The sequence below is a fragment of the Trichocoleus sp. FACHB-90 genome, from assembly GCF_014695505.1.
GTDB classification, from domain to species: domain Bacteria; phylum Cyanobacteriota; class Cyanobacteriia; order Cyanobacteriales; family FACHB-T130; genus Funiculus; species Funiculus sociatus.
Genome location: NZ_JACJOK010000073.1, coordinates 57,054 through 172,396 on the forward strand (window position 1 = coordinate 57,054; position 115,343 = coordinate 172,396).

General features: G+C 45.6%; 117 protein-coding genes, 1 tRNA gene and 2 pseudogenes (1 of these 120 only partly in view). 86 read left to right on the forward strand and 34 right to left on the reverse strand.

Going from position 1 to position 115,343, the window contains the following annotated elements:
• From H6F74_RS21515 to prfA, 29 genes are all read left to right on the forward strand, one after another.
• A protein-coding gene (locus H6F74_RS21515) for a 50S ribosomal protein L23 (RefSeq protein ID WP_190444216.1) crosses the window boundary here: on the forward strand, positions 1-61 show its final stretch. The gene continues 242 nt to the left of window position 1, outside the view; 61 of the gene's 303 nt are visible here — the last part of the coding sequence; its start codon lies beyond the left edge, outside the window; the stop codon is at positions 59-61.
• A 71-nt stretch (positions 62-132) separates the two neighbouring features.
• Positions 133-996: a 50S ribosomal protein L2 gene (rplB, locus tag H6F74_RS21520; protein ID WP_190424367.1), complete on the forward strand. Its 864-nt coding sequence runs from the start codon at positions 133-135 to the stop codon at positions 994-996.
• A gap of 104 nt (positions 997-1,100) precedes the next feature.
• Entirely contained in the window at positions 1,101-1,376 is a 276-nt protein-coding gene (rpsS, locus tag H6F74_RS21525; protein WP_190444217.1) for a 30S ribosomal protein S19, read from the forward strand.
• 51 nt (positions 1,377-1,427) lie between these two features.
• On the forward strand, positions 1,428-1,790 hold the full coding sequence (gene rplV / locus H6F74_RS21530) for a 50S ribosomal protein L22 (protein ID WP_190444218.1): 363 nt from the start codon (positions 1,428-1,430) through the stop codon (positions 1,788-1,790).
• A 95-nt stretch (positions 1,791-1,885) separates the two neighbouring features.
• On the forward strand, positions 1,886-2,614 hold the full coding sequence (gene rpsC / locus H6F74_RS21535) for a 30S ribosomal protein S3 (RefSeq protein ID WP_190444219.1): 729 nt from the start codon (positions 1,886-1,888) through the stop codon (positions 2,612-2,614).
• A 72-nt stretch (positions 2,615-2,686) separates the two neighbouring features.
• Positions 2,687-3,106, forward strand: a complete 420-nt coding sequence (rplP, locus tag H6F74_RS21540) for a 50S ribosomal protein L16 (protein ID WP_190424373.1) — start codon at positions 2,687-2,689, stop codon at positions 3,104-3,106.
• Between the two features lie 3 nt (positions 3,107-3,109).
• Positions 3,110-3,364: a 50S ribosomal protein L29 gene (rpmC, locus tag H6F74_RS21545; protein ID WP_190444220.1), complete on the forward strand. Its 255-nt coding sequence runs from the start codon at positions 3,110-3,112 to the stop codon at positions 3,362-3,364.
• A gap of 11 nt (positions 3,365-3,375) precedes the next feature.
• On the forward strand, positions 3,376-3,624 hold the full coding sequence (rpsQ, locus tag H6F74_RS21550) for a 30S ribosomal protein S17 (RefSeq protein ID WP_190444221.1): 249 nt from the start codon (positions 3,376-3,378) through the stop codon (positions 3,622-3,624).
• A gap of 164 nt (positions 3,625-3,788) precedes the next feature.
• Positions 3,789-4,157 carry a 50S ribosomal protein L14 gene (gene rplN / locus H6F74_RS21555; protein ID WP_190424376.1) on the forward strand — a complete coding sequence of 123 codons (369 nt, stop codon included), beginning with the start codon at positions 3,789-3,791 and terminating at the stop codon, positions 4,155-4,157.
• Positions 4,157-4,522 carry a 50S ribosomal protein L24 gene (gene rplX / locus H6F74_RS21560; protein ID WP_242017833.1) on the forward strand — a complete coding sequence of 122 codons (366 nt, stop codon included), beginning with the start codon at positions 4,157-4,159 and terminating at the stop codon, positions 4,520-4,522. Before rplN ends, rplX begins: the two co-directional genes overlap by 1 nt.
• Positions 4,523-4,612: 90 nt before the next feature.
• On the forward strand, positions 4,613-5,158 hold the full coding sequence (gene rplE / locus H6F74_RS21565) for a 50S ribosomal protein L5 (protein ID WP_190444222.1): 546 nt from the start codon (positions 4,613-4,615) through the stop codon (positions 5,156-5,158).
• A 24-nt stretch (positions 5,159-5,182) separates the two neighbouring features.
• A complete protein-coding gene (rpsH, locus tag H6F74_RS21570; protein ID WP_190424378.1) occupies positions 5,183-5,584 on the forward strand; it encodes a 30S ribosomal protein S8 in 402 nt (133 codons plus the stop codon).
• 123 nt (positions 5,585-5,707) lie between these two features.
• Entirely contained in the window at positions 5,708-6,247 is a 540-nt protein-coding gene (gene rplF / locus H6F74_RS21575; RefSeq protein WP_190444223.1) for a 50S ribosomal protein L6, read from the forward strand.
• A gap of 2 nt (positions 6,248-6,249) precedes the next feature.
• Positions 6,250-6,612, forward strand: a complete 363-nt coding sequence (gene rplR / locus H6F74_RS21580; protein ID WP_190424380.1) for a 50S ribosomal protein L18 — start codon at positions 6,250-6,252, stop codon at positions 6,610-6,612.
• 102 nt (positions 6,613-6,714) lie between these two features.
• The gene (rpsE, locus tag H6F74_RS21585; protein WP_190424512.1) at positions 6,715-7,239 is read left to right on the forward strand and encodes a 30S ribosomal protein S5; all 525 of its coding nucleotides are present in this window, start codon (positions 6,715-6,717) and stop codon (positions 7,237-7,239) included.
• 128 nt (positions 7,240-7,367) lie between these two features.
• Positions 7,368-7,820 (forward strand): 50S ribosomal protein L15, encoded by a 453-nt coding sequence (gene rplO, locus H6F74_RS21590; protein WP_190444224.1) that lies wholly within the window; start codon positions 7,368-7,370, stop codon positions 7,818-7,820.
• Between the two features lie 53 nt (positions 7,821-7,873).
• Positions 7,874-9,214, forward strand: coding sequence for a preprotein translocase subunit SecY (secY, locus tag H6F74_RS21595; RefSeq protein WP_190444225.1), 1,341 nt, complete (start codon positions 7,874-7,876; stop codon positions 9,212-9,214).
• Positions 9,214-9,780: an adenylate kinase gene (locus H6F74_RS21600; RefSeq protein ID WP_190444226.1), complete on the forward strand. Its 567-nt coding sequence runs from the start codon at positions 9,214-9,216 to the stop codon at positions 9,778-9,780. Before secY ends, H6F74_RS21600 begins: the two co-directional genes overlap by 1 nt.
• Before the next feature lie 153 nt (positions 9,781-9,933).
• Positions 9,934-10,161: a translation initiation factor IF-1 gene (gene infA / locus H6F74_RS21605; RefSeq protein WP_015203280.1), complete on the forward strand. Its 228-nt coding sequence runs from the start codon at positions 9,934-9,936 to the stop codon at positions 10,159-10,161.
• 125 nt (positions 10,162-10,286) lie between these two features.
• Positions 10,287-10,400, forward strand: coding sequence for a 50S ribosomal protein L36 (rpmJ, locus tag H6F74_RS21610; protein WP_071782548.1), 114 nt, complete (start codon positions 10,287-10,289; stop codon positions 10,398-10,400).
• Positions 10,401-10,462: 62 nt separating this feature from the next.
• The gene (rpsM, locus tag H6F74_RS21615) at positions 10,463-10,846 is read left to right on the forward strand and encodes a 30S ribosomal protein S13 (protein WP_190424384.1); all 384 of its coding nucleotides are present in this window, start codon (positions 10,463-10,465) and stop codon (positions 10,844-10,846) included.
• 104 nt (positions 10,847-10,950) lie between these two features.
• Positions 10,951-11,346, forward strand: a complete 396-nt coding sequence (rpsK, locus tag H6F74_RS21620; protein ID WP_190424385.1) for a 30S ribosomal protein S11 — start codon at positions 10,951-10,953, stop codon at positions 11,344-11,346.
• Between the two features lie 118 nt (positions 11,347-11,464).
• Positions 11,465-12,433 carry a DNA-directed RNA polymerase subunit alpha gene (locus tag H6F74_RS21625; RefSeq protein ID WP_190424514.1) on the forward strand — a complete coding sequence of 323 codons (969 nt, stop codon included), beginning with the start codon at positions 11,465-11,467 and terminating at the stop codon, positions 12,431-12,433.
• Between the two features lie 100 nt (positions 12,434-12,533).
• Positions 12,534-12,884, forward strand: a complete 351-nt coding sequence (gene rplQ / locus H6F74_RS21630; protein WP_190424386.1) for a 50S ribosomal protein L17 — start codon at positions 12,534-12,536, stop codon at positions 12,882-12,884.
• 62 nt (positions 12,885-12,946) lie between these two features.
• Positions 12,947-13,879 (forward strand): tRNA pseudouridine(38-40) synthase TruA, encoded by a 933-nt coding sequence (gene truA / locus H6F74_RS21635; protein WP_190444227.1) that lies wholly within the window; start codon positions 12,947-12,949, stop codon positions 13,877-13,879.
• Positions 13,880-13,917: 38 nt separating this feature from the next.
• Complete coding sequence (rplM, locus tag H6F74_RS21640; protein ID WP_190424388.1) at positions 13,918-14,370, forward strand: 50S ribosomal protein L13; 453 nt, start codon at positions 13,918-13,920, stop codon at positions 14,368-14,370.
• Entirely contained in the window at positions 14,370-14,783 is a 414-nt protein-coding gene (gene rpsI / locus H6F74_RS21645) for a 30S ribosomal protein S9 (protein ID WP_190424389.1), read from the forward strand. Before rplM ends, rpsI begins: the two co-directional genes overlap by 1 nt.
• A 134-nt stretch (positions 14,784-14,917) precedes the next feature.
• Positions 14,918-15,172 (forward strand): 50S ribosomal protein L31, encoded by a 255-nt coding sequence (rpmE, locus tag H6F74_RS21650; RefSeq protein WP_190424391.1) that lies wholly within the window; start codon positions 14,918-14,920, stop codon positions 15,170-15,172.
• 94 nt (positions 15,173-15,266) lie between these two features.
• Positions 15,267-16,364 (forward strand): peptide chain release factor 1, encoded by a 1,098-nt coding sequence (gene prfA, locus H6F74_RS21655; RefSeq protein WP_190444228.1) that lies wholly within the window; start codon positions 15,267-15,269, stop codon positions 16,362-16,364.
• A gap of 56 nt (positions 16,365-16,420) precedes the next feature.
• Here prfA and H6F74_RS21660 read toward each other — a convergent pair whose 3' ends face one another.
• The gene (locus H6F74_RS21660; RefSeq protein WP_190444229.1) at positions 16,421-16,852 is read right to left on the reverse strand and encodes a hypothetical protein; all 432 of its coding nucleotides are present in this window, start codon (positions 16,850-16,852) and stop codon (positions 16,421-16,423) included.
• A gap of 243 nt (positions 16,853-17,095) precedes the next feature.
• On the opposite strand from H6F74_RS21660, the gene H6F74_RS21665 reads away from it, so the two are divergent.
• The 5 genes from H6F74_RS21665 to H6F74_RS21685 all read left to right on the forward strand — a co-directional run bounded on the left by H6F74_RS21665 (position 17,096) and on the right by H6F74_RS21685 (position 21,015).
• Positions 17,096-17,443 carry a helix-turn-helix transcriptional regulator gene (locus H6F74_RS21665; protein ID WP_190444230.1) on the forward strand — a complete coding sequence of 116 codons (348 nt, stop codon included), beginning with the start codon at positions 17,096-17,098 and terminating at the stop codon, positions 17,441-17,443.
• Between the two features lie 14 nt (positions 17,444-17,457).
• A complete protein-coding gene (locus H6F74_RS21670) occupies positions 17,458-17,655 on the forward strand; it encodes a hypothetical protein (protein ID WP_206756338.1) in 198 nt (65 codons plus the stop codon).
• Positions 17,656-17,975: 320 nt separating this feature from the next.
• On the forward strand, positions 17,976-18,458 hold the full coding sequence (locus tag H6F74_RS21675) for a hypothetical protein (protein WP_190444232.1): 483 nt from the start codon (positions 17,976-17,978) through the stop codon (positions 18,456-18,458).
• A 412-nt stretch (positions 18,459-18,870) separates the two neighbouring features.
• On the forward strand, positions 18,871-20,565 hold the full coding sequence (locus H6F74_RS21680) for an ABC-F family ATP-binding cassette domain-containing protein (RefSeq protein WP_190444233.1): 1,695 nt from the start codon (positions 18,871-18,873) through the stop codon (positions 20,563-20,565).
• A 75-nt stretch (positions 20,566-20,640) separates the two neighbouring features.
• Complete coding sequence (locus tag H6F74_RS21685; RefSeq protein WP_206756339.1) at positions 20,641-21,015, forward strand: hypothetical protein; 375 nt, start codon at positions 20,641-20,643, stop codon at positions 21,013-21,015.
• A 63-nt stretch (positions 21,016-21,078) separates the two neighbouring features.
• Here H6F74_RS21685 and H6F74_RS30655 read toward each other — a convergent pair whose 3' ends face one another.
• Positions 21,079-21,207 (reverse strand): hypothetical protein, encoded by a 129-nt coding sequence (locus tag H6F74_RS30655; protein WP_277875836.1) that lies wholly within the window; start codon positions 21,205-21,207, stop codon positions 21,079-21,081.
• A 201-nt stretch (positions 21,208-21,408) separates the two neighbouring features.
• On the opposite strand from H6F74_RS30655, the gene gpmI reads away from it, so the two are divergent.
• The 3 genes from gpmI (at position 21,409) to H6F74_RS21700 (ending at position 24,125) form a co-directional block, all read left to right on the forward strand.
• Positions 21,409-23,007: a 2,3-bisphosphoglycerate-independent phosphoglycerate mutase gene (gene gpmI / locus H6F74_RS21690; protein WP_190444235.1), complete on the forward strand. Its 1,599-nt coding sequence runs from the start codon at positions 21,409-21,411 to the stop codon at positions 23,005-23,007.
• A 91-nt stretch (positions 23,008-23,098) separates the two neighbouring features.
• Entirely contained in the window at positions 23,099-23,329 is a 231-nt protein-coding gene (gene secG, locus H6F74_RS21695) for a preprotein translocase subunit SecG (protein ID WP_190424408.1), read from the forward strand.
• Between the two features lie 118 nt (positions 23,330-23,447).
• Positions 23,448-24,125: a peptidase gene (locus H6F74_RS21700; RefSeq protein WP_347269545.1), complete on the forward strand. Its 678-nt coding sequence runs from the start codon at positions 23,448-23,450 to the stop codon at positions 24,123-24,125.
• Between the two features lie 24 nt (positions 24,126-24,149).
• Here the strand turns inward: H6F74_RS21700 and H6F74_RS21705 are convergent, their stop codons facing one another.
• The 4 genes from H6F74_RS21705 to deoC all read right to left on the reverse strand — a co-directional run bounded on the left by H6F74_RS21705 (position 24,150) and on the right by deoC (position 28,964).
• Positions 24,150-25,397: a glycosyltransferase family 4 protein gene (locus tag H6F74_RS21705; RefSeq protein ID WP_190444236.1), complete on the reverse strand. Its 1,248-nt coding sequence runs from the start codon at positions 25,395-25,397 to the stop codon at positions 24,150-24,152.
• A gap of 104 nt (positions 25,398-25,501) precedes the next feature.
• Positions 25,502-27,190 carry an MFS transporter gene (locus H6F74_RS21710; RefSeq protein WP_190444237.1) on the reverse strand — a complete coding sequence of 563 codons (1,689 nt, stop codon included), beginning with the start codon at positions 27,188-27,190 and terminating at the stop codon, positions 25,502-25,504.
• A 23-nt stretch (positions 27,191-27,213) separates the two neighbouring features.
• Positions 27,214-28,197, reverse strand: a complete 984-nt coding sequence (recO, locus tag H6F74_RS21715) for a DNA repair protein RecO (RefSeq protein ID WP_190444238.1) — start codon at positions 28,195-28,197, stop codon at positions 27,214-27,216.
• A gap of 86 nt (positions 28,198-28,283) precedes the next feature.
• Positions 28,284-28,964 (reverse strand): deoxyribose-phosphate aldolase, encoded by a 681-nt coding sequence (gene deoC, locus H6F74_RS21720; protein ID WP_190444239.1) that lies wholly within the window; start codon positions 28,962-28,964, stop codon positions 28,284-28,286.
• A 236-nt stretch (positions 28,965-29,200) separates the two neighbouring features.
• Here deoC and H6F74_RS21725 point away from each other — a divergent pair, with 236 nt between their 5' ends.
• On the forward strand, positions 29,201-29,941 hold the full coding sequence (locus H6F74_RS21725) for a DUF3592 domain-containing protein (RefSeq protein ID WP_190444240.1): 741 nt from the start codon (positions 29,201-29,203) through the stop codon (positions 29,939-29,941).
• 299 nt (positions 29,942-30,240) lie between these two features.
• On the opposite strand, the gene H6F74_RS21735 is transcribed toward H6F74_RS21725, so the two are convergent.
• Complete coding sequence (locus tag H6F74_RS21735; protein ID WP_190444241.1) at positions 30,241-31,263, reverse strand: metal ABC transporter substrate-binding protein; 1,023 nt, start codon at positions 31,261-31,263, stop codon at positions 30,241-30,243.
• 168 nt (positions 31,264-31,431) lie between these two features.
• Between H6F74_RS21735 and H6F74_RS21740 the strand changes: the two genes are divergently transcribed.
• The 8 genes from H6F74_RS21740 to H6F74_RS21775 all read left to right on the forward strand — a co-directional run bounded on the left by H6F74_RS21740 (position 31,432) and on the right by H6F74_RS21775 (position 42,868).
• On the forward strand, positions 31,432-32,199 hold the full coding sequence (locus tag H6F74_RS21740) for a metal ABC transporter ATP-binding protein (protein ID WP_199301510.1): 768 nt from the start codon (positions 31,432-31,434) through the stop codon (positions 32,197-32,199).
• A gap of 75 nt (positions 32,200-32,274) precedes the next feature.
• On the forward strand, positions 32,275-33,171 hold the full coding sequence (locus H6F74_RS21745; RefSeq protein WP_190444243.1) for a metal ABC transporter permease: 897 nt from the start codon (positions 32,275-32,277) through the stop codon (positions 33,169-33,171).
• Positions 33,172-33,250: 79 nt separating this feature from the next.
• Complete coding sequence (locus H6F74_RS21750; RefSeq protein WP_190444244.1) at positions 33,251-34,225, forward strand: dienelactone hydrolase; 975 nt, start codon at positions 33,251-33,253, stop codon at positions 34,223-34,225.
• A gap of 411 nt (positions 34,226-34,636) precedes the next feature.
• A complete protein-coding gene (locus H6F74_RS21755) occupies positions 34,637-35,239 on the forward strand; it encodes a hypothetical protein (protein WP_190444245.1) in 603 nt (200 codons plus the stop codon).
• An 88-nt stretch (positions 35,240-35,327) separates the two neighbouring features.
• On the forward strand, positions 35,328-37,766 hold the full coding sequence (locus tag H6F74_RS21760) for an OmpA family protein (RefSeq protein WP_190444246.1): 2,439 nt from the start codon (positions 35,328-35,330) through the stop codon (positions 37,764-37,766).
• Positions 37,767-37,768: 2 nt separating this feature from the next.
• A complete protein-coding gene (locus H6F74_RS21765) occupies positions 37,769-38,296 on the forward strand; it encodes a Rab family GTPase (protein ID WP_190444247.1) in 528 nt (175 codons plus the stop codon).
• A gap of 259 nt (positions 38,297-38,555) precedes the next feature.
• A complete protein-coding gene (locus H6F74_RS29480; protein WP_199301487.1) occupies positions 38,556-40,412 on the forward strand; it encodes a diguanylate cyclase in 1,857 nt (618 codons plus the stop codon).
• A 131-nt stretch (positions 40,413-40,543) separates the two neighbouring features.
• Complete coding sequence (locus H6F74_RS21775; protein ID WP_206756340.1) at positions 40,544-42,868, forward strand: adenylate/guanylate cyclase domain-containing protein; 2,325 nt, start codon at positions 40,544-40,546, stop codon at positions 42,866-42,868.
• A 266-nt stretch (positions 42,869-43,134) separates the two neighbouring features.
• On the opposite strand, the gene raiA is transcribed toward H6F74_RS21775, so the two are convergent.
• Positions 43,135-43,788, reverse strand: a complete 654-nt coding sequence (gene raiA / locus H6F74_RS21780) for a ribosome-associated translation inhibitor RaiA (RefSeq protein WP_190444249.1) — start codon at positions 43,786-43,788, stop codon at positions 43,135-43,137.
• Between the two features lie 509 nt (positions 43,789-44,297).
• Here raiA and lipB point away from each other — a divergent pair.
• Positions 44,298-44,966, forward strand: coding sequence for a lipoyl(octanoyl) transferase LipB (gene lipB / locus H6F74_RS21785; RefSeq protein WP_190444250.1), 669 nt, complete (start codon positions 44,298-44,300; stop codon positions 44,964-44,966).
• Positions 44,967-44,996: 30 nt separating this feature from the next.
• Here the strand turns inward: lipB and H6F74_RS21790 are convergent, their stop codons facing one another.
• Both H6F74_RS21790 and H6F74_RS21795 read right to left on the reverse strand, forming a co-directional pair.
• Entirely contained in the window at positions 44,997-45,977 is a 981-nt protein-coding gene (locus tag H6F74_RS21790) for an FHA domain-containing protein (protein ID WP_190444251.1), read from the reverse strand.
• A gap of 142 nt (positions 45,978-46,119) precedes the next feature.
• Positions 46,120-46,761, reverse strand: a complete 642-nt coding sequence (locus H6F74_RS21795) for a DUF3120 domain-containing protein (protein ID WP_347269546.1) — start codon at positions 46,759-46,761, stop codon at positions 46,120-46,122.
• A gap of 330 nt (positions 46,762-47,091) precedes the next feature.
• On the opposite strand from H6F74_RS21795, the gene H6F74_RS21800 reads away from it, so the two are divergent.
• The 8 genes and pseudogenes from H6F74_RS21800 (at position 47,092) to cobA (ending at position 55,882) form a co-directional block, all read left to right on the forward strand.
• Positions 47,092-48,057, forward strand: coding sequence for an undecaprenyl-diphosphate phosphatase (locus H6F74_RS21800; RefSeq protein WP_190444253.1), 966 nt, complete (start codon positions 47,092-47,094; stop codon positions 48,055-48,057).
• A gap of 56 nt (positions 48,058-48,113) precedes the next feature.
• On the forward strand, positions 48,114-49,445 hold the full coding sequence (locus H6F74_RS21805) for a TIGR03279 family radical SAM protein (protein WP_190444254.1): 1,332 nt from the start codon (positions 48,114-48,116) through the stop codon (positions 49,443-49,445).
• A gap of 185 nt (positions 49,446-49,630) precedes the next feature.
• Entirely contained in the window at positions 49,631-51,031 is a 1,401-nt protein-coding gene (locus H6F74_RS21810) for a serine/threonine-protein kinase (RefSeq protein ID WP_206756341.1), read from the forward strand.
• A gap of 259 nt (positions 51,032-51,290) precedes the next feature.
• Positions 51,291-51,470: pseudogene (locus H6F74_RS21815) on the forward strand (DUF512 domain-containing protein); the annotation flags it as partial.
• 118 nt (positions 51,471-51,588) lie between these two features.
• Positions 51,589-52,908, forward strand: a complete 1,320-nt coding sequence (locus H6F74_RS21820; protein ID WP_190444256.1) for a beta-galactosidase — start codon at positions 51,589-51,591, stop codon at positions 52,906-52,908.
• Between the two features lie 468 nt (positions 52,909-53,376).
• The gene (locus tag H6F74_RS21825; RefSeq protein ID WP_190444257.1) at positions 53,377-54,060 is read left to right on the forward strand and encodes a manganese catalase family protein; all 684 of its coding nucleotides are present in this window, start codon (positions 53,377-53,379) and stop codon (positions 54,058-54,060) included.
• Between the two features lie 239 nt (positions 54,061-54,299).
• Positions 54,300-55,079 (forward strand): sirohydrochlorin chelatase, encoded by a 780-nt coding sequence (locus H6F74_RS21830; RefSeq protein ID WP_190444258.1) that lies wholly within the window; start codon positions 54,300-54,302, stop codon positions 55,077-55,079.
• Positions 55,076-55,882, forward strand: a complete 807-nt coding sequence (gene cobA, locus H6F74_RS21835; RefSeq protein WP_190444259.1) for a uroporphyrinogen-III C-methyltransferase — start codon at positions 55,076-55,078, stop codon at positions 55,880-55,882. Before H6F74_RS21830 ends, cobA begins: the two co-directional genes overlap by 4 nt.
• Before the next feature lie 183 nt (positions 55,883-56,065).
• On the opposite strand, the gene H6F74_RS21840 is transcribed toward cobA, so the two are convergent.
• The 5 genes from H6F74_RS21840 to H6F74_RS21860 all read right to left on the reverse strand — a co-directional run bounded on the left by H6F74_RS21840 (position 56,066) and on the right by H6F74_RS21860 (position 58,799).
• Positions 56,066-56,845 carry a photosystem II S4 domain protein gene (locus H6F74_RS21840; protein WP_190444260.1) on the reverse strand — a complete coding sequence of 260 codons (780 nt, stop codon included), beginning with the start codon at positions 56,843-56,845 and terminating at the stop codon, positions 56,066-56,068.
• A gap of 88 nt (positions 56,846-56,933) precedes the next feature.
• Positions 56,934-57,362 carry a hypothetical protein gene (locus H6F74_RS21845; RefSeq protein ID WP_190444261.1) on the reverse strand — a complete coding sequence of 143 codons (429 nt, stop codon included), beginning with the start codon at positions 57,360-57,362 and terminating at the stop codon, positions 56,934-56,936.
• The gene (locus H6F74_RS21850; RefSeq protein WP_190444262.1) at positions 57,332-57,964 is read right to left on the reverse strand and encodes an ion channel; all 633 of its coding nucleotides are present in this window, start codon (positions 57,962-57,964) and stop codon (positions 57,332-57,334) included. Before H6F74_RS21850 ends, H6F74_RS21845 begins: the two co-directional genes overlap by 31 nt.
• Positions 57,965-58,051: 87 nt before the next feature.
• Complete coding sequence (locus H6F74_RS21855; RefSeq protein ID WP_190444263.1) at positions 58,052-58,567, reverse strand: hypothetical protein; 516 nt, start codon at positions 58,565-58,567, stop codon at positions 58,052-58,054.
• Positions 58,568-58,637: 70 nt separating this feature from the next.
• Complete coding sequence (locus H6F74_RS21860; protein ID WP_190444264.1) at positions 58,638-58,799, reverse strand: hypothetical protein; 162 nt, start codon at positions 58,797-58,799, stop codon at positions 58,638-58,640.
• Between the two features lie 141 nt (positions 58,800-58,940).
• Here H6F74_RS21860 and serA point away from each other — a divergent pair, with 141 nt between their 5' ends.
• From serA to H6F74_RS21880, 4 genes are all read left to right on the forward strand, one after another.
• Positions 58,941-60,521 carry a phosphoglycerate dehydrogenase gene (gene serA, locus H6F74_RS21865; protein WP_190444265.1) on the forward strand — a complete coding sequence of 527 codons (1,581 nt, stop codon included), beginning with the start codon at positions 58,941-58,943 and terminating at the stop codon, positions 60,519-60,521.
• Positions 60,522-60,680: 159 nt separating this feature from the next.
• Entirely contained in the window at positions 60,681-61,571 is an 891-nt protein-coding gene (gene prmA / locus H6F74_RS21870; protein WP_190444266.1) for a 50S ribosomal protein L11 methyltransferase, read from the forward strand.
• Between the two features lie 78 nt (positions 61,572-61,649).
• Complete coding sequence (locus H6F74_RS21875; protein ID WP_190444267.1) at positions 61,650-63,185, forward strand: hypothetical protein; 1,536 nt, start codon at positions 61,650-61,652, stop codon at positions 63,183-63,185.
• A gap of 75 nt (positions 63,186-63,260) precedes the next feature.
• The gene (locus tag H6F74_RS21880) at positions 63,261-63,446 is read left to right on the forward strand and encodes a PCP reductase family protein (protein ID WP_190444268.1); all 186 of its coding nucleotides are present in this window, start codon (positions 63,261-63,263) and stop codon (positions 63,444-63,446) included.
• A 329-nt stretch (positions 63,447-63,775) separates the two neighbouring features.
• On the opposite strand, the gene H6F74_RS21885 is transcribed toward H6F74_RS21880, so the two are convergent.
• Entirely contained in the window at positions 63,776-64,600 is an 825-nt protein-coding gene (locus H6F74_RS21885; RefSeq protein WP_190444269.1) for an SWIM zinc finger family protein, read from the reverse strand.
• Positions 64,601-64,852: 252 nt separating this feature from the next.
• The gene (locus H6F74_RS21890; protein WP_190444270.1) at positions 64,853-68,176 is read right to left on the reverse strand and encodes a DEAD/DEAH box helicase; all 3,324 of its coding nucleotides are present in this window, start codon (positions 68,174-68,176) and stop codon (positions 64,853-64,855) included.
• Between the two features lie 144 nt (positions 68,177-68,320).
• Here H6F74_RS21890 and H6F74_RS21895 point away from each other — a divergent pair, with 144 nt between their 5' ends.
• Together H6F74_RS21895 and H6F74_RS21900 are read left to right on the forward strand one after the other, a co-directional pair.
• On the forward strand, positions 68,321-68,872 hold the full coding sequence (locus H6F74_RS21895; RefSeq protein WP_190444349.1) for a GNAT family N-acetyltransferase: 552 nt from the start codon (positions 68,321-68,323) through the stop codon (positions 68,870-68,872).
• Between the two features lie 159 nt (positions 68,873-69,031).
• The gene (locus H6F74_RS21900) at positions 69,032-71,188 is read left to right on the forward strand and encodes a polyribonucleotide nucleotidyltransferase (protein ID WP_190444271.1); all 2,157 of its coding nucleotides are present in this window, start codon (positions 69,032-69,034) and stop codon (positions 71,186-71,188) included.
• Positions 71,189-71,268: 80 nt separating this feature from the next.
• Here the strand turns inward: H6F74_RS21900 and H6F74_RS21905 are convergent, their stop codons facing one another.
• Complete coding sequence (locus H6F74_RS21905) at positions 71,269-71,670, reverse strand: pentapeptide repeat-containing protein (protein ID WP_190444272.1); 402 nt, start codon at positions 71,668-71,670, stop codon at positions 71,269-71,271.
• Between the two features lie 351 nt (positions 71,671-72,021).
• On the opposite strand from H6F74_RS21905, the gene tpiA reads away from it, so the two are divergent.
• Together tpiA and folP are read left to right on the forward strand one after the other, a co-directional pair.
• Positions 72,022-72,747 (forward strand): triose-phosphate isomerase, encoded by a 726-nt coding sequence (gene tpiA, locus H6F74_RS21910; RefSeq protein WP_190444350.1) that lies wholly within the window; start codon positions 72,022-72,024, stop codon positions 72,745-72,747.
• Positions 72,748-72,837: 90 nt separating this feature from the next.
• Positions 72,838-73,833, forward strand: coding sequence for a dihydropteroate synthase (folP, locus tag H6F74_RS21920; RefSeq protein ID WP_199301491.1), 996 nt, complete (start codon positions 72,838-72,840; stop codon positions 73,831-73,833).
• Between the two features lie 21 nt (positions 73,834-73,854).
• Here the strand turns inward: folP and H6F74_RS21925 are convergent, their stop codons facing one another.
• The 6 genes from H6F74_RS21925 to H6F74_RS21950 all read right to left on the reverse strand — a co-directional run bounded on the left by H6F74_RS21925 (position 73,855) and on the right by H6F74_RS21950 (position 84,687).
• A complete protein-coding gene (locus H6F74_RS21925) occupies positions 73,855-74,670 on the reverse strand; it encodes a stomatin-like protein (RefSeq protein ID WP_190444273.1) in 816 nt (271 codons plus the stop codon).
• A gap of 195 nt (positions 74,671-74,865) precedes the next feature.
• The gene (locus tag H6F74_RS21930) at positions 74,866-78,723 is read right to left on the reverse strand and encodes a PAS domain S-box protein (RefSeq protein ID WP_190444274.1); all 3,858 of its coding nucleotides are present in this window, start codon (positions 78,721-78,723) and stop codon (positions 74,866-74,868) included.
• Between the two features lie 39 nt (positions 78,724-78,762).
• Positions 78,763-78,918, reverse strand: coding sequence for a hypothetical protein (locus H6F74_RS21935; RefSeq protein ID WP_190444275.1), 156 nt, complete (start codon positions 78,916-78,918; stop codon positions 78,763-78,765).
• A 1-nt stretch (position 78,919) separates the two neighbouring features.
• Positions 78,920-80,731 carry an alpha/beta hydrolase gene (locus H6F74_RS21940; RefSeq protein WP_199301493.1) on the reverse strand — a complete coding sequence of 604 codons (1,812 nt, stop codon included), beginning with the start codon at positions 80,729-80,731 and terminating at the stop codon, positions 78,920-78,922.
• Positions 80,732-80,862: 131 nt separating this feature from the next.
• Complete coding sequence (locus H6F74_RS21945; protein ID WP_190444276.1) at positions 80,863-83,154, reverse strand: polysaccharide biosynthesis tyrosine autokinase; 2,292 nt, start codon at positions 83,152-83,154, stop codon at positions 80,863-80,865.
• Positions 83,155-83,217: 63 nt separating this feature from the next.
• Positions 83,218-84,687, reverse strand: a complete 1,470-nt coding sequence (locus H6F74_RS21950; RefSeq protein ID WP_190444277.1) for an SLBB domain-containing protein — start codon at positions 84,685-84,687, stop codon at positions 83,218-83,220.
• A 278-nt stretch (positions 84,688-84,965) separates the two neighbouring features.
• On the opposite strand from H6F74_RS21950, the gene H6F74_RS21955 reads away from it, so the two are divergent.
• The 9 genes from H6F74_RS21955 to H6F74_RS21995 all read left to right on the forward strand — a co-directional run bounded on the left by H6F74_RS21955 (position 84,966) and on the right by H6F74_RS21995 (position 95,445).
• The gene (locus H6F74_RS21955) at positions 84,966-86,351 is read left to right on the forward strand and encodes an O-antigen ligase family protein (RefSeq protein ID WP_190444278.1); all 1,386 of its coding nucleotides are present in this window, start codon (positions 84,966-84,968) and stop codon (positions 86,349-86,351) included.
• A gap of 229 nt (positions 86,352-86,580) precedes the next feature.
• Complete coding sequence (locus tag H6F74_RS21960) at positions 86,581-87,495, forward strand: phytanoyl-CoA dioxygenase family protein (RefSeq protein ID WP_190444279.1); 915 nt, start codon at positions 86,581-86,583, stop codon at positions 87,493-87,495.
• Positions 87,496-87,569: 74 nt separating this feature from the next.
• Complete coding sequence (locus H6F74_RS21965) at positions 87,570-88,907, forward strand: flippase (RefSeq protein ID WP_190444280.1); 1,338 nt, start codon at positions 87,570-87,572, stop codon at positions 88,905-88,907.
• Positions 88,904-90,103, forward strand: a complete 1,200-nt coding sequence (locus H6F74_RS21970) for a hypothetical protein (protein WP_190444281.1) — start codon at positions 88,904-88,906, stop codon at positions 90,101-90,103. Before H6F74_RS21965 ends, H6F74_RS21970 begins: the two co-directional genes overlap by 4 nt.
• Positions 90,100-91,008 carry a glycosyltransferase family 2 protein gene (locus tag H6F74_RS21975; RefSeq protein ID WP_190444282.1) on the forward strand — a complete coding sequence of 303 codons (909 nt, stop codon included), beginning with the start codon at positions 90,100-90,102 and terminating at the stop codon, positions 91,006-91,008. Before H6F74_RS21970 ends, H6F74_RS21975 begins: the two co-directional genes overlap by 4 nt.
• Positions 91,009-91,028: 20 nt before the next feature.
• Positions 91,029-91,769, forward strand: a complete 741-nt coding sequence (locus tag H6F74_RS21980; protein ID WP_190444283.1) for an acyltransferase — start codon at positions 91,029-91,031, stop codon at positions 91,767-91,769.
• A 10-nt stretch (positions 91,770-91,779) separates the two neighbouring features.
• Positions 91,780-92,703, forward strand: a complete 924-nt coding sequence (locus H6F74_RS21985) for an NAD-dependent epimerase/dehydratase family protein (RefSeq protein WP_190444284.1) — start codon at positions 91,780-91,782, stop codon at positions 92,701-92,703.
• Positions 92,697-93,860 (forward strand): glycosyltransferase family 1 protein, encoded by a 1,164-nt coding sequence (locus H6F74_RS21990; protein ID WP_190444285.1) that lies wholly within the window; start codon positions 92,697-92,699, stop codon positions 93,858-93,860. Before H6F74_RS21985 ends, H6F74_RS21990 begins: the two co-directional genes overlap by 7 nt.
• 124 nt (positions 93,861-93,984) lie before the next feature.
• Positions 93,985-95,445 carry a hypothetical protein gene (locus H6F74_RS21995; RefSeq protein ID WP_190444286.1) on the forward strand — a complete coding sequence of 487 codons (1,461 nt, stop codon included), beginning with the start codon at positions 93,985-93,987 and terminating at the stop codon, positions 95,443-95,445.
• 38 nt (positions 95,446-95,483) lie between these two features.
• Here the strand turns inward: H6F74_RS21995 and H6F74_RS22000 are convergent, their stop codons facing one another.
• Positions 95,484-96,086, reverse strand: a complete 603-nt coding sequence (locus tag H6F74_RS22000) for a methyltransferase domain-containing protein (protein WP_190444287.1) — start codon at positions 96,084-96,086, stop codon at positions 95,484-95,486.
• Between the two features lie 200 nt (positions 96,087-96,286).
• On the opposite strand from H6F74_RS22000, the gene H6F74_RS22005 reads away from it, so the two are divergent.
• The 3 genes from H6F74_RS22005 to H6F74_RS22015 all read left to right on the forward strand — a co-directional run bounded on the left by H6F74_RS22005 (position 96,287) and on the right by H6F74_RS22015 (position 99,882).
• Entirely contained in the window at positions 96,287-97,156 is an 870-nt protein-coding gene (locus tag H6F74_RS22005) for a glycosyltransferase family 2 protein (protein ID WP_190444288.1), read from the forward strand.
• Between the two features lie 161 nt (positions 97,157-97,317).
• Positions 97,318-98,469, forward strand: coding sequence for a glycosyltransferase family 4 protein (locus H6F74_RS22010; RefSeq protein ID WP_190444289.1), 1,152 nt, complete (start codon positions 97,318-97,320; stop codon positions 98,467-98,469).
• Between the two features lie 153 nt (positions 98,470-98,622).
• Positions 98,623-99,882, forward strand: a complete 1,260-nt coding sequence (locus H6F74_RS22015; protein ID WP_190444290.1) for a glycosyltransferase family 4 protein — start codon at positions 98,623-98,625, stop codon at positions 99,880-99,882.
• A gap of 263 nt (positions 99,883-100,145) precedes the next feature.
• On the opposite strand, the gene H6F74_RS22020 is transcribed toward H6F74_RS22015, so the two are convergent.
• Positions 100,146-100,526, reverse strand: a complete 381-nt coding sequence (locus tag H6F74_RS22020; protein ID WP_190444291.1) for a DUF4359 domain-containing protein — start codon at positions 100,524-100,526, stop codon at positions 100,146-100,148.
• A 119-nt stretch (positions 100,527-100,645) separates the two neighbouring features.
• Between H6F74_RS22020 and H6F74_RS22025 the strand changes: the two genes are divergently transcribed.
• Positions 100,646-100,718 (forward strand) — tRNA-His (locus H6F74_RS22025).
• A 353-nt stretch (positions 100,719-101,071) separates the two neighbouring features.
• Here the strand turns inward: H6F74_RS22025 and H6F74_RS22030 are convergent.
• Positions 101,072-101,386, reverse strand: a complete 315-nt coding sequence (locus tag H6F74_RS22030) for a YkvA family protein (RefSeq protein WP_190424631.1) — start codon at positions 101,384-101,386, stop codon at positions 101,072-101,074.
• Between the two features lie 203 nt (positions 101,387-101,589).
• Here H6F74_RS22030 and H6F74_RS22035 point away from each other — a divergent pair, with 203 nt between their 5' ends.
• From H6F74_RS22035 to H6F74_RS22045, 3 genes are all read left to right on the forward strand, one after another.
• Positions 101,590-102,279, forward strand: coding sequence for a MotA/TolQ/ExbB proton channel family protein (locus H6F74_RS22035; RefSeq protein ID WP_190444292.1), 690 nt, complete (start codon positions 101,590-101,592; stop codon positions 102,277-102,279).
• A gap of 80 nt (positions 102,280-102,359) precedes the next feature.
• Complete coding sequence (locus tag H6F74_RS31145; RefSeq protein WP_190444293.1) at positions 102,360-103,013, forward strand: biopolymer transporter ExbD; 654 nt, start codon at positions 102,360-102,362, stop codon at positions 103,011-103,013.
• A gap of 108 nt (positions 103,014-103,121) precedes the next feature.
• Positions 103,122-103,478: a phage holin family protein gene (locus H6F74_RS22045; RefSeq protein WP_190444294.1), complete on the forward strand. Its 357-nt coding sequence runs from the start codon at positions 103,122-103,124 to the stop codon at positions 103,476-103,478.
• 121 nt (positions 103,479-103,599) lie between these two features.
• Here the strand turns inward: H6F74_RS22045 and H6F74_RS22050 are convergent, their stop codons facing one another.
• The 3 genes from H6F74_RS22050 to murG all read right to left on the reverse strand — a co-directional run bounded on the left by H6F74_RS22050 (position 103,600) and on the right by murG (position 105,939).
• A complete protein-coding gene (locus H6F74_RS22050) occupies positions 103,600-104,115 on the reverse strand; it encodes a DUF29 family protein (protein ID WP_190444295.1) in 516 nt (171 codons plus the stop codon).
• 168 nt (positions 104,116-104,283) lie between these two features.
• Complete coding sequence (locus H6F74_RS22055; protein ID WP_190444296.1) at positions 104,284-104,640, reverse strand: S-layer protein; 357 nt, start codon at positions 104,638-104,640, stop codon at positions 104,284-104,286.
• A gap of 240 nt (positions 104,641-104,880) precedes the next feature.
• Positions 104,881-105,939 carry an undecaprenyldiphospho-muramoylpentapeptide beta-N-acetylglucosaminyltransferase gene (gene murG, locus H6F74_RS22060; protein WP_190444297.1) on the reverse strand — a complete coding sequence of 353 codons (1,059 nt, stop codon included), beginning with the start codon at positions 105,937-105,939 and terminating at the stop codon, positions 104,881-104,883.
• Between the two features lie 186 nt (positions 105,940-106,125).
• Between murG and H6F74_RS22065 the strand changes: the two genes are divergently transcribed.
• Together H6F74_RS22065 and H6F74_RS22070 are read left to right on the forward strand one after the other, a co-directional pair.
• Positions 106,126-106,914: a nuclear transport factor 2 family protein gene (locus H6F74_RS22065; protein WP_199301495.1), complete on the forward strand. Its 789-nt coding sequence runs from the start codon at positions 106,126-106,128 to the stop codon at positions 106,912-106,914.
• A gap of 142 nt (positions 106,915-107,056) precedes the next feature.
• Complete coding sequence (locus tag H6F74_RS22070; RefSeq protein WP_190444299.1) at positions 107,057-107,821, forward strand: SDR family oxidoreductase; 765 nt, start codon at positions 107,057-107,059, stop codon at positions 107,819-107,821.
• A gap of 103 nt (positions 107,822-107,924) precedes the next feature.
• Here the strand turns inward: H6F74_RS22070 and H6F74_RS22075 are convergent, their stop codons facing one another.
• Positions 107,925-109,286 (reverse strand): NAD(P)/FAD-dependent oxidoreductase, encoded by a 1,362-nt coding sequence (locus H6F74_RS22075; RefSeq protein WP_190444300.1) that lies wholly within the window; start codon positions 109,284-109,286, stop codon positions 107,925-107,927.
• Between the two features lie 164 nt (positions 109,287-109,450).
• The gene (locus tag H6F74_RS30660; RefSeq protein ID WP_277875839.1) at positions 109,451-109,573 is read right to left on the reverse strand and encodes a hypothetical protein; all 123 of its coding nucleotides are present in this window, start codon (positions 109,571-109,573) and stop codon (positions 109,451-109,453) included.
• Here H6F74_RS30660 and H6F74_RS22080 point away from each other — a divergent pair.
• Positions 109,564-110,061 carry a DUF29 domain-containing protein gene (locus tag H6F74_RS22080; RefSeq protein ID WP_190444301.1) on the forward strand — a complete coding sequence of 166 codons (498 nt, stop codon included), beginning with the start codon at positions 109,564-109,566 and terminating at the stop codon, positions 110,059-110,061. The genes H6F74_RS30660 and H6F74_RS22080 overlap by 10 nt on opposite strands.
• Positions 110,062-110,336: 275 nt before the next feature.
• Positions 110,337-110,975, forward strand: coding sequence for a Uma2 family endonuclease (locus H6F74_RS22085; protein ID WP_190444302.1), 639 nt, complete (start codon positions 110,337-110,339; stop codon positions 110,973-110,975).
• A 245-nt stretch (positions 110,976-111,220) separates the two neighbouring features.
• Here H6F74_RS22085 and H6F74_RS22090 read toward each other — a convergent pair whose 3' ends face one another.
• On the reverse strand, positions 111,221-112,570 hold the full coding sequence (locus H6F74_RS22090) for an HNH endonuclease (RefSeq protein ID WP_190444303.1): 1,350 nt from the start codon (positions 112,568-112,570) through the stop codon (positions 111,221-111,223).
• A gap of 77 nt (positions 112,571-112,647) precedes the next feature.
• Positions 112,648-112,749: pseudogene (locus tag H6F74_RS31150) on the reverse strand (Uma2 family endonuclease); the annotation flags it as partial.
• On the opposite strand from H6F74_RS31150, the gene H6F74_RS30665 reads away from it, so the two are divergent.
• The 3 genes from H6F74_RS30665 (at position 112,748) to H6F74_RS22105 (ending at position 115,266) form a co-directional block, all read left to right on the forward strand.
• The gene (locus H6F74_RS30665; RefSeq protein WP_277875841.1) at positions 112,748-112,870 is read left to right on the forward strand and encodes a hypothetical protein; all 123 of its coding nucleotides are present in this window, start codon (positions 112,748-112,750) and stop codon (positions 112,868-112,870) included. The pseudogene H6F74_RS31150 and the gene H6F74_RS30665 overlap by 2 nt on opposite strands.
• 211 nt (positions 112,871-113,081) lie before the next feature.
• Positions 113,082-114,947 (forward strand): aspartate kinase, encoded by a 1,866-nt coding sequence (locus tag H6F74_RS22100; protein ID WP_190444304.1) that lies wholly within the window; start codon positions 113,082-113,084, stop codon positions 114,945-114,947.
• 127 nt (positions 114,948-115,074) lie between these two features.
• Positions 115,075-115,266, forward strand: coding sequence for a hypothetical protein (locus H6F74_RS22105; protein ID WP_190444305.1), 192 nt, complete (start codon positions 115,075-115,077; stop codon positions 115,264-115,266).
• The last annotated feature ends 77 nt before the right edge of the window (positions 115,267-115,343 follow it).

The following is a 115,343-nucleotide window of genomic DNA, read 5'->3' on the forward strand; positions in this document are numbered from 1 at the left end:
CAAACGAGCGATCGTAACCTTAGTAAGCGGCGACTCAATTACCCTGTTCCCAGAAGTTTAAATTTTGGATTTTAAATAATCAAAATCCAAAATAACACTCAACATTTAGCAGTTCAACTAAGAGTTTAAATTATGGGTACCCGTTCCTATCGGCCCTACACCCCCAGCACTCGCGAGACTACAATTTCGGACTTTGCCGAAATTACCAAGAGTGAGCCGGAAAAATCACTAACCCACTTTAACCATCGCGACAAAGGTCGCAACAATCGCGGGGTAATTACCAGTCGCCGTCGGGGTGGCGGCCACAAACGCCTCTATCGGGTGATAGATTTTCGCCGCGATAAGCGAGATATTCCCGCAAAAGTAGCAGCGATTGAGTACGATCCGAATCGTAATGCTCGCATTGCCCTGCTTTATTACCAGGACGGAGAAAAGCGCTATATTCTCCACCCAGTAGGGTTAGAGGTAGGCACATTTATCACCGCAGGTTCTAACTCCCCCATCGAGATTGGCAACGCTTTACCGTTAAGCAATATTCCATTGGGAACTAGCGTTCACAATGTAGAACTGACAGCAGGTAAAGGCGGTCAAATTGTTCGCGCTGCTGGTGCCACTGCTCAGGTAGTAGCAAAAGAAGGTGGCTATGTATCCATCAAGCTGCCCTCCGGTGAAGTCCGGATGGTGCGCCGCGAGTGCTACGCCACGATTGGACAGGTTGGCAACGTTGAGCATAGAAACCTGAGTGCAGGCAAAGCAGGTCGCAATCGCTGGAAGGGCCGCCGTCCGAAGGTGAGAGGAAGCGTTATGAACCCAGTTGACCACCCACACGGTGGTGGTGAGGGACGCGCACCGATTGGTAGAAGCGGACCTGTGACTCCTTGGGGTAAACCAACCTTGGGCTATAAGACTCGTAAGCCCAAGAAGCAAAGCAGTAAATTGATTGTTCGTCGTCGTCGTAAAGCTTCTAAGCGCGGTCGTGGCGGTCGGGAATCTTAGAATTTTAGATTTTAGATTTTGGAATTTAGATTGGCAATAAAACCAAAATCCAAAATCCAAAATCAGAAATCCAAAATCAAAAATAATTTGGGGTTATGTGAAGTATGGGTCGTTCTCTTAAAAAAGGTCCTTTTGTTGCGGATCATCTGCTGAAAAAAGTTGAAACTTTGAACGCCAGAGGCGAAAAGCAGGTGATAAAAACTTGGTCTCGCGCCTCAACAATTTTGCCGCAAATGCTGGGTCACACCATCGCGGTTCACAATGGTCGTCAGCACGTTCCGGTTTACGTCAGCGAGCAAATGGTAGGACATAAGTTAGGCGAATTTGCTCCTACTCGTACTTTCCGAGGACACTCGAAAGATTCCAAGGCAAAGAGATAATTTTGAATTTTGAATTAGACAAGATTCAGAATTATTAAAACGGAGAAATCTATGGCAGTTGATACTACAGAAGAAGTCAAAGCGATCGCTCGCTACATCCGGATGTCCCCCCACAAAGTGCGGCGAGTTCTCGACCAAATTCGGGGGCGGTCATATCGTGAAGCACTGATTGTGCTGGAATTTATGCCCTATCGGGCTTGCGATCCAGTCCGCGATGTACTGCGCTCAGCAGCAGCCAATGCCGAGCATAACGCCGGGTTAGACCCAGCGAAATTAGTGATCTCTAAGGCATATGCTGACCAAGGGCCAACCTTGAAGCGCTTCCGGCCCCGCGCTCAAGGACGCGCCTATCAGATTCGCAAGCCAACGTGTCACATCACAGTAGCCGTTGCAGCAGACACAGAAGAAAAATAACAGAACTGAGTTATGAGGAATGAGTAACAGTTTTACTCAATCATTTACTCAGTCCTCAGCACTCATCACTCAGCACTGATTTAGAGGAAGCATTCGTGGGACAGAAAATTCATCCAATTGGTTTTCGACTGGGTATCACCCAAGAACACCGCTCCCGTTGGTTTGCGGATGCTAAGCGCTACCCAGAACTCCTGCAAGAAGACCACACCATTCGGCAGGTAGTGGAGAAAAAACTCGCTAACGCTGGCATCTCTCAAGTGAGAATCGAGCGCAAAGCTGACCAAATCGATTTGGAAATCCACACAGCTAGACCGGGTGTTGTGGTAGGTCGAGGTGGTCAAGGTATTGAAGAATTACGCTCCAAGCTTCTTGAAGCTCTAGGCGGCAGTAATCGGCAAATCCGGATCAACGTTATTGAAGTGGCGCGGGTGGATGCCGATGCTGGGCTGATTGCCGAGTACATCGCCCAGCAGCTGGAACGACGAGTTTCCTTCCGGCGAGTTGTGCGTCAGGCAATTCAACGCGCCCAACGCGCTGAAGTCCAGGGAATTAAAGTGCAAGTAAGCGGACGGTTAAACGGGGCAGAAATTGCTCGAACCGAGTGGACGCGGGAAGGTAGAGTACCACTACATACCCTCCGGGCAGACATCGACTACGCTTACCGCACCGCCAAAACCATTTACGGGATTCTTGGCGTTAAAGTTTGGATCTTCAAAGGTGAGGTTATTCCAGGTCAGGAAGAAGCGCCTGCTCCTAATAATGCTCAACCCCGGCGTCGCCAACAGCGCCGCCGCCAGCAATTTGAAGACCGCTCAAATGAGTAATAGCTAATTGCTAATAGCTATCGGCTATTAGTAAGAAGAAATTAGCAATTAGCAGTTAGCAAAGGACAAATCATGTTAAGTCCCAGAAGAACTAAATTTCGCAAACAGCAGCGCGGGCGGATGAACGGGTTGGCAACCAGAGGCAGTGACCTAAATTTTGGTGACTTTGGCCTCCAGTCCACAGAACCAGCCTGGATTACATCCCGCCAAATTGAAGCCAGTCGCCGAGCCATGAACCGCTATATCCGCCGGGGTGGCAAAATCTGGATTCGTATCTTCCCAGATAAACCAGTAACCATGCGTCCAGCCGAAACCCGGATGGGTTCTGGTAAAGGTTCACCGGAGTTTTGGGTAGCTGTAGTCAAGCCAGGGCGGATATTGTTTGAGATTGCCGGGGTACCGGAAGCAACTGCCCGCGAGGCAATGCGTCTGGCCTCCAACAAATTGCCGATTAAGACAAAGTTCATCACACGTGAAGGGGAACAGGTGTAAATTATGCCTCTGCCCAAGATAGAAGAAGCCAGAAATTTAAATGACCAGGAACTGGCTGATGAGATTTTAGCTGTCAAACAGCAACTGTTTGATTTGCGGATGCAACAGGCAACCCGACGCCTGGAAAAGCCACATCAGTTCAAGCATATGAAGCATCGGTTAGGTCAGCTGCTGACCGTGGAAGGTGAGCGGCAACGGGCGGCAACAGATAGCCAGCCAGCCCCAGAACCACAGCCAGATGCACAATCCCAGGAGTAGAGTAGACCCCAATGGCAGTTAAAGAACGAGTTGGCGTGGTCGTCAGCGACAAAATGCAAAAGACCGTAGTGGTCGCCGTGGAAAACCGTTCGCCACATCCGAAGTACGGAAAAATTGTGGTAAACACGAAGCGGTACAAGGCTCACGATGAGGAGAATGAGTGCAAGGTGGGCGATCGCGTCCGAATTACAGAAACGCGCCCCTTGAGTCGCACTAAACGCTGGACAGTCGCTGAAATTCTCAATCGCGAGGCTCAATAAGAAAGTTATGAGTTTTGAGAGCTGAGTTTTGAGTTAAAAATTCCAAGTCTAGAATTTCTTGAATTCTTCCGGCTTCAAAACTCAAAACTTAAAACTCAAAACTATTATTCAAAACTCCGAGCAACGGAAGTCTCCAGCGGGAGCAAAACTCAAAACTCAAAACTATGATTCAACCTCAAAGCTACCTAAATGTCGCAGATAACAGCGGCGCTCGCAAATTGATGTGCATCCGCGTCTTAGGTGCCAGCAGTCGGCGCTATGGCGGCGTTGGCGATGTGATCATCGCCGTTGTCAAAGACGCTATCCCCAACATGGCAGTCAAAAAGTCCGACGTTGTAAGAGCCGTAATTGTCCGCACCAAGAAGAATATGCGCCGGGACAGCGGTATGAGTATTCGCTTTGACGATAACGCCGCCGTGATCATCAACGCAGATGGCAACCCCAGGGGAACTCGCGTTTTCGGTCCAGTCGCACGGGAACTGCGCGACAAAAATTTCACCAAAATTGTTTCCCTGGCTCCAGAGGTACTCTAATGGCAACAAAACAGTTTAAAAGAAACGGCTCCCAGCCGAAAGTGCGCTATAAAATGCACGTAAAAAAAGGCGATACAGTGCAAGTAATCGCTGGTCGAGATAAAGGCAAGGTTGGTGAAATATTAAAAGCGATTCCCGAAGAAAGCCGGGTAATTGTTAAAGGGGTTAACATCAAAACCAAGCACGTAAAACCTCAGCAAGAAGGTGAATCCGGTCAAATCGTTACGATAGAAGCCCCGATTCACAGCTCTAACGTTATGCTTTATTCGACCAGCCAAAAAATTGCCAGCCGCATTTGTTACACCTTTAATGAAGAAGGTCGTAAAGTGCGGATGCTCAAAAAGACTGGAGAAATCATTGACTAATAGCAATTAGCTGTGCAAGCTAATTGCCAGTCGGCTAATTGTTAACTACTATTTTCCCTGACCAAGCCCAGGGCATGAAGGAAAAAACCAATGGCACAAAAACTGAAAACGCTGTACCAAGAGACAATTGTTCCTAAACTGACAGATCGGTTTAATTACACCAATGTCCATCAGGTACCCAAAATTGTAAAGGTCTCGATTAATCGAGGTTTAGGAGAGGCATCTACTAACGCTAAAGCACTGGAATCTTCCCTGAACGAAATTGCCAAGATCGCGGGTCAAAAGCCTGTGGTGACACGGGCGAAAAAAGCGATCGCAGGTTTTAAACTTCGCCAAGGTATGCCAGTGGGCGTAATGGTAACACTTCGAGGAGATCGGATGTATGCCTTTCTTGATCGATTAATCAACCTGTCATTGCCACGCATTCGGGACTTTCGCGGTATCAGTCCCAAGAGCTTTGATGGTCGGGGAAATTACAGCTTAGGCATTAGAGAGCAGCTGATATTTCCAGAAATAGAATACGACAACATCGATCAAATTCGTGGCATGGACATTTCAATCATCACCACAGCAAATACCGACGAAGAGGGCCGCGCCTTACTCAAAGAAATGGGAATGCCCTTCCGGGATAACTGAGGCAGTCATAATAAGGAGGGAACAATGGCGGCAAACGACACAATAGCAGATATGCTGACTCGCATTCGGAATGCGAATATGGCGCGGCATCAAACAACAGAAATACCAGCAACTAAAATGACGAAGAGCATTGCTCAAGTCCTGAAAGCTGAAGGCTTCATTGCTGATTTTGAAGAAGTTGGCGAGGGCATCGAGCGACACCTGCTGGTTTCCTTAAAATACAAAGGCAAGAATCGCCAACCGATTATCAACACCTTGAAGCGGGTCAGCAAACCAGGACTTAGAGTATATTCCAACCGTAAAGACTTACCCCGTGTGCTGGGCGGTATTGGAATTGCGATCATTTCTACCTCCAGTGGCATTATGACTGACCGGGATGCGCGGCGTCAGGGGGTAGGCGGGGAAGTGCTGTGCTACATCTGGTAGTCATTGGTCACTGGAACGTTGTCAAATTAAAACGTTAGAAAGGGACTTTTGTTCTAACAACTTTCAAACGTTCAAACGTTCAAACGCCCAGGGACAACTGACAAAAAAAAGGAGTAATTAGTTATGTCTCGTATTGGCAAGCGCCCCATTAATATTCCCGCTAAAGTTCAAGTTGCCATTGACGGTCAACATGTGGCAGTTAAAGGCCCTAAAGGTGAACTTTCCAGGGTTCTGCCAGAGCAGGTGATCGTCGAGCAGGAAGGCGAAACGATTGTAGTGAAGCGACGCGATGAATCTCGTGCAGCTCGTCAGCGCCACGGCTTGTCCCGGACTTTGGTTGCCAACATGGTTGATGGGGTTTCTCAAGGGTTCCAGCGACGCTTAGAAATCCAGGGTGTCGGTTATCGCGCCTCAGTTCAAGGTCGCAATTTAATTTTGAACGTGGGTTACAGTCACCCGGTGCAAATTGACCCCCCAGAAGGCGTTCTGATGGCGGTGGAAAACAACACCAATGTCATTGTGAGCGGTATTGATAAAGAAATCGTGGGGAACATTGCAGCCAAAATTCGCGCTGTCCGCCCACCGGAAGTATACAAGGGTAAAGGTATCCGCTACGCCGGTGAAGTGGTGAGACGTAAAGCTGGAAAGGCAGGTAAGAAGTAAAAATGAAGCTAACTCGGAAAGAATCAATTCACCGTCGGCATCGGCGGGTACGTCGCAAGGTGAACGGTACAGGCAATCGCCCTCGTTTAGCCGTCTTTCGCTCCAATCAGCATATTTATGCTCAGGTGATTGACGATGCCCAACAGCGTACCCTAGCTGCTGCCTCTACCCTAGAGCCAGAGCTGAAATCGCGCCTAGAAGGAGGAGCGAATGTAGCAGCCTCCGTAGAAGTGGGTAAGCTAATTGCCGAGCGATCGCTCGAAGTTGGCATCACAAAAGTTGTCTTTGACCGCGGCGGCAACCTTTACCACGGTCGCATCAAAGCCCTCGCAGATGCGGCCCGCGAAGCTGGGTTGGATTTTTAAAGGACAAAAGGCAAAAGGTAAAAGAAATTTTATATTTTTCCTAGTTTTCTTGCTTTTGCCTTTTTAGTTTTTACTTTCACTGTAATGGTTCAAGATAAAGCAATGGCAAAAGAACGTCGTAAAAATTCTGCACGTCGGGAAAAAGAAACTACATTTCAAGAACGGGTGATCCAAATCCGTCGCGTCAGCAAGGTCGTCAAAGGCGGTAAAAAACTCAGCTTCCGCGCCATCGTCGTTATTGGCAATGAGCGTGGGCAAGTTGGTGTTGGTGTCGGCAAAGCTAGCGACGTAATTGGAGCTGTTCGTAAAGGTGTCGCCGACGGCAAAAAGCATTTGATTGACATCCCCTTGACTAAATCAAATTCCATTCCTCATCCCATCAACGGTGACGGTGGTGGTGCCAAAGTGATGATGCGGCCAGCAGCCCCTGGAACAGGGGTAATTGCCGGGGGTGCCGTTCGCACGGTGCTGGAATTAGCTGGGGTTCGCAACATCCTAGCAAAACAGCTGGGTTCTAACAATCCCTTGAACAACGCCAGAGCCGCCATCAACGCTCTCTCCACCTTGCGGACATTTTCGGATGTGGCTGAAGAACGCGGTATCCCCATTGAAAACCTCTACGCTTAATGGTCAGTGGTCAGGCAAGAGTTGGAAAGTTGGAACGTTGGGTAGGTTTCTCGTTTAAACGTTCAAACCTTCAAACGCCTACTGACAACTGGCAACTGACAACTGACAACTGACAAAGGACAAAAGACATGAGATTAGAAGACGCAGTTCCTAAAAAAGGCTCAAAAAAGCGCCGCCGTCGCATAGGTCGCGGTATTGCAGCTGGTCAAGGCGCTAGCGGTGGCTTTGGTATGCGCGGACAAAAATCAAGATCCGGTCGGGGTACGCGACCCGGATTTGAAGGTGGACAAATGCCCCTTTACCGCCGCCTACCCAAGTTAAAGCACTTTACGGTCGTAAATCGTAAACAGTACACTACGATCAACGTAAGTAAGCTGGCATCACTCCCTGCTGATACAGAGGTGAACCTAACCGCATTAATGGATCGTGGTATTGTCACCTCCAACGACGGGCCTCTAAAAATTCTCGGAGACGGGGATCTGAACGTGGCTCTGAATGTAAAAGCTGCTGCTTTTACAGGCTCGGCTCGCAGCAAAATTGAAGCAGCTGGCGGCAGCTGCGAAGTTGTCGCTGCCCGATAGGGTTAAGCATTGTGTGTGCCAGCGCCTGCTCGATGACGTAGAGGTATCGCTTCATGGTTGTTAGTCGAGATAAAACTCCAACTGCTCAGGAAACTTTTTTGCAGATGGCTCAGGCGGCTGGTCTTAGGGGCCGCCTGCTAGTTACCATCGGTCTGCTAATTTTAGTTCGCGTTGGCATTTTTCTGCCCGTACCAGGGATTGACCGAGCCGCGTTTGGTAGAGATATTCAAAATAGCCCCTTAATTGGATTTTTGGACATCTTCTCAGGGGGCGGTATTTCTGCCTTGGGGATTTTTGCTTTAGGGATTTTGCCCTATATTAATGCCTCGATCATTATCCAATTGCTCACAGCTGCTATCCCAGCTTTGGAGAAATTGCAGAAGGATGAGGGGGAAGCAGGGCGGCGAAAAATCTCTCAGGTTACTCGTTATGTAGCGCTGGGGGGAGCTTTGCTTCAAAGTACCTTCATTGCCGGGTGGCTTGAGCGTTATGCAACGGATGTTCGCGGGACTCTGTTCATGGCCGAGACAGCACTGGCGCTGACAGCAGGTTCAATGTTTGTCATGTGGGTGTCAGAACTGATTACTGAACGGGGAATTGGGAACGGTGCTTCACTGTTGATTTTTATCAATATTGTGGCGGTTCTACCTCGTTCCCTTGGGCAAACTATTAATTACGCTCAGCTTGATAATCGCAATGTGGGGCCTGTAATTATTCTGCTCGTAGTTTTCCTGGTGATGATCCTGGGGATTGTGTTTGTTCAGGAGGGAACCAGGCGAATACCGATTATTTCGGCACGCCGTCAGGTGGGCAGAAGACTTTATCGGGAAAGAACAAATTACCTGCCGTTGCGACTCAATCAGGGCGGCGTTATGCCGATCATCTTTGCGTCTTCGGTTTTGATTTTCCCTAGTTTTCTAGCTCAGATTACTCAAAACAGTGGCAACAACCAGTTGTTATCTCAACTCCATCTAATTTTGACCCAGGTTGCTAATGCACTCAACCCAAGTGGTCAGATGCCGTGGGTTTATGTGACGGTTTATCTCATCTTGATTCTGTTTTTTAGCTATTTCTACGCTTCTCTGATTGTGAACCCGGTAGATATGTCACAGAACCTGAAAAAGATGGGTGCCAGTATTCCTGGTATTCGTCCGGGTCGTGCCACTAGCGAGTATGTTGAGCGGGTGTTGAATCGATTGACATTCTTAGGCGCTATCTTTTTGGGCTTGGTGGCAGTCGTGCCAACAGCTGTGGAAAGTGTTACTGGGATTACTACCTTTCAGGGGCTGGGAGCTACCTCTTTGCTGATTTTGGTGGGTGTTGCAATTGATACAGCTAAGCAAATTCAAACTTATGTCATCTCCCAGCGGTATGAAGGAATGGTGAAGCAGTAGTGACGCGATTGATTTTTTTGGGGCCGCCAGGGGCGGGGAAAGGAACTCAGGCACAAATTCTGGCTCAGGAGCTGGAAATTCCGCACATTTCCACTGGTGACATTTTACGAAATGCCAAGGCTGCTGGAACTCCACTCGGTCTAAAGGCCAAGGGGTACATGGATCGCGGTGAGTTGGTTCCTGATGATCTGATTTTGGATATGATCCGTGATCGCCTTCTTGAATCTGATGCCAAACCTGGTTGGATTCTGGATGGTTTTCCGCGTAACGTCTCCCAGGCGACTTTTCTGGATGCACTGCTACAGGAATTGAACCAGGGTATCAAGTACGCGCTTAACCTGGAAGTCCCAGATGAAGTGTTGGTCGCAAGGATGTTGGAACGAGGGCGCAAGGAAGGGCGGAGCGATGATAAGGAAGATGTCATTCGCCACCGTTTGGAAGTATATCGCTCCCTGACGGCACCGCTGATTGATTTCTATAATGATCGCTCGAAGTTGGTTTCAGTTGATGGCGATCGCTCGCTTGATGAAGTCACTAACGCACTCAAACAGGTGGTGCATCATTAATCTCTTTTGGGGTCAGTCTGTTGCCAGACTAGCAGCAGATACTGACCTCAAACCGATGGGTTGATTTTTTGATAAAATATGTTAAGAAAGCCTTGACCGACAATCAGCCCTATGATGCGCGTCTAAAAACAGAAAAATTGAGGAAAAGACAACTTGGCTAAACAAGACTTAATTGAAATGGAAGGCACGGTGACAGAATCGTTGCCTAATGCTATGTTTCGCGTTGATTTGGACAATGGATTTAATGTATTAGCTCATATCTCCGGCAAAATCCGCCGAAATTACATCAAGATTCTGCCAGGCGATCGCGTCAAAGTGGAACTAACCCCCTACGACCTGACCAAAGGCAGAATTACCTACCGACTGCGTAACAAAAAGTAGCCGTAACTAAAAACGGTTCACTCTTAAATAAGCTTGTCTTATTAAAAATTTGCCCTGGCAAATTAACTTACAAATGCACCTAACAAGTGTTATAATATAGAGCTTGCAATGTAGCCAAAATAGGCATGAAAGTTCGAGCATCAGTCCGAAAGATTTGCGAAAAATGCCGCGTCATTCGTCGGCGCGGCCGGGTTATGGTTATCTGTTCCAACCCAAAACACAAACAACGCCAAGGTTAACTTAACCTAACTACACCAGAACAAATCTATAGCACAAAAGCAAGACTAGGGAGACAACAAGCGTGGCACGGATTGCTGGGGTAGACCTTCCTCGGGACAAACGAGTTGAAATTGGTCTTACTTACATATACGGAATTGGACTCTCGCGCTCCAAAGAGATATTGGTAGCAACGAAGGTTAATCCAGACACAAGAGTTAAAGACTTGAGTGACGCCGACGTTGCTTCCCTGCGCGAAGCAGTAGAAAGCAACTATCAAGTTGAAGGGGATCTCAGGCGCTTTGAGTCTATGAGCATCAAGCGGCTGATTGATATCGGCTCCTATCGGGGGCGGCGTCATCGTATGGGTCTGCCAGTTAGAGGGCAAAGAACTCGTACCAATGCCAGAACCCGTCGCGGTAGAAGGCTTACGGTCGCAGGTAAGAGAAAAGCACCAGGGCCGAAATAGCCATTAAGAGCCTGTTAGCTGCTTTTAAAAATGCAGCTACCCTCATTAGCTAATTGACCTACCAATTCAGCAAAACCATTATAACTACTGTCAACTAGACCCTCATGGCGCGACAACCAACCAAGAAAACTGGTGCAAAAAAGCAAAAACGCAACGTACCCAATGGCGTAGCCTTCATCCAGTCCACCTTTAACAACACCATCGTCACGATTTCCGATACTAACGGGGACGTACTTTCCTGGGCTTCAGCAGGCTCCAGTGGCTTCAAGGGCGCCAAAAAGGGAACACCTTTTGCCGCTCAGACCGCCGCTGAAAGTGCCGCTCGCCGAGCGACCGATCAGGGAATGCGTCAGATTGAAGTAATGGTTAGTGGTCCCGGAGCTGGTCGAGAGACCGCAATTCGGGCGCTGCAAGGGGCAGGACTGGAAATAACGCTCATTCGAGATGTGACGCCAATTCCTCATAATGGCTGTCGTCCGCCTAAGCGGCGTAGAGTCTAGGATTGCTTTAAAAGCAACTAGCAATTAGCGGATATTGGCTAACAGCTAACTGCTGTTGTGCCTTGGAACAGCAGGGGCAATGCTGGAAAAGCACTTTTACGTGCTTTCCAGGGGTTTTATGAAGAAGGGAGGTCACTCCGTGGCGCAGTTTCAAATCGAGTGTGTAGAGTCCAAAACTGAGAACAATCGTAGCCAATATAGCAAATTTGTCTTGGAGCCTCTAGAGCGCGGTCAAGGCACCACCGTTGGCAATGCGCTGAGGCGGGTTCTATTGTCTAACTTGGAAGGTACGGCTGTGACAGCTGTCCGGATTGCGGGGGTTAATCATGAGTTTGCCACAATTGAGGGGGTGCGGGAAGATGTCCTAGAAATTCTCCTGAATATGAAGGACATTGTACTCAAAAGTCACTCTTCTCATCCCCAAATTGCTCGATTAGCCGTCACAGGTCCAGCGACGGTGACAGCCGGACGATTTGATTTACCAACTGAAGTTGATGCAGTTGATCCTAACCAGTATATTGCTACCCTGGCGGACGACGCTAGGCTGGAAATGGAGTTTCGCATCGAAAGAGGGAAAGGATATCGAGCAGTTGATCGAGGACGCGACGAAGCTGCTGCTCTAGACTTCCTCCAAATTGATGCCGTGTTTATGCCAGTGCATAAAGTCAACTACAGCGTTGAAGATGCCCGCATTGACGGTTCTCTGGAAAGAGATCGGCTGATATTGGAAATTTGGACTAATGGCAGTCTGACTCCCCAAGAAGCACTGTCTCAAGCCGCAAGTATCCTGGTGGATCTATTCAACCCCCTGAAAGATATCACCCTCGATCCGATGACGGTTGATTATCCCGATAATGAAGATCCTACCAGCCAGATCCCAATAGAAGAATTGCAGCTCTCGGTACGAGCCTACAACTGTCTCAAGAGGGCGCAGATTAATTCTGTAGCTGACTTGCTGGATTACAGCCAGGAGGATCTGCTGGAGATTAAAAACTTTGGTCAAAAGTCGGCAGAAGAAGTCATCGAAGCTTTGCAGCGGCGACTTGGGATCACGCTGCCGCACGAAAAGGCGGCAAAACCTACTTGAAGTGAAAGAGTTAGGAGTTATGAGTTATGAGTTAAGAACTCCTCGCCTCCTAACTTTTTTCAATTTCTTATAAACTTTCAAACCAAAATCCAAAATTGTTATGCGTCACAGACGTCGTGTTCCAAAATTAGGTAAGCCTGCTGACCAGCGCCGAGCGCTATTGCGATCGCTGGCAACCGAACTAATTCGCCAGGGTAGAATCACTACCACCCAAACGCGAGCCAAGGCGGTTCGCTCGGAAGTGGACAAAATGATTACCTTGGCAAAAGATGGCTCTCTGTCAGCCCGCAGGCAAGCTATGGGCTATATCTACGACAAACAGCTGGTTCATGCCCTGTTTGAACAAGCTGCTAGCCGCTATGGAGAGCGTAACGGCGGCTATACCCGTATCCTCCATACCGTGCGCCGTCGGGGTGATAATGCCGAAATGGCAATTATCGAGTTGGTCTGAAGAAGGTGCTAATGGCTAATAGCTAATCACAAGAGGCGGCAATTAGCAATTGGCAATCAGCCATGCACAAAGGACAAGAAACAACGGACAAACAGCGAGTCGCCCTGGTAATCCAATACTTGGGTACTCATTTTCATGGCTGGCAGCGGCAAGCGAATGGGCGCACTGTGCAGGAAGAAATTGAAACAGTTTTGTCCAGGGTGCAGGGGCGAAAAGTTACCTTGTACGGTGCAGGGCGCACAGATAGCGGTGTTCATGCGGCAGCGCAAGTGGCACACTTTGAGGCAGTTGGTTCAATCCCCGCGGATAAGTGGGCGGGTGTTCTTAATAGCCAACTGCCCAAGGATATTCTGATTCGAGCCTCAGCTGCGGTCGATGATAACTGGCACTCCCGATTTTCTGCCACCTGGCGCAGATATCGCTACACGATTTATACAGATCGCAAGCCAAACTTGTTTGTGCAGCCCTTCAGTTGGCATTATTATTATGCACCCCTAGACGAATCTCTCATTCAGGCAGCTTTGAACCCTTTGATAGGGAACCACCATCTGGCGGCTTTCATGAGAGCGCATTCGGCGCGATCGCATTCTTGGGTGGACGTGCAGGAGGCTCAATGCCACCGAGAAGGCTCATTTATTTATATTGAGATTCAGGCAAATGGATTTCTGTATGGCATGGTGCGGCTGCTGGTGGGCTTACTGGTGCAAGTGGGAAGGGGTGAGCGATCGCCAGAAAACTTTACCGATTTGTGGGTAAATGAGCGGCGGCATGAAGTAAAATATTCTGCCCCGGCAAAAGGTCTTTGCCTGTTGCGAGTCGGCTACCCAGATATCCCCTTTCCCCCCGAAATTTGGTTTGACACCCAGCCCAAATTCGCCTTTGGTCCTTCGTCCGTTGTTTTTCCACTGCCAAGACAAGGACAATCTCCGTCTCTACAAGACGGGCAACGAACGAAGACTTGCGGTAATCATCTTCTCTATAAGACAGACAACTGACGACAGGCGTCGTGCCTGTCCTACCAACGGACAAAATTATGAACAAAACTCCTCTCCCTTCTCTAGACTCTATCGAGCGCAATTGGTACGTCGTCGATGCCGCAGATCAACGGCTGGGGCGTTTGGCGAGTGAAATTGCCATGATCCTGCGTGGAAAAAACAAACCAATTTTCACTCCTCACATGGACACAGGCGACTTCGTGGTTGTCGTCAATGCCGAGAAAGTCGTTGTTACTGGTAAAAAACGTACCCAGAAGCTATACCGGAGACATTCCGGGCGTCCAGGCGGGATGAAGACTGAAACCTTCGCTAAGCTGCAAGATCGGATGCCAGAGCGGATCATCGAAACCGCCGTGCGCGGAATGCTCCCCAAAAATTCTCTGGGAAGACAACTATTTACCAAGCTCAAAGTTTATCCGGGGCCATCACATCCCCACGAATCACAAAAACCCCAGGAAGTCAAGATTAATACAATCCCAGGAGAAAATTAATGCAAGCAACAGAACAAAGTGGTCGCGTTATGTACTGGGGAACTGGTCGCCGCAAATCTTCCGTGGCGAGAGTTCGCCTGGTACCTGGTAGCGGTCAGATGATTGTTAATGACCGCCCTGGCGACAACTACTTCAACTACAATTCAGCTTACCTCTCAGCAGCCAAAGCTCCCCTGGAAACTCTGGGACTGGAAAATGAGTATGACATTCTGGTGAAAGCTCACGGTGGTGGCTTAACCGGTCAATCAGACTCGATTCGGTTGGGAGTCGCAAGAGCTTTGTGTCAGCTCGATCCAGACAACCGTCAGCCTTTGAAAAGCGAAGGCTACTTAACCCGCGATCCCCGCGCCAAAGAGCGGAAGAAATACGGCTTGCACAAAGCTCGTAAAGCTCCGCAGTACTCTAAGCGATAAGAATAAAGGCAAGAGGCTTTTGGGTTGCCCGAAGCGTCTTGTCCTTTGCCTAAAAAGGCTTTGGGTGACTGCCCAGATTGGAAAGCTACAATAAACATAGGCAATGAAAATTGTCGAGGAGCAGACAAGTAATTATGGCAAAACAAGGAATTCATCCGGAGTGGTATCCGGAAGCTAAAGTGTACTGCAACGGGGAATTAGTGATGACCGTTGGTTCCACTAAGCCAGAACTTCACGTTGATGTTTGGTCTGGCAACCACCCGTTTTACACTGGTACGCAGAAAATTATTGACACGGAAGGACGGGTTGAGCGCTTCCTGCGGAAATACGGGATGCTGGAAGGGGATCAATCTCAAGCTGGTGATGCTGGCTCCAACAATAAAAAATAGCGGGGTTGCTATGCTCGGTAGCACGACCCGCCTATGGGGTCGAAGTTATTGATGTTAAGCAACAAAGCTGTTTTTATGGAGCGATCGCAGACCAATGGCTGAAACATATCTGCTGGAGAAACTAAAATCCGTTGAGCAAACCTTTAATGAGTTGACCCGCCGACTGGCAGATCCAGATATTGCCAACAACCCGAACGAGTATCAACGAGTCGCGAAGGCTCGTTCGTCCTTGGAGGAAACTGTCAACACCTACGAAACGTGGAAGACGACAGGGCAAGATTTGGCGGGCGCAAGACAGGTACTCAAGGAATCTGCCAGCGATCCAGAGTTCCAGGAAATGGCAGCCCTGGAAGTAAAGGAATTAGAGGAAAAACTAGAGCAACTGGAAACGCGCCTCAAAATTTTGCTTTTGCCCAGCGATCCCAATGATGACAAAAACATCATGCTGGAAATTCGCGCTGGTACTGGCGGAGATGAGGCGAGTATTTGGGCTGGCGATTTGGTGCGGATGTACTCGCGCTATGCTGAAACCCAAAACTGGAAAGTCAGCTTGCTCAGTGAGTCACTAGCGGAGATGGGCGGCTTTAAAGAGGCAATTCTGGAAATCAAGGGCGACGACGTTTACAGTCAGCTAAAGTATGAAGCTGGTGTCCATCGGGTGCAGCGCGTACCTCTGACGGAGGCGGGCGGACGAGTTCACACCTCAACCGCAACCGTGGCTGTAATGCCAGAGGTGGATGATGTCGAGATCCACATTGACCCGAAGGATATTGAACTCAAAACCGCTCGTTCTGGTGGTGCGGGTGGTCAAAACGTCAACAAGGTGGAAACAGCTGTTGACCTGATCCACAAACCAACAGGAATTCGGATTTTCTGTACTGAAGAGAGAAGTCAGCTGCAAAACAAAGAGCGGGCGATGCAAATCCTCCGCGCTAAGCTTTACGAAATAAAGCTGCACGAACAACAGGAAGCTGTTACTTCTATGCGTCGCTCTCAGGTAGGCACTGGCTCTCGTTCAGAAAAAATCCGCACCTACAATTACAAAGATAACCGGGTGACAGACCATCGCCTGAATCAGAATTACAGCCTTAACCCAGTTCTCGAAGGCGATCTGGAAGGTATTATTCAGGCTTGTATCTCTCAAGATCAGCAGGAGCGTTTGGCAGAGCTAGCTGCTTCTACTGCTAACTAAAATAAAGCTTCATGTATAGCAACAATTCCCCAGCTGCATTTAAACGGCTGGGTTTTTTATTTAACAGCTTCTTTGGCAAAGCGCTCCGCTACCGCCAACCGAGTAATATGGTCTAGCAGCGCATCCCAAATCGCATCCGCCATCTCAGGAAGGTAGTTAAACCGCTGTATATCGTACTGGACAACCTCTTCCAGACTCGCTAATACTTCCAAGTTGCAACTTAAAATCGCCGCGATCGCTTCGGTCTGCCAACGTGCAAACAACCTATAACTGAAAAAAGAACTGCACTTTTGACCTTGCTCGTTCAGGAATACCACAATCACCTGATGACGTTTTGGATACACCTTGACAATTCGCTCTAGAGGCATCAAAAGCGCGTCAGCTGCCTCTTGGCGGGAAATCTGCCATCGCGTGGGTTTGAGCCATCCTGTGGCTGTGAGGCTACGAGGCGATCGCGTCTTACCATTTCTACTGCGTCTGTTGCTCATTGTTAGCCACTGCTAATTTTTTGATGTTTGCTCAAAAATTTACCTGCTGTGCCACCTTACAAAGCCAAGGTGTTTCCGGTTCAAACCAGTCAGGTTATTTTTTTGATGACGTTTAAAAGTATACTTGTCTATATTTAAGTATACTTTTAACATAGCTTGTTTAAAGCAGCATTGTCAAGCTACAAGTGAAAATGTAATAAATCACAAGTAAACTTGTAGATGCGGTTGAGTAGCTGTCTAGGCGTGAACATCGAAAGTAGAGAAAAACTGATTGAAATCATCAAACTAGCTCGTGGATCGATGAGTCAGCGAGCGTTCGGCAAGCTTTTAGGAGTTTCTGCTACTGCTGTTCAGTATTGGGAAAGGGGGGTGACAGTTCCCGATATGGAAAATTTGGCTCAGATCGCAAAGAGAGCAGGTTATACCCTGGAGGAGATCCTCAGCTGTTTGGAGGGAAAGCCAGTGTCAGAATCCTCAGATTTAAATCAGATTTTGAGACAAATTAAATATATGCCTCTGACTCAGGTGGCGACAATCGTTCAAGCCGCAGCGGAGAGATTTGCTACTGCGGCTGAATCTTCAGGTAGCTGAAACAAATCGGGTTGTTGAGGGTTGTGGAAGCGATCGCTCCTAAAGTTGGCAAGGGCGATCTTGTGCCGGAAGCGGAAGCGATCGCACTCAAGACCAATAAAAAGTTAAATCAGCTCTTTTGCAGCTACCCTACCAGATGCTGGCGGCGAAAACCAGGAAGTAAAAGAGCTTATCAATTAGTTTGGCCTTCTACGCCACTATCCCTAGCCTGAAATTCTGGCAAAATTGGTTAAGAACGCATATAGGCTGGCCTCCTGCTACAAAGCCGGGATGATTCTCGCCATTACCTAAAAAACAACTGATTATTCCGCCGAGCTTTCTTGGCAGCCAGAAAAGTTTGGCTAATGCTTTTCAAAAGTATTATTTTGTTGTAGTTTATTTCTATTAAAAATATAAAATAGATAATCAATGTATTATAAAACAATATTGTCAAATTTATCGTTAGCACAAAAAATGTATAAAATTTAAAGCTTCAGACCTAAGGATTTGCCCGAAAAGCTTGTAGAGATAGCTGTCGTCAGGAGGTGCTAAAATGCCGCAAAATAATCAATCTGTAAATTGGAAATTTGATGCCAACGATACTTATTCTCCGATTTACTACAAAGAAACTGTTATCGGATTTTTAAAGCCAGAATATGGAAGTAAAATCATTGAATTTCTCAATGATAATGAAAGACTACGCAAAGCATTTAAGATGGCTTGTTTTGACTTAATACTTGAGTCTGGGGGTGACACAAATAAAGTCAATGAGTTGATGAAGAAATACGTAGAAAGCACCGAACGCCCCCAGAATGGAACGGGAGCGATCGCTTACCTCCTGCGCGACAGACAAGAAGCACTAGACATAAGTGATAAAGAGTTTGTTCGCTTCTGCGATTCTTATAGATTGTCGTGGAGAGAACTAAAAGAAATTTATGCTGGGAAAGAAGTTAGTGATAGTCAGCTAGGAGCGATCGCCAGAATCGTAGGTAAGCCGATTGAGGAATTAATTGAAGTCCGGGATGGTCATGATTAAGAAACAAAGCGCGCTTGTTTTAAGATAACCTCCCAAAACTCAAAAAAAAGTAAACGTAGGTTGGGTTAAAATAATGAAAATCAAGGCTATAAAGGCAATTGTTGGGTTTCATTATTTTGCACGGGCGCAACCTACAATTATTCTGACTCTTCCAAAGTCGGTATTGGCGTGAGCGAAGCAAAAACAGCCTGAGTGCATAAACGTGAAATGCTCCCAAGCAATAACGTTACCCTACCGCGCCTACCCTTAGATTCTTGAATCTGCCTTGTGTAGGGTTGCCAGCACTCAATTTACAATTAAATTTTGTTAAGATTAACTCGACCAAGTGCTACCGCCTGACAGATAAATCTGTGACTGCACCCTCGTCCGGCGCTCTCATTTGTCCTGCTGCTATATTTTTTGGAGACTATTGATGCTGCGACTCGAACATATCAGTAAAATATACCCCACAGGCGAAATCCTCAAAGATGTCAACTGGGAAGTCAAAGCGGGCGATCGCATTGGCTTAGTCGGCGTTAACGGTGCAGGCAAATCCACCCAACTCAAGATTATAGCGGGAGAGACAGAACCCACAAGCGGTGAAATCATCCGTCCTGCCAGTTTGCACATCGCCTACCTGACACAAGAATTTGAGGTAGATCCCACGCGCACCGTGCGGGAAGAATTCTGGACAGTGTTTACCGAAGCGAACCAGGCGCAGCAATCCTTGGCGCAGGTGCAGCGAGACATGGAAACCGCCACCCCAGAAGAATTAGACAAACTAATCCATAAATTAGATCGTTTCCAGCGACAATTTGAAGCTTTGGATGGCTACGGGTTGGATGCGCGGATCGAGAAAATGTTGCCAGAGATGGGGTTTACGTCGGAAGATGGCGATCGCCTCGTTAGTGCTTTCAGCGGCGGCTGGCAGATGCGAATGAGCTTAGGCAAAATATTACTGCAAAAACCAGATTTATTGCTGCTGGACGAACCGACAAACCACCTGGATTTAGAAACTATTGAGTGGCTGGAAACCTATCTCAAGGGACTTAAAAACCCGATAGTCATAGTTTCCCACGATCGGGAATTTCTCGATCGTCTTTGTACCCAAGTTGTAGAAACTGAGCGCGGAGTTTCTACTACCTACTTGGGCAACTATTCTGCTTATTTACAACAAAAAGCAGAGAACCAAGAAGCACAATTAAGCGCCTACGAACGCCAGCAAAAAGAATTAGAAAAACAGCAAACTTTTGTTGACCGTTTCCGCGCTAGTGCAACTCGCAGCACCCAAGCAAAAAGCCGCGAGAAACAACTAGAAAAAATTGAGCGGATCGAAGCGCCAACAGGCGGATTAAGAACGCTACACTTTCGATTTCCCCCCGCGCCTCGCAGCGGCCGCGAGGTGGTGGAAATTAACGATTTGGTACATACTTATGACGACAAGATTCTATTCTTGGATGCGAACCTGTTAATTGAAAGAGGCGATCGCATTGCCTTTCTCGGCCCCAACGGTGCTGGCAAATCCACCCTACTGCGCCTGATTATGGGCATGGAACAGCCCACGGAAGGCACAGTAACTTTAGGCGCTCACAACGTCATTCCAGGCTACTTCGAGCAAAATCAGGCAGAAGCTTTGGATCTTTCTAGAACAGTTATGGAAACTATCCATGACGAAGTGCCAGACTGGAAAAATGAAGAAGTTCGCACCTTGTTGGGAAGATTTCTATTTAGTGGCGACACCGTATTTAAAAAAGTTGCTGCCTTGAGTGGAGGAGAAAAAGCGCGTCTTGCCTTGGCAAAAATGCTTTTACGTCCAGCAAATCTTCTAATTTTGGATGAGCCTACTAATCACCTGGATATTCCAGCCAAAGAAATGATGGAAGAGGCAATCCAGAATTACGATGGCACGGTAATTGTAGTTTCCCACGACCGATATTTTATTTCCAAAGTGGCGAATAAAATTGTCGAGATTCGTGAGGGTGAATTCCGAGTTTATCGGGGCGATTATCACTACTATCTCGATAAGATTGCTGAAGAAAAAGAGCAGGCAAAATTAGCAGCTGTTGAAGCCGAGAAAGCTGCGAAAAAAGCGGCAAAAGCTGCTAAGTCTGCTGCAAAACGCAAATAATGAGTTTAAAACGCAAAGATTAGGTGATTCTTGGCGTTACTCTGAGTTGCTACTACAAAAACCTACGAAACGCCCGTGCAGCTAGCTAGCTGTACGGGCGTAATAATGGCGGCTAAATGCACAGATGAGCGAGTAAATCAAGTAACAGTAGAATTATTTAGCTGCTTTCAGGGTGCGATCGCGCCAGCAGATCCAGCTGAGTTAGAAGCCATTTCGCGCCCCTTGAGCTTCTTTTGCAACAAAGCCAAGAAAATTGAAGCCACCGCGAAAATGCTCCTGGCGCCTTTTCGCGGTGAAGTGCGGCAGAAAATGAAAATAGCGCAGTTACTCCAGCTTCCATCTGTCGCCCGCAAGACTGCCACAATGGTGCTGCATTACGTCTACGGAATTGATGGTGGCCTGATCGATACCCATGTCAAGCGGCGTTGGAATTTACATCAACAAAATTAAGAAAGACCTGATGCAGCTTTTGGCTCAATCAGAGTGTGGAAATTGTTTCGTTTTGTTGACATATCACAATCGAGCTGTTTGCCAAGCCATGAAACCTGCCTGTAACGCTTGTGTAGCGGCTTCTTTATGCCCCACCGCCGTAATGGTAGGTTCATAGGTGCTATAGAGCGGGATATCCTTGCGGGAACCCATAAGAGCGCCAAATTAAGCGATCGCGCTATTCAAATAGCTCGATATCACATCTGTCGTCAAGTAGGTAATAACTCCCAAAAACTCTAGTTCCAAGGACAGAAAATCCTAAAACCTGACATTACTTCCAAAAAATGCCGTTTCGAGTACGAAATCCGATGATATCATTGCGAAGAAATCACTGAAAATAAAGGTCATTATTGTATGGCGCAAGCACCTGTCTCTCCCGTGGTGCTAGTCATCTTAGACGGCTGGGGCTACCGCGAAGAAACTGACGGCAACGCCATAGCAGCCGCCAAAACACCCGTAATGAAAAGCCTCTGGACAGCCTATCCCCATACGCTGATTCAAACCTCAGGCAAGGCTGTGGGGCTACCGGAAGGGCAAATGGGTAATTCGGAAGTGGGACACCTTAACATTGGTGCCGGACGGGTTGTACCGCAAGAATTAGTCCGTATCTCAGACGCTGTGGAAGACGGCACCCTGCTGAGCAACAAGAAGCTGCTGCAAGTCTGTCAGGAAGTCAAGAGTCGAGGCAGTAAGCTTCACTTAGTGGGGCTTTGCTCAGATGGCGGAGTGCATTCTCATCTAGATCATTTACTGGGATTGCTGGATTTAGCCAAGACACAAGAAATCTCAGATGTCTGTATCCACGCCATCACCGATGGACGCGATACCAGTCCGAAAGAGGGTGTACAGGCAATTCAAAAAATCCAAGACCGCATTGACCAAATTGGAGTTGGGCGCATTGTCACCCTCAGCGGTCGCTACTACGCAATGGATCGGGATCATCGCTGGGATCGCGTCAAAAAAGCTTACGATGTGATGACCCAGGATGGTTCTGGGGATGGTCGTTCGGTTCTGGAGGTCTTGCAGGCTTCCTACGCTGAAAATGTCGCCGATGAGTTTGTCATCCCGACTCGCATTGCCCCAGGAGCGCTAGAACCTGGAGATGGAGTGATTTTCTTTAACTTCCGCCCTGACAGAGCAAGACAACTCACCCAAGCTTTTGTCTCTCCGGAATTTAAGGGTTTTGAACGGCAGCTTCTCCAGCCGTTGAGCTTCGCCACCTTTACCCAATACGAGCCAAATTTACCTGTTTTGGTGGCATTTGAGCCTCAGAACTTGAGTAATATCTTGGGGGAAGTAATTGCAAACCGAGGTTTGCACCAGTTCCGCACCGCTGAAACAGAAAAATACGCTCACGTTACTTATTTCTTCAACGGCGGCTTAGAGGAACCTTTTCCAGGGGAAGACCGGGAACTGGTGCCAAGTCCAATGGTGCCAACCTATGACCGGGAACCCGCAATGTCAGCAGACGCGGTGACAGATGTCGTCATCGCCGCCGTGGAAAAGCGCATTTATTCACTGATTGTCATCAACTACGCCAACCCGGACATGGTGGGTCACACAGGACAGATAGAACCCACAATTCAAGCGCTGGAAACAGTTGACCGTTGTTTGGGACAACTTCTGGAAAGCATTAGTAAGGCTGGTGGTACGGCGATTATTACAGCTGACCACGGCAACGCCGAATATATGCGGGATGAAGAAGGCAATCCTTGGACGGCGCACACAACTAACCCTGTACCATTTATCTTGGTGGAAGGGGAGGGTTTAAAAATTCCTGGGCATGGCGCTGAAGTTACTTTGCGGAGTGATGGACGGCTGGCGGACATTGCACCGACAATTTTAGAAATCTTAAGGCTGCCCCAACCTCCAGAGATGACGGGTTGTTCAATGATTGAACCAGTTGGATTTGAAGTCCGAGCCAATCGCACGCCTGTGCGAGTTTCACTGTGAGTTGCGAATGGCTAATAGCGGAGTTGCATTTTTCTGACGATTAGCTATTAGCCATTCGCAATGAGCTATTTTTTACAACTGACAACTAACTATGACACTTGTTAACATTTTCCAATCTATTTGGGCGCTGTCTGCCGTCTGTCTGATTGTTTTAGTGCTGCTGCACTCTCCTAAAGGCGATGGGATTGGGGGTATTGGCGGACAGGCTCAACTGTTTACGAGTACCAAGAGTGCAGAGACAGCGCTAAACCGAGTGACTTGGGTTCTCAGCGTGATTTTTCTGGGTTTGACGGTAATTTTGAGTGCAGGTTGGCTCAAGTAGTAATTTGATCTCAAAACTCAAGACGCGATCGCTCACATTTTTACAAAATCGAAACGCGATCGCGATCCTTTCTACAAAACTCTTGACGGCGACGTTAATCGCGATCGCCACCTTCCTCATAGCCATTGTTCCCCATTTTCATCTGGGGGGCGATAATCCTGTGTTGGCAGTCGAAACCTCCCTACCCGCCGCACAAATTCACGTTTTGCCCCCGACGCTGGCACGCTGGAAAGATGCCACCAACAGCGGCGATTACTTCTCCCAGATCAAGCCTACCCCGGTTGGTTATCTAGTGTGGTCGCAGTTTCCGATTAAGGTTTATATACAAAATCAAGAAAAGTGGACAAATTCTGTTATCGAAGCGGTGCAGGAATGGGCAGTTTATTTGCCGCTTGAGATAGTTGAGCAGTCAGATAATGCTGATATCAAGATAGTGCGAAATCTTCCTGCCCTCAAACCCTCCTTCAACCGCAGCACAGGCGAATTCCATCTGCCTCGCGCTCGCAGTGCCGAAACCCGCTATGAATTTTATATTAGCCATCTTGATAAAAATGCAGTTTTATGCCACCGAGTCACCATCCAGCTAAGTCCAACTCAGGCTGGCAACTATATTAAAGCAGCTGCCCGTCACGAGATTGGTCACGCACTTGGTATATGGGGACACAGCCCTTTAGAAACAGATGCCCTATATTTTTCTCAGGTGCGTAATCCGCCCCCAATTTCCCAAAGAGACATAAACACGCTTAAGCGCGTATACGAGCAGCCAACGCGACTAGGTTGGGAACTGGTTAACTAATTTATTACTGGTTAATTGGAGAATTTATTCACAAGCACGCCCTGAATCATCAACCATAAACCATGAAGAGGCTGATTCTTTAGCTCTGCGCTTGTAAGGCAATCCAGCCAATTGTATATTTTGAATCTTTCGCTCCTGCAACAGATCCTCATATAGCTTTACCAGTTGGTCGATGTTGCGACTGAGAGTATATTGCTCCATAATCCTAGCTCTGGCTTTTTGTCCCAACTGTTTTGTAAACTCCTGATGACCTCGAAGGACTGGCAGCAAAGTTCGCAATTGCCCCGCTACCCCATTAGTTCTGAGAATTATCCCTGCGTCCCCTTCCAAAGGATTCCCCTCCAAAACTTCGCCATCGGCACCAGCATCCGTAGCTACGCAAGCGACACCACAAGACATTGCTTCTAACAGCGACAGAGAAAGTCCCTCTACCAGAGAAGGCAAAATAAATACATCCGCTCCCCGCAAAATTTCAATTCGCCGCTGCTCATCAGCTTCAGCTCCCCACCAGATGATGCCGCATTCTTCGTCATAAAACGCCTCTAAAGACGGCTTCAACGGGCCATCGCCAACAATCAGTAACTTGGACTCAGACCCCATTTCTGACTGCTTCCAAGCCCGTAGCAGTGCTTCCACATTCTTTTCTGTGGCTATGCGACCCTGATAAACAAAAAGGCGCTTGGCATTCAACTGGGATTTAATGTTAGAAGGCCCTGGGCAATACTTCCGTTCATCAACGCCATTGGGAATTACGGCTACATTCGACGCAGCAACGCCCAACCGCTCCAGTAAATCTCGCTGCACTTTAGAAAATATAATTACCCGGTCGTAATTTGCCAGAAAAGGAGCATAAAGCTGATAAGTCAGCAATTGAGTTCCTGATTTGATATTGCGTTGCTTGCCATCAAAGGGAGTGTGGAAGGTGGCAATTAGAGGTATATTCAACTCTTCGCAAATTTCCGGCAGCAGGAAGTCCAGAGGGGAGAGAGTCAAGCTAGCGTGTACCAAGTCTGGCTTTAGCTGTTCGAGACTCCGCATCAAAACTTTTCGGGATTTGAGAGTGGGAAGCGTGTAAACCTGGGACTTATATAGGAAAGGTAGAGACACTTCCAGGCAACTAGGCCAGTTGCTGGCATCAGATACTTCTTCTTCTTGGGCGAAGTGAAGGAAGCTGACTTGCAGACCCCGGTCTAACAACCCATTGGTAACTTCTCGAGAGTAAGTGACATTGCCGCAAAAGGGTGATTTTTTTCCGATCCAGGCTATGTGCATTTTCTAAGAGTTTTGAGTTTTTAGCTTTGAGTTTTGGGGAGCCGGAGACTTCCGTTGCTTTGGAGCTTTGAGTTATTAATTCAAAACTCGTCATTCAAAACTCATTACTTTTCTTTTCCTGTACCGGAAATATACCAGGTTAAGAGTCCTCCTGCGATCGCGATCGCCGCTAAACCCAGAAAAACTGTCTGTAAACCCAAAATCGTCTCAGCAACGCCCGCCAAAGCTAAAGGTAACGTCAGAGCAATATTAATCACATTGTTCTGTAAGCCAAACACCTTACCCCGCATTTGGTCGGGGGTTTCTGCCTGGATGGTTGTCTGCATCGGGATAGCCACCATTGCCCCAAAAAGACCCAAAAGCATTGTCAAAAGTAAGGCAATCCAAAGCTGTTGCGTAAATATAGCCAAACCTACTAAAGATGCTGCCACTCCCAGAGAACCATAAAGATTCAGCCGACGATGGGAAAAATGCTGTCCCATCTGTCCGAGAATAGTCGCTCCGCCAGCCATGCCAACCCCGCCAGCGGCTAGTAAAAAGCCAAACTGGGAGGACTTCAGACCGGGGATAACCTCTGCCATTCGCACAGCCAGCACCGACAGAGCGGCAAAAATAGAAAACAAAATCACCAGCTGAATTAAAGCACTGCGGACGCGATCGTGTTCTTTCAGGTAAAGCAGTCCGTCGCGCAAATCTTCCCAAACGTGGGGGAATTCGTGGTCGGGAGATTTAGTTTTTTCACCAGTGCGAAGAAACAGCAAAAGCAACCCCGCGATCGCATAACAGCCCCCTACGGCAATTTCCTTACCAATGTCAAGTCCCCCGCCAAGCGATCGCGCCACAGTATCGGCAAATCCCAACAGTGGCTCGCCCACTGCAAACCCCACAATCACCGATGCCATCATCGTCATCGTGTAAAGAGAGTTTGCCGACAACAGGCGATGACGCTCAACAATCAACGGCATCACTGACTGCTCCGCTGGTGCAAAAAACTGTGTCAGCGTCGAAACCAAGAAAGTTAACCCCAGTAAAATATAGAATCCTACTGGCAGACCTGCCACTAGCCCCCAATCCTTGCTGATCCACAGCAAAGGCGGCATAGCCAAAACCAGCGCCCCTCGCAGCAGATTTGTGGAGACTAGCACCCCCTTCTTCGACCACCGATCTACAAACACACCCGCAACTGAACCAAACAGCACAGCAGGAATGGTAAAGGCAATCATAATCGCCGATACCCAGCCGCTGATTGTCTGACCCGCAGCCTGAAACTGACTAGCAACTAGCGCAATCACCAGCACCAGATACACCTTATCTGCCATCTGCGAGAAAACTTGACCGCTCCAGAGCGCCAAGAAATTGCGGTTTCTCAGAACAGGCACAAATCCTCGATCTGCATCTGCCTCAGCCTCATCAGCATCAACATTAGACAATGCAGGGTTGTGCCAATCTCCATTAGAGCCATTGGATTGTGCATCTACCTCTGGAACTAAATCTTCATCAACCGTAGATTTGGGAAAAGAAACCTCTGGACTAGAGACGCGATTAAGCGCCTCTCTACTGTTGTCAGGGTCATGAGGGGGTGTCAGGCGATCGTCAGACAAGGGGGGCGATGTAGTAGGTGTTGATGATGCAGTCAAACCCTGGCGGGATGGCTCCGTTCCAGGGACAGGAAGTTTAGAAGATCGAGGAAATGTGGGTTCCCCCGTTCGTCGTTCATTGTCCTCTGTCCTCTGTCTGGACAAACTTAGGGACAGACTTTTGGCTTGCAAATCAGAATCATAACGTTGAATCATGGTTTATAAAAATTCGGCTGGGACTAAAAACAAGCATCCATCAAAGCAGCAGAGCGAATTGATCGCCCAAACTGAAACTGGACGTACTGACGTAAAATCTGCTCTACACCAACCCAAGCTGCATGATATGAAGGATGATGGGTTAGGGATAAGGGATGAATTGATTCTTCACTCATCGTTGGGGGTTCATCACTACTCATGTCAACCTGGGGTAGTTCTGGTTGAGCCAGCTTTTGCAGCAGCGCCAGCTCGACGGCATTCAGTTTAGTGTTCAGTATCAGGGGGGTTTGAGCATGAACAACAGTTTGGTAGTTACCGCCCTTTTCCTGCGCCACGATACCAGGCATTTGTGGCGAGACGGTGTTTTTTAGTCCTAGATTTCCCCTAGTCCTTGGAGTAGCGATCGCCCGCGCTTCTGCTTGCAGACGTTCCAAGGCTGGTAAACTCACCGTTCCCCCAGCAGCAGCACTAAAGCCAACCCGCCAGTCTGGATCGTTAAATTCCGGCAGCAGTGGTTGTCGTGTCACGCAACATTCTTGAACTTCCGGCGCAACGCCAGCCAAAGCCATCAAATGAAAGACACCCTGGGTAAGGTGAGCTAAAACTGAGGCAGTGTCGGGGGATAGCAATTGCTCCAAGCGGCGTAGATGTTCATTTAGTAGCTCATACAGTTCCTCCTGCGGCTGATCGCTCAATGCCTGACACAGAACTAATTCCGCAAGATATTGGCTGGCTGTCAGTTTCCTCAAGTCCTGACTTAAGCCGGGGTAAGATTCTATAGTTTCTGCCTGAGTTATTTTATCGAGCGATCGCCCTTTAGCAATCAGTAGCTCATTCACCACAAACAACCCACTCCTACCACCCATCTTTGAGTGGTGCTTGCGTGCGCCGGGAGCCACAGCCCGAATTAAGCCAAATTCCCGCGTCAAAATGGTCAGCAGTCGGTCTGACTCGCCTAACGGCATACCCTTAAGATTAATTCCTGTTACTTTGTAGGTTCGGCTCATTAGCTTAAGTTTTGAGTTTTGAATTTTGAGTTCTGAGTTACAGGAATTTTTAAACTCAGCACTCATCCCTCAGCCCTCAGCACTCCTCAGTCTTCTTTTTCCAGCGTATCGCGCTGACGGATCAAATCGGGGCCGCGAGACGTTCCTAACCGCGTAGCTCCTGCCACGATTAACTCTATGGCTTGCTCAACGGTACGGATTCCCCCCGACGCCTTAATGCCTACCTGCTCCCGCGCCAGCTGCTTCAGAAGGCGGATATCCGCCACTGTGGCACCCCCCTGCCAACCCGTGCTGGTTTTTAAGAATGCCACTCCTGCATCCATACATATTTCAGCTGCCACCTTCTTTTCTGCATCTGTCAGCAGGGCAGTTTCCAAAATTGCCTTCACAGTCTGTCCAGTTTCGTCGCAAATCTGGGCAATTTCCCGATGCAGTTCCTCGGTTTTTCCAGCTTTCAACAAACCCAGGTTGATCACGACATCTAACTCAGTAGCTCCATTTTCTACCGCCTCTTGAGCTTCATATAGTTTTGTCGCCGCTGTCGTCGCCCCAGTGGGAAAGCCTATTACAGTACACACTTTGGGATTCTTTCCGTGCAGCAAATCAGCTGCTTGCCGCACGTATACGGGATACACGCACACCGCCGCAAAATTAAACCTGTATGCTTCTTCGCACCACCGCACCACCTGCTCGCTTGTAGCTGTGGGATTTAGCAGCGCATGATCGATAAACCCCGCAATATCAATATCAGGCTGATTTGCAGCCATCGTTTCTACCCTCACTCACCTACTGTTAAGTTTTATCAGAATTTAAGAAAAATTACTTAAACCCAACCGGAATAACTTCTGGCTGGTCTGTAGACACCGTATACACCTAAAGATAGAGAACCACTCTTATTTAGCCCGCCACAGGTTTGCATGGCATTTTCAAAAACTGTGCTGATTAAGGCGTATCTAAAACCTTCTCAAAACCTACCTAGCTACAAGGAGAAAAAATAAATAAAATGGCAAAAAAAGACGGAACGTTAACGTGGATGGGCAGCCTATTTAGTATTACCGGAATTGGAATGCTTATCGGGAGTTTTTTATCTTATAATTCTACCCATAATTTTATTAAAAATTCATCCTCTACCATAGCCACTGTAACCGAACTTAGGCTTCAAACTTCCAGCAGTTCCAGCAGCTCCAGCAAGTCGAGTACCTATTACCCGATAGTAAAATTCAAAACTCAGAAAGGGGAAAGCGTAGAGTTTCAATCAAGCGTTGGCACTTATCCACCAAGCTTTCGTGTAGGCGAAACGGTTTCTGTTCTTTACGATGCCAACAATCCCGCCGAAGCAGAAATAAACTCTTTTTGGCAACTTTGGTTTACTGCTATCTTTTTATTGGCAATGGGGGGGCTTTTTGCCGGAATAGGCTTGAGTTTAATCGCTGGCCCTTTAGCATTTAGATTCTCATCAAATAAAAAGGCTGCAAAGCTGCAAGCTAATGGCAAAAAGATAGTAACTAAATTCACTGGAGTGGAATTAAATACATTTTTAACAGTCAACGGTTCCTCTCCTTACCAAATAATTTCCCAATGGTTTGACCCGGAGACTAATCAAGTTTACGTTTTTCACAGTGAAAATATTTGGTTTGATCCGGAAGAATTTATCAAATATGAAACAATAGATGTATATGTAGACCCCAACAATATGAAAAAATATCACATGGATATATCGTTTTTACCAAAATTGGCGAATTAAAATTTCCCACGGGAAATTTGATTCCGCTTCTCGCATCCTTAAGCTTCCGCCCCCGGCTTTGACAAACCCTCAGACAGAAGCTCTTTTAATAATTAAAATTGGTTGGCTCTCCGGCAGAGACATGGCAAGATTTAGTAACCATGTGATGAAGTTACAACAGCCATAAAATGGTTCAATAACTCTCTTCTAAATGCCAGTATAACTCCGATATTTTAATATATCGGCGACAAGTGCGGGAGGTGTTTGAAAGCGCTAGTAGGTTAGGCTGAGAAACCCAACCTACAATGATTTTTAACGGTTCACTTTTTTACCTTGTTACTAACCTCAAATGGCGTGTACTTTCCTCCCAAAGCTTCTACAATGGTGCGGGTATTAGCAACCATCATGTTGATGTAAGAATCAGCGTCACTTCCAGCAGCACCAATCGAGTCAGAATATAGTTGACGCGGTGCTAATTTTATGCCCGATTCTTGGGCTACAGTAGTAATCAAAGCTGGGTTAATTGTTGTTTCTGCAAAAATTGCTGGAACACCAGCCACTTTAACAGATTCTACCAATCTTCGTACTGTTTGAGCGCTGGGTTGTTCTTCCGTACTGATGCCAATTAAAGTACCAGCAACTGGGATTCCATAACCACGTCCATAATATTGAAAAGCGTCGTGAGTTGTGATTAATTTCCGCTTATTTTCTGGAATGGTTTTGATTTCCTGGGTAATCCAGCTATCAAGTTGTTTTAACTCAGCAGTGAGTAATTCTGCATTTTGAGTAAATTTCTCTTTGTCTTCTGGTGATACTTCAATTAACGCATCGCGAATGGCATTAACCATTTGGATGACGTTATCAGCATCTCCCCAAACATGAGGATCTGGCACTACTTCCCCTTTGCCTTTATCCAGTTGCAAAGACTTTACCACTTCCCCTACAGCCACTTTCCGAGCTTTGCCGCCAGAGGCGTTCATCAGCTTAATCAAGCCTGGTTCTAGGTTGTAGCCGTTATACAAAATCAGGTTTGCTTTCTCTAAAGCCTGAGAGTCTTGTGGCACTGGTTCGTAAACGTGGGGATCTGTCCCTGGTTTGAGAATGCCCTTAAGCTGAATTTCGTCTCCTGCCACCCGTTCAGTTAAGTCTTCGATGATGGTGCTGGTGGCAACTACGTTGGGTTTGCCGTCTGCTGCTGGATTGGTACTTTCTGAGGAGGGCTGGTTACAACTGAATAGGGCAAAAGGTAGAAGCAGCCCCAGCCCCAACCAGGTAATGTGGGCAAAAGAAAGAATTTTTGGCTTTCTCTTATTTCTTTTTTTCTTTTTTAGGTTTTCTTCCATCTTTCTAGTGTGAAGGTGCTGCACAATTAATTTTGCCTATCTTTTAGATTATTTCCATTTATAGATGTTTTCATAATCCTTTCATTTTTAGATTATGCTCAAGGAAAGCAAGATCGAACCACACTAATGAGTACCGTCACTTTTTCACCTGATGCGGATTGGACAAAAATGGTATGCCATCTGAGAGATGTGCCTGTGGCGGCGACAGGTGCAACAAGCATTAACGTTAGCCACTTGGGAGTTCAGTACCGCACGGTAGAGGCGCTGCGAGATGTCAGTTTTGCGATGAAATCGGGGCGACTGACGGGAATTATTGGCCCCAATGGTGCTGGTAAAAGTACCCTGATGAAGGCGATGTTGGGGTTGATTCCAGCTGCTGCTGGCAGTGTACTGTATAACGAGCGCCCGTTGATGGAGCAAAGGGAACTGGTTGCTTATGTGCCGCAGCGATCGCAAATAGACTGGACTTACCCCGCTACTGTCTGGGATGCGGTAATGATGGGTAGGGTGAAGAAAACTGGCTGGTTTCGTCGTTTCTCAAACGTTAGCAAACGGGTAGCGGCAGATGCTATCGAGCGTGTGGGGATGAGCGCTTATCGCGATCGCCCGATTGGGCAACTCTCCGGCGGACAACAGCAACGGGTATTCTTAGCCAGAGCGATCGCTCAGCAAGCGGAGATTTTCTGTTTTGATGAGCCGTTTGCGGGAATCGATCAGAAAACTCAGTCGATTATTTTTGACATCTTCCACGAACTCGCCGACGCCAATAAAACTGTTCTAGTCGTCAACCACGACTTAGGGGAATCTATCACCCACTTTGATGATTTGATTTTACTAAATACTGATTTAGTTGCCAGTGGTTCGCGCCAAGAGGTGCTAAGTCAGGAAAACCTTTACCGCGCCTATGGGGGCAAGGTTGCATTTTTTGCAGCTTAGAAAGTTAGAATTTAAGAGTTATTAACTCATCACTCCTAGCTTCTAAATATTTCCAATTACCAAAATCAAATTATTATGCTAGAAGTGTTAATTGAGCCGTTGCAGTATGGCTTCATGCAGCGATCGCTTGTAATTGCCATTCTCGTCGGCCTTTTGTGTGCTGTCGTGGGTAGCTACCTAATGGTGCAGCGATTGGCTTTGCTGGGAGATGCCATTAGTCACTCGGTATTGCCTGGGTTAGCGATCGCTTTTATGGTGGGAGCGAATATCTTTGTCGGGGCCTTTATTGCCGGAGTCTTGAGTACAATGGCGATCGCTTGGATTCGGACGCGATCGCCTATTAAAGAAGATGCGGCAATGGGGATAGTTTTTTCCGCCTTCTTTGCCCTTGGTATTACCTTAATTACTCTGATCCAAAAAGACAACAAAATCGACCTCAACCACTTCTTATTCGGCAATATTTTAGGTGTCACGATTCAAGAAGTCCGGGACACAGCTATCATCGCCGCAATTGTATTAATAATTGTTGTACTGCTGTATAAAGAATTATTGTTCTATACCTTCGATCCCCTCGGAGCGCAGGCAGTTGGATTACCTACCAACCTGCTAAACTTTGGGCTGATGCTGCTAATTGCTCTAACGATTGTTGCCAGCATGAAAGCCGTGGGAGTAATCTTAGTTTTATCTCTACTAATCACGCCGGGAGCCACAGCATATTTATTAGTTAAACGGCTGCATAATGTGATGATTTTGGGGGCGGTAATTGGCATTATTTCCAGTATCAGCGGGATGTATCTCAGCTACTTTTTTAATCTGCCTTCTGGCCCCGCGATTGTATTAGTTGTATCGGGATTATTTGTAATAGCATTGTTATTCAGCCCCAGCTACGGGATATTTACCAACAAAAAGCCAGATTCTGGACAATTATTGCCTGTCTTGCAGGAGTTGAAACAGCTGATGCGATCGCGCTAAAAATCGCCCTACAAGTTATTTCTAAAAGTCCAACTGTGTAGGCTTATGATTAAAAAAGTCTGAATTTAGGAATTATGGCATGATTCGCGCTTTTTTCCGAGCCGCTAAAGTTGAGAATGCCAAACCGCCCTACGACACAATTCATCTCAAGATACTATATCCCGCCAAGATGTCGGGAAGCCAACAGCAACTAGCTCAAGGCATTGTGCCAGCAGACTCAGACAAAGCTCCGTTTCCGGTGGTAATTTTCTTTAGTGGGATTAACTGCACGAGCCAAATGTACCAGTGGCTAGCAGTTCAACTTGCCCAGGGGGGAATGGTGGTAGTGACATTTGACTGGGTTGCCGAAAATTTGCCTGGGATATTTAGCCTCACTCCAGGTGTTGATATTGCAATGTGGACACCCGATAAATACGGCACTGGCTCTACTGCTTCGGCTTTACCAACACTACTAGGCGAACTCGAAAGCCTCCAGTCGGAGGGAGTGCTGGCGGGAATGCTGAACTTACAACAAATTATTTTGGGCGGACACTCCGCAGGTGGCAGAATTGCGCTAGAAAATGCCGAACCGCGCTTTTTTCCACAAGTCGCGGCGGCTTTTGCCTACGGCGCTCACAATGCCGCCCCGATAATGCTAGGATTTGCACCAGAAACGATATTACCGCTGCCCTCATCGCTGCCCCTATTGCTCATAGGTGGCACCAAGGATGGGGTAATTGCCAGCAGCAGCCGACAGTATGGACTCAGTAGCGACGCGACTACAGCAGTTGTCCGCACCTTTCACGAGGCAATAACCGGGGGGCGAGATGACACCTATCTGCTAATTCTGGAAGGGGCAAATCACTTTTCCATTGCTTATCCGCCAGATATTACTACTGCTTCACCTTTTGACTTACCAGCCACTCAACCGGAAGACGCAATACGTTCTCTAGTGGGTGAAACGGTTGGTTTGTTTATTGATGCTCATGTGCGCCACAAACCAGACGCATCGCAGGCGCTTGAGAGTTTGCTATTGGGTGCTAATCCAACGATCGCATTGTTGGCGCGAAAGTGAGCAGGAGTGATGGCACCGAAGATGCGATCGCTCGTGACGGTAGGCTACAGTAAGCTGATACCTGATTGCTTCTTTGTTAAGTAGACTTCTAAATTCAGAAAAACTCAGCACTGATGTTAAAGATAGTCATCTACAGGGGAATACTTACAAAGGAGGATGTCACGAAGTTTGTCTAGAATCACTATGGCGCAGAAGTTATGTGATAACTAGGAGAATCCGTTGCGCCTATTGGCGGAGATTCTAACATAGGTTAGCGATGACGAAGACTAAAGGTTTCTCCGCTTAAACCTGACGTGAAACTAGAATATGGGCTGAATTTTTCGATATGTTTTTCTTCCTGAATGGATGCTGGGTAGTCCATAGTCTGTTTAAATGAACAATAGGCAGTTTTCTCAATAACAAGGTCTAATTATGAATGAAATTTCCAAAGATGAAATGCGTGAAAGACTGGGAAACATAGATCAGATTCGCGACATTCTTTTTGGCTCTCAGGTTCGAGACTATAGCAAGCGCTTCGAGCATTTAGAGTCAGAATTATCCAACCTAGATCAAGAAATCAATCAGCGCATTGATCGGATAAAAGATGCTCTTTCCCTAGAGCTACAAATAGCAGTTGATTCTCTGGATAAAAAAATCAGAATTTTAAGCCTAAATACCCAAAAAGAAAGTGCCGATCTTCGCCAACATATTGACCGCACCAGCCAAAGCATTTCTAACACCTTGGGAACCTTGGATGATGTTGTCGATACCCAAACAAATGCGATTCGACAAGACGTCTCCCAAACTAGAGAGAAACTCCAAGAAGATATCCGAAGTCTGAGGAAACAAGTTTTTGAAGAAATGGAAAAACGCTTTTCTTCAATGACTGATGTCAAACTTTCTAAAGATGATATGGCAGAAATAATGTTTGAGTTTGGTATGAGGTTAAAAGGGGCGAGCTTAGCCTCTGATTTATCAGACGACAGTGGCAGAAGTGTAGCTGCGGAGCTTTTGTTACCAGAGTCAGGACATTAGATAAAATCAAATTCCTGCGCCGAATTAGGGTGTATTGCTTGATTTTTTAGCTTTATTAGTTAAAAATTAGAGTAACGGATGGCAGTCCATGACTTTATCCAAAAAAAATCAAGCTGACGATTCTGCTCCACTAGAAGGGTTGCTGAATTTATTAATTGACTTAGAGCTTTTCAACCCTTCTAAGGAACATAGAGAAGAATCAAAAGACCTTGAAAATAAAGCCGAAAAGCTATTTAAAAATTCACTTTTATCGGAGCAGAATTTCGATGTAGTTACTGTACCTAAGCCTTCAGGAAAATCGCCAAGGGTGCAGGCATCTGACACCATTATCGAGCAGGGGGAGGTAGAACCTCCTAATTTTCGTTCCCAGGCTGAGCCTGGGAACGAGATAAATTCGATTTCATCTGAGGAAGATGAGTTAGATATTTCAGGTGATGTTGTTACGAGTTTTTCGCATTTAAAAAACTTGATTTTTCCAGCGCCACTATTGAAAAACCAAGCAGAAAAATCTGCTGGAGAATTACTACCATCTACTGATGTAGTAACTGCGGGTGAACCTATTAAAGAAGCGCATTATGCGTCGATTTTAAGTGAAGATAACGCCAAAAAATCTAGCGAGGTGTCGAATAAATCTCAGCAGAATTTAGATAATGTTGATGCCCCAGACGATTCCCTGGCTCGCTTGGAAAATCTTCTAGTCGATATTGGCATGGGTGAGTATCGGCACTTGATAGTAAATATTGAACAAAAACTGAAAATTCTAGAGAATCAGATTTATGAGCCGACAGAGTTAATAAATTTACTTTTGCCTTTGATTACAGAGATTTTGATTCTCAAGATTGAGCAATCCAAGGAAGAAGTTGTTGAGGCGATCGCGCCGATCATGGATCGGATGATTGAGAGCAGAGCTGGTAAAGATAAAGTAGCGATGGCTGGCGCTTTAGCACCGCTGATATCAGCGGCAATTTCCCGACAGATCAGTGACTCGCCGGAGGAAATTGCTAAAGCGATCGCGCCCACAATGGGAAAAGCTATTAAAGAACAGATTTATCTTGAGCGGGATTCGATGGTAGATGCCCTCTATCCCATCATTGGCAGCACAATTTCTAAATACATGGTGGAAGAAATTCGTGCCATTAATGAAAAAATTGAAAATACCTTGAGCGTAGAGGGAATCACTCGTAAAATTCGCGCTAAGGTGCAAGGAGTCTCTGAGGCAGAACTCATCCTCAAAGATGCAATGCCCTTTAATATTCGAGCCATTTTCTTGATTCACAAAAGCTCTGGTTTAATCCTTTGTGAGGTTCAACCGCCTGAGCTACAGAAACTAGAATCTGATATGGTGGCGGGTATGCTCACAGCTATTCGCAGCTTTGTTAATGACTGTATTGCACTTTCAGGGGAAGTTTCGGAACTCGATCATATCAACTATGGCGCTTCCAAAATTATCCTAGAAGTGGCGGGATACTGTTACATGGCGGTAGTAGTTCAAGGAGAACCGCCTAACTGGTTAATGCTGAGAATCCGGAGTACCCTCAGCAGCATCATTCAAAAATATGGTAAACCCATCGAGATGTTTAATGGAGATGCAGCCACCATCCCGGAGCAGGTAAACCATATATTAGAAGACTTTAGAGACAGCTGCACAAAGTCAAATAACAAGAAAGCTGCTACACCTACGCTGTTAATACTCGGCTCAATGCTACTGAGTTTCATCTTACTGCCTTGGGGAATTTATCAGTATCGCCACAGAAGCGATCGCGCCATTGAGCAAAATACCGCCCTCGCCTTAGCATCTAATCCAGAGTTAGCAGTTTATCGTCTTACAGTCGATGCCGATGCCGAAATTTTGAAGCTTGCTGGAAAAGTGCCTAACGAGTATTTACGCCAAAAAGCTGCACAAATTGCCCAAGATACTAACCCAACTCTGAAGTTAAACAATAACATCATCGCCATCAATACGCCCCCCGATCCGGTATTGCCAGCAGCTGAGGTAAAGCGAGTGACATCAATACTCAATCAGATGGACGGCGTTTTCATTTCTGCTAAATATAATGCTGGTAAAGTCACAGTCCAGGGAACTGCTTTGCAAGCGACAGATGCCCAGAAAATCACTCTGGCATTCGGAAAAATTCCGGCAATTGAGTCTGTCACCAACACTGTAGAAATACAGCCAAGTGCGATCGCTACCCGAATTTACTTTAGTCGCGGTACACAAAAGCTCGAATTTAAAGATATAAAAAACAAAATTCTACCAATCAGGGGATTCTTAAGTCAGTATCCAGAAAAGCATCTTATGATAGTAGGTTACGGTGATGCCAGCGACAACCCAAACCAAGATCGGCACTTGGCACTTGAGCGAGCTAAGACGGTGCGAGATGCCTTAATAGAGCAAGGCGTTGCTCCTCGACGATTGCGAGTTGCAGGAATGACAACCCACCCCTTAGATGTAGATGCTGACCAACCCCTATGGTTAAGTAGGTGCGTCGAATTTGAGCTAGTGACACCAGTTGTCCAACGTAAATAAATATGTCAAGTATATCAAAAAAAATCTGCTTAGTTGGTGATTTTGGCGTGGGTAAAACCAGCTTAATTCGCCGCTTTGTAGATCGTCAGTTCAGTGATAAGTATCTTTCAACTGTGGGAGTCAAAATTTCTCGCAAAACTGTGGAATTAGAACAGGTAAAACAACAGGAAAAGTTGAGCGTAAATCTGCTAATTTGGGATTTAGAAGGTAGTACCAAATTTAAAGCGATCGCGCCTACTTACCTGCAAGGAGCCAGCGCTGCCATACTCGTTGCCGATGTCAGCCGTCAGGAAACCATCGAGCATCTTGCGGATCATTTAAATCTGTTTTTGTCAGTTAATCCCAAAGGATTTATCATCATTGCCTTGAATAAATCCGACTTGGCTGATGAAGAAAAACTGGCAAAATTGCTCCAAATGAGTAACAATTACCAGCAATCTCAAGTATTATCAATTCAGCCGACTTCGGCAAAAACAGGTCAAGCCGTCGATGAAATTTTTCAAAATATAGCTTACAAAATTATAGAATAGTCATGGCTACTCCAGAATTTCTGTAACTATTTCTCCTTAAGAGTCTCAGCCTCATATTCTTCTCGTTCCTAGGCTGCGGAATGGGAACGCAAGTCTTAGAGGCTCTTGCCTCCACCTAATAGCAAGAATTACCCAGAAAGAGGTGAGATGGTCGCCTCACGTCCCATTCCTAGACCGCAGCCCTGGAACGAGGATAAAGTCTCATTTTGCTTCTTGCTAATTCCGGATTTGCGTAATATTACTACCGAAAGTTGTAATTATGTTTACAAGTTCTGTAAATCCGTACTTTAAAAAACTCTTAGCACCCCGACGCATCGAGTATTTGGCGTTGGATCGGAAATTGAGCATTTTAGATACATCTTTGAACGTGCATAAGTTTGCCGAGCAACCAGATGAGGTAGTAAAGGGCAAGGATGCCCGTCTTGGTTTCCCTGAATTAATCGGGCTTGAAGAAGTTTTCAGCGAAATATTGTCAGGAGAGAAGCAGAATTTCGATCTAAAAGGTATTTCCCGATCTTCAGATAATGGCTCTCTTTTATATATTGATATTTCTGTGAGTAAATACCAATATAACGAAGAAGACTTAGAAGACTGGTTAATCATCTTCTTTGATGATGTAACCGAAAAAATGTCCATGACGCAAAACTTGGTGCAGAGAACAAACGAAGCCAATCTTTTACTTAGCGCTTTAACGAGTTCTAAAAATTATATAGATAAAATTATTACGTCAATTGCTGAGGTTTTGTTGGTAACAACAGCATCAGGAAAGATAAAAGCCATAAATAAAGCTGCGAAAGATTTATTCGGTTATAGCGAAAAAGAATTAATTAATAAGCAAATTGCTCAGATTATTACTGACAATGATTTTTTCCAAAAAGCAAGGCTACTGTATCCTTTATCTCCTGGTGAATTATTAAAGGATGTGGAAGTAATTTGTAAGACAAAAAATGGGAAAGACATTGTTGTAGCATTTTCCTGTTCAGCTATTGAGACTGACATAGAGGACTTACAAGATTTTGTTTATATCGGGCGGGACATCACCCAGCGCAAGCGAACAGAAGCAGCCGTACAACAGGCAAACGAAAAACTCACCATCTGGGTTAATGAATTAGAACAGCGCAACCGAGAGATTACTCTGCTGAGCGAACTAAGCGAATTACTCCAAGCTTGTTTGAGTGTTGAGGAAGCTTACACCGTCATTGTCCAGATGATGGAACCGCTTTTCCCGGATACGGTGGGTGGAGTTTTTATGATTCATGCCTCAAAACAGCTGGTTGAGGCGGTGGCGACTTGGGGTGAAGACGCGGGAACTGAAGTTTATACAAGCCAGAAACTGTTCTCAACTCATGAGTGCTGGGCGTTGCGGCGGGGGCGATCGCATTTCGTAACGAACACCCACAACCGTATGCTCTGCAAGCATCTGCACCCAAATCCACTCCCTGCTGAATATGGCTGCATCCCGATGATGGCGCAGGGGGAAGCGATAGGAATGTTGTATGTAAGTCCTCTAGAAAAAGAACGATTAACCGAAGCCAAACAACGGCTGGCTGTCACCGTAGCTCAACACATTGCTCTTGCTTTGGCGAACCTGAGACTGCGGGAAATCCTGAAAAATCAGAGTATTCGCGATCCGCTTACGGATCTTTTTAATCGGCGTTACCTGAAAGAATCCCTAGAGCAGGAGATTCATCGCGCCGAGTGCAAGCAGCAACCACTAGGCATCATCATCCTCGATATTGACGACTTTAAGAAATTTAATGACACTTATGGTCACGAGGCAGGCGATGCGGTGCTGCGGGAAGTGGGTTTATTTTTACAAAAAAATATCCGCAAAGGCGATATTGCCTGCCGTTATGGGGGCGAGGAGTTCACGCTAATTTTACCAGAGGCACCTCTAGATGTCGTCCTCGAACGAGCGCAGCAACTTCGGGAAAAAATTAAGCAACTTCAGGTAAAGTATCACGGTCAACTTTTGGGTACCATCACCCTCTCGCTGGGGGTCGCTTGTTTCCCAGAACACGGTTTGACGGCATCAGAAACGATCCAAGCTGCTGATATGGCGTTGTATCAGGCTAAGACTCAAGGGCGCGATCGCGTCTGCGTCTGTGGCTCTTAGCAGCTTAGAGCGTTATGTATGCTACAAAAAGTAAAAAGTAGTTAATAGTCAAGAGTTCTAAGTTATTAGCTAGGAACTAATGACTCTTCAGCCTTTTGTCTTGAATTATGAATTCCCTGTTTAAAAAATTCTTGGCTACACGCAGAATGGAGTACCTGACACTTGATCGGGACTTAATCGTGTTAGAGGCATCCGAGGGAGCGCAACGTTTTGCCGAGCAACCCCAGGAGTTCGGAGCGGGTAAGGATGTTCGCCTGGGATTTCCGGAATTGATAGGATCTGAAAATTATCTGATGGCTGTCTTTGAAGGGCAGCGGAGTATTTTCGAGTTTGTTTCTCTGGGACGTGGAGATAATAATTTTCTATATTTTAATTTGTATGTAATTTTACAGGAAAAAACTGAGGATAATCTGTCCGATAATTTGATTATATTCCTTGAAGATGTAACCGAAAGAATAATTTTAGAACAAAATTTAGTACAAGCCACTAATGGCACCAATCTTTTAGTAAGTGCTTTATCAGAGTCAAAATATTATATCGATAAAATTATAGATTCAATGGCAGATATCTTGTTGGTAACGACGACATCGGGAAAGATAAAAATAGTTAACAAAGCTGTCGAAGGGTTATTTGGTTATAGCGAGTCCGAATTAATCGGGCAGCAAATTAGTATAATTATTGATGATAAAAACTTCTTTAAAAAAGCAAATCAGCACCCTCCATTATTTCCAAATAAATTTAAGAATGTAGAGGCTGTTTGTCAGACCAAATCTGGAAAAAAAATTTCCGTCGCCTTTTCCTGCTCAGTTATTCAGACTGAGGTACAAGATTTACAAAATTTTGTTTATATCGGTCGAGACATCACCCAGCGTAAGCGCGACCAGCAGCGTCAGGTGGCGCAGTATGCTACAACTCGCGTTTTGTCAGAGTCAACAGCACTAAACAAAGCAATCCAAAAAATTCTGCCAGCACTGTGTGAAAGCCTGAGTTGGGATTTAGGTGAATTTTGGATGGTAGAGGAAGGTTCAGGGGAGCAGGGGAGAGGGGGAGATTTGCCCAGTGGCCAATTGCGATGTGTGGAAAGTTGGGCGAGGGCGTTGGTTGGGATTAAAGAGTTTATAGAGTTTACTAAAAAGATTACCTTTGCGCCAGGGGTGGGTTTGCCCGGTCGCGTTTGGGCATCGCGATCGCCCTTGTGGATTAGCGATGTGGTCAATGATGCTAAATTTGAACGATCGCATATCGCATCTCGTACCCAAATCCACGGAGCATTTGGGTTTCCTATCCAAAGCGGCGGTGAAGTTTTCGGGGTGATGACTTTTTTTAGCCGCGACAAACAGATGCCCGATGAAGATTTGCTTCAGATGATGATGGCTATTGGTAGCCAACTCGGTCAATTTATCCAGAGTAAGCGAGCAGAAGCCGCGCAACAGGAGAGCGAAGAAAGATATCGAGATTTGTTTGAAAATGCCAACGACTTAATTCAGAGCGTCGCTCCAGATGGTAATTTTTTGTATGTTAATCATGCTTGGCGAGAAACTTTGGGATATAGCGAAGCTGAAATTGCTCAGATGAAGGTATTTGACGTTATTCATCCAGATTGTTTAGAACAATGTTTGGAGAAGTTCCAGAGGGTGATGTCTGGAGAAAAAATCGGTCAAATTAAAGTCGAATTTATTACTAAAAATGACGAAAAAATATCCCTAGAAGGAAGCTTAAACTGTAAGTTAGTAAATGGAAAACCCGTTGCTACAAGGGCGATTCTTCGAGATATAACTGAGCGCTTAGCCGCAGAAGAAGCACTACGCTATCAACAGGAACAAACCGAACGCCTGTTGCTGAATATCTTACCCCAGCCGATTGCCGAACGCCTGAAACGGCAGGAAAACACGATTGCGGAAAACTTTTCCAATGTCACGGTTATGTTTGCCGATTTGGTTGGTTTTACAGAATTTTCAACTAAAGTTTCGCCGACAGAACTGGTAGAGATACTTAATGTGATTTTCTCGGAGTTTGACCAGCTGGCTGAACAACACAGCTTAGAGAAAATTAAGACGATTGGAGACGCTTATATGGTGGTGGGGGGTATTCCTCATCCCCTGGGGAACCACGCAGGCGCGAGCGCGCAAATGGCACTCGATATGCAAACTGCGATCGCTCAATTTAGCCGGGAAACTGGGCAAGCTTTGAGTATGCGGATTGGCATCCACACCGGGCCTGTGGTGGCAGGTGTGATTGGCACAAAAAAGTTTATCTACGACCTGTGGGGGGACACGGTGAATATTGCTAGTCGCATGGAATCACACGGTTTACCTGGTCATATTCAGGTGACAGCAGCCACCTACGAACTGTTGCGGGAGCAATATTTATTTGAGGAACGGGAATCAATCCAAGTTAAGGGTAAAGGAAAAATGACTACTTACCTGTTGCAAGGCAAAATTAGCGCTAATGGCTAAGAGGATGTCTTACAAGTGTCAAAAGTTAGCTTGATCCCCCCAGCCCCCCTTTTCAAGGGGGGAGAATCAAGTCTTAGTCCCCCTTAAAAAGGGGGATTTAGGGGGATCTCAACCGTCTAAGCATCTCGATTATGACTTTTCAGACATGCTATAATTTCGCGTTCCCAGACCCAGTTTGGGAACCCGAAATTAGAGGCTGATTGCTTTTATACTTTCTTGCCCTTGAAGGGGAGGCAGAGCCTCCCTAAGCAGGAAACGAGATTGAGTTAACCTTTTGCAGTGGACTTCTCTGGTGTCGCACTGTTGCCGTGGGCAGTTTTCCCATTTTTGTGATTCGTGTGTCCGTTGCCGTTACGCGGCAGAATCACTCCATAACCACCGTGGTTGCGTTCATAAATCACGTTAATCTCGCCAGTTTCGGCATTGCGGAACATATAGAAGTCGTGATCCACCAGCTGCAATTGTTCCAAAGCTTCTTCTGTAGTCATCGGCGGCATGGCAAAATATTTGGTACGCACAACTTCTGTGGGGAGTTCGGGAGTGCGATCGCCTATTAGATCCGGTGCCACTGGTACTTCTTCTACCGCTACGGCAGTTTTAGGCTGAGCTTGGGTTTTCTGATCCAGCCGTTTTTCTTTATATTTCCGCAGGTTTCGGGCAATTTTATCAGCAACCAGGTCAATACTAGCGTATAGGTTATCGCTGCTTTCTTCGGCGCGGATCACTGTGCCATTAGCGAAAATCGTTACTTCAGCCGCCTGTTTGGGATTTATCCGGGGATTGCGGGCTACTGATAGATGCACATTTACTTCTGTTGTCAAATTCTGAAAGTGGTTCACCGCTTTTTCAATCTTTTGATTCACGTACTCGCGAATCGCATCGGTGATTTCAATGTTTTTGCCGTGGATGACAAGCTTCATACCGGATACTCCATAGTGTACCGTATTGGTAAATTAGAAAGCTATAGCAGATAATTGCCGCTTTCTTCTGTAGCTATTAAATGCCCGTTTTTTGGGTAGACAAGTGTTGAACAGAGGCAAAACTTTTAGGAATATCAAGGTTTTACCCATACCTACAAGGTTACTCGGATGTTCTTGAACAGCGAGCCGTAGCCAGAGGTGTTACCAGCAAGCCGATTGCTCAAAACTACTGTCGATGTTCCTGTTCAGTTATCTCCAGAAAAGCAAGTCTAACTAACGTGTTTTACCCTACGATTGCTCAGCCTTGCTTTGGGGTTGTCTTGAAGATGCGTCCTGTTTCAACACTGTTTGCTTATAACTTCAACATTAGCACTTTGTAATGTACACAACAGATGCCTTTGACTTCTCTTCAAAATCCTTTGCATCTTTTGACATTTCTTGATCCCGCTAGCTGAAATATGCAGAAAATTTAAGTCAAATTGCTGTTGATTTTTGCGATAATCTTAAGTATGTCTGAAATTTTTGCCTTGGATTCCCGGCGGCAAGTCTTAATATACAATCGAGGGCTGATGCCCTATGCAGATGCTTGGGAATGGCAGCGATCGCTAGTTACAGAACGCCTAAACGACCCGAATTGTCAAGATGCGCTGATTTTGCTAGAGCATCCGCCAGTTTATACTCTGGGACAAGGAGCAAGTCTAGAATTTCTCAAATTTGACCCCGCAGCGACTGACTGGGAAGTTTTTCGGGTGGAACGAGGCGGTGAAGTGACATACCACTGTCCGGGTCAGCTAGTCGGCTACCCAATTTTAAATCTGCGACATTATCGCCAAGACCTGCACTGGTATCTGCGGCAGTTAGAAGAGGTATTAATTCGAGTTCTGGATGTTTATGGGTTAAAAGGCGATCGCATTCCCGGTATGACTGGCGTTTGGCTGGAAGGCTGTAAGGTGGCAGCAATTGGCATTAAAGTCAGCCGCTGGATCGCCATGCACGGCTTCGCCTTAAACGTTTGTCCCGACCTCTGCGGCTTCCAGCGCATTGTACCCTGTGGCATTGCCGACAAGCCTGTTGGCAGTTTAGCCCAGTTCCTTCCCACAATTGATCTTAACCAGGTGCGCCTGGATGTGGTAGCAGCCTTTGCAGAAGTTTTTGATGTAGAAATTAGGAGTCTGTAGTTCTTAGTCTGCCGATCGTGAAACTGCTACCTACTGACTATTGACCTGCACAAAAGCATCCAGGTCAGCGTATAAACCTGCATAAGTTACAGTGGGCGCGTCATAACCTTTGAGATTGACGATATATTGCTTAAACCCCGTATCCTTTCCTGCCAAGGTTAAGAGATAGTCGTGAGTTGTTTCCCCTATGGCAATATCTAGACCAATTTCCTTAGTGGCAGATTCCAGGCGAAATGCTGCATTCACGGTATCACCGATCGCAGTATAGTCGGGGCGATCGCCACTGCCAGTGTTACCGACCATAGCATAACCTGTATTAATCCCCGCCCCAATTCGCAGATTAAAAGGCAAAGGATATTTATTACTCAGATCCATAGTTATTTTATGGAGGTCACTCAGCGCCTTACAAATATTTAGCATTTCCTCTTCGGTGACGCCTTGGGAACCATGAAACCAGATTGCCATCACTGCATCGCCAATGTATTTATCCACCCAACTACCATACTGTCGGATGATATTTCCGGCGTGGCGGAACCAGGTGCCAATCACCGCCGATAAAATCTTTTCATCCAGCTGTCGGGTTAGTACAGTGAAGTCGCGGATATCTACTACCATCACTGACATCAGGCGACGGACGTGCAAAGTCGAAGTGAGAGTATCCTTATCTCCAGTCACCGATGACTCATTGTTGCCGGCTGCCGTTGGACAGTGGAACTCTAGATCCGTCTGACCAAAGGTAAGGCGATCGCCATTGCGTAATGTTACAGGAATACTGACTCGTCGCCCATTGACAAAAGACCCGTTACGACTGCCTAAGTCGATTAGGTAAAACTCTCCGGTTTCGGTACACTGCAACATAGCGTGATTTCGGGAAATCCACCGATCCGGCAGCACAAAATTGTTGTCGTCGCTGCGACCAACTGTCCAGCAATTACTACTCACCAACGGGAGATAGCGATTGCCGGAGTCGGTGCGAAGCAGCAGGTAAGGAGTGGGTCGCAAAGTCACCACAGGCTAAAATATTGACGACAAGTCGTTTAGAACTTTTAATTTTTAGCATATTTCCGCCTCTTGAGTGTGCGATCGCAAAACAAGAGCGAAGCTCGACATCCCTGCACTAATAGATTGAGCATTGGTCAACTTGCAGGTATTTTTAAGCCATAGAGGCAGCTAACCAAAACAGGCTGTCTACCAAAATTGTACTTAATACTGCTCCACCAAATGCCCACCAGTGCAGCTGGCGCGATCGCAAGGGTACTAGACCAACACCCAGAAGAACACCTAACAGAACCATCGCCCAACCTGCACCCCAAGGAGTTTTGACTTGAGCGATCGCAGTTTGGAAAACCAGTGATGCTTCGCTGGGTGCGACTTGCATCAAGGTTCGCCAGTGTGGAATTAAGCCAGCTATGTAGAAGTATATATCTGTTACTGCTGTACCGAACAGCGAGCCGAGATAAAACAGGTTTCCCACCATTCCCCAACGCTTACTTATACACCAAAGCGCAAACGGTAAACCTATTGCCTCTATTGGCAGATGGATTGTGGGTTCCCAGCGCCACCAACCCCAATATATTGATCCTGCTAACCAACTCCAGCTGAACCCCAGCAGCAAGTCTCCCCACAATTTCGTTGAGTCACGCCGCATCAGGGTAATACCCAGCCACACCCAACCTATTGTCATTACTAAACTTAACCCAGGCAGCAGCCGCACTAAGGGAGCCTGAACAAACACTGGCACCGAAACCAGAAACGAGGATGCCGCAAAAAGCAACCAAGCTTGACGGGTGCCAATTCCCCAATCAGCAAGAGTCAGAAGGACTTTACCAGGCTGGCTAAGAGTGTCAGAAACGTTAGAAGATGGGTTGGAAGACCAGGTATTGTTAAACAAGATATTATTAATATTCGTTACTTATGTTTACATCTTTCAATATAACACTGAATATCCCTAGGGGGGGGATATTTAAGATATTAACTTAGTTTTCTTGACAAGAGCAAGCGGGGATTAGGGACTGGGGAGAAGGGGGCCGGTTGTACTGGGGGAGAAGATTAATTAGTTAATTAGTAATTAGCAATTAGCAATTACCCACAGTAGATTAGTAGGCGATTGACTATAGAGGAGACTATGGCTATATCAAAATGTCAGAGGTTCGCCCTTTTGGGTGTAGGTGGATTAAGCAGTGCGATCGCATTCCCTTTAGAAACGCTGACTATGGCGCAAGAAGCGGTACCCGCACCCAGTACCACATCCCAGGTAAATATTGTCCAGGCGGCGTTTTTAGGCTTTGTGCAGGGGATGACAGAGTTCTTGCCGATTAGCAGTACAGGGCATTTGAAAGTAGTGCCTGTAGCCCTGGGATGGGGCGATCCGGGGGTTGCCTTTACAGCGGTGATTCAGTTGGGAAGTATTGCGGCCGTGCTGTGGTATTTCTGGCGCGACATCACGCAAATCGTCACGGGTGCAGCCAAAGCGATCGCCAGCAAAGATTACCAGTCTTACGACTTCCTCATGGCGCTGGGGATAATTCTGGGAACGGTACCGATAGTATTTTTTGGACTGCTGATCAAAAAGTTTATTCCCGACTTTGACAACTCACCCCTGCGGAGTTTGAGTGCGATCGCGATCGCCTCAATTGTCATGTCCCTCTTGCTAGGCATCGCAGAGCGCGTAGGACAGAAAAAGCGCAACTTTGAGCAGCTCCAACTCAACGATGGCATTTTGATGGGCTTAGCGCAGGCTATGGCGCTAATTCCCGGCGTTTCCCGCTCCGGTTCCACCCTCACCGCCGGGTTATTTATGGGATTAGAACGGGCAACTGCTGCCAGATTTTCCTTTTTATTAGGTATTCCAGCCATTACCATAGCTGGGTTAGTAGAGTTAAAAGGTTTTTTAGAAGAAGGAGTGGGGGATGCGGGGCTGATTTCCCTAATAGTCGGAACCATCAGTTCAGCAATATTTTCATATTTAGCGATCGCTTGGCTGCTGCGCTTCCTGCAAACCCAAAGCACCTGGCTATTCATCTGGTATCGGCTAGCATTTGGAGTAGTAATCCTAGCAGCAATCTACCTCAAACTCATCCCCAATATTTAATAACTCTTTCCTCTACGCCCTCTATTGCCTGAAGTGGTTCGTTTCCTCCCAGTATCATGAGCGAGACATCAATTCGTCCAGCCCTAATAACCAACGTTCTCCCCGACTCCATCGCCGCCGAAATTGGATTTGAACCAGGCGATGCCATAGTTTCCATCAACGGTTCGCGCCCCCGCGACCTCATCGACTACCAGTTTTTGTGCGCCGATGAAGTGCTGGAACTGGAAGTCTTAGACACCGCTGGCAAAAGCCACTCAGTAGAAATTGAAAAAGACTACGACGATGACTTAGGGCTAGAATTTGAAACCGCCCTATTTGATGGCTTAATCCAGTGCAATAACCGCTGTCCTTTCTGCTTCATCGACCAGCAACCGCCCGGTAAACGCCAAAGTCTATATTTAAAAGATGATGATTATCGCCTCAGCTTCCTCTATGGCTCATACCTCACCTTAACCAATCTCACCCAACGAGAATGGGACAGAATTGAGCAAATGCGCCTATCCCCTCTCTACGTTTCCGTCCACGCCACCGAACCAGAGGTAAGAACTCGCCTGCTAAAAAATCCCCGCGCTGGGCAAATATTACAACAATTGCAGTGGTTCCAAGAACGGCGTTTGCAAATTCACGCCCAGGTAGTTCTGTGTCCAGGGGTTAACGATGGCGCACATCTGGATACCACCCTGGGGGATTTAGCATCTTTCCACAGGGGGGAAATTCCCACTGTGGCATCTGTGGCGGTGGTACCAGTGGGGTTAACGCGCTTTCGTCCAGCTGAAGATGAACTGATACCAGTAACGCCTGAAAAAGCCGCTGAAGTAATTTCGCAAGTCCAGACACTGCAAGACAAATTCCGTGTCTCGCTGGGTTCTACCTTCGCTTGGTTAGCCGACGAATGGTTTTTAATTGCGGGGCAGGAGTTGCCAAGCGAATCTCACTATGAAGATTATCCCCAAATTGGCAACGGGGTGGGATCTATTCGCCAGTTTCTCAAAGAATTTCAGCAAGCGGCGAAGAAAATGCTACCGCAACGTATCGAGACACCCAGAAGATGCACTTGGATAGTTGGCAATGCCGTTGAAAAAGCGTTCCAACCTATCGTGCAACGCCTGAATCAAGTTGAAGGACTACAGGTGAATATAGCAGCTAGACATAGCGATTACTGGGGACAAGAAATTAGCGTTACCGGATTGTTGACGGGTGAAGATTTGCTGAAGTTAAAGGGAAAAGATTTAGGCGATCGCATTCTCCTCCCTTCTGTCATGCTCAAGCATGGAGATACTCGCTTTTTAGACGATATGACTGTGGAAGAACTTGCCCAAGATTTGGGTACACCAATCTTACCCGTCAACGGCATAGAAGAACTAATCCAGGCTTGCATTCACCCTTAAAGTTCTCATGAACAGGCTGAGCCTGGGAATGAGGTTAGCGAGGCTCTGCCTCGCCTATTTTTTCTAGGGGGAGGCGGAGCCTCCCGAAGGCTTTCCCAGTCTGAGACTGGGAACGATAATAAACAAACAGATTTGTGTCATCTCTCCAATTGGGGATACCTTAGAGATGAACATCATTCGCGTGGGTGCCAAAGCCTGCCATGCTCTACTGTGTTGCTCCTGAATGTAGAAGCCCCCACAACCAGGCAAATGACCGATTTTGTCGCAGTTGCGGGCAAAAACTATTATTGAAAGACCGCTATCGTCCGATGAAGCTAATTGGTAAAGGCGGCTTTGGGAGAACTTTTTTAGCGGTGGATGAGCATATTCCTTCAAAACCAAGTTGTGTAATTAAGCAACTCTACTTCCCAGAACGAGATCAAACTACTTTTACAAAGGTGGTTTCCTTGTTTTGTCAGGAAGCAATGCGTCTGGATGAGCTGGGAAAGCATTCGCAAATTCCCTTCCTACTAGCTCACTTTGAACAAAAGCAGCAGATGTATTTAGTGCAAGAGTTTATTCCCGGACAAACTCTGTCCCAGGAGTTGCAGCAAAAGGGTGTTTATAGCGAAATGCAGATTTGGGAAATGTTGCAGAATTTGTTACCTGTTGTGCAATATATCCACGAGCATCGGGTGTTGCACCGGGATATTAAGCCAGCTAATATTATCAGACGCACTAGCGATCGCCATCTCATTTTGATCGACTTTGGAGTTGCCAAGGTATTCACAGATACAGCTTTGCTCCACACTGGGACGATCATTGGTAGCCCCGGCTACATGGCACCTGAGCAAACACGGGGCAAAGCTTTGCCCTCCAGCGATCTCTACAGTTTGGGTGTCACTTGCATTCACTTGTTGACTGGCGTTCCTCCCCTGACTATGTTCGATATTGTGAATAACGGGTGGGCGTGGCGCGATTTTTTGCCAAGGGGAATGAAGGTAAGCGAAGGCCTCAGTCAAATCCTCGATAAATTGCTGCAAAATGCCATCAGAGAACGCTATTCCTGCACTGCTGAAGTATTGCAAGCAGTACAGCAAAGTTTAAATCCCCGTCCTGCACCAGCGGTTCAAATTCAAGAGCGTTCTGCTGTTAATTTTCTAAATTCCAACGTAGAAGTTAAATATACAAAACTGCGGGATTTATTAGCTAAAAAGAAATGGAAAGAAGCCGATCAAGAAACCTGGGCAGTTATGTGTCAAGCAGTTGGTAAATCATCCAGAAGCTATTTATCCAGTAGTGATATTCAAAAATTCCCTTGTGACGATTTGTGGACAATTGACCAGCTGTGGGTGAAGTATAGTCAAGGGCGTTTTGGCTTCAGCGTACAAAAGCAAATTTATCAAGATGCTAGGGGAGAATATCAAATTTTTTGCGAAAAAGTAGGCTGGTTTGCCTACAATCCTTATCATCCCGACTCCGGTTTGAAATTTAGCGACAAAGCCGCACCCGGACATCTGCCATCGCGTCGCTGGGTAGGAGGTTATGAATGGTGGCATCATGCGGGTGCAATGGTTGCAAAACTGGAAGAGTGCGGTATTAGGTAGGTTTTAAAAATTTCTCGTTTCCTCGTTCTTGCAGGAACGAGGAGAAAGTTCATGGTGGGCATTGGTTAGTGTACTATGCACTAGCAGTTTTTTAGTCGTTCTTTAGTTAGAAAAACCTAATTTAAAACTATGCTTCTTGATGCAAGTTTAGACTGTATACCCTGAGATAAGCTGGCATCTGTGGCGGTGGTGCCAGTGGGGTTAACGCGCTTTCGTCCAGCAGAAGATGAACTGATACCAGTAACGCCCGAAAAAGCCGCTGAAGTTAAAGGGAAAAGATTTAGGCGATCGCATTCTCCTCCCTTCTGTCATGCTCAAGCATGGAGATACTCGCTTTTTAGACGATATGACTGTGGAAGAACTTGCCCAAGAATTGGGTACACCAATCTTACCCGTCAACGGCATAGAAGAACTAATCCAGGCTTGCATTCACCCATGATGTGAAGTTCTCCTTTCCAGGTTGAGCCTCGCCTATTTTTTTAAGGGCAGGCTCAGCCTCCTATTCTGGGGTTTCCAGTCTGAGACTGGAAACGAGAATAAGTAAGAATAAAAAACTCATGCTTTCTATTAAAAATTCTAATTTCTTCTTCTTAGTAATAACCGTTTTAACACTGCCAGTAATTGGTTGCACCACATTATTTGCACCGAAAAAATCTCCGGCTCAAGTAGTAAATACTACAACGGCAACCGTTTCCTCTACACCTATCCCAAAAACGCTATTTGGGATGCACATTCAAGAACCTACCAAAACTCCTTGGCCTGCTGTTAATGTGGGGGCTTTGCGGGTTTTTGTGCCGTGGTTCTTCATCCAGCCAAACAAAGGTGAGTGGAAATTCGAGATATTAGATAAATATGTTGATTTAGCCGAACAACAGGGAGTTGAAGTTCTTTATGTATTTAACGATACTCCTAAATGGGCAGCAGCACGACCGAATGAGGTAGGAGAGTGGGGAAAAGATTTCCCCGGAGTTGCTTCAGAACCTAAAGATATGGAGGATTGGCGCAACTTTGTAAGAACTGTTGCGACTCGCTACAAAGGTCGCATTCGAGCTTATCAAATCTGGAACGAAACTAATAATAAAAATGATTACAGTGGCTCAATTGAAAAGATGGTAGAAATGGCGCAGGAGGCTTACAAAGTTCTCAAAGAAGTTGATACTAATATTATTGTCGTATCTCCGGGCGCGATCGCAGGCTTGGATTTGCCAGGAAATGAAAGCTGGATTTCCCTTGGGGGAGTGGATTGGCTGGATCAATACTTTGCCAAAGGCGCGGCTGCTTACACCGACGTAGTAGGGCCGCACTTGTATTCTATTAAGGAAAAAACACCAGAAGAACGAGTGCAAACTATTCGGAAAATGCAACAAGTAATGGCTAAGAACAAACTTAGCCATAAGCCTTTGTGGGACACAGAAAATGCCTATGCTAAATTTCCTAACGAACAGCCGTTTACCGATGAAGAAGCAAGAGGTTTTATAGCGCGTACTTATATTATTTATTGGGCATCTGGGATTAGTCGTTTCTACTGGTACGCCTGGGATGTAAACACGCAAATTCATCCAAATTGGTTAAAGATGGTGCAGGCGGACAATAAAACCCTTACACCAGCCAGCATTGCCTATAGTGAGGTGCAGGAATGGCTGATAGGTGCGACGATGAAATCTTGTCAACCTGATAGTAATAAAATCTGGATTTGTCAGGTTACGCGAGATAATAATTACACAGGCTGGATTGTGTGGAACCCAGAAGGTAAATTGCCTTTTAAAGTGCCTTCTAATTGGAATGTTAAGCAAGTTCGAGATTTAGCTGGGGGTAAATCTACATTGCCAGCATCAGGTAGTGTGGAAATCGGGCGATCGCCTATATTATTAGATTAGTTAACCTCTGGTGCAATATATCCACGAGCATCGGGTGTTACACAGGATATAGCGTTTTTCAGTTGGGTGGAATATATAGCGGTTCTGACGTTTCCGCGACCTTGGTAGGAGGCAATGCCATGTCCCTACAGAGGGAAATGCCTACCATGAGACTCTGCCTGATATTATTTGATACTTTATCAGAGGCAGAGCCTCCATATCTCAGCGTCCCCAGTCATGCGGAAACGAGGATAAATTGGATTGCTAAGCTTATATTATATTAGCTATTCTATCCTCATTCTTTAGTTAGACAAAGCTTGTTTTAAACTCTGTCTGTTGATGCAGGTTTAGATTGTATACCCTGATATAAGCTGGTGACAGTGCCAAAAATATTGAAAAAAGTTTAAGCTTTTTCAGTTGGCGATACAAGGATTTTACGAAAATCAGGTTTTACAGCTTACATCTAAAATTGAGAGGAGGCATTAGTTAGTGTTTTTCCACAAAAAAGAAACAATTCATACTGTCGATATTAAAGAGCCTAACCCACGTTTTGCTCAACTAATGTTAGAGCAGTTTGGGGGAGCAACGGGCGAACTTACAGCCGCTTTACAGTATTGGGTACAGTCGTTTCACTGCGACAATCCCGGTATTAAAGATATGCTGCAAGATATCGCTATAGAGGAGTTTGGACACCTGGAAATGGTGGGTAAACTCATCGAACAGCATACAAAGAATACTGACCAAACAGAAGCTTATAAGAGTACCCTGTTTGCTCTCCGTGGGATGGGGCCACACTTCTTAGATAGCCAGGGTAATAGTTGGACTGCTAGCTATATTAATGAAGGTGGGGATGTTGTGCGTGACTTGCGGGCAAACATTGCTGCTGAAGCTGGGGCGCGTCAAACTTATGAGCAGTTGATCAAGCTGTCAACTGATGAAGGGACGAAGAAGACTCTAGTGCATCTGCTTACCCGCGAAATTTCTCATACCAAGATGTTTATGAAGGCGCTGGAGTCGATGGGTAAACTAACTGACCCCTTCTTTGGCAATATCCAGCCTGATGAAACGGTGAATCTTTACTTCAATTTGTCTCAGAATGGTCAGGATGAGCGGGGGCCTTGGAACTCTGCACCTGATTTCCAGTATGTTCCACAGCCTACGGCTGACAGCTAATCGTACCATCAAGTCGGGACAACTTAGTTAAAAAAATCGAGTCTGTGGGAAGTTTAACCCAGAGGCTCGACTTTTCTTAATAAAAAATTAATAATGTAAGTAAGGCAATCGCGTGTAGCGATGTAGAAATTCGGTTTTATATCAAAATCGCACTTGAATTAGAAACAGTTTATACAAAAACTTCTGCGGGAAAACGATATTAATTGGATAGTACGCAATTTAGGAATTTGAGCGGGGTTTTGCCAAATACATCTGCCTATCTACTGGTATCCCACGGAAGCCGTGACCCTCGTCCCCAAGCAGCTGTAGAAGAATTAGCAACTCTTGTGGCACAGAAGGTACGCCTTGAGAGCGAATGGATGCAGAAAAAAAGCGATCGCTCATCCTTGGCTGCGCCGCCAGTGGCATTGTCACCCCTGGTAGGTACAGCAGTGCTGGAACTAGGGGATCAGCCTTTGCACGAACAAATTCGGCAATTTTGCGATCGCGCTTATGCCAGTGGCTTGAAACACCTTCAGGTGTTGCCCCTGTTTCTGTTGCCGGGAGTTCACGTGATGGAAGATATCCCAGAGCAAGTAGCGATCGCATCCATTGCTCTTGAGAGCAAGTTGACAATAGAGATCCGACCTCATCTAGGCGTTCACCCTGGCTTAAGTCGTCTCTTGGCAACTAGCTTGGCTTCGGTAAACGCGGATGCGAGTATTCTCTTATCTCACGGTAGCCGCCGTGTTGGTGGAAATCAGCCAGTGGAGGCAATAGCCGCAACTCTAGGGGCAGTGCCTGCTTACTGGTCGGTGTCACCCAGTTTGGAGGAGCGTCTAGAAGATTTAGTCAGCGCTAAGTATTCTCACATAGGGATTCTGCCTTATTTTTTATTTACCGGGGGAATTACGGATGCGATCTTAACAAAAGTTAAGCTACTGTCTAAGCAATTTCCCACGAGCAAGCTTCATCTGGCTGAACCTATAGGGGCTAGTGCTGAGTTAGCCGATTTGATTTGGGACTTAAGAAGTACATGAACAGCACAGTCATAGAGAACACGCAGGTAAACAGGAGTAAGTGCTTGGGTAAGGTATATCTAGTAGGTGCAGGGCCAGGAGATCCCGGCTTAATGACGCTGAAAGGGAAAGGACTATTAGAGTGTGCTGATGTCGTAGTTTACGACGCTCTAGTGAGTCCGCAAATTTTGGCGATGATTAACCCCCACGCCGAGAAAATTGACGCGGGTAAGCGGATGGGGCGTCACTCCCTGTTGCAGGAAGAAACTACGCAACTGTTGATAGAAAAAGCACAGACTCAAGCGATAGTGGTGCGGCTCAAAGGCGGCGATCCGTTTGTGTTTGGTCGCGGCGGCGAAGAGATGGAAGACTTGGTGCGTGCTGGAGTGCCAGCGGAAGTAGTGCCAGGAGTGACTTCGGGAATTGCCGCACCAGCTTATGCAGGGATTCCGCTAACTCACCGTGCTTACAGTTCCTCGGTAACATTTGTCACAGGACACGAGTCGGTGGGGAAGTATCGTCCTACTGTGAACTGGTCTAGCATCGCCCACAGTTCCGAAACCATCGTTGTCTACATGGGCATTCACAATCTGCCCTACATTGTAGAACAATTGAACCTTGCAGGATTGAGTTTAGATACTCCCATCGCCTTGATTCGCTGGGGAACTCGACCGGAACAGGAAGAATTAATTGGCACCTTAGCAACGATTGTGGCGCAGGTAGAGGCGGCTGGTTTTGGCGCACCCGCGATCGCTATTATTGGCAACGTGGTGAATATGCACAGTACCCTGTCCGGTTGTCGTCCTCGTGTAATTAGTTGCTAATCGTCCCTAAACCCCCCATAAAGTCTCGATGATCCACAAAAAAAGCCTGCGTAGACAGGTTTTTTTTGTCTCGCCTTACACGGACAAAAGTTGGTGCAATTGCGACTATCCTTTGGGAAGGGGAAGCGCCTACAGTCGTTAGGTAATTAGCGCCGCGCTTTTTCTCTTAGGATAAGCATAATTTTAAAGAAATCGTGTTAGTTGGACGCGGTAACGTTCTTTTTTAGTAACAGCAATTTCCCCAACTTCCAGCCTTCCTTTACCGCGAATAGCGATTAAGTCTCCAGATTTAACTTGAGAACTTGCTTGAGTGATTTCTTTCCAATTTACTCTGACATCGCCAGCATCAATGAAATCAACCATTTTGCTGCGAGACATTCCAAATCCAGCGGATGCGATCGCATCCAATCGCAGAGAAGCCTCAACTGTCGTTAACTCTTTTTTCTTCGGTTCGCGAATTTTTAATTCACTAAGCTCAATTCTGCGAGTTTTCACAGGAGTTGAGCGTACTTGATTGAGTTGCATTTCCAGAAACTCTACCATTTCTGGAACCACAATCGCCTGCGCTCCAGACTCTCCCAGTACAATAATATCGCCAGTTTTTTCCCGCACAATTCCACACCCCAGCATAGAGCCGAGAAAGTCGCGATGAGTGGCTTGGTCGAAGAGAAAATTTCCAGCAATATCCAAAGCCGCAACCGGGACTTGAGACGCTTCGAGAGGAATTTCTGAACGCGCGATCGCGATCCTTTGCCGTTCAGCTTGCGGATAACCTCCCCAAACAACAAGTTGTACTTCAGTTAAACGATTGAAAGCCTGTTGAATTTCAACAATTTCTGGAGGAGAAAGAAAATCAGTTACGACAACTTCCCAAGTTTTAATTGCTTGATCCGCCAGATCAATGACACGAGCTACAGTATCTCTATTTTCTACCCCTTTGAGGAGTTCTTCTCTTGGCAACATTCTAAATAATTTTGAGTTTTGTTTGAGTTTTAAATCAATCTACAATGACTTTCTTGATTGTATCGTTGCGATCGCTCAAGGCGTATGCTTACCCAGGAACAGATCGTCTACCCAAACGATTTGATATTGACTTCCAAGTCCAGCCATCGTTTTGCACTAAAGCAAGAAGCAAACGCCTTCGCTTATTTATGCTGCTGACTTCTTTCTCAAAAACTTCATCGCTAACCAGGGGAATATTGCTAGCGCGTAACTCATCAAGCAGTGGCAGGGGTGGCGCAGAGGCAGATGGTTTAATAAAAGCCGAGCTAAGCGTATCTAGAAAAACTAACACTGATTCACGAAGCGCGTACAAAGCAACAGCATCAGGTCGGTGTTCCGGCTTAACTGCACATTCGAGGAGTGTCAACGCCTCATCCAAGACTACCACGTTAATTTCAGCTGCCGTTTGCGGATCGGTACTGTGGAAGTAATGAAGCACTGGATAAACTAAGTGGTTTTGTCCGTACAGTGCCAGCATAGGTGTGAGCGATACCAAGTGCTGCGAGAGCATCCCAAAATCTTTGCCATTCCAAGCTTTGGTAAGGATTTCAGTGGGGTTGTGCTTCCAAGACAGAAGATATAGATTGCCAACTGACGCTTCTGCGTCGCTGAGACGACCGAAATTAGATAGCTAATTGCTAGAGTAATCAGCAAGAACCCATTAGCCGCCGCTATTGCTGTCGCTAGTTGCCAGATTCTCCGTTCGGGTTGGTAGTCTCCTAAACCTAAAGTCACCAACGTGTAACCTATGAAGTAAATTCGCTCCCAGGTGTCAGCAGGTTGCTTGCTATCGGCGGAAACCTGGGAGCGATCGCTGGCGCTAAAAATTAATACCCACCCAGCCCAAGTGAGAAAAATCCACACCTGAGTAGAAATAATAATAGTGCTGTAGCCAGCGATCGCCAGCAGATGATGAGATGAAGCGCAGCGATGGTGACGCAGAATAGTTTTCCACACCCAACTAGACACTCTAGATGTAATTGGCCCGCCTCCACTTCCTACCGCTAGCGTTGTCCAAAGTACATCTATGATGATCCACCCGACGAGCGCAACTCCCAAACCCGCTAGCAATACTCCCATTCCGACCAGCCTCAAGTCACTTGCGCTCAAGCAATTACTTAGACTAGCAATGTTCTGTTTATTACCCCCTCTGTCTAGAGGATTAGCTTACACGCCATCTGGGTCAACGTAAGCCTGAAGATTTTCCGGCTCAAACTGGCGGAGTATCCGAGTAGCTAGGCGAGTTGTAGTTTCCGGAGCTTTAACCACAACCAGGTACTTACCAGCATTCAGGCGGTTGCGGTAAGGCAAAGCATCGCCACTCCCAACTACCAAACCAACACCGCCGCCGACAAAAATACTACCCAAAGCACCGGAGGCTGCGCCCAGAATCCCACCAATGACATGATTGCCAAATGCTCCTGCCCAGGGAAAAATTTCTATCCCTGTACTCAAGTTGAAGACAAACCCGGCGATAAATCCAAAGGGTATGAGCCAATAAGCCATCAGCGTTGATTGCTTTTTAGCCTGCTCGTTGGGATCGATCAAGCCAAATTCATCAGCACTTTTGTATCCTCTACCCAGGATAGTCACCTTATCCATAGGTAAGCCTTCTTTTTCTAGAGCGGAATAAGCTGCTTCTGCTTGGATGCGGTCTTGCAGTACGGCGACGAGATAATTCATAGTGATATCGTTAGATGATGCAAAAGATAGCCTTAATTAACAGCCTATCAGTGACGCTACAGCAAATCCTCTACCCGGATTGGGATGTGAAGTGCAATACCATACAGATTTTGTAGGGTGGGGAGTAGCCCAAACAGACAAAGTTAAAAACTTTCAGGTAACAAGCCGTGTAAGAACACCTGATACAGTTAAAATGACCAACTGATGCGATCGCGCCACTGGTGGAAGTCATCAGATGCGATCGCTCTTGAGTCAACTGCCATCAATTAGCTGACTTTCAATCCTTGCTCCCTGTACGCAATATCGCTCTTGGCTTTTCAAAAGTTTTGCGTACAGGAACTGATAATTTTTTACCTAGACCTACCTGCCAATCATGTCCAAGGTTCTTGTTTCTGACCCAATAGACCAAGTTGGAATCGACATCCTCTCCCAAGTTGCCCAGGTTGACGTAAAAACAGGTCTTTCACCCGAAGAACTGGTGCGGATCATGCCAGAGTACGACGCTCTAATGATTCGTTCTGGAACCCGCGTCACCAAAGAAATTATCGAAGCTGGCAAACAGCTAAAAATCATCGGTCGCGCTGGGGTTGGTGTCGATAATGTCGATGTCCCAGCTGCCACCCGTCAGGGGATTGTAGTCGTCAACTCCCCAGAAGGCAATACAATTGCCGCAGCAGAACACGCCCTAGCAATGATGCTCTCCCTCTCCCGCCATATTCCCGACGCAAATGCGTCTGTTAAAAGTGGTCAGTGGGATCGCAAAAGTTTTATCGGGACGGAAGTTTACAAGAAAACTCTCGGCGTTGTCGGTTTAGGCAAAATCGGCTCCCATGTCGCCACCGTCGCCAAAGCAATGGGGATGAAAATACTAGCTTACGACCCGTTCATCTCTGTGGAACGGGCAGAAGAACTAGACGCTCGTTTAGTAGAGTTGGATTTGCTGTTTCAGGAAGCAGACTACATCACCCTGCACATCCCGAAAACTCCAGAAACCACTCACTTGATTAACGCCGAAGCCATAGCCAAGATGAAACCCACCACCCGGATTATCAATTGCTCCCGTGGTGGCATCATTGATGAAGCGGCTTTGGCAGAAGTTCTCAAAGAAGGCAAAATTGCTGGTGCTGCCTTAGACGTTTTCGAGACAGAACCGTTAGGCGAGTCGTCCTTAAAATCCTTGGGCAAAAATCTCGTCCTCACCCCCCATCTGGGAGCCTCCACAGCTGAGGCGCAGGTGAATGTCGCCATCGATGTTGCTGAGCAAATTAGAGATGTTTTGCTGGGGCTTCCAGCCCGTTCAGCGGTGAATATTCCCGGCTTGCGTCCCGACGTTCTGGAAAAACTCAGACCTTATCTGCAATTGGCGGAAACTCTGGGCAATATGGTGGGACAATTGGCTGGAGGACGGATTGACTCGTTGAATATCCGCCTGCAAGGAGAGTTGGCAACTAATCAAAGTCAGCCTCTGATAGTGGCAGCACTTAAAGGATTGCTTTCGCAGGCGCTGCGAGAGCGGGTAAATTACGTGAATGCCAGTATTGAGGCCAAGGAGCGAGGAATTCGCGTGATTGAAACGCGGGATGCCTCGATTCGAGACTATTCTGGTTCGCTGCATCTGGAGGCGCAGGGAACGCTTGGGGAGCATTCGGTGACGGGCGCTTTATTGGGAGATGGGGAAATTCACATCACCAGCATTGATGAGTTCCCGATCAACGTCCCCCCCAGCCCTCATATGCTGTTTACTCTCCACCGAGATATGCCAGGGATTATTGGAAATATCGGTTCCCTGTTGGGCAGTTTTAATGTCAATATTGCCAGTATGCAGGTGGGACGCAAAATTGTCCGGGGCGATGCGGTGATGGTGCTAAGCCTGGACGATCCCTTACCGGAGGGAATATTGAGCGAGATTACCAAAATTCCCGGCATTCGGGATGCTTATACGGTGACTCTTTAAACGATGCAGGGATTTTGGATGCAAGGATTTTGGATTAAAGGTTTACTCGTTAATCCTCAGGTTGTGTGGTTCTAACCCGTTACCTAAAATCTAAAATTTAAAATCATCGGAGGCGGAGAAACTCCTTCGCCCCCGCAAAATCTAAAATCCAAAATAGATATGGCGAACACCTGGTGGGAAATTCAAGTTTTGGGCGACCCAGCTTTGGAAGATTTAATCTTCTGGAGGCTGGAAAAATTTGGCTGTCGCGGTACTTCCAGTGAGGTAAAAGGACATTCCAGCTTGGTGTGCGCTTACTTATCTCCCCTTGATGCAAATCTGCTGGATTTGGCGGCGCTGTCTCTGTGGTTGCGTCAGGATGCGCTGATGGTGGGATTGGCGATGCCGATGACCCATTGGCATTTGATTGATGAGGAGGATTGGTCGAGTAGCTGGAAGCAATATTGGCAACCGCAAGAAGTAGGCGATCGCTTACTTGTCTACCCAGCTTGGCTACCTCCTCCAGAACAGTCAGAACGCCATACCCTGCGCCTCGATCCCGGTGCGGCTTTTGGCACTGGGACTCATCAGACAACTCAGCTGTGTCTAGAGTCGTTAGAAATGCGCTTGGATGGCGAGCAAGAAGGGGTTACTGTGGCGGATATTGGCTGCGGATCGGGGATTCTGTCGATTGCATCTGTGTTGTTAGGTGCCGAAAAAGTTTATTCCATAGATATCGATCCGATGGCGGTGCGAGCCACGCGCAGCAATCGGGAACTTAACAAGATTAGCCCCCAGCGTCTCATTGTAGAGCAGGGTAGTATCGACCGCTTGATAAAAATGAGCGATGAGCCTGTCGATGGCATTCTCTGCAATATTTTGGCAGAGGTGATTATTGACTTGATCCCGCAAATGACTGCGATCGCTAAACCTTCTAGTTGGGGAATTATTAGCGGTGTTTTGCTAGAGCAAGCCAAACCAATTGCCGATACTTTAGAACAACACGATTGGATTGTTGCCACTCTCTGGCGACGGCAAGAATGGTGCTGCTTTAATATCAGGCGTTCTTGAAAAATTGTGTCTGTAGTAGGCCCAGTGATTCTCCAGTTGATTTCGGGAACACTAACATCAGTTGCTTGGTGTTAGTCTATGTCCCGTCTCAACAATCGCGCTTTTGAAATCCTGCGTGCTGAAATTAGAAACTGTTCCGGTAACGATCCGATAAGCCAAGCTGAACGGCAGATCGTTCTCAAACGCTTAGAAACACTGCGGCAGCAAAAAGGCTCTCCAGCATCTTTAGAAGAATTACGTGAGACAGTTATCGACCTATTGCCACAGTTCAATGAAAAGGAACTGAAGAAGGCAGCAAAAGCCAACCAAAAACCAGGTATTTTCAGCAAACTTATCTGGGTAACAATGTTTCTAGGTGGCTCAGCAGGGGCGCTGTGGGTGGTGAATTTGCCTTATCCAATGATTCGATGGCCTGTTGCCAAAACAGCACCGATCCTGCTGCTCCCCAGCTATATGAGTATGGATCACAACTATCGTCAAGCGATCGCGCAAGTTGAGCAAGCTGACCAGTTGGTGAACAAAGCTACTGCGAGCGCTGATTTTGAGCTTGGTGCCGAGAAAGTCAAACAAGCACAAAAACATCTGGATGCGCTGCCTGTCTGGTTTCTGGGCTACTGGCCTCAATACACTTTTTGGTTTGGTTGGAATTTTACAGTAGATGAGTTTAAATCGGCTCGTGCCACTATCGGGCGGATGGAAGCCCAGCTGTTTCAAGAAAAAAATGCTCAGAATTTACTGGATAAAGTCCAACCATCACTAAACGCCGCAAAAGAGCAGTATCAACAAGCACAGACAGCGGCAGATAGACAGAAAGCGATCGCATCTTGGCAGACAGCCATCGACCAGATGGATCAAATTCCCCAAGAAACTCTGGCAGGAGAAACAGCACAAACCAACCTCAAAGCTTACAAGCGCGATTTTGAAAAGGTGGCTGGTAGCACTTTAATTGCAGCTGCCCAAGAATTTGCAATGCAGGCGGAAAAAGCTGGACAAAATCCCTCCCTTTCCCAATCTGAGGCGCAACAAGTTGAAAATTTGTGGGAAGAGGCAATTAATCGACTTAAGCAAGTTTCACTGCAAGACGCTGGCTATCTGGAAGCGCAAAAGTTACTGGCGACATACCAAACTAATCTGGCAAAGGTGCAAACCAAACTGCAAGCTCCTAGTAATGCCAATAGTGACAAATTAATTGCGGCTGGTCAAAAATTTGCCTTCGCCGCTGCTACACTTGGTCAAAAACCACCTCATCCAGCAGAGAAGTGGCAACAAATTGAAAGTCTCTGGGAAAAAGCAATTGACCGACTGGAAAAAATCCAACTTGAAGACCCTGGTTATGGGAAAGCGCAAGAGTTACTAGCAACTTACCAAACTAACTTGGGGACTGTGCAAACTCGCCTTAAAATGGAGCAAGATTCTGTAGAAGCCCTCAAAGGCGCTCAAGAACAAATCCAAAATTTAACTGCTTCTTCTCCCTCAGATCGTAGCCAGATAATTAGCCAGATTCAAGTAATTATCAATCAGCTGCAAACGGTTAAATCTGGGACAACCGCCTATTCAGAAGCCCAAAACCTGCTGCAATCAGCACAGAAGAAACTCGCTTCTGCTCAAAAATAGTAATGCTCGGCGCGATCGCACACTCAGATAAAATGTAATTAATATTCCTTGCTGACAGCAGAAGGCTGGCGTACCATGCGTGATCCTAATTTTACAGATGCTTTACAGTGGACACCTGATGCCAAAACAAAGCTGAAAAATATTCCCTTTTTTGTCCGCACTCAGGCGAGACAACGGATTGAGCAGCTAGCTCGTGCTGCTGGTTCGGATATTGTCACGGTTGAGTTTGTTGAGCAAGCAAGGGTCGAATTTGGACAGTAATAAAGGAATTCAGCTTGTCTATAGCAATCCTATTTGAGTTGTGACTACCTTTTAAATCAACCGCCCAGGCGCGGCCGGCAGAGGAAAGGGAGAAGTTCATAAATGATTTAGGATTGCTATATAGGGTTTTTCAGTTGGGTGGAATATATGGTGGTTCTGATGTTCGAGCCACCTTGGTAAGGACATAGCAATGCCATGTCCTTACAGATGTATTCTAGGTGGATATGTGAAATAAATTACACATCAAATTCTCTTGAAATCCTGATGTATCAAGGCAAGATTGTGTAATTAATTCTGCACAGTTACTTATTAAAGTAATGACTACCTAATCAGCTTTCCTCTAAATTCATTGCCGATAAAATAGCCTGCTGGCTGACTGTTTTGTAAACTGTATCTAAATATTGCATCACTGGCTGACTAGAAGCTGAATTGTAACCTGATGATAAAGGAATAGGGCCTAAAACATCTAATATTGTGTCGTTGCTTGCTGGTGCAATTACAACTAAAGAAGACTCTAGCGGCTCGTTGTATTGCCAAAATTGTTCAATTTTAAGCGGGGTTACTGTTCGAGTTGGCTGAGATGTTTCAGCAGTAATTTCTGTTTCAGAAGTTTCATCAGCCCCGCGCCGCAATTGACGTAATGTGTCGAGTATTTGTTCTTTGGTACGTCCGCGCAGCTGGAAGATTACGAAGGGGTCTTCGCTGAAGCGATCGCCTAACAAATAATACACTGCTCCAATATGTTTGCAAGGATTAGCCGGATCGGGACAAGAGCATTTACTGTGAATATCAAACTTGGTCAACGGAAACAAGCTTATACCATTTGCAGTAAACACTTCTTCAATATTTTGTGGCATTTCTCCAGCCAACAAACGAGCTGAAAAAATTGCCCGCTGTGACATAGTTTCAATCACATAATCCCATTGCTCGTCGCTAAAAGCATCCAGCGATAAAACAACTTTATATGGTTCAGGCGCAGTTCCTTGCACTCTGGAAAGCACCTTGTGACCGCGAAATTCTAGGCTTAAAACTTTGCCTTCTCGTGCATATATTCGCGCCCGTTCCAAGCGACGCCGCCAGCCAAAAGACTCTAGTAAATCTAGCCACCGTTGCGCCCACCATTCTCGACTTTGTTGAATATCGTAATTTGTCATTTTGTTTTACTCCTGTTGTTCTCTGGTTTCCTCAGCCTGAGAACGAGAATTGAAGGCGGATGAGAGTTTGTGCGGTTGCGAGTTTAGAGGATTCATAATCGAGACGCTTAGACGGTGAGATCCCCCTAAATCCCCCTTAAAAAGGGGGACTAACACTTGATTCTCCCCCTTCTCTATAGCGCGGGGGCTGGGGGCTGGGGGGATCAAGCTAACTTTTGACGCTTCTGGGACATCCTCTTAGTCGTTCAGCATTTATTCATCATCAATTACTGCACTGCGGTCAAGTAAAAGCAGGTTGCGGAGTTGGTCGGTATCCAGTTCTGTTAGCCACTGTTCGCCAGCACCAACAACTTGTTCCGCCAGCGCTTTCTTACTTTCAATCATGTCATTGATTCTTTCTTCCAGAGTCCCTGTGCAAATGAATTTATGCACTTGAACATTACGAGTTTGACCGATACGAAATACCCGATCTGTTGCTTGATTTTCTACTGCTGGATTCCACCAACGGTCGAAGTGGAAAACATGGTTAGCGCGTGTCAAGTTAAGACCTGTACCACCAGCTTTTAGAGATAGAATAAATATTCTGGGGCCTTCCGGGTCGTTCTGGAATCTGTCTATCATTTCCTCCCGTTGTTGTTTGCGGGTTCCGCCATACAAAAACAATGTTTCCCAGCCAAGTTGTTGTTCTAAATAAGGCTGGAGGAGTTTTCCCATTTCGGCGAATTGAGTGAAAATTAAAGCGCGATCGCCTTCTGCTAAAGCCTCTTCTAGCATCTCTTCTAGCCGCTGAACTTTACCAGAACGACTGCGGAAAGATGAATCTTTAGTTTCGCCTGCTGATTTTAAGAATTGTGCAGGATGGTTACAAATTTGCTTCAGTTTTAGCAATAAAGCTAAAATCATTCCCTTGCGTTGAACACCCTCGGTTTCTTCGATTTCACCAAGAGACTCATCTACCAGTTGTTGATAAAGTGTAGCTTGTTCTGATGCAAGTCCGCAGAATATATTCATTTCCTGCTTTTCTGGCAAGTCTTGAATGATTTTGCGGTCGGTTTTGAGACGACGAAGGATGAAAGGACTAACAAGCGATCGCAATGTCTGCAACGATGCTGTATCCCCATATTTCTCAATCGGTAAAGCAAACCGTCGCTGAAAGAAATCTCGCGTTCCCAAATACCCAGGATTGAGAAAATCCAAAATTGACCACAATTCAGCCAATCGATTTTCTACCGGAGTTCCTGTCAGCGCAAACCGAAAACCTGCTTTTAGCTGACGTACAGCTTGCGATTGTTTCGCCTGGGGATTCTTAATGTTTTGGGCTTCATCTAATACCACTCCTTGCCAAGAAACACTTTGCAGGTCTTTAGCATCTCGAAATGCGAGAGAATAACTGGTAATTACCAAACTTTTCCCTTTGATTGCTTTGGTAAAGGTTTTCCCTTTGGCGCGTTTATCTCCGTGGTGGACTACAACATTCAACGTCGGGGCAAATTTCTTAACTTCTCGCTCCCAGTTACCCAACACTGAAGTCGGGCAAATTAGCAAAGTTGGTGCTTCTAATCTCCCTTTTTCTTGTAAATTTAGCAAAAATGCGATGTATTGAACCGTTTTTCCCAGTCCCATATCATCTGCCAGACAAGCGCCCAAGCCCCAGCGCTCCATGAAGGAGAGCCAGCCGACTCCGAGGGCTTGGTATGGGCGCAACTGACCGTGGAAGTTTGCGGGAGGCGCGATCGCTTCCACTTTCTTGTTATCTGTTAAAGTCGTCAACAACTGCTCCAGGGGCCCTGAGGCCTCAAAGCTAACTACCGGAAGTTTTTCAACAAGTTTGGTATCGCCACTGCTGAGGCGCACAGCGTCCTCTAAAGAGAGAGAAAGCTGATCTTTCGGTGTCGCCAACAGCGCCGCCGCTGCTTTAACTTCTGAAGGTTGCAGTGCAATCCAATCGCCATTCACTTGTACAAGTGGACTTTTGAGAGCTACGAGTCGGTCAAATTCCTGTTTAGAAATTGTGCGATCGCCTATAGCTAATTCCCACTCAAAATCCAGCCAACTTTGTAACCCTGATTGACCTTTTCCTGGTGTCGCACTGGAGCGAATTTTTAGCCCCAAGCGCCGATTTTCTCCCTCAACAGGTGTCAGACTGGGCGGCAAAATTACCCCCAACCCGCTGTCAGCGAGCCGCCATGCGCCAGCCTTGATAAACTCATACACCTGAATTGGTGTCAAACGACAAAACTGCGGACGGCGGTCGTGCAAGCTGGCTTCTATGGGAGGATATATTCGGGAAGCCAAACCTAAACCGCCCAGCAGAGTCTCTTGAGGATGCTCAATTGTCCGACCTTTGAACACTCCTCGCTGCAAGGAATGGTTCCAAATGGTTTCCGCATCCACCAGAAATTCTGAGTTATCAACTGCTTGGAGAAAGTAATCCAAAGTCCAGTTTTCCTCACCTGATGTTGGTGGTTGGAGAACCAAACAGGTGCGAAACAGATTCTGCTCTGGCGCTAAAAAAGTGTAAGATTCCCCGTTAGCGATCGCTCTAGAAACTAAATGGTTCCGCACGGGCGCTATCCAATCTTTGAGCGCCGTTTCCAGCTTTCCTAATCCCGTTGGTGCGTTTAGGGTATCAGATGTCGTAGATAGAGCGCCTAACCATTCTCTAACCGCAGGTTCTACTGCACTTAAGTTAGGATTGCCAACACGCAACCTCACAATCGTGTCTATCATACTACTCAAGAATCCCAACAGTAACTCCTGGGGTTCTATCGGCAACTGTACCGATTGGGGATTGGGGATTGGGGATTGGGAATTGGGAATTGGGAAAGAGGTATTCGGGAAAGTTTCCTTGTCCCCAGTCCCCAGTCCCCAGTCCCCAGTCCCCAACCCCCGATACGTGCGACAAGTAGATGGCATCAAAGCGGTAAACTTTTCTAAACGCTCCCGATCTACTGCACTATCCAGCAGCGGTTGCCAACGAGCGACGATGGTATCATTTTTTTGCCGATCCAGTGCGGGCAAAAACTTGCACCGAGCCAGAAGATCCAAAACCCATCGACCAATATGTGACCAAAAGCGCAATTCTCCCCCTACAAATGTGTCAGATGCTTTCAAAGAACCAAGGGGAAGCGCTTGCAAAAATTGCATTGCTTGCAAAGGGTTAAGACACAGCCCCTCAACCTGCCAAGGGTGTAAAAATAGAGGCGGCGCATCCTCATTTTCTGACACCATTTTGGTAGACAATACGGGATAAACTGGTTCGCCTGTCTCCCCTGTTTGGGTGGGGAGAGCTAGTATACAATGCTGCCATTTCTCATCCGCAGTACGATTATTTTTGCTTTTGGTTGCCGATATTTGGACAAATTTCTCAATATCAAGATGAGGCGATTCTCCTCCAAAGACACTGCGCGATCGCAAGAAAGATATCAATTCCGCCTGTGTCATCGCCAAAGGATGAAATGGTATCAAATCTGTATTAGAAGATCCATCTGGCGGAATTGGTCGCCAAGTTTCTCCCCAAAGAAATAAGTAACTATTCTGAGATTGAAGTAGCCAACTACCGTGTAAAACTGCCATGATTTAAAATTTAATTTCTTGATTTTTAACTTAAATCTCTATCCAATTATTTTGTGTAGATTATCTAACAGCTACCTGGTAAATCATAAGTTTTTAAATCAATTTTTACATAAGACATAATATATTTTCCAAAAAACTATGAATATTAACTTGCCTTGGCAGAAAAGTTTAAAAAATGGAACAAAAGTAAACTTAGACCGGATGCGCCTAAGCGAACAAAATGCGGTCAGGGCGTTATTGAACCAAATCATTATTGAGGATCAAACGTATCCACAAAATCAACCTCTATCCGAAGTAGAATTTGCTGCCTACTGGATGACTCACGATGCTTTTGTCGTCACTGCCGATGACGAAACCGCGGCAACGCCGGAGGAAATTTTGGGAGCTTTCTATCTAAAACCCAATTTTCCCGGACGATGCAGCCACATCTGTAATGCTGGCTTTATTGTACAACCATCTATGCGGGGTCAAGGCATTGGGAGGTTGATGGGACAGGGAATGCTAGAAATTGCCACCCTTCAAGGTTATACGGCGGTGATGTTCAATTTAGTCTTTGCAAACAACACCCCATCCATCCAGTTATGGGAATCCTTGGGATTTCAGACAATAGGGCGCATTCCAGGTGCGGCCTATTTATCTGATGGACGGGTGGTAGACGGACTGATGATGTATCGGCCATTAGTCATTAGGCATTAGTTCAGTCAAAAGTCGTTAGGTTGTCCGGTTGTCCGGTTGGGAGAAGCTGACAACCTTCAAACGCTAACAGACAACTGACAACAGACTAAAAGCACCAACATTATACAAATGCTAGGATTGCGAAAGATAAAGAAAAATGATGAAAGGACAAAGTACCACATGGTAGAACTAGACAAGTCAATATCCTTTGATGGACGGGATATTCGACTGAAAGTGGGGTTGTTTGCCCCACAAGCAGGGGGTTCAGTTTTGATTCAGTCAGGAGATACGGTAGTTTTAGTCACGGCGACTCGCTCAACTGGCAGAGAGGGAATTGATTTCCTGCCTTTAATAGTAGATTACGAAGAAAGGCTTTATGCAGCAGGTCGCATTCCCGGTGGTTTTCTGAGACGGGAAGGGCGGCCGCCGGAAAAGGTGACACTGACAAGCCGTTTAATTGACCGTCCCCTGCGTCCGTTGTTTCCTTCCTGGTTGCGAGATGACCTGCAAGTGGTAGCAACGACACTTTCTATGGATGAGCAAGTACCGCCGGATGTGCTAGCGGTGACTGGCGCTTCGATTGCCGTGTTGTTGGCAAAAATTCCTTTCATGGGGCCGATGGCGGCAGTGCGTGTTGGTTTAGTAGGCGATGATTTTATTATCAATCCTACTTATGCAGAGATTGAGGCGGGGGATTTGGATTTGGTGGTGGCAGGTTCCCCAGAAGGTGTGATTATGGTGGAAGCTGGAGCCAACCAGTTGCCAGAGCAGGATGTGATTGAGGCGATTGATTTTGGCTATGAGGCGGTGCGCGATTTAATTCAGGCGCAGCGAGAGCTTTTAGCAGAACTGGGTATAGAGATGGTGCAAGAGACACCGCCGGAATTAGACCCGACGCTAGAGAATTTTATAAGCGATCGCGCAACCGCTCAAATCAAAGAAGTCTTATCTAAATTTGACTTAGATAAAAACCAGCGTGATGCTCTCCTAGACGAGATCAAAGAGACGCAAATCACCAGCGCGATCGCCCAATTACCCGAAGAAGACCCGATACGAGTTGCCGCTTCCGAAAACTCTAAAGCAGTTAGCAACGTTTTCAAAGGTATCACCAAAAAGATGATGCGCCGTCAGATTATCGAAGATGGCGTTCGCGTAGACGGTCGCAAACTTGATGAAGTGCGTCCCGTCTCCTGTCGCGTCGGTCTGTTACCTACTCGCGTTCATGGTAGCGGTTTATTTAACCGGGGACTGACCCAAGTATTATCTGTTTGCACTCTCGGAACCCCAGGCGATGCCCAGGATCTCGCAGATGACCTGCACCCAGAAGATGAAAAACGCTACTTGCATCACTATAACTTCCCGCCCTATTCTGTAGGGGAAACCAAGCCGATGCGCGCTCCTGGTCGTCGGGAAATCGGTCACGGAGCGCTGGCAGAACGAGCCATCGTGCCAGTGTTGCCGCCGAAAGAAGAATTTCCCTATGTGATTCGGGTAGTATCGGAAGTGCTATCTTCCAATGGTTCAACCTCGATGGGTTCCGTGTGCGGTTCCACCCTTGCTTTGATGGATGCTGGCGTGCCAATTTCTGAGCCAGTCAGTGGCGCAGCAATGGGTCTAATCAAAGAAGGCGACGAAGTTCGCATTCTCACAGATATCCAGGGAATCGAAGATTTCTTGGGCGATATGGACTTTAAAGTTGCAGGCACCGAGAGCGGCATCACGGCTTTGCAAATGGACATGAAAATCAGCGGATTGCCCTTAGAGGTAATCGCCAAAGCGATTGAGCAAGCCAAGGGGGCGCGGCTGCACATTCTGGAAAAAATGCTGACGACCATTGAGAAGCCGCGTACTGAAATGTCGCCGTTTGCGCCTCGTCTGCTGACAATCAAGATCGATCCAGACTTGATTGGCATGATCATCGGGCCCGGAGGCAAGATGATTAAGAGTATCACTGAAGAAACTGGTGCCAAGATTGATATTGACGATGATGGCACCGTAACGATTTCTTCCGTGGATGGTGAGAAGGCGAAAAAAGCCCGCAACATTATCCAGGGTATGACGCGGAAGCTGAACGAAGGAGATGTCTATGCTGGTCGCGTTACCCGTATTATCCCGATTGGTGCTTTTGTGGAAGTGCTTCCCGGAAAAGAAGGCATGATCCACATTTCTCAACTGGCTGACTATCGGGTTGGTCGCGTAGAAGATGAAGTAGCTGTCGGTGATGAAGTGGTTGTCAAGGTGCGAGAAATTGACTCAAAGGGTCGGATTAATTTGACGCGCTTGAACATTCACCCGGATGAAGCAACAGCAGCCCGCGAAGCGGCGGCGAACCGTTAAATAGCAGATAGAACAAAGCTCGGTCTGTTACAGACCGAGCCGCAGTATTTGAGGTATTAGTTTTCAACAACTGCCTTACTCTATCTCATGCCTTTGGGCAGAATTGCATTATCTAGGGCAGCATCCTCTAAGTTAGCATTCATCAAGTTTGCCTGAGTCAGGTTGGCACCGCTCAAGTCTGCTTGTTGGAGATCCGCACTATTGATAAATGCGGCAGTCATATTAGCCTTTTCCAGATTAGCCGCTGTTAAATCAGCACCTTCCAGGTTAGCTTTGGACAAGTTTGCGCCTTTCAAATTAGCCCCTCTCAAGTCAGCCCCGGCCAGGTGAGCGCTTGCCAGATTTGCCTGTGTTAAGTCGCAGCCCTTACATTGTTTAGTTTCTATCAACTGTCTGACATGGGCCGGATTTTCTGCGCGAACCGGAGCTACTAAGCTTAAGGGAAGTAGAAGTGCTGCGGTTGCTAGAATTGCTAATTTCATATTTTTTACCGACGATATTTTATTAATTCTTTATTTTTCTTTCTGATATAATCTTATGTTTTACGATTATTCCAGACCATCCTGCATTAGGTTGAACCTGTGAGGTGAATCCAGAGGAAAGTCGGGAAAAAATTTTGAAGTAATACCTAAGAGATAGAAGGGGGAAAAAAAGAGCAAAGCCCCGCGTGTAGGGCCATACGCTACTCTTTGGGAAGCCCGGTAAGCATCAAGGCGATCGCGATCGCATCTACATTATGTATAAAATTGATCCCCTTAAAGGCAGAGGTTCCCCCGCGCCGTACTAAACTGGAGGTTACAGTTTTTAGCATTGTGAACTTGGCTGAGCTACCTGTGCGGAAAATAGTTATTGCTGGTAATTGGAAAATGTACAAAACCCAGGCAGAGAGTCTGGAGTTTTTGCAAGGATTCATGTCCCACCTGGAAGAAACCCCCCAGGAGCGGCAAGTCGTTATCGCGGCTCCCTTCACCGATCTGGGCATCCTATCGAAGAATTTACATAACAACCGGGTGCTGCTATCTGCCCAGAATATCCACTGGGAGCAGGAGGGAGCCTACACAGGTGAAATTTCCGGTTCCATGCTCACTGAAATCGGTGTGCGCTACGTAATTGTCGGTCACAGCGAACGGCGGCAATATTTTGGCGAAACCGATGAAACAGTTAATCGGCGACTCAAAGCAGCCCAGCACTGTGGTCTAACGCCGATTCTCTGCGTCGGTGAAAGCAAAGAACAACGAGCGAATGGTGAAACGGAATCCCTGATCGTCACCCAACTTGAGAAAGGTCTTGTTGACGTTGACCAGCAGAACCTAGTTATCGCCTACGAACCCATCTGGGCAATTGGCACTGGCGACACCTGTGATTCCCCGGAAGCTAACCGGGTAATCGGTCTGATTCGCAGTCAGTTAAAGAATCCTCATGTTTCGATTCAGTACGGTGGCTCGGTAAAGCCTAATAATATTGATGAAATCATGGCGCAGCCAGAAATTGATGGTGCGCTGGTGGGGGGAGCGAGTCTGGAGCCTGAGAGTTTTGCTCGGATTGTGAATTATAAGTAGTAGTCATTAGCTAATGGCTAATGGCTAGTGGCTAATGGCTAATGGCTAATGGTCATTAGCTATTAACAAACGACTAATGGCTAAGGACTAATGACTAATGACAGCGGATTTTTGACAATCAGGGGACAAACCTTTGAGTGGGGAAAGCGCACGTATTTGATGGGCGTGCTGAATGTAACACCTGATAGTTTTAGTGACGGGGGAGACTTCAGAGCGATCGCTTCTTCCCTGGCGCAGGCTCAGCATCTAATAGCGTCTGGTGCAGATATTCTCGACGTGGGAGGACAATCGACTCGACCAGGAGCCGCCCAAATCTCTTTAGAAGAGGAATTGCATCGGGTGCTGCCAGTAGTGCAGGCACTCCGAGAAGGCGAAAGACAAGACAAACAAATTGATCCAACCGACCCCCCCAGCGAAAATCAGGCGATGTTTTGGGAAGAACGGGAGGTTGGGGGAAGAACCAGTAATGGTTCAACTCCCTCATCAATCTCCCCAAAAATCGCTTCAAAATCGTCAGTGGTGATTTCGGTGGATACGACACGCTCGGATGTAGCACGGGCTGCGATCGCATCTGGGGCAGATATGATCAATGATATTTCCGGCGGGACTTTCGACCCTCAGATGTTGCCCACCGTAGCAGAGTTAGGCGTACCGATTGTGTTGATGCACATCCGGGGAACGCCTGCGACGATGCAGCAGATGACAGATTATCAGGATTTGATGGGGGAGATCGGGCAGTTTTTGGCAAGCCGGATAGAAAGCGCGATCGCATCTGGCATTGACCGCCAGAAGATTATCATTGACCCAGGTATCGGCTTTGCCAAAACTTACGAGCAAAGCCTAGAAATCTTGCGTTCCTTGCCGATGTTACGTTTTTTGGGCGTGCCGATTTTAGTGGGGCCATCCCGGAAAAGTTTTATCGGGCGGATTTTAAATCAACCCGATCCCAAAGCCAGAGTTTGGGGAACTGCGGCGGCTTGTTGTGGAGCGATCGCGAGTGGTGCTGATATCCTGCGAGTACACGACATTCAACAAATGCACGATGTCTGTCGCGTCGCCGATGCCATATTTAGAATTAAAAATTAATAAAACTTTTTTAATTCTAAATTACTTATTGCCATTGCCGCCATTGCTGCCATTTGGTACGTCAGTCTCCGTTCCCATCAGCTCTCCGAGTGCTTCGCTCATAGCTTTCGGGTCCATAAACAGAATCTTGGAATTGGGAGATTCGCCTAATCTATAGTTAGCATCGACAAATCTCTGAGCCAGATAAAATTGCAAAACTTCCTTACTATTAGCTTGCGATCGCAAAGCTTGAGAAATCCGGTTCATATACTCCGCAGCGCCCTCAGCTTCCAAAATTGATGCCCGTTTTTTAATCTCAGCTGCCCGCTCCTGCTCCATCGACTCTAGCACCGTCTGAACTGGCATAATATCCAGAACTTCCACACGAGTGACTTTCACGCCCCAAGCGTCAGTCACATCATCGAGCTCCGCCAGCATTGCCTGATTAATTTCTTTTCTAGCTGAAAAGGTCTGCTCCAACTCCATCTGACCAACTTCAGTTCGCAACCGGGTCAAAACCAGATTTTTCAGCGCGTTTTCAATATCATCAATAGCGTAATAAGCTTTCTTGAGATCAAAAATCTGCCAATACAACACAGCATCGGCTATCAGAGAAACATTATCTCTGGTGATGGCTTCTTGAGGTTCAATGTCTAAGACCCTCTCACGAGTTGTCTCCTCAACTACAATTGAGTCCACAAAAGGGATGATGAAGTTAAGACCGGGTTCTAGTTTGCGATGGAACTGACCCAAGCGCTCTACCAAAGCTTGATTACCCTCATTGATAATTTTCCCAGAACCCACTGCTGAGCCGATAATCAGTAGGGCTAGGGGAGCAAGAATTGTGATCGGGTCCATGACTTTTGTTTTTTCCTCAAAAAGCTACTTTCCAAGTAGCTATTACCTTAATGGTAACGAAAGCAATGTGCAACTTTACGTTTTGCTTTGTTTGTCTCGTTCCGAGCCAAAGGCTAGGAATGCTTACCCTAAGGCTGGAGCCTCATATCAAGTTTGTTTGTCTGGTTCTCACTCAGAGAGTAGAAACGAGAAATTTCAATTTTGGCAAATAGGGATTTCAATCCAAAACTCCGCTCCTTGTCCAGGTTCTGAGAAACATTTCAAGACACCGCCGTGCTTTTGGGTGATAATTTGGTAGCTAATGGATAGCCCCAAGCCAGTACCCTTGCCTACGGTTTTAGTAGTGAAGAAAGGATCGAACAAGCGCGATCGCACATTGGCAGTCATTCCCGATCCATTATCTTTTATTTTTATTACCACACGCTCAGCATTCAGCAGCTCGGTGCAAATCCGAATCTCCGGGGTTGGGGATTGGGGATTAGGGATTGGGAATTGGGGATTGGGAATTGGGGATTGGGGATTGGGAATTGGAGATTGGGGATTGGGAATTGGAGATTGAGAATTGGGAATTGGGGATTTCCTTGTCCCTTGTCCCCAGTCCCTTGTCCCCAGTCCCTTGTCCCCAGTACCCAGTACCCAGCCCCCAGCCCCTTCCAAAGCATCAATTGCATTGACAAGGATATTCATAAATACCTGGTTTAGCTGCCCTGGATAGCACTCGATGAGGGGCAAGTCGCTGTATTCTTTAATCACCTGAATACCGGGACTTTCAGGCTTGGCTTTGAGACGATTGTGTAAGATCAGCAGCGTACTATCGATGCCCTCATGGATGTCTACGGGCTTCATCTGGGCTTCATCCAGACGAGAGAAGTTCCGCAGAGACAGGACAATTTCGCGGATGCGCTCTGCCCCCACTTTCATCGAAGTTAACATTTTGGGGAGGTCTTCGAGTAGAAAATCGAGGTCAATTGTTTCGGCTTCCTCCTGAATTTCCGGCACCGGATTGGGATAGTGCTGCTGATACAGACTCAGGAGGTTGAGCAAGTCTTGAGTATATTCCTCGGTATGGACAAGGTTGCCATAGATGAAGTTGACGGGGTTGTTGATTTCGTGAGCAACACCAGCAACTAGCTGCCCCAAACCGGACATTTTTTCTGACTGTACCAGTTGCAGTTGAGTGTGTTGCAGCTCTTTTAAAGTTTGCTCTAGCTGAGTAGTTTTGTATCGCAAGGCTTCCTCTGCGGTTTTTCGCTCAGTGATGTCCATCAGCAAGCCATCCCAGATAATATCGCCATTGGCTTGCAGTTCTGGACGGCTTGCACCTTGAATCCATTTCAGCTTTCCTGATGCTGTATACATTCGTCCTTGCCAGTGCCAAGGCTGGAGCGTTTGCGCGGATAACGCCACAGAGTCTTTATGCTCTTGGAGGTCATCGGGATGAATTAGATTGTAGACGAGGGAAACATCGCTCTGGGCGGCTTCTGGCTCCACTTCATACAATTCTCGGCAACCGGGACTCATGTATGGGAAAGATATCAAGCCATCTGGTCGCAGGAGGAATCGATAAATCATTCCTGGCATATTCGCAGCTAGCTTTTGTAATTTTGCCTCAGTTTCGGACAATGCTTCTGTGGTTCGCTTATGCTCGATATTTAAAGCGATCGCATTCGCTACCGTGAACAGCCCCATCTGTTTCGCTTCACACAGCGGTTTAGTAAAGAACATTGCCATCACGCCAACCAGCTTTTCTTCTACAAATAGGGGGTAGCCAGCGAAAGCAACCATTCCTTCCCGCTTCGCCCACTCTCGATCACTGATGAGAGGATCGTCTTGGATGGTGTTCGTCAGGTGTGGCTGGCGCTTTTGGGCAATCATACCAATTTTAAACTCGCCAACTCTGACTCGGCTATGGGGGCCGTCGATATGGGTGTACATTCCAGCACTAGCTTGCAACTGGAGTACATCCTCCTCCGAGTTGAGTATCCAAATACGAGCAAATGCTGCATCAAGGTGTCGAACTATGGTTTCGGCACACAACTGAAGGTTTTGTTGCAAAGTTGCCTTCTGCGTCAAAGCGAGGTGTACATCTGCTCGCAGCGCCTCCATGCAAAGCTGCGCCAACAATGCCTCTTCTGCTTGCTTCCGCTCGGTGATGTTTTGTGTCATCATCATGCCAGCGGTAATCTCTCCGTTTTCATTTCTCACTGGCAGAGTATGCACTTTATAGATGCGTGAAGCAAAGCGATTGCCGCAGAAGCGCGAATCACGATAAGGGACTTCAAAGACATTTTCGGTGCCAGTCAGTGCTGCATGAAAATAAGGCTCTAGGAGTTCACTGGTTTTCGGCGTGACTGTCTCGTGCAGGGTTTTTCCTTCCAAAAACTCTTTCTCTTTACAGCAGCCGACAGATTCTAAGTCTGTACCTTCAGCTAAGGTGTAGCGGTAGTCACTGTCAAATAACAGTACAGCACCATTAGGGAAGTTTTTGGCTATTGTGCGATAAAGTTCTTCACTTTTTCGCAATTGAGTCTCAATTTGCTTGCGTTCGGTGATATCTTCTGTAATTGCCAGCAAATACTCTGGTGTTCCTTGGGCATCTAAAAGCGGTATTTTCCGGGTGTGCAGTATTCTTAGCTCTTGATGCCCAGTCTGAATCTGCTCTTCGGGAATGTCTACCAGTTTGCCATTCCTCAACACTTCTTGGTCAATGTGGGTGAAGAAATCAGCTTGTTCTTGTGGGAACAAGTCATAATCATTCTTGCCCAGCAGGTCTTCTCTGGAAAAGCCGAGCAGCTCCTCGCAGGTTTTATTGCAGAACGCAAAACGGAGATCGGAAGCATTCTTACAACAAACCCCGACGGGTAGATTGTCTAACACAGAGTTGAGAAATGTTTGGCTTTGCAAGAGAGCAACTTCTGCACGTTTGCGCTCGGTGATGTCTCTGCCGATGCCCGTTGTCCCCAAGACTAACCCAGCTTCGTCGCGCAGAACAATGGCGTTAAAACTTATATGGACAGGCGTGCCATCCGAGTGCAGTTGTACTGTCTCATACTGATAGTGAGACTGGGTCGCTAAAATCCGCTGATACACTTCCCAGTCTTGCTGCTGTTGTTCTGGCGGCTGAAAATCGGTGAAGGTATGCCCAATCATTTCTTCTGGTTCGTAACCCAGAATGCTCTTGGCGGCAGAGTTAACGAAAGTAAACCGCCCTTCTTGGTCGGTTGACCAGATTAGATCCTGCGATATTTCGACTAAATCGCGGTACTTTTTTTCACTTTGTTTGAGTGCTGTTTGGGCTGTGGTGTAAGCTTCTGTAGCTAATACGCGCTCGGTGATATCGGTTTGCGCCCCGATGTAGTGAATTACGCGCCCCTTAGTGTCGCGGACTGGCGAAATCTTCAGCTCATTCCAAAAATGTGTGCCGTCTTTGCGGTAATTTTTGAGGACGACTTGACAAGAGTTTCCCTCGCGGATGCTGCTGCTGACTTGCTCTATAGCGATGGGATCTGTGTCTGCTCCCTGCAAGAATCGGCAATTTCTGCCGATAATCTCGTTGCGGGAGTAGCCTGTAATTTTTTCAAAGGCCCGGTTGCAATAAATGATGGGATTGTCGGGTAGAGTAGCATCGCTAATGACGATACCTGTACCGCTATATGCGATCGCTTGTTCTAATAAATACAGCAATGTTTCTACAGAACCACCTAGAAACGGCTCTTGCTGTTGAGGTAGTTCGGGCGGCTGATCTTCAGTGTGATTAGTAAGAAAAATATCGGAACTGGGAGTCATAGAACATTGGGGATAGGGAATGGGGTGGTGGCAGTAGTTTCCCGGTCGTCCGCCCGAATTGCGATCGCGCCCTTCGACAGCTATTATTGTTTGCCGAACTATTTGGATGCAGTATAGGCTAAACTCTCTTGAATATGTAAGCGTGATGCTACGGGAATTGTAACCATTTGCTATGTTGCTTTCCGTGAAAAACAGGAGAGGGTAGATATGGAAGACAAGGGACTGGGGATTGGGGGCTGGGGACAAGGGACAAGGGACTGGGGACAAGGGACTAGGGACTAGGGACTAGGGACTAGGGACTAGGGACTAGGGACTAGGTAAGACTTTTTCCCAATCCCCAATCCCCAATTCCCAATTCCCAATTCCCAATTCCCCAATTCCCAATCCCCAATCCCCAATCCCCAATTCCCAATTCCCCAATTCCCAATCCCCAATCCCCAATCCCCAATCCCCAATCCCCAATTTATGGCAGTGCAGACAAACTAAGCCAGGAAATAATACTTGCTGGTAATTGCGTATTGAAGCGCAGAGGCATTTTTGGGGTAGAAAAAGATTGGGTGTAGGCGGGTGAGAGAAACGGCTCGTAAGTTGGGGCGGCTGGAGTTAGTTGTTTGACAAACGAGAGGCCGATCCCTTGGAGCAACTGACGCATAGGAGTAGCAACCATGCCTGTTCTTTCGTTAACCAGCGTAGTTCGGGTGAGAACTTCGCCTTGGGAGCCGGGGCTAAAGTCGCTAATGCTTAAGTGAGTGCCACCGATGGCCGTGATCAAGTATTTTGGATTAGGTAGTTGCCTAAAAGGTCGCAGTTGATGGTTCAGTGCTGGGGTGAGGTTGTCATCTGTCCCGGTCAAGATTAAGGTGGGGGTGGCAACTTGGGCAAGTCCAGTTTTGCCAAACAACTGTCCGATAACTGGGTTGAGAGCGATCGCGCCCGCTATCCGGCGATCGCGCAATTGCACTCTCTTTTCAGGTAAATCCGCGCCTGCACACTGCAACCAGTCTCCTCCAGATTTCAAAAGCGGGTTGCGATTTTTGCACACGGATCGCAATTCGTCTAAATTCAGTTCGGCTCCTGCCAAAGCTAAAGCTGTGTAACCGCCCAAGGAGTGACCGATGGCGGTGACTTTCTCGGTATTTAGCTTACCTTGTAGGGAGCCTGGTTTCTGGTTTAGCTTTTTTAACCGATCTAGCAAAAAACTAACGTCTTTAGGCGTGGCGATAAACTCGGATGCTGCTAGCAAGGGATTAAGTCCAGGGAACCCTACAGGGCTGCTGCCTAAATGCTCGGCAAAAAGTCGGCTGGCATTACTACCAGGATGCTCGATGGCGGCGACGGTGACACCGTGGGATGCTAGATGACGGGCTAGGTAGCCTAAAAATGAGCGGTCAGCACCAAAACCGTGAGAGATGACTACCAATGGGGTGTTGAGTTGCTGCGGTTTCGGTGAGGGAGACCAGGAGGATTTGTCTCCCTGATCTCCCGCTTTTGCCTCTCTCTTTATTACCTCTGGCAGTTCTTTCCAGACTGGGGCGGAGAATGAGTTTGCCCAGTAGAGATCGACGATGATTTTGCGATCGCGTCTTCGGTCGTAAAAACTCCGAGTTTGTTTTTGCACTCTCTCAGAACCGAAAGCTGCTGGGTTAAAGGCTGGGCTGAAATTTTCCCCAGCGACGGTCAATTCCCGTTCTAAGAGCAAGCTTAAAGCTTTACTCTCCCAGTAGGGGGCGTTAAATTCTAGGACAATAGCGATCGCGCTTGAAGCATCTAAGGTTATTGTTTCGGCTGGGTATGCCTGCAAAAAGCTGATAACGCTTAAGCCGTTGCTTTGTTGCACAGCTAGACTCAAGGCAGCTTGCATTTTTTCAATGTTACTGTCGGGCAAAGCCACGCCGATTTTCTCGATTAACTCTTTTCCTACTGGTGATCGCAACAGGTCTTTAACTACTTTGTCTCCCAATTTGGGATCTAGCTGCAAGCTAGAGTTGAGCGTTTCCCGAAATTGGGGAGTTAACAAAAGCTGGTAGTGCTTAAGCGTCCGGGGAACTTTCCCCGTTTTGGCAAATTCTTCTAAGTCGCTGACCGCTACTGACTGGTGAAATGGCCCCAAGCGCATTTTCACTCGTTCGGCTGCTAACACCGGATCGAGACTCGATGAGAGTGCGATCGCTCCGCCAGAAAGCGCGATCGCTGCACTCCAGAAAATTCTTTTTCTCCAGCTTCCAGAAATTGCTTTCCCTGGACGTTTTGATCCGGTCTGGGTTTTTTGAGTCATTTGCCGTAACGCCCTACCACAAGACCAGTCAAGCTTTAACTTCATCATTACTCCTCTGACCAAAGAATTAAAAATGCCAAATTAAACATAAAAAAAGAACTATTTCCCTTTTTATTTTTAATTTTTAGTTTTTAATTTTTTCCAGTGCGGCTATAAGAAGGATACGCGGGAGCCGTATAACCTTTCAAGCCATTGGCAACTATACCCAAGACAGAGCCACCAGAGATTTTTAATCCATCTAGTGCTTTCATCAGCATAGTACGGTCTGTTTTGTCAATTCCCACAACCAGCACAGTCCCATCTGTATTAGCAGCCAGAATGTTGCTATCTGCAAGACCGACTAGGGGAGGCGAGTCGTAGATAACTAAGTCAAAACGGGCTTGAAATTGCTCGATGAGATACTGCATTTTATCTGACGAGAGCAACTTTATCGGGTCTGAGGAATTTTGACCTGCGGTTAACACGAAGAGGTTCTTATCTGAGGGCGATCGCCCAATGGCATCATTAATACTCAAGTCTGTAGCGATGACATCCCCTAATCCACGCACGTTGGGTAAATTCAAGCGACTATGCAAACTCGGACGGCGCAAATCTGCGTCTACTAATAATACCCGTTGACCAATTGCTGCTGCTGCCAACGCCAGGTTAATCGCCACAGTAGACTTGCCATCTCCGGGTACAGCTGAACTAACTGCCAACGAAGTAATCGGTCTATTGGCACTAATTAAGCGAATATTTGTATACAGAGAGCGAAATGCTTCCAAGAATGGGGAATCGGTGTAAAAATTCAAGGAAGCTCTGCCATTGCCATTATTAACAAGATTGCCGCCCAAACTTTCATTTAAACTACCTACCTCCGGTAAAGAAGCAAATTCCTTTTGTTTCTTAGGAGGTTTTTTGAGTTCTTTGGCGAAAGGAATTACCCCAAGTATCGGTAGTTTAGTTTCACCTTTTACATCTTCAGGGGTGTGGAATACTGTATTGAGAGCTTCTATCAGGAAACCCAGCCCGATGCTAAGAAGCGCACTCAAAACGATTGCGATCGCTAACTGTTTTTTAGTTTGTTTCGTAGCAACTGATAGCAGGTTGCCCTCTTCATCAACTCGTAGCTGAGGATTTTCAATCAATTCCCAAGGCACTTCCTGCTGGGCAGCATCTAGCCTCAATGCTTCGCGTTTGGCTAAAAACTCCTTTAAATTCTGCGTCGCGACTTCTAATTTCCGCTGTAAATCTCCATACTGTCGGGAAACATCTGGCAATTGTTGAAGTTTTTGCTTTACCTGCCTTTCAGTTTGAGCAATCGTTTGGTAGCGATTTTCCAATCCTTCAAGTTGCCCAGCAACTTTTTTCAGAATTCCTTCGGCTTGTTGACGCAACAAATTTTGTATATTTTGTTGCCTTTCCCTTAAAACCTGAATAGGTGGGCTGTCTTCACGGAATTGGGGAGACATTGACGCAATCTCAGTTTCTAGCCCCTGTAGCTTTCCAATTAAGGTTTCATATGTCTTGGAATCTGTAGCTAAAACTCCGGTAGGATTCCCTTCTCTCAACTGTTTTTGCAGAGTAGCGTAAAACGCTCGAGTTTCCGCCAATTGTACTTGAGTATCTAATCGATCTTTCTCCAGAGCCAGAGCTTGCTGAAACAGCATAGTGTCTGCTTGTTCCGGATCGCTCACATTGTACTGCTGCCGCAATTTTTGCAGCTGTCCTTGCAGTGTATCAACTTGCCCCCGTAGCTGTGGGAGCTGCTGATTAAGAAAATCCAGTCCCTGTTTTAGACTTGACAGGCGCTCTTGTTGGCTGTACTTAAGATAATTTCGAGAGAGTTTATCCAATATGAAATTTACTTTTTTGGGATCTTTATCTCGATAACTAACTTCTAAAATCTTTGTTCCATATTGCGTCCCATCTTTCTCATAATTAACTCTAAATATTAATAGCTTATTAATCATAGAGTTATAGTTAATATCAGGATATTTTTTTTGCATATCCTTGATTACTGGCTCCATCAATTTGCTACTAAGCAAAACCCTAATCTGAGTCTCATAATCCAATAAACTAGATTTTTCTACTTCAATTTTTTGGATATCTGCATTATTTGTTTGAGAGGATAAAAATTGCTTTGCCAATCTGTCTTCAGCGGTGACAGGCTCAACTAAAATCCGAAACGACCCTTCATACTCTGGAACAATACTTTTCGACTTCAAAACGATCGTGCTTCCAGAGATGGCAGTCAATACAATTGCTACCCCTGCCATAATTGGCAAGCGGCGACGCACAACTCCTAACAGCCACGCTAAATCTAACTTCTGCTCATCACCGTCGTCAGGTTGGACAGTGAGCTGTCCCGGCAATGATTGCGGCTGGTTTCCTCCGCCATTACGCCTATTAAAAAACGCCTGTGAATCGTGTTCGGTATCCATTTAACAATTAGAGAAAGGTTAGCTACATAAAACCAAAAAGAAGACGCACCCGAAACACCAAAATTACTGCCTATCCAAGATTCCGAAGAGACTAAAAATGTTAAAGAAAGTGAAAACTTTCTCAATGGGTTCTAAAAATGTTCTCACGCTATCACCAGTTTTAGCGCTACCAGAACGGCTGACTACAATAATGTCGTTTTCGCGTAGGAGTGGATTATTTTGCTCATTGATTCCTTGGGCTAAATCAATTTTGACTTTGCTTTTCGACACCGTGCCGTCAGGATTGAGACGAATCAGATCGACAGCCTTGCGATCCGCTCTAGCATCGTTAAATCCTCCCGCAGTTAGCAAGGCTTGATTCAAGGTTGTGTTGGGTGCAACCTCCACGACTCCAGGTTTTTTAACTTCTCCTACCACACTAACTTTAATAATACTGGGAGAAAAGCTAGTGGTTGCTAATTCTGTTACTTCTGTCGGGTTGACTACTGTTGCAGTGGGAACAACAATGGTATCTCCATCTTGCAAAATCGCATCTTGGCTCACATCTCCTGTCTGCAATAGTTGCCACAAATTTATATCGATGAGTTGTTCAGTTCCAGATTTTGTGAGCCGACGTAGTTGGACGCGGCGCACATCAGCCAATGGCTTAATGCCGCCAGCCAAATCGATAGCCCGCGTCACGCTGGGAATTCCCAGCGTTCTTTGTTCTAATGTTGTTTTTCCGCCGATGACGACATAAGATCCAGGGCGGTTAACTTCGCCTACGACAGCAACGGTGCGGGGTTTCTCTAGAGGTGGTGCAAACCGAGTAGTGGCTAATTGGCGTGTTTCTGCTAGGTTGACGGTAGTGGCTGTGGGTACATAAATTGAGTCTCCATCTCGTAAATTTAAATCTTGCCGCCTGTCGCCAGTTTGCGCCAGTTCCCAAAGGTTAAGAGTGATGACTTGATCTTTACCTGACGCTGTTTTGCGGCGTACCTGAACCCGACGAAGATCGGCGGCTAGGGTAACTCCTTCCGCCAACTCAATTGCCTGGGTTACAGAAGGATATTGCAGCCCAGGTACGGTTCCAACTCCTGCTGTCAGGGGAATTGTGAAGCCTCCGGGACGGTTTACTTCTCCCCCCACGCGAATATTTGCGGGACGCGGAGACAGAACGCTCATTGTAATGATGGGACGTTTGAGGAAGCGAAAGTATTTAGAGGAAATGACATTAGCCGCCTGTTCTACGGTTCGCCCTTCGACAGGTATAGTGCCAATCAGGGGTAGGTAGATTGTGCCATCTGCTAGAACTGTGTACTCGCCGCTAAACTGAGGAACCTCGAAGATATCAATGCGGAGGCGATCGCCCCCACCTAATGTATAAGCTGCACCAGCTGGCACGGGGCTGGCATTAGGTTGTGCTAATGGTGCATTTGGCTGAAAACCGGGTACTTGCGCGTATGTTAGAGATTGGGAAGAAATGGTAAGTGTTGCCCACATTAAACTCGCACAACCACGGGTGAGTTGTTTAGAAAAACCTACATCGACCATACACAACCTACTTGCTTTATCCTTATTAATTTAAGCTTGACTTTCAATAAACTGCCAAGGCTAATATTTTTTACTTAATCTCTTATGTAAATTTACTGATAAATTACTGCAACCTATCCCCGGTCAGTATTCTATGGGTTTATTAAGCTGATTATAATTTTTTTAGCTGGCAAGAAATTTGCAGATGTAATAAATTTAATATACCGTAAATTTATCTTTCAGGTATTTATATTCTGACAGGGAAAATTTAGCAGGTTCTTTTAACCAATAAAATAGGTATGAATACTATAACCTCAGAGCCTTTACTTCTCCTCATTATTCTAAGCATGGTGGTTATTTATATTTTATTATTATTTAGCAATGCTAGTAATAATAAAACTTTTTCGGCCACTTTAGAAAAAGTTTTTATTATGCTGGTGATATTTGCGATCGCTGGGGTAACGTTAAGTGGTTTTGATAAAATACACCCTAGAGCTTTGTATCTCGAAGGCAAAAAGCTTTTTTCTCTCCTTTTACAAATAGGAATCTATGTGGTCGGCTTGTTTATTATATTTTCCCGGCTAAGGCACACCCTTAAAGATATTATCTTTGTATATTCAAAAATTATATTAAAAAATCCCTATTTCTGTCTTTTAATGTTACTTTTATGCCTGTCTGCTGCTTGGTCAGGAACCCCAGTATATACATTAAAAGCCAGTATGGTTTTTTTAGGAACCACTGTTTTTTGTATTTATGTTGGAAAACAGTATAAGTGGAAAGAACTGTTTGAATTATTACTGTTGACCAACCAAATTATACTTGTACTGAGTGTATTTTACGCTTTATTCAGACCGTCAATCGGAGTAACTTCTAAAGGCTGGCAGGGAATTTTGCCCCACGGCAACGCTTTTGGCTTCTTGATGGCTCTGACTGCGATCATGTTTTATTTGCAGTCAGTCCGCAAGCCCAAGACTAAGATGCAATCTTTGGGATTTGCTGCTTTAGCTCTTTATTCTCTCCAACGCTCAAACAGCGGTATGGGTAAAGTTTTAATGGTTTTATTGGTAGGTGTATTAGTAATTGTCCGGTTTATAAAAAAATTGCCACCTAGATTAGCTTTCGCCTGCATTATCTTTTTCATGGCTCTGGGGATTTGTCTGACTATTTTGGTAACGCAAAATGCAAAATTTATTATTGTAGATACTCTGGGGAAAGATTTGTCATTAACCGGACGTATGGACTTCTGGCCCCTGGTAATCGAGCGTATCAAAGAAAATCCAATACTGGGTTATGGATACTTAGGATTTTGGCAATCTTGGAGAGGAGAAGCCGACCCTGCTGCTGACATCCTAGTAGTGAAAACCCAATTTAAGCCTGAGCATTCTCACAATGGCTTTTTAGACCTTACCGTAGATTTAGGTTTAGTAGGATTAGGTCTATTTTTCCTTTCTTTTCTTACTAATATTGCGTTATCAGTAAAGTACATGAAACGCAGTACAGACGTTGAATTAGTCATGCCCCTTCTACTTACTACGTGGGCAGTGATGACAAACATAACAGAAACGGGCTTGATGTCAATTACCTATGCTTGGATGTTTTATGTTTTAGCGACAGTTCGATTGTGCCTGGACTCTACAACGGAAAGTCGTAATGAACATCCCAGACTGCAAGAACCGCTTCGCTAGTGCGCCTCCTCCTCTTGAAGAAAGCCACGCAGGAGCATGAGCCTCATAACAGGCATTCCCAGTCAGAGGCTGGCAACGAGAAAGGGTAGAAAATATTTTTTCAGCATAATTACGTAGGACATTTGTCTAATAATTTAATTTCAGCGTAATTACGTAAGACATTTGCCTAATAATTTAATAACATACGATTAAATTAATAGGAAAATAGCAGCTTTTGGAGGATTTATTTATGGATAGACCAAGAGACTATTATCAAGCTAATGGATACTATATTTTTAGAAATCTCATTCCTCAAAACATAATTGATAACCTTTTAAACGAATATGCGTCCCAGGTTATTACATCAAGTTCTCCCTTTTTTAGGCAGTCAAGTAACCGCTGGCAACCTAATAAAATTAATGATTATGGATATTCCGAAGAATCTTTTCGCGATGTTCACGATTACCCAAAACATTCAACATTTACTGAATCAGCTAGAAAAATTTTTTGTTTGCAGCAAGTTAGGGAAGCATTAACTGAATTAACGGGTATTGAGGAACATAATTTAATGCAAACTATGTTGTTCGATATGAACACTGCTACCCCAGCCCATCAGGATTGGTACTACTTAGACTCTATGCCAAATGGTCATTTACTGGCTGGTTGGTTTGCCTTAGAAGATATTCACGAAGAAGCTGGTAGATTCTATGTTTTGCCAAAATCTCATCTAGTGGATTTTGAATTAACAGAAGATGAGAAGCTTTCTAATCGTTTCTATTTAGAAAAATTAAAGGGTTATATCAATTCTCATAAAGATGAGATTAATGCACCAGCTTTGAATAAAGGAGATGTACTTTTCTGGAACTCCAGAACCATTCACGGTTCTTTGGAAACAATTAATCCTAAGTATTCTAGAAAGTCTCTCACCGCGCATTATCTGCCAGCGGTGTATGAATTTGGCAGCCGCAATGCCTCTTCTCCTACTGCTGTAGAATATGCTGCATACAACGGGATGAAATATCGCTTGATTCCTTCAATGTACAAAGAATATTCTCCGGCGTCCAAACTAAAGACGGATTTATTGCAGTATTTATGGGAGCAGCCGAAATTGATGCAGACCGCTCAATTTGTGAGAAAAGTTTTGCAAGGTGCTAAAGCTAAATAACTGGATTTTTATAGCATTTGCTACATGAACTATGTAGCGCGACTTTTTATTCCCTAGAATATTGAAAAATTGTGATGTTAGATAAGCTGACTTTAGTAAGTCAAAAGTTTAGTCCTGGTTTAAGGAAGGTTGTCAGCAACATAGGTTGGCTGTTTGCTGACAAAATCCTCCAGATGGGCTTGAGCCTAATAGTAGGAATTTGGGTTGCTCGCTACCTTGGCCCTGAGCAATTTGGGTTATTTAATTATGCGATCGCATTCGTCGCACTCTTGGGGCCAATTGCCAATCTGGGCTTAGATACCATTGTGGTGCGCGACATTGTGCGTCACCCAGATAGCAAAAATGAGACACTTGGCACTTCCCTAGCACTAAAGCTTTCCGGCGGTGCTGTAACAACTTTGTTGGCTTTTGGCGCAATTTCTCTGCTACAGCCCCAAGATAATTTAACTCATTGGCTGGTAGGAATTATCGCTGCTGGAACAATTTTTCAAGCTTTCGAGACTATCGACCTCTGGTTTCGGTCGCAAGTTCAATCTAAATATACAGTTGTTGTTAAAAATAGCGCTTATATACTTGTTTGCGCTCTCAGAATTGCCTTAATTCAAATGCAGGCACCCCTAATTGCATTTGCCTGGGCGAGGTTTGGAGAACTTGCCTTAGCTGCGGTGGGGTTGGTGATGGTTTATCAAACAAGCGGACAGGATTTAAAAGCGTGGCGCAGCAGTCTCCCGCGTGCTAAAAAATTACTCACAGAAAGTTGGCCTTTGATTGTGTCGGGAATTGCAATTTATGTATATTCCACAATCGATCAGATCATGCTCGGTTCGTTTAACCAAACAGTGCAATTGGGCCTTTACGCCGCCGCAGTTAAGATATCGCAGATATTTGATTTCATCCCATCTATCATGCAAATATCTTTTTTTCCCAAGCTCACTGAAGCCAAGGCTCAAGGAGAGAGCGAATACATCAAAAAATTTCAGGCCTACTTTGATTTAACTTTAATTTTATGGCTAGTGGTAGCAATTCCAGTTTCTCTATTTTCTAATTATGTTGTTCATTTTCTATACGGCGATAATTACGCTGCTTCAGCCACAGTATTATCAATCTATGTGTGGGCGCAGTTTGGCAGTGGCTTCGGAGTTGCCAGAAATGCTTTTATTATGATTGAAGGCAAAGCTCACAACGAACTATATTTAACTTTTACAGGGGCCTCATTGAATATAATTTTAAACTGGTATTTAATTCCTAAGTATGGTGCAATAGGCGCAACTGTAGCAACTTTAATAACTTACTTTGTTGTCGCTGTATTGCTTAATTTCATAATTCCGGATTTAAAGCCAGTCGGTAAGTTTATTCTCCGCTCTTGCAACCTATATAAAGCTGTAAATAGAATTTTAGAGGTAGTGCGATGATTGAAATTAAACCGAACATTCAGCACCCATCTACCTGTCCCCATTGCGAAGCACCGCTTAAGCCTCTAAATATTCTGTGGCAAGGGATGCACGTCTGCGTTGAATCTAAGTGTGTTAGTTGCCATACAAAAATTGTTGAGGACTTAGAGGTTGGTCACGCTGTTAGTTTTCCTTACCAAGTTGATTTAGGAAAACATGAAGTTTATGGTCATGAGTTTTGTAAATATTGGTTAGGAGAAAAGCTGCTCGTATCTCTACAAAATCCTCAAGAGGAGAAAGTAGAAATATCCAAAGAAGTTTTTAAATACCATCAGCGCGTCCTAATTTTAAACTGTATTGATTATCTTTATGGGCATAGTTTCTTAAAACTATTAAATGCCCAAAGACATTTAGATAATTATCCTGATTATGGCTTAATTGTTATTGTACCGAAATTTCTCAGATGGATGGTTCCGGAGGGAGTTGCAGAAATATGGACGGTAAATATATCTTTAAAGCAGGGGCAATGCTACTATCCAAACTTTAACCGATTTGTATCTGAAGAATGCCAACGTTTTGATGATATTTACGTCAGCAAGGCACATTCCCATCCGAGTCATTTTGACATTAGCAAATTTACCAGAGTTCCCCAGTATAACTTTGATAAATATCCGCCTAGAATAACGTTTATCTGGCGTGACGATCGGATATGGTGCAATGCGCTGCTATCAACAAGTCTGAGAAAGCTGAAAATGCTTGATATTGCCCTCAAGCTTCAAAATGCGCGGGTGCAGAAACTATTTTCAAAGATACGCGATCGCGTTCCGAAGGCAAAGTTTGCGATCGCAGGATTGGGTAGAAAAACTCAATTTCCCGACTGGATCGAAGATTTGCGGGTAGACAAGTTTAATGCAGAAACAGAAAGGGAAATATGCCAAATTTATGCCGAAAGCCGTTTGGTAATTGGTGTACATGGCTCGAATATGCTGCTACCTTCTGGCCATGCTGGCATGACGCTTGACTTGATGCCAGAGGATCGGTGGGGAAATTTGGCGCAAGATATTCTCTACCAGGAGGCAGATGCAAGACTAGCTGCTTTTAGATACCGCTACGTTTCGCTTCAGACTCCTTTAGCTGAAATAGCAGCGATCGCTTCTAGCATGATGCTACATTACACCGAATTTAAGCAGAATATGACTGCTGACAAATATTTATGAAAACTCCAGTTGCTTTGTTAATCTTTAAGCGTCCTGAAACTACTGAAAAAGTATTTGAAGCGATTCGTCAGGCAAAACCACCTAAACTTTTAGTAGTTGCTGATGGCCCTCGTGCCGATAAGCCGGGTGAAGCAGAACAGTGTGCTGCGGCTCGTGCAATTATTGACAGGGTAGATTGGGATTGTGAGGTTCTAAAGAATTATTCGGATGTAAACTTAGGCTGTGGGTTACGTCCAGCTACAGGCATCACTTGGGTTTTTGAACAAGTCGAAGAAGCCATAATTTTTGAGGATGATTGTTTACCCCATCCGACCTTTTTCCAGTTCTGCGAAGAGTTGCTCTCAAAGTACCGGGATGACGAAAGGGTGATGGCGATCGCTGGTACAAGTCTTGTAGGAGAATGGCGATCGCCTCTGCAAAGTTATTATTTTTCCCAGTTTGGCGGTAACTGGGGCTGGGCATCGTGGCGGAGAGCCTGGAAATTTTTTGATTACAATATTAAGCTATTTCCGCAACTTTTAGAGGCTCAGTTCCTAGAAAATTATCTGCGAGAACCAAAGTATTATTTATATTGGAAAAAACTCTTCCAAGAAATATATGAATCTTCAGATAGATCCTGCTGGGATTATCAATGGTTGTTAGCTTGTTGGATGCAAAATGGGTTAAGAATTTGCCCAGAAGTTAACTTAGTTACTAATATCGGGTTTGGAGCCAATGCTACTCATACTTTTACCGATAATCCTTTAGCAAACGTGCAGACACAAGAAATAAATCTACCCTTAAAACATCCTCAATTCATGATTCAGGATTTCCAAGCAGATCATCTTATTCAAGAAAAATTCTTTAATGTAGGCTTTATGTCTAAATTAAAGAAAAAAATATTACAAACAATCAAAATTAAGTAGTAAAACAAACCTTAAAATGTATGAAGAACATAAAAAGCTTCATAGTATCAAAACTCTCAGATTCCCAAATAGACAGACTCAAATGGTTGGGGGGTAACTTTAAAGCTTATTTCGCAAAAAGGCGGAATGTTGGCAAAAACACTTATATTGAACCATCTGTTCATGTACTAGGTTGGGGAAACGTAAAAATTGGTGAAAATTCTGTCATCGGACAGGATACAACAATTGTGATTAACAAACGGGAACCAGGAAAGGTTTCTGTCATCATAGGCGATAACTGTTTTATTGGACGGAGAAACTTTCTAACTGCGGGAGGTCTGATTAAAATTGGTGACTACGCCATGATTAGTAATGACTGTCGAATTTTGGGAAGCGGGCATCTTTTTGATACTCCTTTTATGCCCTATATCGCTACTGGAACTACCTGCGATGACGTAATAGAGTTAGGAGCCAATTGTTGGTTAGGAGCAAATACTACTCTCTTAAAAGGTGTAAAGGTGGGATATGGTTCGATTATTGGAGCTGGAAGTGTTGTAAACTGCGATATTCCTCCGTGCAGTGTAGTTGTAGGAAATCCTTCTAGAATCGTCAAAAGATTTGATATGCAGTCTCAAACTTGGGTAAAAGCTAAAGATTATCCCGAAGATAGCGATAAATATCTTCCCAGTGAGGCGGAGTATTTAGAAATTCTCAAGAAGAAATGTCCCACTACAAGAATGCCAATAATTGCTGTTAGTAAAACTTTAGGCGATCTTGAGTAATATACTGCTTATGAAAACTGTTTTAATTACAGGTGTAACAGGATTTATCGGGCGATATGTTGCTCGTCAATTTGCCGAAACTGGTTGGAGCGTTGTTGGGATAGGAAACCGTCCTCCTGAGAATGCACCCAGGCAAGATTTGTTTCGCTATCAACAAATAAGTTTGCCTTCTGCTGATTTAGCAAACATTATTCAAGAGTTGCAACCAGAAATTTGTATTCACTGTGCTGGACGAGCGTCAGTTGAACTTTCAATTACAGATCCATCGGCAGATTTTAGTAACAGCGTTTCTGTTACTTTCAACCTACTTGATAGCTTGCGTCTTTACGCTCCAAAATGCCGTTTAATCTATCTTTCTAGTGCTGCTGTCTACGGAAATCCCGAAATATTACCAATTCAGGAAAGCCAAAGCCTGAAGCCAATTTCACCTTATGGTTTTCATAAGATGATGTCCGAGCAGCTTTGTACAGAATTTTTCAAAGTTTATAACTTACCTACTGCGATAGTACGTATTTTTTCAGGCTATGGCCCGGGATTAAGGCGGCAAGTTCTTTGGGATATGTGTCAGAAAGCTTTGACACAATCTGCACTGAAATTAAGGGGAACCGGAAACGAAAGCCGCGATTTTATTCATGGGAGAGATGTAGCAAGAGCAATTCACATTTTGGCTGAAAAAGCTGATTGTGAAGCTGAGGTTTATAACCTAGCTAATGGTGTCGAAACAACGATTAAAGAACTAGCCGAGTTAATGTTAGCGAAACTTGGGGAATATGTTCCAGTTGAATTTGATAATGTTACTCCGGTGGGAACGCCGATAAATTGGCAAGCAGATATGAGCAAGCTTACCAAACTTGGATTTACCCCTGAAGTAACTATAGAAAGGGGTGTAAATGTGTACGTTCAATGGTGTCGCGCTGAGATTTTAGGATGGTGAAAAATATACATATTTGCCTCAACATGGTGGGTGGCTCTGGTTGGCTGGGGGGAGTGCTATATATTCAGAATTTAGCGCGTGCGATCGCAACTTTACCCCCTGAAGAAAAAGCTAATCTCAAACTAACCGTAGCCGTTCACGATAAAGACCTAAATTTGATAGAACCTGCACGCGGTTATGTTAACCATATTTATGCTACTTCTAAGTTGCAGCGTGCCTATCTCAAAGCTTGTAATGTTTTAGCTGAAAAGGTTTCTTTTATTCCTCTGAATCTGCTAAATCCTCAAAAAATTGACTTTCTCTACCCCGCCATAGCTGGAACCCGCACACCTTATCAATGGGGAGGTTGGATTCCTGATTTTCAACACTATCACTTACCCAACCTTTTCTCGCCAGAAGAAATCGAGCAACGCAACAAAGATCATCAACAAATTGCGAGTGCGGCTCCGGTTATTGTACTAAGTAGTCAGATGGCGCAGCAAGATTTTAAACATCTCTATCCTGATGCTGCTTCTCGAAGCGTTGTGATGAATTTTGTAAGTTGTCCCGAACCCGAATGGTTTGAGTTAGATCCCAAAACAACTCAAAAAAAATATCAACTTCCAGATAAGTTCTTCTTAGTCAGCAATCAATTCTGGAAACATAAAGATCATGCTGTGGTAATTGAAGCGTTAGGGTTGCTGAAAAAACAGGGTATTACGCCTACAGTTGTCTGTACGGGAAGTGCTACCGACTACCGCAATCCTGATTATTACAATCAGCTATTGGCGAGAATTAAAGATTTAGGGATAGGGGAGCAAGTGCGCCTTTTGGGATTGATTCCTCGCGTAGATCAAATTCAGCTAATGAGAAGATGTTTAGCGGTAATTCAACCTTCCTTATTTGAGGGGTGGAGTACGGTTGTAGAGGATGCACGTTCTCTTGGTAAACCTATGTTACTCTCGGATTTTCCAGTTCACTTGGAGCAAAACCCCCCAGGTTCTCACTTTTTTGAGCGAAGTAATGCTGAACATTTGGCAACACTCATTGATAAAGCTTTTACTACTTTAACGCCAGGGCCAGATGTAGAGAAGGAAAGTTTAGCCAAACAGGATAATGTTGAGAAAATAAAAGGGTATGGTAGGCGGTTTTTAAAAATAGTGCGTGGGGTTGTATAACCGGATTGGTTTGTTTACTTTTTCAAAATTGGCAGGAAAACGAACCACTCTAAGTACAGATTATGCAGAGAAAAAGCTGCCTACATTCTGATTTTTATAATGTAATTATTAGGAGATTGGGAAAATGCTAAAGCGCTCAGAAAAATACATACATTATGTGTTATTTGATTCCCTGAAGGATAAAAGCATTATTCCTCCAGTGATTTTTTGGATAGCAGTAGTTACGCTATATGCAGTAGCGAATGCTCCGAGAAATAGGATACTTATAGCTGTTGAAGCTATTTTAAACCGTCTCCCCCAAGATTGGGTTTTTACAAATGTCCAAGCAATCTTGAGCCGGTTCAATCCTGGGGTGATTTCTCCAGAGATTTTAGCCAAAACTGCACCGCAGCAATTAGCAGAGATTACTACTACTTATGGCATTATCCCTATCAAAGGGATGCTGTTTTTTATAGCCACTTTAGTAGTTGCTATGCCAATTTTAATGTCGATTATAAAGTCGCGTTTTTTCCTGTTTAATGCTGGATTTAAAAGGAGAGCGATCGCATCCTTAAGCATCTTCCTAATTTTATCCTTACTTATCCTTCCTTTCAGATATCCTTTAGGCACAGCAGTAATGGGTTTAGAGTATGCTATCAGGAGTTTGGAGCCTTTTAGTCAAAACGCAGACTGGTATTATAGACGGCTGCTCATGCTGGCGATCGCTAACTTTATTCACATGAGCGGCCCTTTGCTATATTATATTTTTTCGCTGCTTTGTACTTACGTTTTAATATTCTTATCATTAACATTTATAGAATCCAAAATATTAAACATAGACAATAAATATCCAAATTACAAAAGACAATTTTTATATTACGTATCGATAGCAACCAGCAGTTACGTGATGTTTAATTATCAATTTCCTGGTTATGTAGATCAGCTATTTTTTATCCTGATATTGCTTCCTGCTTGCATACCAATGAGTCGTCAAGGAAGATTGGGAACACTTGCTCTTGCCTTAGCAACGCATGAAGCTAGTGCCTTTGTCTTTATCCCAATTGTTATCTTTTGTTTCCCCAGACGAGAAGTATTAACAGCTTTATCTTTAGTCCCAATTTACTGTTTTATTTGGTTTGCGGGTAGTGGATTTTCTCTGGATAGTCCAGTTAAGGCACACTTGATACTGGAGAATAAGACAGCTTTGCAGTATTTGGCAGAAAATCCACTGATGGGATTAGCCGGATTCTTCTTCTCCTATAAACTACTTTGGGTTATTACTTTGTATATTCTCTGGATACTTTGGCGACAGGGCGAGACACTTTTGGTAGCTGCCATAGCAAGTATTATTGCATTTCCCATATCTACAATGTTTTTGATTGTAGATACCAGCAGAAACGTCGGTTATGGCTTCTTTGGAATGCTGATTGCATTGGCTATCCTGCTAGGAGAGGAAAAAAAGTTTCCGGGATTCAAAATGTTGTTTTATATTGCTTTAGCTAATCTTATTTTGCCGTCCTATTATGTAGGTTTAAATACAGGTTTTCAAAGTTATACAGGTCTTTATCATCTTATGCCTCTTTTTCCATCTACTTATGTTCCATAGCGCTAGAGACACGGCACCGCCGTGTCTCTACTGAATCTTTACTTAACACATTCCATAAACAAAGATTCTGGGCGTTCTTCTTTTTCAGCAATACCTGAAATTTTACTTTCTCGATACTCACGTCTAACAACTTCCCGAAAACCTGCTTCTTGGAGAATCTTCCGCAATGAATTTTCGTTATAGTGCCAGTGATGGCGATTTTTCTCTAGTGTCTGTGTCGCCTCTAAAAACTCCGTTAAAAAGACTTCTGGACAGTTAGAATCGTAACTCTTAATTAATTGATCGAGGTCGGGAACGGCAATCCGAAATATTCCACCCGGCTTGAGAACGCGATAGACTTCCGAAATGCAATTTAGCGCTCCATCAAGATACAAATGCTCAAGTACGTGCGAGGTATAGGCAGCATCCACGCTGTTATCAGCCCAAGGAAACTTCTTGGTTAGATCGAGATAAGTTAACTGTCGAAAAATGCCTTTTTTATGCTCGTCGTAACGCTCTTTATCTAACTTTCTCAAGCTAAACATCACATCTGCCAAAAAGGGTATTTTTGTAACAAAAATGTGAGGGGTAATATCGGTATTGATCCAGCCTGGAAAAATGCGATCAAAAGAGCCTAAATTTAATTTCATTGTTGTACTCATGGTTCAATTCTGCATAAAGTGTATATACTAAGTTTAGTGTTTTTTAGATAGCTTAATGAAAAGGTTCATTAAAGATTTATATTTTTTTTATTTCAGAAAAATTTTCAAGGTATCAGTTTAGTTATAAAATAAATATAAGAAAAAAATATGCAATCGCTCTCTTACAGCGCTAGTATTAATTTCAACGAGATAAACAAGTAATGGGAACAAGCATAGCAATTCTGATAACTTGCTATAACCGCAAGCCTAAAACTTTGGCAAGTCTAGAGGCACTTTTTAACCAGGTATTGCCAGCTGACGTTGAGCTTTGCGTTTATTTGGTAGATGATGGCAGCACCGACGGCACAGCACAAGCTGTAAGCCATACTTATCCTCAAGTAAAAATAATTCCGGGAGATGGCAATTTATTCTGGAACGGGGGAATGCGGATGGCATTTTCTGAAGCCATCAAGCACAACCATAATTATCATCTTTGGCTTAATGATGACACCCTGATTTATGTCGATGCTTTGAGTAAAATGCTGGCAACATCGCAGCGTTTAGCTGAGCAAGGTTATTCGCCAATAATTGTCACAGGAGCGACTCGCGATCCAGAGACAAATACAGTTTCTTATGGAGGCGTGGAGCGCAATACATGGTGGCATCCCTTCAAGTTTCGCTGGCTAGAACCAGGTGAAGAACCTACGCGCTGCGACACCATGCACGGCAATTGTGTCCTAATTCCTAGAGAAATTTATCAAACAATAGGAAATTTAGATCCTGACTTTAGACATTATGCCGGAGACTTTGATTATGGGTTAAGAGCAAAACAAAAAGGATATACAGTTTGGTTAGCTCCAGGCTACATTGGAACGTGTTCAGGAAACCCTTTGTATGCTAATTGGATGGACTCGAATTTGCCTATCCGCGAACGATGGCAGAAAGCAGAACAACCGAAGAATTTTACCTTCAAAGAACGGCAGTTATTTGCTCAGCGCCATGCAGGTATTTTATGGCCTATTTTTTGGTTGCTACCGTATAGAAAATTACTTTTTTCAAGCTTCGGAAAGCGGCGACAGGAAGGAACATGAAAGTAGCGGCATCCTCGGATGGTGTGGCTATAAAGACCGCGCAGACGGTCTTTATAGCCTGCTAAGCTACGGCTTAGTTTATTTGCAGTTGACTTTAGTCGTAAGGCATTTTTACAAAGATGAGACACATTGGTATAAAAGTTGAGAATAAGGAATTAAATATGGATAATCTCCGCATCGCAATAGTAGTCCCATCAGTTGAATTTGGCTCTTATTGGCGGCCAGTTTTGTACGAACTCACGAAAATATGTAAAAATACAATTTTTTATACTGGTTGCCTTTGGCCTAAATTTGATCCGGAAGCTCCGGGATCTTCTGCGGTTAAACTTGTAGGAAAATTTAAGTTTGTAGAAGCAACTCAAGTATCAAGTGGCTATGGTCGCGGCTTCATGGTGGCTTCACCAAAGATTGTAAATGAGTTACTTAAATTTAAGCCTCATGTAGTTTTTGCCAGTGCTTTCTCTATTTGGACTGTATTGGCTCTACTTTTCAAACCTTTGGGAGGTTGGAAAGTTGTAATTATTTACGATGGCAGTTCACCCAATACTAACTTTCAAGATTCTAAATTTCGTTCCTTCGCTCGTCGGTTAATGGTTCGGTTTACAGATGCTTTTATTGCTAACAGCCATGACGGCAAGAAATATCTTCAAGAAGCGATTGGAGCCGATGAAAATATAATTTTTACTAAAACTTATTTGGTGCCAGATACGCAAGCTTTGCGGGAACGGCTTGAAGCTGCTAAGCAAAGTGAGTTACAGTTAAAACGTCCGGTTTTTCTATTTGTCGGACAAGTAATTTCTAGGAAAGGGATAAAATCCCTGTTAGAGGCGTGTTCGCTTCTGCAAAGTCAGGGATACTCTAATTATTCGCTGCTGATTATTGGGGATGGAGCGCAACGAGAGGAACTGGAAGTTTTTGTTAAAAATAGGGGTTTAGCAGAGCGCGTAACCTGGACGGGATGGGTTGAATACGGACAGCTTGGAGCATACTTTCAGTATGCAGATGTTTTCGTATTTCCTACCTATGAAGATGTCTGGGGTATGGTGGTGCTTGAGGCGATGGTGTTTGGCAAACCTGTTTTGTGTTCTAAGGGTGCAGGCGCTTACGAAATGATTGTGGAAGGGGAAAATGGTTATCTATTCGATCCTCTGAAACCGGACGAAATTACTGAAGGTATGCGCCGTTTTATAGATAATCCAGATTTAACTGCCTCAATGGGTAAAAAATCGCAGCAGATGATAGCACAATATACTCCAGAGGCGGCAGCAAAAGAAATGGCAGAAGTGGCAATAAATGTAATAGAAAAAAAATGATTGGCTGGGGCCGCCATTGAATGAGGCGGAGCCTCTATAATTTCGTTCCCAGGCTCAGCATGGAAACGAAATTATAGGGGAAATGAGTATTTTAGAAAAATAAATGGGAACTATATAAATAGAAAGTTGCTAATATCAAGAGATGAAAAACCTATGAAAATCCTTTTGTCCGCTTATGCTTGTGAGCCTGGTTGTGGCTCTGAGGAAGGAGTAGGTTGGAATACGGTGCGACACGTAGCAAATGATCACAAAGTTTGGGTGTTGACTCGTATTGGTTTTCGTCGAGCTATTGAGGCAGAATTAGAACGCAACCCGGTGCAAAATTTGCATTTTGTTTACTTCGACCCCTTCAACTGGACTGAGGATTGGCGAAATAAGCAAGGGTTGGTGCAACTTCACTACTACCTTTGGCAAATTCAAGCTTATTTTTTGGCAAGACGACTGCATCAAGAGATTTGCTTTGACATAGTGCGTCACGTTACTTATGTTAAGCACTGGTCGCCGAGTTTCTTAGCGTTGCTTCCAGTACCTTTTATTTGGGGGCCTGTGGGAGGCGCGGAAGCTGCACCAAAGGCTTTCTGGAAAGATTTTAGTCGGCGTGGCCAGGTTTATGAAGTGCTGCGAAATTTAGCTCAATCTGTGGGTGAGTGCGATCCGTTTGTGCGGCTGACGGCTCTTCGGAGTAGGGTGGGTTTAGCAACTACGCATGAGACTGCGGAACGGTTGCGATCGCTTGGGGTAAAAAATGTCCAAATCGCTTCGCAAGTGGGTTTGTCTAAAGAAGAAATTAATACTTTGGCACAATATGACCTACCTGATGGTAGTCCAGTACGGTTTATTAGTGTTGGTCGCCTGATACATTGGAAAGGCGTAGATTTGGGAATTCGCGCTTTTGCGATCGCTCTCAACCACATCCCCGAAGCCGAATACTGGATAGTCGGAGATGGAGGGGAACGGCAACGATTAGAAGCATTAGCGCACTCGCTGGGAATTGGGGATAAAATCCGCTTCTGGGGAGCTTTGCCGCGCCAAGAAACACTGTCTAAAATTGGGCAGAGTCACGTTCTCGTTCACTCCAGCTTACACGAATCTGGGGGTTTTGTATGTGCGGAAATGATGGCGGCAGGTCGTCCAGTAATTTGCTTAAATTTGGGAGGGCCAGCGGTACAAGTGACTGAGGAAACTGGGATTAAAGTTGCTGCTGAAAATCCCGAACAGACAGTAAGCGATTTAGCTAAGGCGATGATTCGTTTAGCTGAACCACAAGTTAGAATTCGCATGGGACAAGCGGGACGAAAGCGAGTGCAGGAAGTATTTGATTGGGAACTCAAGGAAACACTTTTACTTAATTTGTATGAAAAAATTCTGCCTCAGCCAGCTGTTGTAAATTCTGTTCAAAATGACCGAAAATAATGGGATGCAAGCCCCGTCCTTCTAGGACGGGTTTTTATTGTCTTGTTCTTGGAGTAGAGCATCAATGAAGTCCCTCAGCTGACGGTCTGTCACCCCGTCAGCTGAGAATCGGTTATGGGAAGTTCCGCTTCACATAAGGCATTCACCTTATTAGCCTGTGACTAATAACGAGGACAAAGTCAGTCTTTTTCTTCGCGCCCTCCTCTTTGACCATCTGGGGGAGGGGTGACGCGGTGTGGCTGAAAAAGGAAGTAGCGATCGCTTTATTGTTTTTGGGCTTGGTAGATATAAATATTCTTAAAAACTCCCACCGACTCAAAATGATAAGACGGCAAAAACGAACTCACCGATAAATCCGTGCGGTAAATACTAAAGAAAATAAAATTATGCCTTTCTGTAGTTTCAGCAATAAGTTGCTTAACTTGCGGACTTCCAGTTTCTACCAGTAAATTACATTGACGCTTCAAAAAGCCACCGAAATCTTCTGACGCTTTTGCACAAACATTGTCTTTTAAATACACCGTCAGCTGCTGTAAGGCAAACTCTTCATACTCAGCCTGGCTTGGATTAGTCATAGCCATTGCCACGCCTAGCCCAGCTAGGACGACTGTCCCAATTGTTTGAACAACCTGCAAACCCTTCATGGTACGCCTACGACTTATCTTTATGGTTAAGACTACGCCTGCTGGCTCCTGAGTTCCGGGGTAATTTTTGGCTCAGTGGATCAAACCGGAAAATTATGCTATAGTTAGAAACTGGAATGGCGAGCGTAGCCAAGTGGTTAAGGCAGTGGATTGTGGTTCCACCATTCGTGGGTTCAAGTCCCATCGTTCGCCCTCATCTTAACACCACACAAAAAGACCCCTCGGCTGTGGCCGAGGGGTTTTTTAATATTTGGTTGTCAAGTCTAAGCTACTGGCATACTACCCTCCTTCCCAGGGAGGCAAAGGGGGGTGGTTGCATTTATTAAAAGAAAATTCTGTAACGTTGATTTCGGTTGGCGGTAGGGGCATGGCATTGCCATGCCCCTACAAAATGTCACAATTTTCGATATTTTCTTCGATCCTATGAAACCACCCTGCCTTCCCAAGGGAGGCAAAGGGGGATCTCAGTTTATGTAGCTCACGTGTACAATCCCCCCAACCCCCTTTTCCCAGGGAGCCTAAGAAAAACTTGTCAAGTACGTAATCTACTTGATGGGAACAGCCTTAACATCAACGGTGTCTGAAGAAGCTGTTGAAGCTTGGTTAGCAGCATCAGCTTCGCTAACTGTTTCCTCGTTACGAGACTTGAGACGCTGCGACAGCATCTGGGATATCTCAGAAACCAGCAGTGTCAAAAGCAAGGCATCGTCAATCTGTCCCACAACAGGAATAAAATCCGGAGCAATGTCAATCGGGCTGAACAGATAGGCCACTGTCCCCAGAATCAACCACCAGCGATACTTGGGATTACGAATTGTGTTGCGATACCAGTTGTAAAGTGATTGGATTGAAAAATTCATTCTTTAACCCTCGATCTATTTTTATTATTGACAAATCTACCAGCAGTATGCAGGTGTGGATATCCCCCCGAAGTTTGACGCTTATGATGCGACAACAGCAGAAGAAGGTATCTCTTATGAATGACAATGCTTAACTAGAATTGGAATGGCTTTAACAGAACAAAGAAAACCTAAGCCGGGGAGTGAGGAGGAAAGAATCCACTGTGACATTTCAAGAACTGATTGAAAAGGGCGGACCGGTGATGTGGCCCCTGCTGGCTTTATCGCTGCTATCTCTGGGAACAATTTTGGAGCGCCTGTGGTTTTGGGCGAGAATCTTAAACAAGGAAAGAGAGATTGTAGATCGCATACTGGAGGCGGCGAGCCGCAACTGGGACGTTGCCGCAGAGATTGCCGGACAGGCGAGAAGACAACCTATTGGGCGCTTTTTGTATGCTCCCTTGCGGCTGGCTAACCCCGATCCAGAGGTGTTTAAGCTGGCCCTGGAGTCATCCGCGGACGAGGAATTGGCTGCGATGCGCCAAGGCGACAAACTCTTAGAAGCTGTAATTGCCCTCGGGCCTCTACTAGGTTTGCTGGGTACAGTTTTGGGATTGATCCGCTCCCTGAGTGGTATTCGTTTGGGCGATTTGGGAACGTCTTCGACTGCTGGAGTAACTTTGGGAATTAGTGAATCTCTCATCAGTACGGCGGCTGGAATGGTGGTCGCAATTACTAGTCTGGTCTTCTATCGGCTGTTTCAAGCTTTTTTGTTTAATCAAATCAAAATTTTCCGCAAAGCCGGGAATGACTTGGAGTTACTTTACAGGCAGGAATGGCCGAAATTTGGCATTAACCGTCATAGTAATGCCATCAAACCGAAAATCGACAGTTCTGAGCCTAGCGATCGCTAAAATTAGTCCTTAGTCAATGGCTAATGGATTTTTAACAATTAGCGATACTTCAATTAGCAATTCTCCTCTTTTTTCCAACAATGAAAGTAAATTTGGATACTCCGTCTGACGAAGTGCGGATTGAGATTATTCCTCTGATAGATGTGATATTTTGTATCCTGACGTTTTTTCTGTTAGCTGGTTTGCAGCTAACTCGTCAGCAAGCTATCAGTGTGGATTTGCCTAAAGCTAGTAGCGGCACTCCGCAGATGCGAGAGATGTTGATGGTAAGTTTGGATGATGTGGGTCAAGTTTATATCGAACAACAGCCGATCGGCTCAAAAGATCAGCTATCTGTGGCACTAAAGAATTATCGCTCGACAAATCCCAATGGTTTGATGGTGCTGTATGCGTCACGGACTGCGAGTTACAACGATGTGATTCAGGTGTTGGATTTGCTACGCGAGGTGGGAGGCGATCGCGTGTCTTTAGCAACTTTACCCGGTTCCGGTGACGGGACTTCTGGCTCTAATACGCAGGTTCCTGTTGCTCCGGGAGTTACACCTTACTCCGGTACTGCTCCCATCCAACCGTATAATCCCTACGCTGCACCAGCTCCCACCTACCCTTACAATCCTGGTCAGCCGCAATTGCCTGTACCCGGACAACCAGGTGTTAATCCTACTGCACCCGCTGTCCCAGTCCCTGGTGCTACCATTGCTCCGCCAAAGGCTGATTCAGTTCCCAAGAGGTAGAGTTGATTCTGCCAATTTATAGAGGTAGAGGCGCGATCTTTAACTTACGGTAGTAATTATAAAGATAATTTTTCACGCCTCTACTTCTAGAAAGGGAGTAATAAAAATATGGATTTTATTGATCTTTTGATTGCATGGCTGGTATCAGCTTCTAGCTTACTGATTATTTCCCAAATACCTGTAGGTGTAGAAATTGATAGCACCCCGAAAGCATTTGTTTCAGCAGCCGTGCTGGGAATTGTTGCTGCTATAGTTAGACCAATTATGGGACTTGTGTTTGCAATTCCCAACTTTTTGACGTTTAACTTGCTGTCAGGGCTTTTCACGTTTATTGTTACGGTTGCAACTTTCATGATCGCAGCGTCTCTGGTACATGGATTCCGCTTGCGTTTGGGGATTTGGAGTGCGGTAATCGGTGCGATCGCGCTTTCTTTCGTCAGCAACCTGATCTACAACTTTATCTAGACGTAGTTGAAAATATAACCCTATAATTGAACCGCCTGGATGTGAAAGATTCAGGCGGTTTGCGTGTAAATATATAAGATACGATATCTTAGCGATCGATTATCATCATCAAACCTCAATTTCACACTTCTAAATTCCAATCTTCCCCACCTGGTAATTGACTGAATTCCTCCGATATGACATCACCTAACGCTTTTTCTGCATGAGAATAAGTTAAATTTAGGAGTTTATTGGCTATATTTATAATTTGTGTTTTGTCTACTATTTTAATTAATTGAGCTGGCTTATATGCTCCATTAGCAACTTCCACACTAGCTGCAAAAACTGCATCATCAAAAGCAGTTTCCAGGTAAGAGTCCCATTCCTCTTGCTTAATATAGTAAGATGTTTTGTTTTCCTTGAGATTCAGGTCTTGAATTTCACGAATCGAATCTCGAATGGAAGCAGCCCAAGAATTAGTTAAACGCTGCTCAACTTGGTTCTTTATCAAGTGAATCAGCATTCTAATGAGAAAGTTTTTGATAGCTCGCAAAGTTGCTTTTTTACTCATCCCGTCCAATTCATCTAATAGGGATAAAGCATCGTCATAGCGACCTTCAAGAATATAATTTCTTAAATCTGTGAGTTCTTGAGTCATGGTTAGTTGACCTCACTTGTGCATAGAACAATTATATTGTAGGGCGGGAAATGCGTTAGTTAGAACCCTCCAGGCTTCAGCCTGGGGCTATACAAACAAAGCCTATCTGCACGGGCTAGAATAAGCCTGTCTACGCACGCTTTGTTTGCATAGCCGCGACTTTAGTCGTTAGGCTTCAATTTGGGGAACTTCTCCTCTAGTTTCAGTTGGGTTGCTGCTTCTAGGAACTTGTTGTTCCAGAAATGGTTTAACTTTGGCGGGTGGAATTGACCCTCTATAAGCGCCACAATAATACATACTGAGAACCGCTTTATATGCCCAGTCTGAGGGTGACACATCCCTATAAGGGTTTGGCAAAGTATCCGCAGCATCTCTAGAACAAGCTTCCAAAACTTGATCTGAAGTTGGTGGCGTTTGAGAAGAGGGCGTTGTTGAGTTGAAAGGTTCGGTATTTTGAGCTTTGAGTGGAGCCAAAAAGCCAAATGTAGCTAATAGGGTAGCTGTGGCAAAAAGTGTGAGTTTCATGGCTTACCAATAACAACTGTAAGGACAACTTTTGAGAAAGTTGCTCCTACTCAAAACTAACAATTCTGCACAAAACACTTGCTCTGCCAAGGTGTAGATGCACCCCAATTTTCCTGTTGAGCGCCCGCTACTGTTCGCTTAGTCGTAATTGGAGATCCTCGAACCCCTTAAAAACTTACAGCAATGCCACCAATGACTTTAATGGTGGGCAATGCCCACCATTCTCTTAGTCTCTAGTCCCTACAGGGTCTGACGTACTAAATCGGCTAAACGCTCGGCACTATCAGGAAATCCCAACTTGGCAGCTTTTTGTGCCATTTGTTGCAACAAATCGGGTGAATGCAATAAATTCAACACTTTACTTTCTAGTAACTGGGGTGTCAGTTCTGCCTGACGAAATACCAAACCAGCACCCGCTGAGTCAAAGATTGCCGCGTTGTAGACTTGGTGATCTTCGGCGGCGTAGGGGTAGGGAATGAGAATAGCGGGTGTATGAGTTACAGCCAGTTCCGTGAGTGTGCCAGCACCAGCGCGGCTAATTGCCAGGTTAGTCCGTTGCAAGAGTGCTGCCATGTTGTCATAGAAAGGCATGGCAAAATATTGAGGGTGCTGGAGACTTTGGGCATCTGGGTCATTATCGCCCGTCAGATGGACGATCCAGGCACCTGCATCCAACCAAGCGATCGCACACTGGCGCACTAATTGATTGACGGCGACAGCGCCTTGTGAGCCGCCGACAACGGCAATTAAAGGCACGTTTTCCGGAATTGGCAGATCCAGCTTTTGCTGGGTGCGGAACTGGGCGCGAACCGGAGTGCCTGTGTATGCTGTTCCGGTGCGAGGTAGATAATGCGCTCCGTATTCAAATCCTAAAGCGACGCTAGTACACCATCCACTCAGCCAGCGAGTTACTTTGCCGGGGAGGGCGTTGGATTCGTGGAGGATAACTGGCACTCCAAGCGATCGCGCAGCTATAATCGCTGGTGCGGCAATATAACCGCCAGTGCTGAATACGCCTTGAAAATTCTTTTCTTTAATTATCTGTCGCACCTCGCGGATGGAACTGCTAAGGCGCAGCAAAATTCCTAGTGTCCCTAATCCAAAGCGTTCTTGAAAGCCTTCTATAGCTATGGTATTGAGGGGATATTGAGCGGGAACCAACTGGTTTTCCAGGCGGTTAGGGACACCAAGCCACTCAATTTGGTAGTCTGGCAGTTGTTCGGCTAGAGCAAGTGCGGGAAATAGATGCCCCCCAGTACCACTCGCGGCTATTAGCAATTTTTTCAGTTCATTTGCCAAAGTTTCTTTCTCCTACTGGCTGTCCTGGCGCGGATAAGATCAAAAATTAGTTGTAAGTTAGCTTTGGAGAGTAGCCAGGATTTCTACTCCCTGCACGTTGCTCAATATCCGTTTCCTTTATCCAACTATTCAAACACGTCCCCGATGCCTAACTCGATAACTCTTTCTAACAACTTTCGACTCTCTATGGTTAAGCAAAAGTTGAAAATTTTTGCTTTTATACTTTTTACGCTTTCGGTGCTTCATCCTGCTACCGTCCGCGCCGCTAGTCCAGAAACAGCACCCGCTGAGCTAAAAAATGCTCTAGCGCAAATTGATGCTGCGGCCAATCGCCAGGATGTGAAGACGGTGATGCAGTTCTATAGCCAGAATTTTACCCATTCTGACGGCTTAAATCGCCAAAGTATGCAACAGAGTTTATCTCAAATCTGGCAGCGCTACCCAAAACTGAACTACCGGACAGAACTCACATCTTGGGAAGCGAAGGGAGATGAGATTGTTGCGGAGACGGTGACTACTATCACTGGTACAGGGAAAGTGGATGGCAAAGATACGAAAATTGAGTCTACAGTGCGATCGCGCCAGCGTTTTCAAAATCAAAAAATTGTCCAGCAGGAAATCTTAGCAGAACGCACTCAGATGACGACTGGCGCCAAGCCTCCCACGGTGAATATGAAGTTGCCAGAGCAGGTACGTGTTGGTCAGTCTTATAATTTGGATGCTGTTGTGCAGGAACCTCTGGGCGACGATCTTATGCTGGGAGCAGCCGTGGAGGAACCTGTCAAGGCGGAGCGCTTTGTCAAACCTGCGCCTGTGGATTTAGAGTTACTATCCTCTGGTGGGATTTTTAAAGTAGGTCGCGCGCCCCTTTCTCAAGGTAACTACTGGGTGTCAACGGTGTTAATTCGGGAAGAAGGCACCACAATGGTAACTCAGCGCCTGCGAGTTGTAGAAGGCAACGCGGGAACTAAATAATCTCTTCGTTCTCAGGCGGGAGACTGGGAACGCAGTATGAGAGGCTCCCGCCTGTAGTGCTATCGGAGAAAGGAGGCGGGAGCCTCCGGAATTGCATTCCCAAGCCCAGCCTGGGAACGAGATAACCAAAATCTAAAATTCTATGGTTTCAATCAAAGACCAAATTGTGTTAATTACAGGCGCTAGTAGTGGCATTGGTGCTGCTTGTGCCAAAATATTTGCTGAAGCTGGTGCCAAACTCATTTTGGTGGCTCGACGGCAAGAGCGGTTAGAAGAACTTGCACAGATGTTGAAGGGAACTGCTGTGCATTTGTTACCTCTGGATGTGCGCGATCGCGTTTCTGTCGAATCTGCTTTTTCTTCCCTACCCGCCGACTGGTCTAATGTAGACATTTTGATTAACAATGCGGGCTTAAGTCGCGGTTTAAATAAACTCCATGAAGGCAGTATTCAAGATTGGGAAGAAATGCTCGACACCAACATCAAAGGTTTACTATATTGTACCCGATTCCTCGTACCAGGAATGGTTAATCGTGGGCGGGGTCATGTAGTAAATCTTGGCTCAATTGCTGGACATCAAACTTATCCTGGCGGTAATGTTTACTGTGCATCTAAAGCCGCCGTAAAAGCAATTTCTGAAGGCTTGAAACAAGACCTTTTGGGAACACCAGTGCGCGTAGCTTCGGTAGATCCTGGTTTAGTCGAAACTGAATTTAGTAATGTCCGTTTTCACGGTGATACTGACCAAGCTAAAAAAGTTTATCAAGGATTAACACCTTTGACACCAGAAGATATTGCGGATGTTATATTTTTCTGCGTCACCAGACCCGCTCACGTTAATATCAGCGAGATACTTTTAGTGCCAACAGATCAAGCTACTGCTACCCAAGTTCATCGACGAGTCTAAGGTTAATTTCGTCTTTTTAAACGCAAAGATACACAAAGGTTGGGGCAAAGGTTCGCGTCGGAACAATACGTCTTGGCGAACCTTTGAGTTTAAGCTATTTCAGCTACACTTCCACCGTTTCTTTACTCTTCAGCGGCACGTAATAATCGCCGTTGGCGTCAACTCCTACCTTTCCAATTACCTCATCACCTGTAATCAATCTTGCCCCACGTTTGCGAGTCCAATAGTTCCAACCCCACTGGAGCATCACGATGAGTTTATTATCAAACTCAATTAAGAAGTAAATGTGAACAAATACCCAGGTGAGCCAAGCGAACAAACCGGAAAACTTCACATAACCCAAATCTACTACCGCAGCATTCCGCCCGATAACAGCCATACTTCCTCGGTCAAGATACTGGAAGGGTGCCATACTGTAACCGGCAATCCGCTGTTTGATCAGGTTGGCAACATATTCCCCTTCCTGCATCGCCACGGGTGCAACACCTGGTAGTGGTTTCTCATTTTGATGAGAAAAACTTGCCAAGTCGCCCACCACAAAGATATTAGGATGTCCTGATATACTCAGGTCAGATTCGACAATAACTCGCCCCACCCGGTCGATTGCAACGCCGGTGCGTTCTGCGAGAACTTTTCCCATTGGGGAAGCTTTGATTCCAGCCGCCCATAAGGTAGTTCTCGCTGGAATTTCTTCTATTTTATCCCCATGTTTTGTGGTGATAATATTCTCTGCAATATTCGTCACCAGGGTCTTTGTCTGCACAGTAACACCTAAGCGCTGAAGAGAGGCTTCTGCTTTTGCGGATAACTCTGGTGCGTAGGGAGGTAGGATGCGATCCATCCCTTCCAGCAACAAAATTTTGGCTTCAGCGGTGTCAATGTTACGGAAATCTCGCTTGAGGGTGCTGTAAGCGAGTTCTGCGATCGCTCCCGCTAATTCTACCCCCGTCGGCCCTCCGCCGATGATCGCAAACGTTAACCAGGCACGCCGTTTTTCGGGATCGGTTTCCTTTTCTGCCGCTTCAAACGCCATAAAAATGCGACGCCGCATTTCCAGCGCATCTTCAACGGTTTTCAATCCTGGCGCTACGGTTGCCCATTGGTCATTGCCAAAGTAAAAATGGCTCACACCTGTGGCAACGATTAATGTGTCGTATATCAGTTCTTCGCCACCGAGGATAACTTTGCGCTGTTGTGGATCGATATCCTTTACCTCTCCCATCAGCACTTTAGTATTTTTGCTCTCGCTGAGTACCGCACGCAGGGGAGATGAAATATCTGCTGGGGATAGAGTTCCGGTGGCGACTTGATAAAGGAGTGGCTGAAACAAATGAAAGTTACGTTTATCGACCAGTGTCACATGGACAGGTGCGCCGCTCAATGCCTTGGCAGCATAAAGTCCGCCAAAGCCGCCACCGACAATCACAACATGGTGAGGAGACTGATTTTCCACTGCTACTACCATAAAATTGACATCCTTTGTTTTATGTTGCCCGTGGCTACGGTTGAACTAACATTTCTTTACCAACTGGCAAGGCTTCCGTTACAGATGTTCATATTACCTTAGTGTGCCTAGTTTAAAGCAAGGGTAGCAGCGGCTACAGGTAGGGTTATTTAGTAAAAAAAGTATTACCGAAGAGGTATTTGGTGGGAAGCGATCGCATGGTGAACGATAAAACGCGATCGCGCTTTTGCCAGGGGTTCTAAAATTGGGATAACGATTTCCTGGTTTTGACGGCGCGATGCAAACACCAAAAAACCAACAGACAGCGGGAAGCCTGATGCAGAACCTCTACGAAACCGACTTCTACGCTTGGACTCAGCAACAAGCACTCCTCCTCCAACAGCAGCAATGGACTCAGCTTGACTTACCCAATTTAATCGAGGAGATTGAATCGTTGGGAAAACAACAACGTGCAGAACTACGAAATCGCTTGAGTGTGTTAATTGGGCATTTGTTGAAGTGGGAATACCAATCAGAACGACGCAGCCGTAGTTGGTTAGCAACTATTCGAGTACAACGCCGCGATATTCAAGAACTGCTAGAGGAAAATCCTAGCCTCAAGCCTTATCTTCAGGACGCACTGCAAAAGGTATATGAAAGCGGCAAAAATTTGGCATCGGGAGAAACCAATCTGCCAGTTAAAACATTCCCCCAAGATTCTCCTTATACATGGGAGGAGATTGTAAGCGAAGTCTTCTATCCAGGTGAAGCTGCGACAGATGAAATGATGGAATGATCGGGAGTAAAAGAGCGCCGTAGCGCGTCAGCGCATCGTCCTTTTGACTTGCCACTCTAAAATCGGATATTCACATTGCCTGAATTACCAATTCATTTCTTCCAGATAGTTTTCCAAATTTTTTCTAACATCAATTTTTATGAGTTTATAAAAGGATTAGTCAGCTTTTTGATGAGACGATTTATGCTTTTTTGGAGCAAAACATTTTTGTTGTGCTGCGACACAATGGTTAGGTGCGATACAAGGATTACAGTGGAGGTGGAGGTATAAGTCCAATGTTTGCAGTTATCACACCAGAGAAAATCCAGTTACCCGCAGGTGCAGTAGTGCGGCTACCCGGTAGTTGGCAGGACTATCAAGCACTAACTCAGCAACTAGGCGATCGCTCAATTCCTCGTATCAAGTATCGACCCGGAGAGATTCTGTTAATGTCACCGCTACCCCGACACGGACGAGAAGCAAATGTGATTGCTGATGTGGTCAAAGTTTTATTGGATCACTTGGGGCGAGAATACGAGGCATTTACCCCGATTACGATGCAACTCCCAGAAATTAGCGGCATTGAACCGGATTACTGTTTTTATATCGATAACTGGGTAGCAGTTGCAGGCAAAGACCGCATCAATTGGGAAATAGAACCATCCCCCGATTTGGTAATTGAGATAGATGTAATCAGCTACACGGATGTAAACGACTACCTGCCTTATCAAGTGCCGGAAGTTTGGTTATATAAAAAGAACCAACTTAAGATTTACAGCTTGCAGAGCGATCGCTACACGGTTGTAACCAGCAGCCGCTATTTCCCCAATATGAATGTTTTAGCACTCATCGCGGAGTGTTTCCAAATTGCCTATGAGCGCAATACTAGCGTTGCGATTCGGGAGTTACGACAAAAATTAGCAAGCGAGAATTAAATTAATTTCGTGAACGCGATCGCTTTTAGTCGGGTGAGCGTGCGACAGATGAAATAATGGATTGATCGTGAGCAGAAGAGTGGGATAGCATTCCTGAAATATTCACAGCCAAGCAAGCGATCGCAACTCCTAAATAGCTAATCAAGAATAAAAATTAGTTGACATTAGCGTTAAAAAATAAATTCAGAATGTGTTAGGCTTCATGATTTAACCTAGCCGATGGCTAAAGGGTGATCGCACTTTCTTTAGAGTTTATCTAAGTCAAAATCTCTCACAACACGGTCAAAAGCCCTTCCCATAAGAGAAGCAGCATCCGAATCTGTACAAAGCCTACCGATATACTGTGTAGCTAAAGTTGAAAAACCATACTCAAAAAGCTTGGAACATACCCTAGCTGCATCTACAGGTACTCCTCTAATTTTCCCCAAGTTCAAAACACAGTCTAGAAATAAGTTCTTATACTCTTCAAGTACTATTTCACTGAGTTGAGGAGTTTTTTCGTTAACTGCTTTGATTCCTTCAATTAAACGAGCTGTAATAGCGTCAATTGGATAATAAACTCCCATAAGACCTGCTAGCTCATTTTCAAAGAACTGATACGTCTCAATGGGAGATGCGAAATATTGCGCGCTTAATAAGGGTAGAGAAAATTGCTTTGAGTCAAATTCAGCAAACAGTGCTTGAGGAGGTTTTTTAGAACCATGTGTATCTTCAGCAACATATAAGATGGCATCTGGCCCAGAATAGTTTTGAGCAATGACAACTGTCCTTCTGACTCGATGAAGGATAGTTAGCACACCAATGACCATCTTTAAATGAGAACACCAGTAAACCTCTACTGAGTTATGGTAAACACCTAATCCGAAGATGCTTGCCGCCTGTTCAGCTATAGAGAAAAGTTGCTCAACATTGACTGCAAAAAACCTCCAATCACCTTGGTCATATCGCGCAAATTTTTGAACTGGTTTAGTCAAATCACTAGAAACCCACTCTGGTAAATAAAATTTGAGGCACTTGAGGATTGTATGAGCCGATGAACGATACTGCTCCCGAAGATTTAGCCTAGAAGACAATTGCTGAGGCTTAGCATCTGACGCATATGGAGTTGCCTGCTTAATTAATTCCTTGAAATATTTCTGTTCTTCTGCTGATGGTAATCTTCCTAGCCAAGTAGCCATACCGCCTTCTTCTATCCAATGTTTGGCTTGACTCCTAGAGTTAAAGACGAAATGTGGCTCAATCGTTCCATCAGACTGAATTTCTTCTTCAATAATTGCTTTTTTAAGCTTAAGTATCCCTCCTTTATCTAAAAAATAATCTCCTTCTAATATAATTTTTGGTACATCTTTATGACGTTCTCCTTTAAACGACCAAGAATTCATTACAGCTTCTACATAAACAGAAAAAGCTGGGTCTGTTTGTGTTGAAAAGCTAATATTACATTCATTACAAATCAAGTATCCTGTTTTGTGTGAGCCGCCCCAAGATGAATTAAAGATATGTTCTTTTGCTGTGGCTGGTAGCGAATTCCCACAGTAGAAGCAAGTTTTCAATTCTGATGCCCGTATGGGCAATTTTTCAATGCGAGTAAACATTAAATTTACTTTAATTACTACCGAAATTTCATAATACTACACAAGTAATACAACTGGCAGTAACTGGTGTCTGGTTAATTGGAAATGATATTTTGTAGTTTATTGTCCACAGAAGTATCGTCAGAGTCTGGCAATTCTGCACTAGACGGCAGATTATGCAGCAGGTTGTCGTCCAGCATGGTGGTGACTTTCTGTAGCATTCACTGTGTGGATCTGACCTTTGTCAGGGAGGAGGAAGCGATCGCATCATCCTTGAAAATCCTTAAGCGCTTCGCCCTATCTCCACACTACCTGCGATAGATGTTTGACGATAATTAAGCGACACAATCTAAAGTCAGCCTGTTTTGTCCCAGCAAGTCTGATAATTTAATTAGGTTAAATGATCTAGAATGCCTTGCCGTGTCAGCCTGTCGCACCTTTGGTGCGCTTACGAGCTTGGGCAGGCTTGGTTTGTGTAGCCTCAGGCTAAGGCAATGTGGGTATATCCCTAGGCAGGATTGGTGAGAGAATTATGGCGCTAATAGTCCAGAAATACGGTGGCACTTCAGTTGGTTCGGTGGAACGCATTCAAGCAGTCGCTCAGCGAGTTTTAAAAACAGCCCAGATGGGCAACTCGCTGGTTGTCGTAGTTTCGGCAATGGGTAAGACGACTGATGGATTGGTGAAATTAGCCAACCAAATCTCTACAAATCCCTCTCGTCGGGAAATGGATATGCTGCTCTCTACTGGCGAGCAAGTCTCAATCGCCCTGCTGAGTATGGCATTGCAGGAATTGGGACAGCCCGCGGTGTCTCTGACCGGCGCACAGGTGGGAATTGTTACCGAAGCCGAACACACCCGCGCCCGGATTCTGCATATCCAGACACAGCGGGTGGAACGGCACTTAGACGCGGGTAAGGTGGTTGTGGTGGCGGGTTTCCAAGGCATCACCAGCACCGAAGAGTTGGAAATTACCACCTTGGGGCGCGGCGGTTCCGATACTTCGGCGGTAGCACTGGCGGCAGCTTTACGAGCAAGCTGTTGCGAAATCTACACCGATGTGCCAGGAATTTTTACGACCGATCCCCGGCTAGTGCCAGAAGCCCAGCTGATGGAGGAGATTACCTCCGATGAAATGCTTGAGTTAGCCAGCTTAGGGGCAAAAGTGCTGCATCCTCGCGCTGTGGAAATTGCCCGGAATTATGGCGTAGAGTTGGTGGTGCGTTCTAGCTGGACAGACGATCCGGGGACTAGGGTCGTTTCTCCAATGCCTAAGCCGCGATCGCTCCAAGATTTAGAAATTGCCCGTCCTGTCGATGGGGTAGAATTTGATACCGACCAAGCGAAAATAGCGCTGTTGCGGGTGCCAGATCGTCCGGGCGTGGCGGCGCGGTTATTCGGTGAAATTGCCCATCAAGCCTTAGATATTGACCTAATTATCCAGTCGATTCACGAAGGCAATACGAACGATATTGCATTTACAGTTAGCAAAAACGTCATCAATCGGGCGGAAGCTGTAGCCGCAGCGATCGCGCCCGCCCTTCGCAGCTCAAACAACCCAGAAGACGGAGAAGCGGAGGTGATGGTAGACCGGCAAATTGCCAAAGTCTCGATCGCGGGTGCGGGAATGATTGGGCGTCCCGGTGTAGCGGCGCAGATGTTCGCCACACTTTCTAGTGCTGGGATCAATATTCAGATGATTTCCACCTCGGAAGTGAAAGTTAGTTGCGTCATTGATGCGGATGATTGCGATCGCGCGATCGCTCTTTTATGCCAAATCTTTGAGGTGAACAATTCCCCTCTCCACCAAAACAGAATCGTACAAAGTGGGGTCGAAGAACAAGGGAGAATTTCTACTCAGTCCTCAGCCCTCAGTCCTCAGCACTCCGCTCCCCCAGTGCGCGGTGTTGCCCTCGATTTCAATCAAGCGCGTCTGGCGATTCGTCACATCCCCGATCGCCCAGGGATGGCAGCTCAAGTGTTTGGACTCTTAGCTGAGAAAAATATCAGCGTGGATATGATTATCCAATCCCAACGCTGTCGTGTAGTGAATGGGATCGGGACTCGCGATATTGCCTTCACCGTCGCCCAAGCAGATGCAGCAGAAGCGAAAGCAGCACTCGAAAAACTCGCACCATCCTTAGGCTGCGGTGAAGTTTTAGTGGATACAGCGATCGCTAAAGTTAGTATCGTTGGTTCCGGAATGGTGGGACAACCTGGTATCGCCGCCAAAATGTTTGAAGCCCTATCCCAGCACCAAATAAATATTCAGATGATTACTACATCTGAAATCAAAATTAGCTGCGTTGTTGCCCAAGATCAAGGTGTTCTTGCCTTACAAGCAATTCACACGGCCTTTGGGCTTGCAGGTACTCAGAAAATCCAAGTTCCCGCATAAAATTTCCTAGCTAATTTTGTTAATTAATAAAGGCGATCGCATCTTTCAAACGGAGAATGCGATCGCTTCTACTGCTTCTTTGCAAAAATGCGGTAATTTTCTTATGCACAAGTGAGGTCAATCAGTCATGACTCAAGAATTCATAGACTTAAGAGCTAATATTATTGAAGGTGATGAAAAGTTTAGGAAAGCGACAGCGATCGCCGCAAAAAACTTTTTTTTTGTGCTTGTCCAAGAATTTATATCTGCGGAGGTATTGCTTTCTTATAAAGTTTCACAAAAGCAAGTTATAAAATTTTTAGTAAATTTGATGAAGTAATGATTAACATAATGCGATCGCCCTTTCTTACTCAGTATTTTTTGCGTCTAAAGTGGCTTGATTTATAAAGTGCGATC

Coding starts and splice junctions, on each gene's coding strand:
- rpsS (WP_190444217.1), top strand. CDS start 1,101: ATGGGTCGTTCTCTTAAAAAAGGTCCTTTTGTTGCGGATCATCTGCTG.
- H6F74_RS22015 (WP_190444290.1), top strand. CDS start 98,623: ATGAAAATCCTTTTGTCCGCTTATGCTTGTGAGCCTGGTTGTGGCTCT.
- H6F74_RS21750 (WP_190444244.1), top strand. CDS start 33,251: ATGATTCGCGCTTTTTTCCGAGCCGCTAAAGTTGAGAATGCCAAACCG.
- rplV (WP_190444218.1), top strand. CDS start 1,428: ATGGCAGTTGATACTACAGAAGAAGTCAAAGCGATCGCTCGCTACATC.
- H6F74_RS22065 (WP_199301495.1), top strand. CDS start 106,126: ATGGTTAAGCAAAAGTTGAAAATTTTTGCTTTTATACTTTTTACGCTT.
- H6F74_RS21905 (WP_190444272.1), bottom strand. CDS start 71,670: ATGAAATTAGCAATTCTAGCAACCGCAGCACTTCTACTTCCCTTAAGC.
- H6F74_RS21800 (WP_190444253.1), top strand. CDS start 47,092: ATGGCTATATCAAAATGTCAGAGGTTCGCCCTTTTGGGTGTAGGTGGA.
- H6F74_RS21740 (WP_199301510.1), top strand. CDS start 31,432: ATGGTATGCCATCTGAGAGATGTGCCTGTGGCGGCGACAGGTGCAACA.
- H6F74_RS21840 (WP_190444260.1), bottom strand. CDS start 56,845: ATGTTGCCAAGAGAAGAACTCCTCAAAGGGGTAGAAAATAGAGATACT.
- H6F74_RS21995 (WP_190444286.1), top strand. CDS start 93,985: ATGCTAAAGCGCTCAGAAAAATACATACATTATGTGTTATTTGATTCC.
- H6F74_RS30665 (WP_277875841.1), top strand. CDS start 112,748: ATGGTGGTGACTTTCTGTAGCATTCACTGTGTGGATCTGACCTTTGTC.
- H6F74_RS22080 (WP_190444301.1), top strand. CDS start 109,564: ATGCAAACACCAAAAAACCAACAGACAGCGGGAAGCCTGATGCAGAAC.
- H6F74_RS21710 (WP_190444237.1), bottom strand. CDS start 27,190: ATGATTCAACGTTATGATTCTGATTTGCAAGCCAAAAGTCTGTCCCTA.
- H6F74_RS21900 (WP_190444271.1), top strand. CDS start 69,032: ATGGTAGAACTAGACAAGTCAATATCCTTTGATGGACGGGATATTCGA.
- H6F74_RS21925 (WP_190444273.1), bottom strand. CDS start 74,670: ATGGACCCGATCACAATTCTTGCTCCCCTAGCCCTACTGATTATCGGC.
- H6F74_RS21890 (WP_190444270.1), bottom strand. CDS start 68,176: ATGGCAGTTTTACACGGTAGTTGGCTACTTCAATCTCAGAATAGTTAC.
- rpsQ (WP_190444221.1), top strand. CDS start 3,376: ATGGCAGTTAAAGAACGAGTTGGCGTGGTCGTCAGCGACAAAATGCAA.
- rplO (WP_190444224.1), top strand. CDS start 7,368: ATGAGATTAGAAGACGCAGTTCCTAAAAAAGGCTCAAAAAAGCGCCGC.
- secY (WP_190444225.1), top strand. CDS start 7,874: ATGGTTGTTAGTCGAGATAAAACTCCAACTGCTCAGGAAACTTTTTTG.
- H6F74_RS21820 (WP_190444256.1), top strand. CDS start 51,589: ATGCTTTCTATTAAAAATTCTAATTTCTTCTTCTTAGTAATAACCGTT.
- H6F74_RS21765 (WP_190444247.1), top strand. CDS start 37,769: ATGTCAAGTATATCAAAAAAAATCTGCTTAGTTGGTGATTTTGGCGTG.
- prmA (WP_190444266.1), top strand. CDS start 60,681: ATGGCGAACACCTGGTGGGAAATTCAAGTTTTGGGCGACCCAGCTTTG.
- H6F74_RS21725 (WP_190444240.1), top strand. CDS start 29,201: ATGGCAAAAAAAGACGGAACGTTAACGTGGATGGGCAGCCTATTTAGT.
- rplE (WP_190444222.1), top strand. CDS start 4,613: ATGGCACAAAAACTGAAAACGCTGTACCAAGAGACAATTGTTCCTAAA.
- rplN (WP_190424376.1), top strand. CDS start 3,789: ATGATTCAACCTCAAAGCTACCTAAATGTCGCAGATAACAGCGGCGCT.
- H6F74_RS21660 (WP_190444229.1), bottom strand. CDS start 16,852: ATGAGCAACAGACGCAGTAGAAATGGTAAGACGCGATCGCCTCGTAGC.
- H6F74_RS21985 (WP_190444284.1), top strand. CDS start 91,780: ATGAAAACTGTTTTAATTACAGGTGTAACAGGATTTATCGGGCGATAT.
- H6F74_RS21855 (WP_190444263.1), bottom strand. CDS start 58,567: ATGAATTATCTCGTCGCCGTACTGCAAGACCGCATCCAAGCAGAAGCA.
- rplB (WP_190424367.1), top strand. CDS start 133: ATGGGTACCCGTTCCTATCGGCCCTACACCCCCAGCACTCGCGAGACT.
- H6F74_RS21880 (WP_190444268.1), top strand. CDS start 63,261: ATGCGTGATCCTAATTTTACAGATGCTTTACAGTGGACACCTGATGCC.
- rpmC (WP_190444220.1), top strand. CDS start 3,110: ATGCCTCTGCCCAAGATAGAAGAAGCCAGAAATTTAAATGACCAGGAA.
- rpmJ (WP_071782548.1), top strand. CDS start 10,287: ATGAAAGTTCGAGCATCAGTCCGAAAGATTTGCGAAAAATGCCGCGTC.
- rpsI (WP_190424389.1), top strand. CDS start 14,370: ATGCAAGCAACAGAACAAAGTGGTCGCGTTATGTACTGGGGAACTGGT.
- rplP (WP_190424373.1), top strand. CDS start 2,687: ATGTTAAGTCCCAGAAGAACTAAATTTCGCAAACAGCAGCGCGGGCGG.
- H6F74_RS29480 (WP_199301487.1), top strand. CDS start 38,556: ATGTTTACAAGTTCTGTAAATCCGTACTTTAAAAAACTCTTAGCACCC.
- H6F74_RS21625 (WP_190424514.1), top strand. CDS start 11,465: ATGAAGAAGGGAGGTCACTCCGTGGCGCAGTTTCAAATCGAGTGTGTA.
- H6F74_RS22105 (WP_190444305.1), top strand. CDS start 115,075: ATGACTCAAGAATTCATAGACTTAAGAGCTAATATTATTGAAGGTGAT.
- H6F74_RS21760 (WP_190444246.1), top strand. CDS start 35,328: ATGACTTTATCCAAAAAAAATCAAGCTGACGATTCTGCTCCACTAGAA.
- H6F74_RS21945 (WP_190444276.1), bottom strand. CDS start 83,154: ATGGATACCGAACACGATTCACAGGCGTTTTTTAATAGGCGTAATGGC.
- H6F74_RS21845 (WP_190444261.1), bottom strand. CDS start 57,362: ATGCTGGCACTGTACGGACAAAACCACTTAGTTTATCCAGTGCTTCAT.
- gpmI (WP_190444235.1), top strand. CDS start 21,409: ATGGCGCAAGCACCTGTCTCTCCCGTGGTGCTAGTCATCTTAGACGGC.
- H6F74_RS22045 (WP_190444294.1), top strand. CDS start 103,122: ATGGATTTTATTGATCTTTTGATTGCATGGCTGGTATCAGCTTCTAGC.
- H6F74_RS22070 (WP_190444299.1), top strand. CDS start 107,057: ATGGTTTCAATCAAAGACCAAATTGTGTTAATTACAGGCGCTAGTAGT.
- H6F74_RS31145 (WP_190444293.1), top strand. CDS start 102,360: ATGAAAGTAAATTTGGATACTCCGTCTGACGAAGTGCGGATTGAGATT.
- H6F74_RS22050 (WP_190444295.1), bottom strand. CDS start 104,115: ATGACTCAAGAACTCACAGATTTAAGAAATTATATTCTTGAAGGTCGC.
- deoC (WP_190444239.1), bottom strand. CDS start 28,964: ATGGCTGCAAATCAGCCTGATATTGATATTGCGGGGTTTATCGATCAT.
- rpsE (WP_190424512.1), top strand. CDS start 6,715: ATGGCAAAAGAACGTCGTAAAAATTCTGCACGTCGGGAAAAAGAAACT.
- H6F74_RS21965 (WP_190444280.1), top strand. CDS start 87,570: ATGTTAGATAAGCTGACTTTAGTAAGTCAAAAGTTTAGTCCTGGTTTA.
- rpmE (WP_190424391.1), top strand. CDS start 14,918: ATGGCAAAACAAGGAATTCATCCGGAGTGGTATCCGGAAGCTAAAGTG.
- H6F74_RS22030 (WP_190424631.1), bottom strand. CDS start 101,386: ATGAATTTTTCAATCCAATCACTTTACAACTGGTATCGCAACACAATT.
- H6F74_RS21940 (WP_199301493.1), bottom strand. CDS start 80,731: ATGACTCAAAAAACCCAGACCGGATCAAAACGTCCAGGGAAAGCAATT.
- H6F74_RS21980 (WP_190444283.1), top strand. CDS start 91,029: ATGAAGAACATAAAAAGCTTCATAGTATCAAAACTCTCAGATTCCCAA.
- H6F74_RS22085 (WP_190444302.1), top strand. CDS start 110,337: ATGTTTGCAGTTATCACACCAGAGAAAATCCAGTTACCCGCAGGTGCA.
- H6F74_RS22010 (WP_190444289.1), top strand. CDS start 97,318: ATGGATAATCTCCGCATCGCAATAGTAGTCCCATCAGTTGAATTTGGC.
- H6F74_RS22000 (WP_190444287.1), bottom strand. CDS start 96,086: ATGAGTACAACAATGAAATTAAATTTAGGCTCTTTTGATCGCATTTTT.
- raiA (WP_190444249.1), bottom strand. CDS start 43,788: ATGAAGCTTGTCATCCACGGCAAAAACATTGAAATCACCGATGCGATT.
- cobA (WP_190444259.1), top strand. CDS start 55,076: ATGAACAGCACAGTCATAGAGAACACGCAGGTAAACAGGAGTAAGTGC.
- rplQ (WP_190424386.1), top strand. CDS start 12,534: ATGCGTCACAGACGTCGTGTTCCAAAATTAGGTAAGCCTGCTGACCAG.
- truA (WP_190444227.1), top strand. CDS start 12,947: ATGCACAAAGGACAAGAAACAACGGACAAACAGCGAGTCGCCCTGGTA.
- secG (WP_190424408.1), top strand. CDS start 23,099: ATGACACTTGTTAACATTTTCCAATCTATTTGGGCGCTGTCTGCCGTC.
- rplR (WP_190424380.1), top strand. CDS start 6,250: ATGAAGCTAACTCGGAAAGAATCAATTCACCGTCGGCATCGGCGGGTA.
- H6F74_RS22005 (WP_190444288.1), top strand. CDS start 96,287: ATGGGAACAAGCATAGCAATTCTGATAACTTGCTATAACCGCAAGCCT.
- H6F74_RS22075 (WP_190444300.1), bottom strand. CDS start 109,286: ATGGTAGTAGCAGTGGAAAATCAGTCTCCTCACCATGTTGTGATTGTC.
- H6F74_RS21755 (WP_190444245.1), top strand. CDS start 34,637: ATGAATGAAATTTCCAAAGATGAAATGCGTGAAAGACTGGGAAACATA.
- H6F74_RS22100 (WP_190444304.1), top strand. CDS start 113,082: ATGGCGCTAATAGTCCAGAAATACGGTGGCACTTCAGTTGGTTCGGTG.
- serA (WP_190444265.1), top strand. CDS start 58,941: ATGTCCAAGGTTCTTGTTTCTGACCCAATAGACCAAGTTGGAATCGAC.
- H6F74_RS21885 (WP_190444269.1), bottom strand. CDS start 64,600: ATGACAAATTACGATATTCAACAAAGTCGAGAATGGTGGGCGCAACGG.
- H6F74_RS21875 (WP_190444267.1), top strand. CDS start 61,650: ATGTCCCGTCTCAACAATCGCGCTTTTGAAATCCTGCGTGCTGAAATT.
- folP (WP_199301491.1), top strand. CDS start 72,838: ATGACTAATGACAGCGGATTTTTGACAATCAGGGGACAAACCTTTGAG.
- H6F74_RS21805 (WP_190444254.1), top strand. CDS start 48,114: ATGAGCGAGACATCAATTCGTCCAGCCCTAATAACCAACGTTCTCCCC.
- H6F74_RS21960 (WP_190444279.1), top strand. CDS start 86,581: ATGGATAGACCAAGAGACTATTATCAAGCTAATGGATACTATATTTTT.
- H6F74_RS22020 (WP_190444291.1), bottom strand. CDS start 100,526: ATGAAGGGTTTGCAGGTTGTTCAAACAATTGGGACAGTCGTCCTAGCT.
- lipB (WP_190444250.1), top strand. CDS start 44,298: ATGTCTGAAATTTTTGCCTTGGATTCCCGGCGGCAAGTCTTAATATAC.
- H6F74_RS21735 (WP_190444241.1), bottom strand. CDS start 31,263: ATGGAAGAAAACCTAAAAAAGAAAAAAAGAAATAAGAGAAAGCCAAAA.
- H6F74_RS21680 (WP_190444233.1), top strand. CDS start 18,871: ATGCTGCGACTCGAACATATCAGTAAAATATACCCCACAGGCGAAATC.
- rplM (WP_190424388.1), top strand. CDS start 13,918: ATGAACAAAACTCCTCTCCCTTCTCTAGACTCTATCGAGCGCAATTGG.
- prfA (WP_190444228.1), top strand. CDS start 15,267: ATGGCTGAAACATATCTGCTGGAGAAACTAAAATCCGTTGAGCAAACC.
- H6F74_RS22090 (WP_190444303.1), bottom strand. CDS start 112,570: ATGTTTACTCGCATTGAAAAATTGCCCATACGGGCATCAGAATTGAAA.
- H6F74_RS21745 (WP_190444243.1), top strand. CDS start 32,275: ATGCTAGAAGTGTTAATTGAGCCGTTGCAGTATGGCTTCATGCAGCGA.
- H6F74_RS21975 (WP_190444282.1), top strand. CDS start 90,100: ATGAAAACTCCAGTTGCTTTGTTAATCTTTAAGCGTCCTGAAACTACT.
- H6F74_RS22055 (WP_190444296.1), bottom strand. CDS start 104,640: ATGAAACTCACACTTTTTGCCACAGCTACCCTATTAGCTACATTTGGC.
- H6F74_RS21970 (WP_190444281.1), top strand. CDS start 88,904: ATGATTGAAATTAAACCGAACATTCAGCACCCATCTACCTGTCCCCAT.
- H6F74_RS21675 (WP_190444232.1), top strand. CDS start 17,976: ATGCCGCAAAATAATCAATCTGTAAATTGGAAATTTGATGCCAACGAT.
- H6F74_RS30655 (WP_277875836.1), bottom strand. CDS start 21,207: ATGGGTTCCCGCAAGGATATCCCGCTCTATAGCACCTATGAACCTACC.
- H6F74_RS21860 (WP_190444264.1), bottom strand. CDS start 58,799: ATGACTTCCACCAGTGGCGCGATCGCATCAGTTGGTCATTTTAACTGT.
- rpsK (WP_190424385.1), top strand. CDS start 10,951: ATGGCGCGACAACCAACCAAGAAAACTGGTGCAAAAAAGCAAAAACGC.
- rpsH (WP_190424378.1), top strand. CDS start 5,183: ATGGCGGCAAACGACACAATAGCAGATATGCTGACTCGCATTCGGAAT.
- rplF (WP_190444223.1), top strand. CDS start 5,708: ATGTCTCGTATTGGCAAGCGCCCCATTAATATTCCCGCTAAAGTTCAA.
- rplX (WP_242017833.1), top strand. CDS start 4,157: ATGGCAACAAAACAGTTTAAAAGAAACGGCTCCCAGCCGAAAGTGCGC.
- H6F74_RS21950 (WP_190444277.1), bottom strand. CDS start 84,687: ATGGTCGATGTAGGTTTTTCTAAACAACTCACCCGTGGTTGTGCGAGT.
- recO (WP_190444238.1), bottom strand. CDS start 28,197: ATGAGCCGAACCTACAAAGTAACAGGAATTAATCTTAAGGGTATGCCG.
- H6F74_RS21955 (WP_190444278.1), top strand. CDS start 84,966: ATGAATACTATAACCTCAGAGCCTTTACTTCTCCTCATTATTCTAAGC.
- H6F74_RS21705 (WP_190444236.1), bottom strand. CDS start 25,397: ATGCACATAGCCTGGATCGGAAAAAAATCACCCTTTTGCGGCAATGTC.
- H6F74_RS21990 (WP_190444285.1), top strand. CDS start 92,697: ATGGTGAAAAATATACATATTTGCCTCAACATGGTGGGTGGCTCTGGT.
- H6F74_RS21850 (WP_190444262.1), bottom strand. CDS start 57,964: ATGGGAGTATTGCTAGCGGGTTTGGGAGTTGCGCTCGTCGGGTGGATC.